Here is a 115,343-nt window from a genome sequence, read left to right on the forward strand (position 1 = left end):
CGTATGTCGCGGCGTGCAGGATTTGCGCCAGCACCATCACGGCCAGCCACTCCACTCCCCAGCCTATCATCAAAAAACGTGCTATCGCGCAACTGAAACTGAAAATCATAATCTGCTTCAGGCCAAACCGGCGCATGAGTTGCGGCATCAGAAAGAATACGCCGATTTCGCATATCACGCCTATCGCCCATAACCAGCCAACTATGCCCTTGTTATAACCATGCTCCACCAGATAAATCGAATAAAAAGTGTAATAAGGTCCATGAGCAAGCGCCATCAGCAAACACGCTGCAAAAAACGCCAATACTTCAGGGCGCTTGAATATCTGTCGCACGGAAAGATTGTCTGCGGGTTGAAGCGCTATTTCGGCATCGGGAATCTGCCGGGAAAAAATGATGATGCCCAGCTTGAAACCCAACACCGCCCATAATAACGAGCCTATATCCATGGCATCCAGCAAATAGCCGACGCTTATCACGGCGAAAATAAACCCCAGCGAACCCCAGGCGCGAATACGCCCATATTTTGCCGTGCTTTCGCCGAGGTAAGAAAGCGTGGTTGCCTCGATCAGCGGCAACGATGCGCTCCAGAAGAAGCTCATCAACGCCATCGTTGCCGCCATCCAGGCAAATGATTCGCCAAAAAAAACACCGCAATAACTTATCGACCCCATCACTGCGGCCAATTGCACGATCAGCAACCGTTTACCGGTGTGATCGGCAAGCCAGCCCCAGGCCGCGGGCGCAAAAACACGCGTTACATGCAACAATGACATTAATATGCCAATCTGAAAGGCATTGAAGGAAAGAGACTTAAGATACAGGCTCCAGTAGGGAGCAAATGCGCCGATAAAAGCGAAATGAAAGAAATAAAAACCGGAAAGGGACCAGTATGGAATGGGGCGCATCCGGCCGATTTTAACAGGCTGCAAGGAACAAACAGATAAACACTCAATGCATCGAACTGCAAAGGAAGTATCATCCTGAATCCGGTCGTTGGCTACTTTCATGAAGCCCGGTTTCATCAACAATTCTTTTTTTCATCCAAATACCTAAAACAAAGGAGGCAAGATGACTTGCCTCCTTTGTTTGCGCAACCCTTGAAGCTACGGGCGACGGTTTCTACTTGTGAAAGTGACGGAGCGCCTCGGTCTCGCCTTTGGCACCCTCAATACCTCTTGTCTTTTGCACTATCCGTGTCAACTGGCGCCACCGGGATAACCCTCTCGTCCTTTCTGGGAGCGGATGCCGCATAGTCGACGGAAGACTTGGTGTCCGTGTATGATTTTGTCCCATAATAGGAATGGATCGTATTTTGCCAGGTCGGGTCTGCCATATCCGGCCAATCATCCTTATCAAAGCCCGGTGCGGATTCGAGACGTTCCTTATCTACTTTGAGCAGGAAACGTTTGTTCACGGTATCCAGTTTCAGCGCACTCCACGGCACTGCGAAAAGCTTGTTGGCGATACCGAGAAATCCTCCGAAAGACAATACCGCATAGGCGATTCTGCCATTGTCTACATCCAGCATGATTTCCTTGATATCGCCCAGATCTTCATCTTTATGATTATATACATCGTCTCCAATGAGGGTGTCAGCACCCATCAATCGAGGCCCCGGACCCTTCTCGTCGTAGCTTTTGTACATGCCGTAGATATCGCGATCTTCGTAACTCATGTTTATCTCCTGTCAATATGATATTTGAGAAATCCTCGTTACTGCTGTATGCCCGGCGAAGAAATCCAATCGGGTAAAAGCGTTTCAGGCGAGTACAGAATGCGCAATCTGCTGAATACCGTCAGTACGGTAACACACAAAAACAAGCATTCCGGAATATTCATTACGGTTCACCAATACGAAAGTGGCTGAACTGATTTTTCCCATATTGAACAAGTCCGGGTGCGCTAAACGACTCTTATGTCTGCCAGCACACAAAATTACAGTAACACTGATATTTATAGAGAATTTGCAAATAATATGCATGCATCCTGATAGTTTATCAGGTTTTTTAATATGACTTTTGATTACTTTTTTATCATAAATTCGAATCAGAAAACTGCCAATATCCACGCAGAAATAATTCCAAGTAGATTTCCGATGAGGTTGGGGAAATAAATTTTCCATGATCAGAGCTTCCAATGTGCATACCACACCGTCACTGTTCCGCAGTGACCACGGTTCGGAACTATGTCATGAATAATCTGGAAGTGCGGCACACCTTGGAGTCGATTGCAGAGTATCTGGACATGGGCCCGAGGAACCTGATACGCATTTTCAAGAAAGGATGTGGCATGTCACCGATGAGCCATGTCAATGACGCGCATTGACGTCGCCAGATGCTACCTTGAGCCTACTGATCTGAGCTACAAGGAAATCGCCCAGCGCTGCGGCCTAGAAATCAAGGGAGCTAAAAGATGGGTAATGGATCAAAGCCTTCTGAAAACATGGTAGAGAATTGCTGCCACAACCAGAAGGAGCATGGGCCAGAATTGGGCGATGCCTTCATACCATTGCACGCCCACGGTGATGGGGATTTCCAGCGTGAAATCGGCCTGACTCCCATCCTTCCCGGACAGATGAAGCCGGTATTCCCCCGTTTCACCGATACTCAATACCTGCGTGATGATGCCGGACTCGTAGGTTTTTGGAGGAACTGCCAACAGTGTTTTCGGTGGCGTGCTGCCATCCGTTTTTGCCAGCGTCATGGCCAGCGGCCATTCGCGCGCCGATTCCGGGTAAAGAAGATCGATCGTGACATCCAGTATCCCCGGACCGGGTATTTTTCCGCACAGGACGGGGACGGACATCGCGCTGCTTGCATTCTCGGGAATTTCATAGTCTCCCGGAATGAAATACCCGGAATACCCAACCACTAGGGATTTGGACTCTATCGTGCATGTGCCATCGCGAAACCCCTTCGGATAGGTGTCCGACAGATCCCCTTGGGAGCTCACGTGAAACTGCAGACCGACCGCGACGATTACCGCAAGGGAGGCGGTCAGAACCAGGAAGCGCCGCATTCCCGTCGATAAATTTGCCCAGATGCCGTTCATCGATTTTCTCCTGTGAAAAAACTAGGGCCTGTTAACACTTATTTCGCACCCGCGACGGCGACGGATTTCATTCAGCACGAGGCATGAGCCGCGCGACGGAGCAGGCCTCCGTAAACGGCGAGTAACGAAGGGCTGGATGAAATCCGTCCCGTCCCTTCGGGTTGCTACACAAAAAACGCGGGTGCGAAATAAGTGTTAACAGGCCCTAGATTAAGCCGGTTCAACCGGTTTCTCTAGGGGGGATGGCCGCCAGCGCTGCCAGCGCCCGGCAATAAACAGCACGACCCATAAAACGAATAAAAAAGGAGCCGCGAGGACTGGCAGATTGGCCAGAAGGAAGATTTGAGAGAACCCAATCTGGACCAGTGGAGCAAGGACGCTGGCCAGTACAGCCAGAAGCGCGCTCCGGGTGTCAGGCCTGAGGAAAATTTGTCCTACCGCAACAGAAGCCAGGCCTGCGTTGAATCCATACAGCCCGATTTCGGTGGCATGATAATCGGCTTCCAGTAATGTTGCGACCAGGCTTCCTGTAAACGCGCCACCTGCGAGCAGCAATGCGCCTCGGGGTGATGCAAGCGCGACTCCGATCAGAATCAGAATGCCCACCGCAAGGCTGTCAGCAAAAAATACCTGACTCACCCCTTTTATCAGCAGAGCCGGCCGCATACCAGCCCATGCACTTCCGGCACCGGGCATACTTCCGGACGAGGCCGGAATCGGGAGATCCGGGTCCACCGCGCGAACATCAGGCCCGATATCGAATGCATGATCGACCGCGGGGACCGCCAGAATGAATATCCAGCAAATCAGAACGAATGGCGCCGTGGCGGGAGGAATCTGAAACGTGAAGGGCAGCGCGGACGGCTTCGTCATGAATGCGAAAACCATGCTGGAGAGCATGGCCGCCAGCACGATGTACAGCCAGAGTTGGGGAGTGTGTCCAAGAAACGTCCACAAGCATGCTCCCGCAAGCGTTCCGTTGAAACCGTACAATCCCGCGTCGATATCGCTCCTGGAACACTTCAGGGCAATGGCGGCGGCTGTGCTGCTCACGGCTCCCAAGGTAGCAGCCAGACCGGCCATCGCATCGTTTATATAAAACGCCGCCAGAAAAATAAATCCTGTGACTGCATTGCCGCAAAAAACGACCTGCCCGACGCCTCTGAGAATGACCCTGAGGGACCTGGGCAGCGCCTCATCGATTTTCAATAACCAATTCACGATCATCCCTTTTTTAAACCAGAGTGCTGTGCATGGATGGGAGCTGCCTCAACTGATGACACGATCCATGATGTCCTCGGCGGCCAGCCGCCCGATATGCGCAGCCTCGCTGCTGCCCGTAACCATGGCCGTCACGATGGCGCCGTCGATGATCAGGCTCAGTTTCTCGGTGACAAGGTCCGGATCCTTTGCCCCGCTTGCCGCAACCATTGCCCTGAGCCGCCCGTTTATTCTGTCCCGGTGCGTAATGGCGACATCCTTTACCCAGCCGCAATCCTTTTCATGCTCCGCCACGGCGTTGATGAATACGCAGCCGAAGAAATCCTCTTTCTCGAACCATTCCCCCAGCAAATCGAACAGAAACAGGACGCGCTCCCGAGGCGGGCACTCCAGGTTCGACAGATCCAGGTCGAACCAGCGAAACCACATGTTCGCTTCCGTATCGAATACCGCCTTGAGCAGATTTTCTTTTGAGCCGTAGTGCATATAGAGGCTGCGGCGCGCCACTCCCGCTTCCTGGAGAATCCTCGAAATTCCGGTGGCGTGTATGCCCACGCGACAGAACAAGCGACGCGCAGTCAAAAGCAGCTTTTCTTCCGCCGATTTCCCATGCTGCTCTGCTTTCGTCAATTGGCCCCTCTGTAATCCGTAATGATCAGTGCAAGTTCATCAAACCTGATCAGCCCTGATCGACCCGGTTCGGCTCTCGTCAGCCCTGGAGCGGACTCGTCCGGCCAGTTGCTTCCCGATTTTATTCGCGATCCTGGTCGCTTCCAGGCGAATTTCCCGCAGCTGGCCGCTAAGGGGATTGAGCTGTCCGATGAAGTAAAGGCGCGGCGCACCGGAAAATTCCTGATCCCCCAGAATTACCGGCCTGTCGTCCGGAGTGGCAATGCCGGGGACCTGGACCAGTTCGGCGATGCCGGTGCGAAAACCTGTTCCGGCAACAATAGCGTCCACGCTTAGTACCGCTTCCTTGGCCTGATCTCGAGCCTGGGCTTCAACAGAATGAAAGGCGTGTATGCTTTGCCCGCTGATTTTCCTGATCGGACCGACGATGCGGATGCGTCCTGCGCGGACATCCCCCACGAAGGGGTGATAGAGAATGGGTACCACCTGGGTCCGGGCAAACTGCTGGGATACCCTGGATGAAGGAAAAGGAAGACCGAAAGGCGTCAGGTCGCCTATGAAAACCCGCTGCAGAAGTTGCAGGAGGCCATCCACCCAGATTACCGGCAGGGAGTGTGTCGCCACGCCGATTCCAACCAGAGGAACGCCGAAAACGCTTTTGGGAAGAATATGCGGCGGCGTCCTGATGGATATCGTCACTGTCCTGGCGTGCTCAACGAGCCTGCTTGCAATTTCAGCAGCAGAATTTCCGCTGCCGACCACCAGTACATGCTGCCCCGCATAGGTTCTGGCATTCTTGAACTTCGAAGAATGGATGATTTCCCCGGAAAAAGTCTCCATGCCTTCCCATTCGGGAATGACGGGAATACGTGCACCCCCCGTCGCGATCACCACGGATCGCGACTCAAATTTCGCCCCATCATGGCTGGCGATGACCCAGATGTCGCGCTGAGGGTCGTATTCGATTTTCCCGATGTCGATTCCGGTCTGAACCGTGAATCCGCCGCGTTCAGGAAATGTTTCGAGGATGCGCACAAGCTCGTCGCGCGAAGGCCAGCGACCGGCTGAACGGGGGAACGGGCTCCCGGGGAGCTGTGACAGGACGCGTCCCGAGTTCAAACGCAGTCCATCGTAATGATTGCGCCAGACGTCCCCCACCGCTGGTGTCTTCTCCAGTACCAGCGGATCGAGGCCGGTTCTTTTCAGCTCATACGCCACCGACAAGCCCGCAGGGCCGGCGCCAATCACCGCCACATCATGCACATCCGTCATGTTCATCGCTCTCCTATTACATGAAAACTCGGCTGTTTTATTCGATCATTCATGAGTAATCCCGATATCGAGGGGAACGGGACGCATTATGGTGTCTGGGATAGGCGCGGTCTTGAGCAGACTGGCCAGGATCCCGTTTACCTCATCTTTAGAGGAATCGGTCCGGATATCCACGTCTACTCTGATGCCCTCAAACCCTGGATTGCCGGATTCCACGCCGTAGGCGGCGCGAAAGTTCACCCGGCCGGAAACATTCAGCCGCAGCGATTTTACCGTGATACCCGCAGCCGATAACCCGCCGATATAGGTGGCAGCAAGGCAATGGCCGACTGCTGTGAGCAGCATGTCCTGCGGCGTCAAGCCGATCCCGCTGCCACCGTACCGCACTGGTTCATCTCCGGCGACCTCCTGTCCGTCGGTGACGCGCGAGATGGTGTGATAGCCCTTTTCCCAGACAACCGTCGATTGATATTGAGGCTTCGCAACAAAGCCATCCCCATCTGCCTGAATGAGATCCCGTGTTGCCCTGGATTTATTGAGATCGATTCCGTTCATGTTTTTTGCTGTCATTCGCTCATCTCCATGTCAGAAAAGACAACGCCGATGCCCTTGCTGCTTCGACCAATACGGCAATCCAAAAAGTAGACCGATCAGTCTACTCATTCTATCCCCTGGATAAAAACATTACAAGAGGACAGGGCACAAGTTGGGGGATTTCCTGAAGATGAAGACAAAACTGCGATATCCGCGATCTTTGCCGGGAATTCATTCGCTTCTGTCGGGGATAGCAATATTTGGTGGTGAACTGCTGGCTATCGATGATGCCAGCATTGGGGGATTGTTGCGGAGAGCCGGGCCGTGCGACGAACATAGCCATGTATTTCTGCGATCCAAACAGCCCATGGCGCAGAGGAACCAATGAGAATACCAATGCCCTGCTAAGACAATACTTTCCAAAGGGAACGAGAATGGCGCCATACACGCAGAGTCAACTGAATGACGTCGCCGAAAAACTAAACTCTCGCCCAAGGAAAACGCTGGATTTTAGAACACCCGCCCAAGTATCGGACGAAGCATTGCACTGACCGGTTGAATCCACCACAGCTATTTTCTGATCAATTCCTCCAGCTAGCACCTGCTGTAAAATCACTTATGACAATGTCTGGCACAACAGAAACAGGGATGGGAGAATAGCGGCATTGAGAATAGCGTTTAACCTAGGGCCTGTTAACACTTATTTCACACCCGCGACGGCGACGGATTTCATCCAGCACGAGGCATGAGCCGCGCGGCGGAGCAGGCCTCCGTAAGCGGCGAGTAACGAAGGGCTGGATGAAATCCGTCCCGCCCCTTTGGGTTGCGCACAAAAAACGCGGGTGCGAAATAAGTGTTAACAGGCCCTAGATAATCCATCGGGATGCGAGATTGATGGCAAGACAGGTTGCGAGATCGTCTGGGCAAGCAGTGAAATGGCTGAAAACTTACCGCCATCCCTCGGATAGGCTCGAAGAGCCGCCTAATGAATATCCGGGTTTATGTTGAAAATGGGAGAAAGTTGATGTTCGAGTGGCTGGCTAGCCCGGAAGCGTGGGTGGCATTAGTAACGCTAACCGCGTTGGAAATCGTATTGGGGATCGATAATATTATCTTTATCTCCATTCTCGTGGGCCGCCTTCCCGAAGCCCAGCGCAATTTTGCGAGAAGAATGGGCCTCGGCTTGGCCATGCTTACTCGCCTCGGGCTGCTGTTCTCCATTTCATGGGTAATGAGCTTAACCGAACCATGGTTTGAGGTACTCAGCAACCAGATTTCAGGGCGCGATATCGTGCTGATTGGAGGGGGCCTGTTTCTACTGGTCAAAGCCACTCATGAAATACACAACAGCGTCGAAGGATTGGATGATGAGGGCCACAAGGTTGTCGCCAACAGCATGGGAATGGTACTCCTGCAGATTGCGATCCTGGACATCGTTTTTTCGCTTGACTCAGTCATAACCGCCGTCGGTCTGGTCGATCATGTTTCATTGATGGCGATTGCGATTGTTCTGGCGGTGCTGGTTATGTTGATGGCGGCCAAGGCAATAGGGGATTTTGTAGATACTCACCCAACCATCAAAATTCTTGCGCTCTCGTTTCTGATACTGGTTGGAGTGACCCTTATCGTGGAAGGTTTCGATGTGCATGTTCCAAAAGGTTATATCTATTTCGCGATGGCATTTTCGGTCGGCGTGGAGTTTCTCAACCTTCGAATGCGTCGAAAGAAGGCGATCAGATTACACAAGCAGATTAATGAAATTGACTGACTGCAAGACCAATGCGCGCGAATTAGGTTAGTAAACTCACCTGCTGGGCTCTTCTACGTATGATTGATTGGCGAAATGGCCAACCCTTTTCCTCCTTTTTCGGTGATATCTATTTCTCAAGGGACTCCGGGCTGGAGGAAAAACGTCATGTTTTCCTGCAAGGCAATCATCTCTCCGAACGTTTTGCGTCTTTGGCAACAGGTGCAGGTGATGCATTTGCCATTGGCGAGACAGGATTCGGCACCGGGCTGAGTTTCCTATGCGCATGGCAACTATTCGATGAGATCGCCCCATCCAGGGGCAGTCTGGATTTTTTTAGCGTCGAAAAATATCCACTTGATGAGCGGGAGTTGGCCGATGCCCTGGCGTTGTGGCCAGCATTGCAGCAATATGCTGATGATCTCATTGCACGTTGGCCGCGCCGCGTGCCGGGCTGGAATCGATGGAGCTTCGCCGGCGGACGAGTACGGCTCACGCTGGCGATAGGCGACGTGGCCGAGACGCTGCCTGAAATCCATAACGGCATCGACGCATGGTTTCTCGATGGCTTTTCACCAGCACGCAATCCGGAAATGTGGACGCAACCGGTATTCGAACACGTTGTACGGGCATCCCGCCCTGGCGCTACATTTGCCACCTATACCTGCGCCGGCTGGGTACGGCATGGACTGGAACAAGCCGGATTTCAGGTACGCAAGTGGCCCGGTTTCGGCCACAAACGCGAAATGCTGCGAGGTTGCCTTCCCGGTTCACCGCTTATGCAACCCTCCAGTCCTGCAACGGCCATCGTGATCGGCGGAGGAGTGGCGGGTTGTGCCGTTGCATCAGCGCTGGCCATGCACGGGGTCTCCGTTGCCCTCATCGAACATGCGCCAGCCCTCGCCGCGGCGGCGTCGGGCAATCCACGCGGCATACTGCACGCTCGCTTGAGCGCGGGCATGAATCTGCTGCAACGCTTCGTGCTGGCCTCCTATGGGCATGCGCTTGCCTTGCTGGATGAAAAGCTACCCATAGACGGCATCGCCCGCACGGAATGCGGAGAGCTGCAATTGGCCTTTTCCGCGGAAGAGGTGCAACGCATCAACAAGCTGGTGGCACTCGATTGGCCACCGCACATATTACGGTACGTCAATGCGGCTGAGGCATCCGCACTGGCTGGCATCGAGTTGTCGCATGGGGGCTTGTGGTTTCCTGCAGGCGGTTGGCTGGTTCCGCCACGATTCTGCGCAGAATTGGCAGCGGGCCCGGGCATTGTGTGCCACACCGGCCATCGTGTGGAATCCCTGATGGCGATGGATGCTGGTTGGCGTGTGGAGGGAAAGGATCAGCATGGGCAGACCTGGTCCCATGAGGCTCAAATAGCCGTGATTTGCACCGGATATCAGGTGAAATCATTTGCGCCGACGGCAAATTTTCCACTGACTCCAGTACGGGGACAGATCACTATGGTACCCGCCACATCCTATAGCGAGAATTTGCGGACGGTCGTGTGTACCAGCGGTTATCTGGCGCCATCAACCGAGGGACTACACATGATGGGAGCGACGCATGGTTTTAACGATGCAGCGATTGATTTGCGCGCATCCGATCATGCTGCCAATTTGGCTAGGCTGGTGGAAATATCCCCCATGCTGGCAAAAGCGATAAATATCGATTCTTTGGATGTTGAGGGACTGGCTGGACGCGCCGCGGTGAGGGCATCCATGCCCGGAGCCCTACCGCTGGTGGGTGAACTATTGCCCGGGCTTTATACCAGTCTGGGCCATGGCACGCGCGGCCTGATAACCGCCGGTCTCTCAGGTGAGCTGATCGCAGCGGCTGCGTGCGGGCAATTGCCCCCCCTGCCTGCGTCTGTGCTAAGCGCATTGTCCCCTGCGAGAAGGCTTATGGGGCTTATTTGCCGCGCAAGCAGGACAGGAACATAAAACGAACGTTACAGTATGGAATGAGTAAAGCGATTAAGCGCAACGGGACAGGAGGCAGGAAATAGGGCTCTACGCGACGCCCCGTATGTCGTTAAAACGAGGTACACACCGTATAACAGTTTCCGATCAGTCTTTCGATCTCATTCGAATATTTGCCTGTGCCTCTGCTTTATTGATGGCCGAGATCTGGCGTCCGAATGCATCGCGTGTCTTTCTATCGGCCTGGGCGCTCTTGATGCTGCGCTCACACCGCCAGCGTTTGCCCGTCTTTGTAACGACCAGACGCATTTCATCGCGCGAATGTTGAACGTGACAATGGTAGCAATAAATAGTGGCAGACATGGCTAATTATGAGAAGTTGTGCGTTTTTCCAGCTTCTTCCAGGATGACCGGATGCTGGCTGGGGGAAAACAAGGGGCCAGACTTTCGCCTAGCCCTCTGTTCACGTGGCGCGCCCGGCAGGATTCGAACCCACGACCCCTTGGTTCGTAGCCAAGTACTCTATCCAACTGAGCTACGGGCGCTAAAGCTGGTCAATTTTACTCGCGTCATTCAAAATTGCTGGCCACGATTATACCAGACTGGCGGCTCATCAAGTCAAAGTGAACTCCATTCAGTTGAAATTTTTCGTAAGATTCTAATTATTACGACATTACTGCAAATTTTCTATTGTTTCTTTATTTGGCCGGTACTGCCGGATTCAGGATAATCAGGCATTGAAGGACAATGGCTTGACCAACCGATCTTATGGAACAGACGATCCCACAATAGCCTTGAATGCTTAACAATCGGGAATCAATACCACCGCTCCTGTCAGCTTTCCTTCTCGTAGCCTCATCAGGGCAATATCAGTCTGGCTTAGCGGCAGAGATTCGGTCGTCACTCGAACAGGCACTTTCGGTGCCAATGCCAGAAATTCTACAGCATCCTGGCGGGTCAGATTGGCAACCGAGACCAGCTGTTTTTCGCGCCATAGAATGTCGTAGGGGAAAGCAGGAATGTCGCTCATGTGAATGCCACCACAAATCACGATCCCACCGGGATGGATAGCGCGCAGGGCGGCAGGCACCAAAGCGCCGATAGGGGCAAAAATAATGGCGGCATCAAGTTCTTCAGGCGGCATCGTATCCGAATCACCTACCCACGCCGCACCCATCTTGCTGGCAAAATCCTGTGCGGCTACATCACCGGGGCGTGTAAGCGCGAATAATTTACGCCCTTGATAGCGCAGGATTTGCGCCACGATATGAGCCGCGGCGCCGAAGCCATAAATTCCAATCCGATCTGCGTTCCCGGCCATTTTGAGCGCACGATAACCAATCAGGCCGGCACATAACAAGGGTGCCGCTTCGACATCATCATAAATTTCAGGTATGCGAAAACAATAACGCGCATCCGCGACCGTATATTCCGCATAGCCGCCATCGATTTGATATCCGGTGAACTTGGCTTTTGCGCACAAATTTTCATGACCATTACGGCAATACCGGCAATGACCGCAGGTCCAGCCCAGCCAGGGAATCCCGATCCGCTCCCCAATCGCAAAATTATGGACATTTATCCCGCAAGACACCACGCGCCCCACGATTTCATGACCGGGAATAATGGGCAATTTTGGATTGGGCAATTCGCCGTCAACAATATGCAGATCCGTACGGCAAACAGCGCAGGCTGCAATCTTGATCAACAACTGATCAGGGGCTGGCTCGGGACGAAGCACAGACCGCATGTGAACTGCTTGCCCCGGCTTATCCAGTACCATCGCTTGCATGGAACTATTTGGCTTGGACATGTCACTATTAACGGTCGATTATTGCCCCGGGAACCACTATCGGTTCTGATACCGGCTCAGATCGAACACACCGGCATAGATCGGGTTATCGTGACGATACTTTGCCTGGAACCAGTCCGCGCTCTGCCAGAACTGCGGGTTGCTGCGGCGAACGCCATACTTTTCGATCAACGCGTCATAACGCTCATAGCCGTCGATCGCCCTATACTGATCCACGAACGCCTGCAGATCCGATAAGTGCAGCTCCATGAAAAAATTGGGATAGGCGCCGATGAAACCTCTAACTACATCGACCGTGTCCTCGCTCTTGACGCGACTCGTTTCCGTGGGTACTAAAGCCGTGGTGTTGAAGTATGACTTGTTGCGCACCAGCGTGTAGATCAGATCATTTTGCACCGATCCGTCGACAATGACTCGCATGAAGGTCACGTTGGGGAAGACATCCGTGATCTCGCCTTTTATGTCGCTCAGACGCCGGAACGCTTTCTCAACCGCGTCGGCTCTTGGATCCAGTTTTAATGCTGCGCATTGCATCGGGAACTCCCGGCACCAGTTGATGGTGTCCAGCGATGATCGTGCGCCGCCCAGGTGCTGGTAGGCCTTAACAAAAAACTCCTTCTTGCCGTCCGCCGATTCATAGCGTATCGCGGGCTCCCGCGTGCCGTATTTTCTGACATTCTCGGCAATCAGGCGTTCCAGCTTCTCCGGCTTGTTGGTCCCTCGGTACCAGTGGCGATACAGGGGGAACCGCTGGTCGCGCGGTAGAAAGAGCAAGAAATTGAACTCTGACTCCATGCGCAGGAAATCCATGTAGGTACGCGTGGCCAGCTGGTGACCGGCAGTACCATAGACGTTGAAGCCCGCCACCAGCAGATAATGGATACGCTCAAGCAGTGGATAATCCAGCACCCAGCCAGTCTTTGGAATCTCGCCAACAAAACCTTGCACCACGGTGGCGCTATCATAGTGGCGGTATACCGTGAGCGCAGCGCTGCGATTGACCTTGCCGCCATCCCAGATCTGCGACAGCCCGTAACCCTGACCGGGGGGATAGGCATTCTGCAAGTACTCAATCTTATTCAGGAAATAGCGATGCGCGACATCATAGTAGGCGTCCCAGGCCTTCAGCAACCCGATGCTCTCCTCGCGTTCGGAGGGAATGCGCAGATCATCGCTGATTTTTTCAAGGAATTTGGCATCGTGACCCAGAGGATCGCCGTCTGGATCGGTGAATAGAACCCAGAAATGGTCGTCGATCACGCTCAACGCGATTGAGCCGCGGCACACCGGCCCCTTGATGAACCCGGCGATAATGAAATGCGCGTCATCCAACAAGAATTGGTAGCGGCTGCGGGGCGGAATGGCAACAAAAGTCTTAAACGGATTCGCGGAAAGTTGTGACTCATAGCTAGGCAAGATATTCACCTCATAGTCCGGCTCGAGAAACAACTCCCTAAAACGCGCCAGACGCTGGTCGTTGAGCGCATAGGGTAGATGGGTCTTGTCGACAATGGTGCGGTCGTGACGCTGCAGCCGATAATAAAATGGGCCGGCACCAGGGTCGTCATAGGGACGGACCGAAGGAATCACGTCAATGGGCTGCCCGGGTGCCGTACGCGACCGCACCAGCATGAAATACATGCCGGGATCAATCTGGTCGAAAAAAAGATGTCCGAGGAAGAGATGCTCATACAGATATCGCGCCATGAGTCGTTCCTTGTTCGACGCGCTGTTGAAGAACGTCTCCCATTTGGCGACTTCCTGCTGCACAGGCTGCGGAAGCGCCGCTGCCGGCTCCACCGGCGCGCCCTGCGCCAGCCAGGTTTCGATGGTCTTGAATTCACCCTCGCTCAGCGCTGGGAAGCCGAACGGCATGCCCCACTGCGGGTGCTGGCGCGCGAAATGGTCGTAGCGCTCTATGTTCGGGCACTGGCTGGGTTGGGTAAGCGAATCCTTGTCAGTGCGCAACTCGGAACCGACAGCATATGCGTCCGGCAACCGGCCCGAGGTTGGAAATTTATCACTACGCTTGAGCAGCAGGGTTTTGTACAACAGTGAGTTGTTGAGATGGGCCGCGCGCGTACCGACGCCTTCATTCAGTACCGGGTAGAAACCCATCTCGCGCCATGCGGGGGTGTTTTGGGCATCGATTCCGAGGCGAGCCGGATTGCTGGTCGTAAATCGGGCGCCATTGTATACCGGCACAGCGTTCGCGCCGCGATCAAGCCCTTCGTAGGAGGTCAAATCCAGCCCACAGGGTGCGTCGTAACAACTGTGGCACACGATACAGCGTTGATTCAGGATCGGCTGTACCTGCTTATCGAAGGAGACATAACCGGCAGCGGCGACGTTGTCAGGGGAAATGATGCGATCTTTGGGGGCCGACGGACCGTAGAGTGTCTCGTAATTGGTTGCCAGCGCGACACAACCCGCCAGCAGGGCCGTCAATAGAAACAGGTAATTGCTCATAGGCGCTTCCTGCAAAACTTTCCATCTAAGCGGAATTGACCTGCTCCCCATGCTTATTACATTAATTACTTTATTCTTTAACACCCTTAGATTTTTCAAGCATTCTAATACTATTGAAAAATATTGCATTGTCAGACCCTCTCACCGAAGATGCTGATTTTAAAGCTCTTTCCATGCTATCAATTTCAGATTTAGAAAATTTATTGGGCTGAAGAGTAACAGTCTTCGCATAGGATTGCGCCGCTTGCTTGGCAATTTCTGAAGGTTCACTGCTGTCCAATGATATTGCAATTAAAATATTAGTAGCTTTGGCGTCACCCGTCATTGCATTAATTGCAGCTATTCTTAATGGCTGTGAAATTTCTCTATTCGTTGCATATTCAATTACTTTAGCATGTGTGGCTTCAAATTTTCCCGCAAGAGATAGAGCGGCAATTTTGGTTTCTAAATTAGTCTCAGGAGAATTTAAATATTTAGTAATTATTGGTATAGCAATATCTGATTTAGAATACTCAATTATTTCAACAACTTCTTTTCCAGAAAATAAACCTAAATTACTTGCATTTACCACGGATTGGATGATTGGTGTATAACTTAAAGTTCCTCCCGTTTTTGCCGCAATTGACCGTACTTCCTTATTCTTGTGAAACACCGCTTTATCTAGAGAAGCTAATATTTTCAAATGTTGACTTTGTGCAACTTGCTGACTACTTGTCATTCTGTAGCCTTTTTTAAAACCTAACATATGATCACTCATCACACTATTTGCTGCCAATGTATTAGCTGCAAGGATGGACAGTTTTTCGGGGATTTCGCTACTACTCAAGATAGTTGATGCTACGTCAGGTACTACTAAATTGTATTTTGCACGAAGCATATTAAATGCATCGATTCTTTCATCGACAGTAGCGGAACTATTTAATGTTTTCTCTCTCAGCCTATCAATGTTAGCTTTATTTTCAGAATAATAAGGCACCAATTCAGGTAGAATCTCGGCCGATACCAAATCCGGATTCAATTGATAACCAACAAAAAAAAACAATAGAATTAATTTAATCATTGTTTTTTCCCCGTCTAAAAGGTACATCGTCGTAGCAATATCCCAGTGACTTATTTTTTCCATGAAATGACATATAATCGATCATATCAGCAACAAGAGGTGATAAATTAGGTGCAAAATTAGAGATGATGGGGAATTCAATACGATCTTCTTCAAGATGACCTAACCAGTTAAGGTCACGTAGACTAAATCGCTGTGTTTCATTACTTTCATCACCATCCCATGGCCACATAGTGTCATTTGACCAATGGCCTTTCGGGCGGTTTCTAGATTTACCGGAAGATTCCCATGTTCCTAGTGGGGCATATCCTTTACTACTCGTTGGATCAAATAATGAGTTATTAAATTGCCATTTTGCCCATACACGGTCAACTTGCGCATGAATTAGAAAGAAAACCGGATCCGAAGGAGAGATGCCCCTTGCCAACCAACCGTTAAGCCTATCATGAGCATCTCCATGATGAGATCCCTCCATATTCGACCATAAAGTTGAATAGTCACCATTTGATCCAATTATTAAGTCTTCAGGGATAACTCCCACCGGTTGCGAACCATTGCCAGGTCGACTATCAACTAATTTAGTACCACCCACTCTCCAGTTCTTCCAAGGATGATTAGCAGAAAACTCAACTTTGCCATCTAGAGATTCTCCAGCTGGAGTTCCCATGGCCATTAATGTAAATATGTTTTTACTGGCCGTATCAAACTTCCAATATGGTATTGTTACAAAGCTATCAATCACTTGCAGTTCTCTTTCCAAGGCTAACAAAAAAGCTCTATGCCATGGAAGGAACGCTGGTCCTCCGTGGGCCATGTTCCAAGCAGCATTGTGCACGACTGGGTATTTCACATATAGGCTATTTGAGGAATCGTTATTAACATCGTGCAGTATTGCTAATGTATTAATAAATCGCTGCCATTCTGTTGAAGTAAGTTTTTCAGCATTTTTTCTTACTCTTACCGAAGTGTTAAATATTCCAATTTCAATCCCATCTCCATTAACAACCGCAATTCTTACGTCATTGGGATTAGTGGAAGGATAGCCAAAATCCCCAGCGACTAAAAACTCAACCCAATCACCATTTTTGGGTAAAACAATTTCTATTGATTTGCTACTAGTAAAATTTTTACTAGTTGAATCTTTACCAGTATTTTTCTTCGCAAAAAAAACAACCTGCCCGTTCTTTCTATCATCAGTTCGAGGAGAACTGATGAGTGTAACTTTGACATCTGCATTTTTTGGCTCCGTTAGAGCAACACGTGCGACTATAGGATTCCAACACAGATGAGCCTTTTCTGCGTCTTTTTCACCTATAATCATGTCAACAGTCTGACCGTGGATCGTGGCAGAAAGAAAAAAAAGAAAAATTAGCCCAATTATTCTTCTAATCTGGAGCATTTTCATCATCTCGGGGCAATAACATCCACTGAAAAAGTTTTATTAACTCCCTCCACTTTGATAGGCTTAAACCTTGAGATTTTTGATTCTCTAATCTCAGGTGGATTGGTAGATTCAAACCAAAAGTTATAAGTTGTTCCCCACCGAATAGCATTTGCATTTTTGTCTTCGCTATATGATTTTTTGGTTTGCCATGAGACGATACCTGCTTCGGAAAGATTTCTCCAAGGATCACTTGAATAAATTTCTCCATGATATTTTGGTGCATAAAATCCTACTGAACCAGTAACTATCCCGTTGGCTGGAACCTCTAATCCTTGTACTCCAATATCACTATTCATATTGAATACTGCATATTCATACCGATAAGTCCCATTCGCTAATGGTAATGATTTGGACGCCACATATATATAGCTCTTTGCTTGATTTGTTTCTTGCGTCGTAACAATTTCTATTTTTGCCCCATCTTTTTGCCACTCCGAAATGGCAGGCTTTAAATGTTCAATATCGTCATTTTTTTTGTTTAAAGAATATCTATTACCGGACAGAGTAGGAATTACCTCGCGGTAACTAAGATTATTTTGGGCATTACCTGCAGCCGCATCATCGACAGCAATATACTGGGATTCAATAAAATAACGTGCTCCTGCCATTTGTAATTGTTCTTCTTCAAGTAAAATAATTTTCTCAATGCCTTTACTTGGAGGATATCCCGTTAAGTCCTGCGCAGTTTCATCAAACATACCAGTAGTAGGATTAATTTTACTGCGTGGACCAAGCAACTCCTCATTTGCATTTAAAGCTGCGGGATAAAGATCAGTGCATCCAGGATACAATTTTTGTCCATCATGACCTGATGGAGCATCGCAGCGAGAAGGTGCGCCTGGTATACCAGCACAATGCGACGCATTTGTTGCGAAAAATCCGTGTTTAACCCAGCTCATCCCGAGTTGTTGCATCTTATTGTTATGTAAACGGTAAAGATTAAGTGATATTACTGGATGTTGAGTACTTGGGGTTCCTTTCCATTCCAAAGCTTGGGTACCAAGGTTACAGGAATCTGTGCTTGCAGTAATTCCGATGCGGCCTTGAGCATCTCTACTACCCGATTCTTGCACATCATCCACTTTATTTACCACTACATCGGGGCCTGCTGCCCATGCAATAACGTTAACTACGCTAAAATTTAAGGCTATAAAAAACACTAGATATTTCATGTCGCTCTCCTAATTTAAGTACTCGAGCAAATAATACTAGCTTAGATTGCATTTTTTCTTTATTTCCCTTCTTGGGGGAACATAACAACGTCATTTTCCTTCATCAATTTTATTACTTCCGCCGCTTATCTTTAGATCAGTAATCCCTGTAATCACCACCCCTTTTAGGGTAGCCGCTTATTTACTGAATAGGATGCTTTTAACCCTTATTGTTATTTGATACTTCGAGATGCAATAAGAAGTGATCCCGATTGTTCAAACAGCAACCTGCATTTTTAAGTGGAATCCCTGCTGATCGTCAGTTCAACTGTCGGCGGCATGACGTCATAAGTCTCATCAGGTGCTTTCTCGCCCAGACTCGAAATGTGGCCTGGATCGGTTGTACCAATCCATGTATTGCATAATTGATACTTGGCTTCTGCGATCGAATCATAGGCTCCACCTTGGCGAGCCCGCCTTCTAAAAAATCATTCTCCAGCGTCAGTTGCCCAATCTTGGCGTGCAACACCTTCAAATCAGCCGGTGGTTCCGCCGCACAGCGTCTCCGCCGCCAAACACGTCAACAGCCCGTTCGCTTAGTTACCGTTTCCACTCAATAATCTGGTTAGGGTGAATTTCAAACTGCTGTGCCAGTTCGGCCAGCGTCTTGTCGCCAGCTATTGCTGCTACTGCCACTTTGGCTTTGAACACCGCTGAGTGCGTCCGTCCCCCTCTTCTTGCCATTCTCCACTCCATATCTAAGCCCCCGCAGAGGACATCAAAAGGTAGCAGATTTTCCACTTATAGGCTTGTTCAGATTCTTGGGGCCACTTCTGAAGGCATCCAATGAAAGATCTGATTTCCTCTCTAGTTGTGGAATAGGCGCTCATACGTCAGCATATGCATTACAAAAAAAATGGATTTATGGCTCTTAAGGTTCCGATTTTTTAACATCAGCAATTAACACTTTTAAGCATTGCTTACGAACTGAGTGCATCTGTGTAATTAGATCTTTTTTTTGCTCGAGTTCTGTTGCGATTATAATTTTTTTCTGACTCGCTCTTAGATCATCTGGAGTCGCTGTTAAAAGTATATCTACCTGCTCCTGCTCCGCTCTTAGCCTTTCTTTCTGCTTCCCCGCCTCCACCTCTAGTTCAGCGAACTTATTTATTATGCTAATGCATGAGTCTACTATATGACTTTTATTAATTACTTTTCCTACAATCTCAGAAGCCGCCACGGTAATTTTTTCCACAGTAGTGGAGTCGATTCTGTTGATATAAATTCCCCCTGATAATTCAGCCTTTCCCTCTGCGGCAGCCTCAGCCATGAGCGTTGCTTTACCGAGATTTTCCTCAACGGTCTTAACAACTTTTTGTGCATCCGCGACATTTTTTTCTGCATTCTTGACTGCCGACTCCGCAAGCTTAAGTTTACGTTGCTCTTCCTCCAGCTCTTTTTTCAACCGCTCTTTTTCTGCAACATCTGTGGTGCTTCCTATTAACGTTGTTTTGTCATTCACTACCTTTTGCTGGTCAATCTGCTTTTGATTTGCCTCCATCAAGTCTTTTTGTCTTGATTGTTCAGTTTCTCGCGCTGCGGTAAGGCTGGCTTGAGTAGCTGCAAGGTTCGCTGATGCGTCTGCATTGCTTTTAGTACTTATTGCTGCCTGCGACGCAACCACAACCCCTGTCAACTGCTCAATGGCAAGTACTCCTAATGTCAAATCCTGAGAGCGCCTGAGTAGCTGCGCAACGTCAAATTCCGTTAATTGACCGTTGTAGGAGGCTTCGCAAATCCGGTACAGATGATCACGCATCAGAGTAATTGACTGGGTACGCAAACCAATACTTGCTGAGCTAGTTGATAGTGCGTTTGCTGCTGCTGCGGAGCCCCGCCCGAAAATATCCAGACTGAATCCCTGTGATGCCGCAAAAGCTTGAAGGGCATCAGGGGAAGGCTCCGCACAAATAACACCGTTTTTAGAAAATGCTAGACGCTGTGCTGCGTCCAAATGAATTGCTAACCCACTCGTTCTACTGCCAATACCATCCTTCTGACTGGCCTTGGGCCCGGTCCCATCAATAATTCCCAATTGTCTAGGCGGCAAGGTGGTTGTTCGATCTATGGTACTAATGTTCGCGCAACCCCACGAAACTAGTGAAAGAGCAGCTGCAGCTATGGTTTTTATGTTCATATTCTGCGCCCCTTATTGTTCACTTCATTCTGGTTTCAAGCACTTGTTCTGCTTAGCTCTTTTTGCCGCATCCCCACACTCGAGTTGGTCTTCATCCCCGGGATCCACAATGCATGCGTCCAATGTATCGATGGCAATATAGCTAGACGATGCCTTGTGGTCGCTTTTTCCCTTGCCTTCAAACGATAGGCGTATTTTCCTTGCACCCGCGGGTATATCAGTAAGTTCAAAACTCCGGATGAAATCAGAATGAGCCGGATCATTACTTTGTATAATTCGGCCTTTCTCATATTCAAAATTGTGAGTTTGTCCGCCAAGCGAGATCATGTATCTCAACTGAACAGCCGTATCCTTTAACTCCGAACCTCGTATATCAATACGAACCGTCTCCAGCTTCTCGAGTTTTTTAGAAAATACCAAGTCGAACTTACAACTTGCGCGGGACTTTTCAGCCACATTTTGTCCCAATTCCAGGAAACACCCCGGAAAAATCATGCTCAACTCGCGACTGTCTGGACTTAACTGCGTTTTGGTTGTCCGCGCATCACAGGCGTTGTTGTCAGTATTATGAAACGCAGGTAAGTCGAAAGTAGCAGCAGGCAAATCTTGGGCACAGATTCCGACACTCCATGAATAAGCCAGAAGGAAATAAATCGTTCTAATAGTCACAAACCTCCTCTTTTTATTTTTAAGATCGGTTTTTTCTGTTCCAAGCACTCGCTCTCAATCCCCGTGTCATCACAAATAAAACGTCTATTAAACTATAGCATTAAATAAAATTATTGCTGAGAAGGGTACTCCTCCCATTTTTAGCTGCCTTCAGAAGTAGTGTTCAGGTGACCATTGCCAACTTCTGATAGGGCGTTATTCCGCCGATGGCGGTATTTGGTCTTTCCGCATTGTAACGCCACAGCCATTGCGTCGCGGTTTCCCGCGCATGTGTGATGGATTCGAAGATCGTGAGATTCAGCCATTCTTGCCGCACGGTGCGATTGAATCGTTCTACATAAGCGTTTTGCGCGGGCTTACCGGGCTGTATAAACCGCAACTCGATTCCCTTGGCTTCAGCCCCATTGCCGGAATTCCTGACAGATGTGCTCGGGTCCATTATCCAGGCGTAGTGCTTGTGGTTTGCCGCGCCATTCGATAATGCGCTCCAGCGTCCGGATGATACGAGCCGAAGGCAGCGATAGATCCACCTCGATACCCAGGCCCTCGCGGTTGAAGTCATCGATCACATGGAAGGTGCGAAAGCTGCGTCCGTCAGATAAGGCATCATGCATGAAATCCATCGACCAGACCTCGTTAGCCCGTTGCGGTACCGCCAAGGCCTGCGGCTTGTCCCGCTTCAGACGCCGCTTTGGTTTGATCCGCAAATTCAGTTCCAATTCCCGATAGATGCGATACACCCGTTTGTGGTTATAGGGCATACCCTTGATGTTTCGCAGCCAGAGAAAGCACAGCCCGAATCCCCAAGTGCGATTTGCACAAGTCAGCCGCAATAACCAATCCGAAATCCGGGCGTTGTCATCCGACAATCTCGAGCGATATCGATAACAGGTCTGCGAGACTGAGAATAAACCGCACGCACGCTTGATCGCAATGCCATGGTCCGCTACCGCCTGGGCGGCCATCTCTTTTCTGTGAGATGGCCTCACCACTTTTTTGCCATCGCCTCACGCAGAATCTCACAATCCATCCTGGATTCAGCATACATTGTCTTCAGCCGCAGATTCTCCTCTTCCAGTTCCCGCAAGCGCGTCATGTTGGATACATCCATGCCGCCGTACTTGCCACGCCATTTATAAAAACTGGCATCACTCATCCCATGCTTGCGGCACAAATCCGGTACTGCAACTCCATTCTCCGCCTCTTTCAAAATCTGAAATATCTGGCTTTCCGTATAACGTGTTCGCTTCATCGTAGCTTCTCCTTAAGTAGAAAATGCTACTCCTAAATGCAGCTACTTTAGGGGGGATTACCCAATAGCCCAGATGAGTTTCGGGAGGATGACGTTATGTAGAGGGAGTGAGATGGAAAATTAACTACGCGAGGGTAAGCACTCAGGAGCAGGACCTAGCCTTTTCTAGGCATGATCGTAACAATGCGCGCTAAAATTAGCTAAAAGTAATGGTACAAGAGTACCTTGACTCGACCCAAGCTGAGGCGTTAGCCTATTGCAAATCTTCACTCGATACTGAAACATCGAATTATGCACTTCGGTTCCGGGATATTCTGAAAGTCTAGCATTGGTTGTTTTTGATGAACGATGGAAAGCCAAATAAGGGGATAGTATGGTCGGTAAGTATTTGATTGCTCTGCTACTCTTGACGGGTTGTGCGGGCACGAATGTCAACCGGGTGGCTACGGGTGAGATTGCTGGGCCGGGAGAGGTTCTAGATTCGAAGGCGGATGGAATTCGATATTATGAGATCGCGCCTTTTCTCCTAGTCTATACCGATGGACGAGGAGGACTCACCAGCCAACTGCTCTTCCTGCCCGATCTTACCAGAAAGCGCGTCATCGATCCGTTTGCGGTGCTAGCCACCAACAATACGACGCTGACGTTCGTGAATGGCGTTCTTACGCAGGGTAAAACTGTAGTGGACGAGACAGTGGTACCGAAGGCTATCGTTGGAGCGCTGGAAAAGGCTGCCATCGCCGCCGTGAACGCGTTTCTCAATGACGTCGGGACTCCGCCCACTACGCAGGTGCCTCCACCCCAACTTTTCAAGATCGTTCTAGAAAATGGTGGCGGCCGGCTAGTCGGGGGTAAATCGGTGGGCTCAAATGGTGAGATCCGAATGATCGATATTACGGTAACCGATCCCGGCGGGGAGAGCAAGACTACTGAAAAATCCTCCCCGGAGAAAAAGCCATGAAAATCGCCTTTGTACTTTTCTTAAGTCTACTATTTGGCATGCTATCTGGGTGTGCAACTTTTGTAAGTGGCGAAAGGGCTGATCTTGGCAAGGGGGGGTATGAATATTCTCTTCCTGTTCCCATTATTGTGGTGACCCCGCAGGCCAACGGGACACTCGACGTTAAGGTCGACTATCTTCCTGATCCGAACAACACATATGTTTTACGCACCGAGTCGTTGATATCCAGCTACACCCTGGATGTTAAGCGTACGAACGGAATGCTGACTTCTGTCTCACTCGACGCAAAGGCGGACGGTGTCGCGGAGGCGATCGCAGAATCAGCCGGCAATGTTGTCAAAGCTAAGGGCGACGTGCTCGCCAAAGAAAAGGAAAAGGCAGAGATAGCCGAGAAAGAGCAGTTGAAAGCAATCGATCAAGCAGAGCTTTCGCTCGCTATTGCTGTAGCAAAGCAGAAAACGATCATCGCTGCTAAAGAAACTTCAAAATTCCTTGATGCCGAACTGGCTGTTGCTGAGGCGCAGGCGAAGCTTGATCATCTTTCAAAACGAGTGGCTTCAGGTGGAGCGTCTTACAATGATCCCGGAGACGGAACTCTTCCCACAGCTGCGGGCCCCGTCATCTTTCGAGTAGTTACAGAAGCTGACGGGGTCAAGCTTGTAGCTCTCGATGGTCCGAGTAGCTTTGTAACATCACTTGCGGCCAAACCAGGGACAAAAGTAGAAGACCTTACGGCAGAGGTGCAGGGGTCAAGCGTCCTAAAGCGGGATCGTGACAAACCTCTGCAATTTGTTATTCTTGTCAACAAGCCCGTCGCAAGTGTCGACCTTGACAATTCACTCCTCCAAGTCGCGGGGTCCAACGAGGATGCCCGTAAGTGGCTTGTGGCGGCAAACGCGAACAATACCAGTACGGGTGCGTTGGTGATCGTCACACTGAAGAATAACATGCCTAAGGGTACCTACCTGTTCACGCCAGTTTTCAAAAAGAATACGGGTGAACCAATGCAGACAGATCCAGTGAAAATCACGGTAGCCCCATGATTGGCATTGAATGCATCCTCGCACGCCTAACCTCGGCAGTTGGAGTTCCTGCTTTCACGCAGGGTGGTCGCGAAGCGGAGATCACGAATATATTTTCTGCTGCCTCGCATGGTGACATTGATCTTCTAGTCAATAATTCTGCGCTTGCTCGTCCAATGAGTGCCAAGCAGGGATTCTTTGCATTCGATCTTCATCGCGCACTACAAGTGCTGACTCGTAATCCGCTGCCCTCGGGGCCCGCGGCCCGCATTGCAGTTCTATTCGCGGATTTTTACAATCCGCATCCCAGTACGTTTGGCATTATGTTTGATCGCGGTTTCGACCCCGGGGATGATCCGAGCAGTGCAGCAGTATTTCGTCAGTTACCTCGGGAGGGATGCGCAGTATTCCTTCGTGCCATAACGGATCTAAGCAGGACTGTTCCAGCCCGCCGTACTGCTTTAGCAGTAGAACGGGAAGCGTTTTTCACGACTATTCATGAACTGGGGCATGTCTTCAATTTGCAACATGCAGCACCGCCGCCAGCCAACTTCATGTCGCAAAGCCTTCGCGCCCGGACTTATCCCATCCAAGCGGACTATTTTCTGCCGATTCATCAGCAATGGTTATCTCAATGCTCCGTGAATCCAGCCGTTTATCCAGGAGGTGCAAGATTCCGTGATTCTACTTCTTATGCCAATCATGATATTCCTTCAACCGGTGTACGACGTCTGTCGTTTGGTCTTGAACTGCTGATTAGCATGGGGCAGCGTGAATTTTGGCCGTTTGAGCCAGTCGAGCTTGATGTTGAGCTACGGGTCGCGCCGGGCGTTGATCGACAGTTCCACGTGCCCGACGCAGTAGATCCTGGATACGACCAGTTTACGATTCGTATCGAAGATCCCAATGGAGATTGCCGCCGCCTTTACTCGCCAAGAAACTATTGCAATACCGGAAAGGCACTGAAAATTGCACCCACCCGTCCCTTTCGCCGCGATATCAGTATATTTGGCCAATCCGGCGGCTATACCTTCGTTCAGCCCGGCATCCATCGTTTGTGGGTCGAATTTAAGGTGCGTCACGATGTCACCCTTCGATCTAATGAACTTGAAGTGAATGTAAAGTCACCGGGTAAGGGTCGAGAATTCGACGCAGCGCTGGCAGTACTAAGCCAGTCAGATCGTGCGAAGATCCTTTATCACCGACTCGATCGCTCCGACTCACGACATTTGGTGATGTTAACGGAATACTGTGGAGAAACACGACCTATCGCTTCGAGCGCTTCCATAAAATACGCTGTCGCGCGCGCGATGGAAGAACAAGCAGCCTCTGAGGATCGACAGCTTCCCGAACCGGCGGTCTTACTGTTGCAACAAGCGGCCGATGCGAAGATTCTAGGTGAAACACAAAGGACGCATGCAACTCGGATTTTGGAAGGTGCACGCTCCCGTATGCAACGACGAAAAAAGCGGATCATTCCGATGCTGTCCGGGGCAAGCGAAGGGGAAATATTCCCTTTTTAAATAGCCCGTTTCGCGATGCGGGTTTCGGTGCAACGAGCATATTGTAGAGTTTTTATCGACGTTTCTCCTACTGACTCTAACCTGGTGACTAACTCCTATCGCTCGGACGTACTCAGGCCTTCCTCGCCCGGCAAATTTGCCAAAACTCGTCCAGATGGTATTCGTCTGCTGGGTCAATTTGAAACATACACGTCTCCTTTAACACTCGCCCTTGATGGAATGCCCTATCAGCCTGACAAGGGTCTCCCGTTGTCGCCCCGTCCCATCAAATGCAATTCACGCGTTATGCCACAGCTTTCTTGATCGGCGTCACATTATTGGCACCCTTTTTCCATGTCTCCAGCATATCCGCCCATTGTTGCATCATTTTGGCCCGGTCTACCAAATGTTCCGCGTGATTGTAAGTGCGGCGCACCGCGTTTTGTTCGGCATGAGCCAACTGGCGCTCGATCCAGTCCGCCGCAAAACCGAGTTCATTCAGCCGCGTGCTGCCGGTTGTCCGTGTGGTGTGTGGGCTATATTTGCCGCCCCATCCAAGTACACTCAGCATTTGACGGAATGATGCCGCGACCATCGGCTTCTTTCTGTCATCACGGTGGGGAAACAGATGGCAATAACAGCCGGTGATACCGTGCAACCTCCGCAATATTTGGACCGCTTGCGTAGGGAGGGGGATCGTGTGTGCCTTCCGCTTTTTCATCCCTGGGCAGGGATGCGCCAAATCGCCTCATCAAGATCGAATTCGGTCCATTGGGCCTCGACGACTTCAGTCGGCCGGCAGGGGTTAGCCACATCAAGCGGAAGGCTGCGATAGTTTCATGGCGACCGCCGTACTCTTCCACGTCTCTCAATAGCTGGCCGATTTCGGCGGAATCTAGCGGACGCTTGTGCTGAGTCTTGTTTGCGGGGAGTACTTTTCGCACGGCATAGACCGGGTCAGAATCCACCCGGAGGGTGGACACTGCAAGCTCAAAAACACCCGACATGGTGCGCTTGGCTTCCGCCGCGACCGTCAGGCCGTTCTTCTTCGCCGATGTGTTCAGCACGTCTAGGATATGCGACGGAGCAATACTCTTGACCGGCAGCGAGCCATTCTTCGGAAACACCACGCGCGTCGGCATATTAAGTCGTCGGGCTTTGGTGACTTCCTCCCAATCCTTCAAGGCCAGCCATCCCTGAGCCACAGCCTCGAATGTAGTGGCGTTTTCCTGTTCCCGCTTGATGCGCTCAAGTTGCCGATTGGGGCTGGGTTGATGCCGTGCTTAACCAACGACCGCGCTTTAGTACGCTCCTCCCGCGCCTCGGCGAGCGTAAAGCGCCGCCCCCCCGTGGGGGCTTCCGCTTCTTCTGGCGTTTCGCGTATAGGAGCTATGGCGTAATCGCCAATCGCAAAGGTGCTTTCCTTGGTTACCTCGCCTTCCCGCAACTCGAAGCGGTAACGCCACGCCTTCGCACCGTTGGGCTTGATTTCCAGATACAACCCCTTGCCATCAGGCAGCTTGTAGGACTTGTCTTTGGGTTTCGCAGTGCGGCATCGGGTACGGTTATCATAGCTAGTCAGGTCTGAACAATCCATAATCAACTGATTATGTTATATTAATTGTTGAATTGTAGCGGCTGAATTTGCCGGTTTCTGGTAAAATTGATGTAATTTCTTGCAAATCTAGCGAGGGTTACATGGGACCAAAGCCGAGTGTACCCATAAGCAATGACCTGTTCCGCCAGCGGTTGGATGAGCTGGTCAACCCGAGACACCCTTTGGCGCAACTTGCCCAGCATATTGACTGGTCAGGGTTTGAGCGCGAATGGGCCGGTTTTTTCCCTTCGCATCGGGGTCGTCCCGAGACTGCTCCCCGCCTGGTGGCAGGCCTGCTGTACCTGCAACACACCTTTGCCCTATCCGACGAAGAAGTCGTGTGGGGCTGGATCGAAAATCCTTACTGGCAGCTGTTCTGTGGCGAAACCTGGTTTCAGCATAACCTGCCTATCGACCCCAGTTCACTGACGCGCTGGCGGCAACGGATCGGCGCAGAAGGCATGGAGTGGTTACTGGCCCAAACCATCAAGGCCGCCACATCGGCCCAGGTAATCAAGCGGCGAAGCCTGAACAAGGTCATCGTGGACAGCACCGTACAGGAGAAGGCCATTGCCTATCCGACCGATAGCAAGCTGCTGAACCGGGGACGGGAACAACTGGTGAAGCTGGCGGCAGAAGCAGGGATGACGCTACGCCAGAACTACAATCGTGAAGCCCCCAAGCTAGGCAGGCAAGATTGCCCGCTACGCCCATGCCCGGCAATACCAGCGCATGCGCAGCCACCTGAAGAAACTCAAGACGCTGGTGGGCCGAGTCTGGCGCGACGCATTACGCCAATTGGCCAAGGTACCGGCGCACCTCAAGCCCAAGGTCACCGGCTTACTGCAGCAGGTGGAGCGCCTGCTCAAGCAGCAGCCCAAGGATAGCCACAAGCTCTACCGTCTGCACGCGCCGGAAGTGGAGTGCATCGCCAAAGGCAAATCGCGCCAGCCCTATGAGTTTGGGGTGAAGGTGTCAGTGGCGACGACACACAAGGAAGGGCTGGTAGTCGGCATGCGCAGCCTGCCGGGCAATCCCTACGACGGGCATACCTTGCACGCGGCTGTGAAGCAAGTGGAAATCCTGACACAGCACCAGCCGAAGGAAATATTCGTGGATCTGGGCTATCGCGGTGCAGCCCTCCCGGCTGGGGTCAAGCTCTACCACCGCAAACTCAGGCGCAGCATCACCGCACGGCTGAAGCGGGACATTCGGCGACGCAGCGCCATCGAGCCGGCGATCGGGCACATGAAAAACGATGGCCGCCTGCGCAGAAACTGGTTGAAAGGCACAGAAGGCGATGCCTTTCATGCCTTGCTATGCGGTTGCGGACACAACCTGCGGATGATTCTGAGGAAGCTGCGGCTTCTTCTCGCCCAAATTCTTGTCCGGGGGCATTGGCAACCCGCAATGGGTGGCACAGTTAATCATCGTCTTACCATCATCTATGCCTGAAAATCGAATTGTTCAGGGCTGACTAGCTAGTTTCCAAGTCCGAGTCATACCCGGTTTTTTGAAGCTTGGTTCCGACTCCATACCCGGTTTCCTTTCGGCTTGTAACGGATCAACGCGGATGCATAATGACTAGAAAGCCTGATATTTTCATCATATATGAGGATTTAGTTGTCTGCTATCGTCCGAAGCAATCCAATATACCGTTTAGACGTTGAATCGAAAGAGTTTCATAGAAACCTCGTCTTTACTGGATTTTATTTCTCCCACTTCCGTTCTGTACCTCATTTTGTACCCGGTTTGAAATTTTTTATGGCCATCTGTGCCAACTTTCATAACCTATGGAACTGATACATCAGGCGTCTCGAAACCTGAATGCTCTGGCGCAGCCAGATGCGACGCTCGCCACAACCCAACCATACAAAACCGTCCTCTTAGTTTGCATCCCGACATCCTCTCCTGCATATACCGCTGCTTTATCTTTTGGTCTATAGTGCACTATTCGTGTGTTGGGCACCCACTTGCTTCGCTATCATATGTAAGGTACAGGTTTAATCCCTCCTAATTGCTTTTTGTTTAATATTAATCTATGAATGAAATATGAATATTCGTGAGCTTAGCCCCGACGCCGTCAGTATGGGAATGAGCGTCAACGACAACAAAATGACTAGCCACGACTTTGTTGTCATTTTTTTATTCCGGCGCTCATTTTTATTGTGGCTAGTATTGGACTGCTAGAGTTATTTAAAATACAGCCATCTTTGTGTAAATTCAATATTGATTATTCTCTAAAGTTTCAATCGCATCCGCAGGATGTGCAAACAATCGGGAATTTACGCCACATGTGATCTATAAGAATAAAAGAGCTCGTAACTCTTATTACTCTCGTTTCATACATCGCTCCAACAAGAGATGAGCACAGCTTCGTAAGGCAATCGTCATTTACGAACATTACTGGTCTGCGACGTCGGGCAGCGTTAAGAATCGCACCCTCCAAGCGCAATAAAGCTATGCGTGGACGCTACTCCTTCACGTACGGCGAAGCTCCACTCGTACCTTTGTAAGACCACTCCCAGGTTATTTGTCTTTGGTAATAGCTAAACCAATGCTAGTTACAGCCAAGCCAATCACCGCTCAATCTCTAAAATAGAATGGCACGCTCATTGGCATCCTTCGGATGTTGAATAGCAGTTATCACAGCCATTATCTGCATGATAGTAAATCGTACGTCTTCCATTTGAACGTGGCCCCATGTAGCAAATGGAATCTGGCTGCGTCGATGTAAATGTTACGCCACCATCTATTACTTTGGCTTTCATAATTTCCTCGGCAGATACTTTTTTTAGACCAGCGCTAGCCGCATCTTGCGCCTTAAGTGGAATTGCCATAGTTATTCCTCATGAAAGTTTTTCTATTGGATATTGCTAAAAACAACCAGTTTTTATTTTAGGATACATTCCGTAAAAGTCTAGGCATTTCGATAGCCCCCACTTGGCCCCGACGAATAACGGTTCGCCATGATGTAGAACTGGCCACCCTGGAATGGGTATCGTGGTTCAACCACTACGGACTGCTCGAATCCATCGGCTATATACCAAAACTCAGGAAGAAATAAAATATTGCCAACACAACGAGTAGTAGATTTAACAAACTGTAAAGAAGAAAAGCTATCACCGAACGCATGCTCGAAACTCCATTAAGGGCTCGATAGGCACCCCACGCGTCGATAAACCATATGAACCCAAGGCTAACTCCATATATGCTTAACCCATTAGAGACGTTTTGTCCAGCTAAAAACCAGCGGTCCACATCTTCCCCCTCCAGAATGAGCTTATAATCATCAGGATTGACGACTTGAAATATTACTTCGCCTGCCACGTCAAACGTTAGAGCGATCAACACTACGAACGCTGACACGTATGTACTGCACGTAAATAACTCTCGGAATTTAGCTTTGCCACCAACTATTTTCCAGGCAAGCCAGAGAGCTAAGATGGTCGTCAATGGGATGATTCCGACAGATGCAATGAAGATTACGGAATTCAGGAAAAGGTGGGACCTTTTCGCCAGGCTGGCTATTTGGATAATTGCGACGATGAGAAGAGAAATTCCAAAGAATATGAAGGCTCTATTAAGGGATTCTTCTGATGGCACACAACGATCAGTGAGGAATTTCTTCGGCCCAACGGCTAGCTCACGTAGATCCACAAAGTACTTGGGAAACTGTGTCATTACAAGTTTAAGGTACTCATTCATGATACCTGGTCCGAAGCGCAGAATTTTAACTCTGGTATGGTAGATAATTGTGGCCTAAGTCTGATGGCTGCTCCTTAATTGTAGTAGTCGCGACTTCATCTGACAGTTACCCGATTTGACTGGTGCGGTTGTCAGATCAGATTCAATTGTTCAGTAATGTGATTTTATCGTGCCAGACCTCCTTTCCGTCAATCAATGTTTGTATGGATGTGCGTCCGCAACATATTTTGCCCTGATGGGTTCGGTCATGATTATAGTAATGCAGCCAGTCATCTAGATCGATTTGCAACTCCTCAATTGACCGGTATATCTTGCGCCGGAATGCCACCTGGTAGAATTCTTGCAGGATCGTCTTGTGAAAACGCTCGCAGATGCCGTTGGTCTGCGGATGATTGGCTTGGGTCCTGGTATGCTCGATTTCATTGAGCGCAAGGTAGAGCTGGTAATCATGAGTCTCTGAACCGCCCCGGGTTTTGAGGAGGTTCCAACATCTGAGAGAATGGAGCCATGAAGAAATCAAACAAGTTTTCCCCCGAAGTACGTGAACGTGCGGTACGCATGGTGTTCGAACACCGTGGCGAGTATCCGTCGTTGTGGGCAACCGTTGAATCCATTGCGCCCAAGATCGGTTGTGTTCCCCAGACCTTGCATGATTGGGTGCGTAAGCACGAGATCGACATTGGCATGTGCGATGGCGTGACAGGCACCGAGCGTGACCGGTTAAAAGCACTGGAGCGCGAAGTTCGAGAACTGCGCAAAGCCAATGAGATTTTGCGACTGGCGAGCGCTTTTTTCGCCCAGGCAGAACTTGACCGCCGATTCAAGTCCTGAGGCAGTTTATCGACCAGCATCAGGATACCTATGGGGTCGAGCCGATCTGCAAGGTGTTGCAGATTGCCCCGTCAGGCTATCGACGCTCTGCTGCACAGCAGAGGAATCCTGCATTGCGTTGTGCTCGCGCCAAGCGCGAGGACATGTTGAATCCAGAAATTGAACGGGTTTGGCAAACCAATATGCAGGTCTACGGCGCTGACAAAGTCTGGCGACAACTGAACCGTGAAGGTCACCCTGTGGCTCGCTGCACGGTGGAGCAGCTCATGAAACGCCAGGGCGTGCGGCGTGGCAAGATTGTGCGAACCACGATTACCGACGCGGCAGTACCTTGCCCATTGGATCGGGTCAATCGTCAATTCAAGGCCGATCGCCCAAACCAGCTATGGGTTTCAGATTTCACGTATGTATCAACGTGGCAGGGCTGGCTGTATGTGGCCCTTGTCATCGACGTATTTGCCAGGCGCATCGTGGGTTGGCGCGTGAGCAGCTCCATGCACACGGACTTCGTCCTCGATGCCCTGGAGCAGGCACTCTACGCTCGCCAGCCCAAGCAATCCGATGCTCTGGTGCATCACAGCGATAGAGGATCCCAGTACATCTCCATTCGCTATACGGAACGCCTTGCCCAAGCTGGGATTGAGCCCTCCGTAGGCAGTCGAGGACAGCTACGACAACGCCTTGGCTGAGTCAGTCAACGGGCTGTACAAGGCCGAGCTGATCCATCGCCGAGCACCATGGAAAACTAGGGCCGCTGTGGAACTGGCAACCCTGGAATGGGTATCCTGGTTTAATCACCACCGGTTACTCGAATCTATCGGTTACATTCCGCCGGCGGAAGCTGAGGTAAACTATTATCGGCAACTGGTCGAAAAGGCAACGGTAGATGTCTAACTTAAACCAAACAGCCTCCATGAAACCCGGGGCGATTCACCTACTTTATCCCCACTTATTACAGTAGCAATCGTTCCTTTGCTTCGTGAGACAGCGTGGTGTTGGCGTCCAACCATGCGCGGACAAGCCTTTACCCTTGCCTTTAGTGGTCTATAACACGTGCCACGCTCAACGCAACGTCGAACTTTGGGCGATAAGTCGGACAGACTTTATTTAGCTTCTCTAAAATTCTAATCGCTACAAGAACTGGTGGGCTCAATGATGGGTAATAAAAATAATTGCTGCAAAATGGCGCAAATCCTAAGCACTTGGCGGAGAGAGAGGGATTCGAACCCTCGATAAGCTTTTTGAGCCTATACTCCCTTAGCAGGGGAGCGCCTTCGACCACTCGGCCATCTCTCCATAAAAGAGGCGTTAGGATAGCGGTTTACTACCCTTCGGTCAAACAATGAGTCTTATCGCGGCTGCTGTTCTCACAGAATCTCACGATACCTGATCCAGTTCAAAAATCTTGTGTAACACCCGCACCGCAAGTTCCATATATTTTTCGTCCACCACCACGGAAATTTTTATTTCGGAGGTGGAAATCATCTGGATATTAATGCCTTCTTCCGCCAGGGCACGGAACATTCTGCTGGCAATGCCGACGTGCGAACGCATCCCCACTCCTACCACCGATACCTTGGCTATTCTGTCGCCGCCGATTACACCGCGTGCGCCGATATGGGGTTGCACCTGATTCTCAAGAATATCCATGGTTCTGGCGAACTCATTCCGATTTATGGTAAATGAGAAATCTGTCATACCATCGTGACCCACATTCTGGATAATCATATCCACATCGATGTTGGCATCGGCAACCGGACCAAGGATTTGATAAGCAATGCCTGGACGATCCGGCACACCCAGCACGGTAATTTTCGCCTCATCACGGTTGAATGCAATACCTGAAATAATTGCGCGTTCCATGTTCTCGCCTTCCTCGAAAGTAATCAGGGTGCCCTCGCCTTCTTCATCGAAACTGGACAGCACCCGCAACCTGACCTTATATTTACCGGCAAATTCCACCGAACGAATTTGCAGCACCTTCGAACCCAGGCTCGCCAGCTCGAGCATTTCCTCAAAGGTGATGGTCTTGAGTTTCCTGGCTTCGGGGACGATGCGCGGGTCGGTCGTGTAAATACCATCCACGTCGGTATAAATCTGGCATTCTTCGGCTTTGAGCGCCACCGCCAATGCTACACCGGTTGTATCAGACCCGCCGCGGCCCAGCGTCGTGATGTTGCCGGTATCATCCACCCCCTGAAATCCGGCTACCGCTACAACATATCCGGCATCGAGATCAGCATGGATTTTATCCTCATCAATTTTCAGTATGCGTGCTTTAGTATAGGCATTATCAGTCAGTATTCGCACTTGCGCGCCAGTATAACTCTTTGCTTTGACGCCTAGATCCATCAGCGCCATTGACAGCAAGGCAACGGAAATCTGCTCACCGGTCGATACCATGACATCCAATTCACGCGGGTCGGGATTGGCCTGAAATTCCTTGGCCATGGCAATGAGGCGATTGGTTTCTCCGCTCATGGCGGAAACCACCACCACCACCTGATGGCCTCGGGATCGAAATTTTGCTATCCGGCGGGCAACATTTTTGATGCGCTCAGTACTGCCAACCGAGGTGCCGCCGTATTTTTGAATAATCAGTGTCACGTTACCGGATTTTCTATATTAATAAAGGGAACTCTGCCGCAAACAAAAGGGTCGTATATGTTGAATCAATGATGCGTCGAGCGGTGAAAAATTTGATTTCGTAAAAATGGGAATTTTACCCGATTACCGGAAATAAAACTAAATATATGCAATAATGATAACCAGGCGACCATGAACAATGTCAAGCAGCATGCACTTAAGACTTGCATTGAATAGGAAAACAAATTAAATTTATGAATCCGCAATAATCTTCCAACATAACCCATACCATTACCTTATGGAGAGCTGCCCCTATGAAACTCTTTGAAGAAATATCCAATCCTCGCGATATCCGGCGTAAGCTTGGCCTGAATCAGCATGATTTCTGGAGCAAAGTCGGCGTCACTCAAAGCGGTGGCTCCCGTTATGAAAGCGGACGAAATATGCCAAGGCCGGTGAGAGAACTCGTACGACTTGTGCATATCGAGCATATCGATCTGGCCAAGATCAGAAAAGATGATCTAGTGGTGGCCGCCTTGCTGAAAAGCCAGGACCCTGATTTATACAAGAGCCTGAAAAAAGCCGCCAAGTCAAAATAACCTGGCAAAACAATCGTCGCAGCCAAACGGCCATTGATTCCATGCGGTCGAATATTATTTGACGGAATCAGAGTGCGACTGCTACGGATTGAGCTTAACGGTGAGTCCAAGCGCCTGGATTCTCGCATAAAACGCATCCATCCACACCTGACTGACTTTTGTAAGCCGCGGTGCTTCCGGCTGCATGGATGGACGCGCGAGGCCATATAACAGCGCTCCTTTGAGCGGCACACCTTCCCGTAATAGCTCCTCTATAAATTTAAGATAAGCGCCGGATTCCGCACTGGAGGGTGGTTTGCCATCGGTTTGAAACACGCAGGTTTGCAGCCAGGTAGGACACAAAGATGCGGCCAGTTGCAGATTCTCGCGCATCCGCTTCAAGCTCATTCGTGTATTGTTGATGCGCTGTCTCCCTTCGCGCGTGACGCTATCCAGCTTGAACCAGACTTCGCCGTTAAGCTCCGCCATCCGGCGCAATCCCGCCTGTACACCAGGCCGGTCAATCAGGCTGCCATTGGTAATCAGCACCAATTTAAGATCCTTGGGCAAGTCGTAGTCGCCCCTCACTCTTCCAATCAACTCGATCACATGTTCAAATTCTCTTGCGCTGGTGGGTTCGCCGTTGCCGGACAAAGCGATGTCATTGATACGCCTTGCAGCCAAAGGTACTTGTGTCTGCATGAAAGAACCATGCTGAATTTCGTGCAGAAACATGCGTAACTCACTTTCGAGCCGGACCAAGTCAATCACCGGCGCCGTGCCGCGTTTGAGTTCCGGGACCTGGCAATAAACGCAACGCCAGTTGCAAGCATTGTTGGGATTAAGATTGACGCCCACTGACACGCCTCCAGCTCGGCGCGATATCACTGGATAAATATAGGTCAACCCTGCCCTGTCGCGGCTGTGATCCGCAATATTCAATAGTTTGGAGGCGTGCTCCAATGCTACAATCTCCGTAATGTTAATCACACGCAGGCTGGAATTCGATGCCGGCCACCGCATACCTTCCCATAATAGCAAATGCCGCCACTTGCATGGCCATCGTTACGCTATTGAAATTACCTTGTCAGGTGACATTATCACGGAGGCAGGCATCGCCGAGCAAGGCATGGTGATGGATTATTCGGAAGTAAAACGTATCGCCAGCACTGTACTGGTAGACAAATGGGATCACGCATTCCTGGTCTATTCAGAAGACATAGCGGTAATGCAATTTCTTCAATCCCTGGACGACCACAAGACAGTCGTACTAGACGTACCGCCAACGGCGGAAAATCTTGCGCTCGCCGCGTTCCGTATACTTGACACAGCCTACCAGGATAGTTATGGCAACCACCTCAGACTGGAGCAGGTGCGCTTGTTCGAAACTCCCAATTGCTGGGCAGACGCGACGCGAGGGCAAATATTGGGTAATTCGGTCCTGTAAGATAGTTTGCCTGCAATCGACTTCCTGGCACGAAACCGGCCGCAGCCTCATTGGCCTTCTGCAAGCATCCCTCCCTTGGCATCATGGCCGATTTGCTTTATGCCTTCTTTTTGTTACCATGCAAAATGAAGAAATTTTAAAGTAGATCTTTTTACGAGTCATTCAAAATGAGGCTTTCCCTATGCTAACCCAGCTCATTCCCGATTTTGAGCTTCCTTCCACCGGCAACAAGGTATTCAGGCTATCTAAAGCCTCCGGCAAAAACCTGGTGATTTATTTTTATCCCAAAGATGACACACCCGGCTGTACCACTGAGGGTCAGGAATTCCGTGACGCTTACGGCGAATTCACCAAACTCGACTGTGACATTGTGGGCATTTCGCGCGACAGCATTAAATCGCACGAGAACTTCAAGGCGAAGATGGATTTTCCTTTCGAGCTTCTGAGCGACAGTGATGAAACTGCCTGCAAATTATTCAACGTCATGAAGATGAAAAATATGTACGGCAAGCAGGTTCGCGGCATAGACCGCAGTACCTTTGTGCTGGACGCAAACGGAACGTTGCAGAGGGAATGGCGCGGAGTCAAGGTTCCCGGCCATGTTCAGGAAGTACTTGAGTTCGTGAAAACTTTGCCCAGAGAGGAGTCATGAGCCCCAGAAAATCGGCTTCTCCCATTACCACAGTCACACGTTTGCGGGCTAACCCCAAGCTATTTGTACTTGACAGCAATGTACTGATGCACGACCCCACCAGTCTGTTCCACTTCGAGGAACACGACATCTATATCCCCATGGTGACGCTCGAAGAACTCGACAACAATAAGAAAGGAATGTCGGAAGTGGCGCGCAACGCCCGTCAGACAAGCCGTTTCCTGGATGAGATCGTGAGCAGCGCGATAGCGGATATTGACGAGGGCATTTCGCTGGAAGCGCATGGCAGCAAGAACGCGACCGGACGGCTGTTCCTCCAGACCCAGGCGATCAGTAGCGTTCTGCCGGTGCGGCTGGCGAGTGGCAGTGCCGACAACCAGATCATCGGCGTGGTGAAATTTTTGCATGAAACCTGCCTCAACCGCAGCGTCGCGCTGGTTTCCAAAGACATCAACATGCGTATCAAGGCGCGTGCACTGGGGCTGGCAGCGGAGGATTATTTTAACGACAAGGTGCTGGAAGACACCGATCTCCTCTATTCCGGCATTCAGGAACTACCGGCGGACTTCTGGGACAAGCACGGCAAGGAGATGGAATCGTGGCAACAATCCGGACACACGTTTTATCGCGTAAGCGGTCCGCTTTGCACCCATTTCCTGATCAATCAGTTTGTCTATCTGGAGCACGACAAGCCATTCTACGCCCTGGTCAAGGAGCGTAGCGGCAAGACCGCGGTTCTGCAAACGCTCAAGGATTACACGCACCAGAAAAATAACATCTGGGGCATCACGGCGCGCAATCGTGAGCAGAATTTTGCGCTCAATCTGCTGATGAACCCGGAAGTGGATTTTGTGACGCTATTAGGACAGGCGGGTACCGGTAAAACTTTGCTGACGCTGGCTGCCGGCTTGATGCAGACGCTTGAGTACAAGGTTTATTCGGAAATCATCATGACCCGAGTCACCGTGCCGGTGGGTGAGGATATCGGCTTTCTACCCGGTACCGAGGAAGAAAAGATGACACCGTGGATGGGTGCGCTGGAAGACAATCTGGATGTGCTCAACAAAACCGACAACGATGCCGGCGAATGGGGGCGCGCCGCCACACGCGACCTGATTCGCTCACGTATCAAGATAAAATCACTCAATTTTATGCGTGGCCGCACTTTCATCAATAAATTCCTGATCATCGACGAGGCGCAAAATCTCACGCCCAAACAAATGAAAACACTCATTACTCGGGCCGGGCCTGCCACCAAGGTGGTCTGTCTGGGTAACATCGCACAAATAGATACGCCTTATTTGTCCGAGGGAAGTTCAGGCTTGACCTACGTGGTCGATCGTTTCAAGGGATGGGATCACAACGGACACGTGACGTTACAGCGTGGCGAGCGTTCCAGGTTGGCGGATTATGCGGCGGAAGTATTGTAGCAGGACCGTCATTTTCAGTAATGCCCGGATTTGGCATAGCTCTCAAATCTTGTATATTCGCCGAGGAAGGTGAGATCAACTTTACCTATGGGACCATTACGCTGCTTGCCGATAATGATTTCGGCGATCCCCTTGTCCTGCGTATCCGGGTTGTAGACTTCATCACGGTAGATAAACAGTATCAAATCTGCATCCTGCTCGATGGCACCCGACTCGCGCAAATCCGACATGACCGGGCGCTTGTTCGGGCGTTGCTCAAGACTGCGATTCAATTGCGATAACGCCACTACGGGTACTTGAAGTTCTTTTGCCAGTGCTTTCAGGGAACGGGAGATTTCCGAAATCTCGGTGGCACGATTCTCGCCTTGGCCACTGGCGGACATTAGCTGTAAATAATCCACCACAATCAATCCCAGTTCACCGTGCTGACGATAAAGCCGTCGCGCCCGCGCCCTGAGCTCCAGCGCATTCAAGGCAGCACTTTCATCGATAAACAAGGGGGCATCACTCAACTTGCCCAAAGCATGGGTTAACTTGGACCAGTCTTCGTCCTGCAGGCGGCCGGTACGTACCTTGTGCTGATCCAGCCGTCCTACGGAACCCAGCATCCGCATCGCGAGCTGGGCTCCCCCCATTTCCATACTGAATACCGCTACCGGCTTTTCCAGCTCAAGCGCCACATGTTCAGCGATATTGAGCGAGAATGCGGTTTTACCCATGGATGGCCTGCCAGCGACAATGATCAGGTCACCAGGCTGAAAACCCGAGGTTTTCTGATCGAGATCATGGAAACCGGTCGCAATGCCCGTCACATCACTGGGGTTGTCCTGATTGTAGAGCGTCTCGATGCGCTCCACTACTTGCTTCAGAAGCGGCTGGATATCGACGAAGCCCTGCTTTCCCCGCGCCCCCGCCTCGGCTATTTCAAATACCTTGGCTTCCGCTTCATCCAGCAGGTCCGCAGCGGATCGCCCCGCGGGGTTATAGGATGATTCGGCTATCTCCGACCCGACTTGAGCCAGCTTGCGCATTACTGCCCGCTCCCGCACGATCTCCGCATAGCGGCGAATGTTGGCTGCCGATGGCGTATTCTGAACCATCACGCCAACATAGGCTAATCCGCCCACGTTTTGCAATTCCGCCGATATTTCAAGCGACTCTGCGACGGTCACTACGTCCGCTGGTTTGCTATGCTCGACCAGCTTGCAAATATGCCGGTAAATAAGTCGATGATCCTGCCGGTAAAAATCATCCTCGGTGATGACGTCAGCCACTTTATCCCAGGCATGATTGTCCAGCATCAATCCACCCAGTACGGACTGCTCCGCTTCAACCGAATGCGGTGGCATTTTGTAGGCTTCAAGCGACTGATCGTTGGTGGCTGCGGTGAGGAATTGAGCCATGGAACCCGGGGGACGTGACAAAGTATCGGAAAGATTTTACCACCAGGCGCCAGGCGGCATAGAAAAAATAAAAAGGGCTGTCAACAGCCCTTTTTATTTATCCGGATGAAAACCTGCTTATACTCAGGCAGCGGTTTCGCCCAGGACTGAGACGACAATATGCGCCAACACGTCACTATGCAATGCAATAGTCAACGGATAATCGCCCACCTGCTTTAATGAACCTTGCGGCATACGTATCATTGACCGTTCAATCTCAAAGCCCTGAGCCTTGAGCGCTTCCTCGATATCAGCGTTGGTGACCGAACCGAACAGCTTGCCATCCACCCCGGCTTTCTGGGTAATTTGCACCATCAATCCGTCCAGCTTTGCCGCATGGGCCTGGGCACCGGCCAGAACTTCCGCCTGTGTTTTTTCCAATTCGGCGCGTTTTGCATCGAACTCGGCAATGGCGGCTGGCGTCGCCCGCTTTGCTTTACCTTGCGGGATCAGAAAATTCCGCGCATAACCATTCTTTACTTTAACAACATCACCCAACTGGCCGAGGTTGACAACTTTTTCCATCAGTATGATCTGCATGTTGTCGCTCCTCAGTGCAAATCAGTGTAAGGAAGCAGTGCGAGAAAGCGTGCACGCTCAATGGCAATACCCAACTGGCGCTGATAACGCGATTTAGTGCCGGTAATGCGGGCGGGAATGATTCTGCCATTTTCATTAATGAAATCTTTCAATATCTCAATATCCTTATAGTCCACCGTCTGAATACCTTCCGCGGTGAAACGGCAGAACTTCCTGCGCTTGAACAAGGGGCGATTGGCCTTCTTGTCCTTTTCCTTATCCTTGCTATCTTTACGTCGTGTAGTAAAACGAGCCATAATTCTTTTTCCTGTTTCTCATTAAATGAGATCTATGTTGTTCACATGCAACACCAATTGCAAACTCATCCGGCTTCTTTTTGCCAGAAAACCGGTTGACTTCACCTTGGTACCAAGTGCCATACTGGAAATGGTTTCAGCCATTTGCGCTAATGCAACCGCGGAAATTTCGCATTCTACCTTGCGTGGCATGCCCGCTTCAATTTGACGCGAGACGTGGCCAATTTTGAATTCTGCCACTGCCACGCCAGCTGGCGTGTAACGCAGACTACCAATTTCAATAATCCTGCCGCAAATTACGGTCTGGTTACAATTCAATTAGCTTTTCCGGGCCTTACGTCACCAGCGTGGTTTCTCTGAGTTCATCCGCTGCGGGCGTTGCTGACTTTGCTTTCTCTTCGCGCATCATCGGCGAAGCGGCAGTTACCGGTCCATCCATTTTAATGGTTAGATGGCGTAGTATCGCGTCGTTGAACTTGAACGCATGATCCAGTTCGTCACGAGTTTCCTGATCGCACTCAATATTCATCAGGACATAATGCGCCTTGTGAACCTTCTGAATCAAATAGGCAAGCTGACGTCGTCCCCAGTCTTCAAGGCGATGAATCCGGCCGTTTTTTGCGGTTACTATGTTCCGATACCGCTCGATCATTGCGGGCACTTGCTCGCTCTGGTCGGGGTGGACAATGAAAATGATTTCGTAATGTCGCATGCAGTCTCCTTATGGGTAGAGCCCCCCGAGATGCGAACCCGGTGGGGCAAGGTTAAGAGGTCGGTACTATACTGAACCAGGACAAAAATATCAATCAGCAAAGGTATTTAAAGCGGTATTAGAAATGAAAAGAGCCACAAACAGAATTGATCAACGATTTAAATTCCGTCTTTTTTGATATTCCCTCGATGCCGGAGGCGGCAGTGCAGGGAGTCCCTCAGTAGCCCCAAGCAGCCGATAGTGTATTTCATGAGACTTTCAGAAAATTTCTTTCCCTGTCTAATGTTTTGCCCGCTGCCGGCGTGTCTCAAACAAGCATATGCCAGCACTGACGGAAACATTCAGGCTCTCCACACTACCCAGCATGGGAATGGAAACAAGCTGGTCACAGGTTTCGCGCGTAAGCCGGCGCATGCCTGTCCCTTCTGCACCCAGTACCCAGGCAACAGGTCCATCCAATGTGGCGGAATTAAGATCGCTCTCCGCATCGGCAGCAGCGCCAACCAGGGTTATGCCACGCTGCTTCAATTCTCGTAAGGTACGCGCCAGATTGGTGACAGAAACATATGGCACGGCATCAGCAGCGCCACTCGCCACTTTATGCACTGTCGCCGTGAGTCCAACGGCACGATCTTTTGGCGCAATGACAGCGTGAACACCAAAAGCATCCGCTACTCGCAGGCAAGCCCCCAGATTATGCGGATCGTGGATGCCATCCAGCACTAGAAGTAATGCCGGTTCCGCAAGCGTGTCGAGTACATCATCGATATCCACATGACTGCGGGATGCATCTATGTTTGCCGCCACGCCCTGATGGCGGGCATTGCCCGCCATCGCCGCAAGCCTTGTCTGATCGCAGGAGATCAGGCGAATGTTCTGGACCTCGGCAAATTTTGCTAAATCACGTGCACGCTGGTCGCGCCGGGTAGAATCGAGAAAAATTTCCCTGATGCTGCCGGGATTCTGCCGCAAACGGCTGGTAACGGCGTGGAAACCGAATATAAGACGGAAATTAGACATTCTCTAAACACTGATTGTTATGGACCGGTGGGGGGTGGGGCTTCTCATCCTGACCGACTCAGATTGAATCCTTGCCGCTATTTTCAGCCAGTACAAAATCGATTTTGCTCGACTCCAGATCTACCCGCACGAGCCTGATCCTGAGTCGATCGCCAAGACGGTAGCGCTTACCGCTACGTTCACCCAGCAACATATGCTTGGGAGCGTCGAAATGAAAGTAATCGCTGGGCAACTCGGAAATATGCACCAGTCCTTCTACATAAATGCCATCCAGTGCCACGAACAGGCCGAAACCCGTTACACCGCTGACGACCCCCTCGAAAGATTCACCAATTCTATCCTGCATGTAATAACATTTGAGCCATGTCTCCACATCGCGCGTCGCTTCGTCCGCACGGCGCTCTGTCTGGGAGCAATGCATGCCGAGTTCGTGCCAGCCGCCAGGCGAGTACACGGTACCGCTCAACACCGCCTTGATGGCACGATGCACCAGCAAATCGGGGTAACGCCGGATGGGCGATGTGAAATGGGTATAAGACTCATAGGCAAGCCCGAAATGACCCACGTTATCGGGACTGTAAACCGCCTGACGCAAGGATCGCAGCATTACAGTCTGCAACAACTGCGCGTCGGGTCTATCTTTTATCCTGGTCAGCGTCCTGGCGTAGTCCTTGGCACTGGGCGCATCACCGCCGCTTAGCTGCACACCGAACTCTTTGAGGAAATCACGCAGGGCAGTAAGCTTTTCCGGCGTAGGGCCTTCATGAATTCGATAGACGGTGGGTTGCTTGTGCTTTTGCAAAAAATCCGAGGCACATACGTTGGCCGCCAGCATGCATTCTTCGATCAGGCGATGGGCATCATTCCGCTTTATCGGGAGGATACGCTCGATTTTGCCCTGAGCGTTGAATATCATCTGCGTTTCAATGGTTTCGAAGTCGATCGCGCCGCGTTTCGTTCTTGCTTTCAGCAGAACCTTGAACAATTTATAGAGCAACTGAATATGTGGCAAAAGCGCTTGATATTGCTTCGCGTCCTCTCCCTTGGGATTTTCCAGCATCCCCGCCACTTTGGTATAGGTCAACCGGGCGTGGGAATACATTACCGCCGGATAAAACCGATAGTCACGAAAATCTCCTGTGGCATCCAGCTGCATCTCGCACACCATGCATAGACGCTCCACTTGCGGGTTGAGTGAGCATAAACCATTAGAAAGGACTTCCGGTAGCATCGGGATCACGCGTCGCGGAAAATACACCGAGTTGCCACGATTCAGCGCTTCCCGATCGAGTGCATCATGCGGACGCACGTAGTGACTGACATCGGCGATGGCAACATATAATTTGAAACCCTTCCCATCACGCTCGCAATACACTGCATCGTCAAAGTCGCGCGCGGTTTCGCCGTCTATGGTCACCAGCGGCAGATGGCGGATATCCTCTCTTTCCGCCAACTCCTCTGTTAGCACCTTCTCCGGAAATCGGATGGAGAGCTTTTCCACATCCGGTGGAAACAGGTTAGGCAGGTCATGCTTACGCAGGGCAATTTCAATTTCCATTCCCGGCGCGGTGTATTCACCCAGAATCTCGACAATACGGCCAATGGGTTGCGCATGCTTGCTCGGCTGCTGGATGATTTCCACCATCACTACCTGGCCAGCCCTGGCATTCATGGATTCTTCACTGGGTATCAGAATATCCTGGCTGATGCGCTTGTTTTCCGCCTCTACAAACAGTATTCCATGATCGGCGTGCAATCTTCCTACCAGCTGCGTGACGGCACGCTCAAGCACCTCCACAATGGTTCCTTCTCTGCGTCCGCGCCGGTCCACGCCAATTTCGCGTACCATCGCACGGTCGCCATGCAGCGCCTTGTGCATTTCTTTGGCACTCAAAAACAAATCCGGACTGCCATCATCGGGCACCAGGAATCCGAACCCATCCGGGTGGCCCTGTATCCTGCCCTTGATAAGATTGAGCTTCTCCACCACGCAGATATCGCCCTTGCGGTTACGCATGATCTGACCTTCGCGCACCATTGCGGAAACACGGCGGCTAAAAATTTCATTTTCTTCTTCCGTGATTTCAAGCAGCCCTTGCAATGCTTCCTCATTCACGGGCACACCCTGCTCTTCCAGGATTTGCAGCATGAACTCCCGGCTTGGCAGCGCATGGCCGTAACGTTGTTTTTCACGTTCAAGGTGAGGATCCAGACTGCGAAGTTTGCGTTTCTTCTTGATTGACAAAGCAATGATTTCCTATAGAATTGGCGCCTCTATCCCGTACCTTTGTCCCGTATTGAGACAGAAAGCAGGCATCGCCCAGATGGCGGAATTGGTAGACGCACTAGGTTCAGGTCCTAGCGGTGGCAACACTGTGGAGGTTCGAGTCCTCTTCTGGGCACCACGATGTAAATACGCTTCCCATTAAGTCTCAAGCGCGTCATATTTGCGGAAACTGCACGGTTTTTCCGCGGTTCTGGTGAATGCTATACCGTTTGACTTCAAGATTATAGCAGGCGGCACGCGGTATCGAAGAAAAGGTTAGGCAACGTCAAGGCTGTGCCGCTGATAGCAAACGGCAACACCCCATGACTGTGGCGGAATATTTTCGGCCTTGGGCCTTGGGCCTCGTGACGTTTTCCATAATTTCCGCAGTTAAAATGGCGCCCTGTTTTCCCTTGAAGTAGCCACAGTTATTGGATGCCGCCGATTCTGGTATTTTCCAGCTGTAAAATCTTACAGCTATCCACAGTCTTCAATCCGTTGTCTCATAACGTTTTGGAGGCAGACCATTACCCCTTTATTCGTCACAACGGTATGGAGATTCACCTCGTATCATGTGTCTTGTAAAAAGGCAAAACACTGCTTTCAATTCGATTTTATGTAAACAGTGCCGTAATAAAGAAGGGAGATTCCTGGCATTGCGGCCCAGCCTTACCGGGAGTCCCGATTTCTGTTGACACAACACAATGAGGCACGCCTTTCCACGGAAGCGATGAAAGTGATGTTGAAGCCAGCAGACTACTATTACAACTACTGGAGTTTCTTCCAATGAACGACGTCGTTGCCGCTTTTAATGAATACTTTGAAGTGATTGACGCACACTCTCCGGAATTATTGCATCACGCATTTAAGCTGCGCTACCAGGTGTATTGCATCGAGCAACGTGCCCCAGGGTTCGAAGCGTCGAAGTATCCCGCAGAGATGGAAAGTGACGAGTACGACCGTCATTCATCCCATATACTTCTAAGACATCGCCCATCCGGCGAATTTGTCGGCACCGCGCGCCTGATACTTCCCGATCCACTAGACTCGAAGAAACTGTTTCCAACCGAGCAGCACACCCGGCTTGACCCAGCTCTCATTGATATGAGTCACCTACCACGGCGGCATACCGGTGAGATATCGCGTCTGGTCGTTGTACGCCGGTTTGCCCGGCGCAGGGACGAACCACTCCATGCGCTTGAAAGGGGGGCGAACATTGAAAAATGGAACCCCACAAGCAAGCGGCGCTTCCCTCACCCTCTGCTGGCGCTTGCTGTTGGCATCATACGGATGTCGGTAGAACGCAATGTCACTCACTGGTTGTCTGTCATGGAGCCTTCGTTGAATAGATTGTTGAGTCTCTATGGACTTCAACTCGATCCGGTGGGGCCGATAATCGAACACCATGGCCAACGCGGACCCTACTACGTCGATCTGGTCAAAATGTTGGACAGAATGCACAAAGACTACAACGAGTTTTGGGAGCTGGTTACCGACTACGGCCGGCTCAGGCCAATATCCAACGAATACACGCAAAGTTCTGTATCAGATTCTGAGCATTTGCTGGAAGCGGTCGAATGATAGATCTCAAAAGATTTCTACAGCTTTATCCATGGCATCTGTTATCAACATTATTGGGTAAAGGCTAAACAATAAAGATGCGGCAGCTTGTAATGCGGGTACGTTCAAAACCTGACGTATCCCCCGTCTGCTGTCTATTTCTATTTCTATTTTGATGATTTTGATCCCGGTTGGGCCTCAGCAGATAACGCGAACGAATAAATTGTATAAAACTCGTGATAACTAAAATAAACGCTGGTCGCTTCGTTTTACTGTTATGCCTGTTGCTTGGCATGAATTGTGCCACGAACATGGCGTGGGCAGTGGAACCCTATGATGTTGTGACCAACTCGAGCGTGAATGAGAAAACGCTACCCAAGAGTTCTCTCCGTGCCATCTTCGGCATGCGCCTGCATACCTGGCCGGACGGCACAGCAATCAGAGTGTTTGTAATGCCCGATGATGCGCCCCTGCATGCTACCTTTTCTAAAGAAAAGCTGAATGTCTTTCCGTATCAATTGCGCTCGGCATGGGATCGGCTGGTGTTTTCCGGCACGGGTCAGGCTCCCGAGACCGTAGCGTCCCCAGAGGAAATGCTTGCCAGGGTTGCCAGTACGCCTGGAGCAATCGGCTATTTAATCAAATCCAAGACGGATGGCAGAGTTAATGTACTCGAGATCAAGTAGTTGCCCGCGTAAGCGTTCTCCATGGGTCATCACCGTGATTGCCCTGCCGGCACTCCTGTGGAGTTTATCTGCGCAAGCCGACATACTGCCAAAGCTGCCAAAATTGCCAACGCTGCCAACGCTGCCACCACTGCCAAAGCTGCCGCCACTGCCTCATAACCTGCAGATTCATGGTTTTGCAAGCCAATCTTGGCTGATGAGTTCGGGTAATAATAACTTTTTTGGCAAGAGCAGTTCCGATAGCGGCAGCTTCGACTTCAGGGAATTGGGATTGAACGCTTCGATGCGGCCACTGACGAGGTTACAATTTTCGGCACAAATGCTGTCCCGCACCGCTGGTGAAGGCAGTCCCGGCAATGTCCGCCTCGATTATGGATTTATGGATTACACGTATTTTTCCGGTGAGAGCAGCCAACTGGGAATACGGCTGGGCAGAATGAAAACTCCCCTTGGCTTCTACAACGACACGCGTGACGTTCCCTTCACGCGGCCGAGCATTCTGTTACCTCAGTCCATCTATTTCGACCGTACGCGCAAGCTCGCGCTGGCCGCCGACGGCGTGCACTTATACGGGGAATACCGCTCGGATTTGGGAGATATCTCCTTTCAGGGTGGTGTGGTGCGTCCACTGGTGCTAGGGGACGAAGCCGAAGCGGCTGTGCTGGGGGGACAATTTCCGGGTCATTTGACGCCAGATATATCGTATACCGGTCGCGTTAATTATGACCTTGATGGTGGGCGTATCCGCTTTGCCGTCAGCGTATCCCGGCTAAATATCAGTTACGTTCCCGGCGCAGGCGATGTCCTTCAGGCAGGCTCGGTTAACTTCACCCCTTTAATTTTTTCCGCACAATATAACGCCGAACGCTGGAGCCTCACTTCTGAATATGCGCTCCGCCGTCTTCAATATAACAACTTCGGCGCCGTGCCCAACATGGACTTTTACGGTGAAAGCTATTACTTTCAAGGTGTCTACCGCTTTACCCCCGCATGGGAAGGCATTGTCCGTTACGATGTCTTGCTTACGGACAAAGACGATCCCCATGGAAAAAAATGGGCAGCCGCCCGGCCCAGCAGATCAGGCCTCGCCGATACTCGCTTTGCAAAGGATATAACTGTAGGATTGCGCTGGAATATCACACCCGAGTTCATGTTGCGCGCGGAATATCACCATGTAAATGGCACCGGCTGGCTCTCAACCTTGGACAACCCAGTTCTTGGCAACCTGGATCAGCACTGGAATCTCTTCTCCATCCTTGGCTCTTATCGGTTCTAGGACGACGATAATCCATGCAACACAACCTCCACAAAGGCACGGTACAGCATGAGGGTACCGCAAGCTTAAGGCCACACAGATTTCTGGGCCTGAAGTGGAAAGTCTTGTTGTTGAGCAGCCTGATATTGTTCGCTATCGTGGCGTCATTCAGTGCAATTACTTACTTACGCCTGATTAACAACTTTGAACGCGAAAGGGATGTGCAGCACCAGCGTTATGCCAGTGAAGTGGAGGGCTTGATAAAAGAAACCTCGCAGGATTTACATCAATTGGCTGAACTGATTCCTTTTCTGGAGGGGATGAGTACCGCCCTGCTCATCAGCAAGAGTGAAAATATTGCGAAGACGTTTGATCTTTACTGGACACCCCTTCAGTTCAACAAAGGTATTGAACTGGTACGCTTCTACAGTAAGTCGAATCAATTGCTGGCAAATTGGGGTAGCCCTGAATCTGATATGCACGGAAACGAGGGGATGTTGAATTGGGTTCGTGAAGTTAATGCACAAGAACAACCCATCAGTCCTCTTAGTTGTGTAGAAAGCTGCATGCAGTTTGTTGTGGCGCCTTTGCTGGTCGAGGGAATAAGTGTTGGCGTGGTAGTCGTCGGGATTTCCCTGGTCGATGCCGTCCTGGGGTTCAAAAATATTTCAGGAGCCGATATTGGCTTGTTTATCAAAGAACGGGACAACGCGCCTAAAAGTAACGGTATGAGAATCTCAAACTGGGGCGTGAGGATTGCCGCGCTTACCAGCAAAGAAAAAAGCTTCGCCATTCTCAATAGAGCCGCCGAACAATACCCGGATTTTAACCACCTTGAAAATGGTGTGCAGGTTTCCTTGGGCAACCGTCACCAGCAAATAAGGCTGCTTTCCCTGGGAAGAGAAAATCCAACCAGCAAAGCGCAGTTGATCGTTATCACCGATATCACTTCCACCATTGATGTCATTAACAGTTTGACATGGCAAAATGCAATGACAGGTTTGGTGGGGCTTCTGCTTTCCGTCATATTACTGTTTGTAATCCTTACAAAACCGCTGTCGCGATTCAAACACATTGTCTTTGCCTTACCGCTCTTAGCCCACAGTAATTTCGAGAAATTTCGCTCGTCACTTCATTCCGCCGGCCAGAAACAATGGTTAAAGGATGAAATTGACACGCTTGATGAAACAGCGGTCGCCTTGTCTTATCAACTCGAGAAACTTGAAGATCAGGTCGCGGATCGGACACGGATATTAGCGGCGAAAATGGATGAGTTGAGCAAGGAAAGAGATTTCATCACAAACCTGCTCGATATCGCACAGGTGATTGTGTTGACACAAAATGCCAATGGCAAGATCATGATGCTTAATGCCCACGGCGAGATGCTTATTCAATATACGGAGCAGGAACTGCAAGGAAAGCCTTTCATCCAGCTTCTTACTCTCGACAATGATCTGCAGGACTTGCCCGCCCATCTTGAGGAAGTGCGGTCTGAACAAAGAGACCAGCTGCGTCATGAAGCCAATATTTTGTGTAAAGATGACTCGGTACGCCACATACTCTGGCTGCACTCCCGTCTGACACGGCACTCCGCGGATGATCCAGCGATGTTATCGGTAGGCCTCGACATGACGGAACATAAGCGTGCGGAGGGCCGGTTGGCATGGCTGGCCGATCATGATCCGCTCACGGACCTATTCAATCGGCGCCGCTTTCAGGAGGAACTGGAGCAGATGCTCAATTTGGCTGCCCGTTATAACTATTCGGGCGCGCTACTCTTTTTCGATCTTGATCAGTTCAAGTACATCAACGACACGAGCGGACACCAGGCGGGTGATGCTTTGTTGAAAATGGTCGCGCGCATGTTGCTTAGCAGCATCCGCAGCGTCGATATACTTGGACGGCTGGGCGGAGATGAATTCGCGGTGATATTACCGCAAACCACCCCTGAAGGAGCAATAGAAGTCGCAAAGAATGCTCTGGCAGCCATGAGTCAGGGAAAGCTGACTGTAAACGGTCGAACGCATAAAGCGTCAGCCAGTATTGGTATTGCCCTCTTTCCTGAGCATGGGAACAATGTTCATGATCTGCTTGCGGCAGCGGATCTCGCCATGTATCAGGCAAAGGAGGCGGGGCGGGGCGGCTGGCACCTGTTTTCCAACGAGGAGAAAACCCGGGAGCGTATGCACACGCTTGTGTATTGGAAAGAGAAGATTGAGTACTCCTTCTTGCATGACAGATTCTTCTTCTACTTTCAGCCGATCATGCATATTCAAAACAAAACCATCGATCATTATGAAGTGCTGTTGCGCATGCTCGACAATGACGGAACAATACTTGCTCCTCATCTTTTTATACCCGCGGCGGAACAAACCGGGCTTATTCATGCCATTGACCATATGGTTCTGCGAAAATCCATTGCCCTATCGGCGGGAATCCAGCACCGGGGGCACGACGTCCGTTTCTCGATAAATTTGTCCGCCCATGCATTTCATGACCCGGAATTGCTGCCGATCCTGACCGAAACTTTCGCACATTATGGCGCGGACCCATCCACTTTCATGTTTGAAATAACGGAAACAGCGGCTTTGGAAGATCTGCCCGCGGCACGAAAACTCATGGAGACAATCAAGACACTTGGCTGTAGTTTTACGCTGGATGATTTCGGCGTTGGCTTCTCGTCCTTTTATTACATACGGCAACTTCCGATTGATGTGGTAAAGATCGATGGTTCGTTTATACGAAATCTGGCTGATAATCCCGACGATCAAATCCTGGTAAAAGCCTTATGCGATGTGGCCAGAGGATTTGGGAAGCAAACAACGGCCGAGTTTGTAGAGAGTGCCGCGACATTTTCGCTGCTGGAAAAAATGCAGGTAGACTATGCGCAAGGTTATTGGATAGGAACGCCGGTTCCGGCGCATGAATCGCCGTTCAAAGATTATCTGCAGGAATGAGGAGGAGAAGCCTGTGAGTATGAGCTGGAAGAACAGATCAGGTTTATTCGCTCTGATCGTGTTTATCAGGACTCACTTGCGGTGCCTGTTCCGTAACCTCACAGGGGGGTTCCTTCTCGGTGGATTTTCCCAGGTAGGTGTTTGCATAAGAAGCGATTAATATCATTACAGACAACGCAAAAACCCTTGTCGATTCCATCTCCCCATGCTCTCCGAATGATTTTTGATCTCCCCTTAGTTAAATACGGTGGGAAGATTATTATCTTGTATCTTACGGATTCTGAAGATAGGGACAATTGGACTTAGGTACACCCGCATCACTGGACATCGGGGCCCTGATTCTCACCAGGATTCAAAGCATTTTCTGGCCGCATTCGCGAGGAATAGTTTTTCTGATATTCAAGCTTCGTCAGGTTCCGGGTTTTCAGCAAATTCCGGCTCCACCTTGACGTTGGGAATACCGGATGAAATGGACTCTTGCTTGCCAATCTTGCCCGGAATCTTGGGTGTGGCGCATACGACATCGGCATTTTGCGCGCGATGGCGCAAGGCATGATCCATGAGCACCAATGCCAGCATTGCCTCGGCGATGGGCGTGGCGCGAATCCCTACACAGGGATCATGTCTGCCGTGTGTTTCCACTATGACGGGCTTGCCGGACTTATCAACCGAGCGCCGTCCCAGACGGATGCTGGAAGTGGGCTTGACGGCAATATTAACGATAATATCCTGGCCCGTGGAAATTCCCCCCAATATGCCCCCCGCGTTGTTGCTCAAGAATCCTTCGGGAGTGATCTCATCAGAGTGCTCGGTACCTTTTTGCGCAACGGACGCGAATCCCGCCCCGATTTCCACACCTTTCACCGCATTGATGCTCATCATGGCGTAGGCGATTTCCGCATCCAGCCGATCATATACCGGCTCACCCCAGCCTACCGGCACGCCTTCCGCCACGATGCTGATTTTTGCTCCGACAGACTCACCGGATTTGCGCAGCTTATCCATGAACTCTTCGAGATGGGGTACCAAGCTGGCGTCAGCCGCAAAAAACGGATTCTGATGAACCATCCCCCACTGTTTAAACGGGATATCCACGGGCCCCAGCTGAGACATAAAGCCGCGTATTATCACGCCGTATTTTTCAAATAGCCACTTTCTGGCGATAGCCGCTGCGGCAACCCGCACTGCGGTTTCGCGTGCGGAGGAACGTCCACCGCCGCGGTAATCGCGTATGCCGTATTTCTGCCAATACACATAGTCCGCATGCCCTGGCCGAAAGCTATCCATGATCTTGCCGTAATCCTTGCTACGCTGATCCTCGTTGCGGATCAGCAGCGCAATGGGCGTGCCGGTGGTTTTGCCCTCGAATACGCCGGAGAGGATTTCCACGGTGTCGGATTCGCGACGCTGCGTTACATGACGCGAGGTACCGGGCTTGCGCCGGTCCAGGTCCCGCTGGATATCTTCGGTGGATAATTCCATTCCTGGCGGACAGCCATCGACAACACAACCAATGGCGGGACCGTGAGATTCACCAAAAGAGGTGACGCAAAAAAGCTTACCAAGGGTATTACCGGACATTTTATTTTCTCGCCAAATCAATGCCTCAAGTTTAACATATCCTTTTCACGCCTCCACCCCACCATCCAGCCAGACACGGAATGAACAAATCATGACAAAACCCGATCCCGACAAACTCAAGGGTCCCGGCGGCTTGACCTTGCGCCAGATTCATGAGCAGGTGAAACTGAGCACGGCCCGCGACCGATCAGAAAGATTACAGAAAAAGTCCGCGCAGACGATCAACCTCAATCGCTGGCAGCGGTTTATCCATTATGTATGGGATAAACCTAAATCCGGTAGTTGACCGCTCATTTATAAGTTTAATTATATGATTTATAAATATTTTCTGTCTCATTTGAGACCATCTTTGAGGTGAGCCGCTACAGGGCGAATTGCACGGTTTTTATGGCGCATGGCAGCGTTGCAACGCCTTGAAATGGAATAACCATTTCGCGTTGTTGCGCGCCTTGCCACGCACCCCAAAAACCACACACTCCACCCTGTCCAACTACCGGATTTAGGCTAAAAGTAGAGGAAAATCATGAAGGCCGTACTGATGAATAGCCCGGGTGAACCGGATGTATTGGCAGCAGCCGATGTGCCCATCCCGCCCCTCACTGATCCATCCAGCGTACTGGTGAAACTGCATGCCGCGGGTGTGAACCCGATAGATACCAAAGTGCGCAAGCTCAATATGTATTATCCCGATAAGCTGCCTTCAATTCTGGGCTGTGATGGTGCGGGCGTGGTGGAAGCGGTAGGGCATTCAGTCACGCGCGTGCACCCGGGCGATGAGGTATTTTTTTTCAACAATGGCCTGGGCGGCTCACCTGGAACATATGCTGAATACACGGTGGTAAGGCAGGAATATCTGGCATTGAAACCAAAGAATCTCTCCATGCTGGAAGCGGCTGCTATGCCACTCGCAATGATTACGGCATGGGAAGCGCTGGTAAACCGCGGCGGTATGAGTAAAGGCCGGCCCGCGCTCATTCACGCAGGCGCGGGCGGCGTGGGTCATGTCGCGATTCAGCTCGCCCGCTACTTGAATGCACCGGTCGCCACGACGATATCATCCGCCCGGAAGGCGGAGTTTGTGCAATCGTTGGGAGCGGAACTGGCAATCAATTATACCGAGCAGGATTTTGTGGAAATGGCACTGAACTGGACGGATGGACTGGGCGTGAGACTTGTCATGGATACAGTGGGCGGAGAAACTTTCTGTAAATCTTTCGCCGCAACCCGGCTATATGGCCGCGTAGTGACTCTGCTTTCGACTACATGCGATATCAGGCACACCAATACCGCCCGGCTGCGCAACCTTACTGTCGGCTATGTACAAATGACCGCCCCGCTCTATTTCGGTATACACCGTGCGCGTGTGGCCCAGACCCGCATACTCGAACATGGCGCGCTGCTGTTCGGACGGAATTTACTCAAAATTCACATTAGTCATGTACTACCGTTAGAGAAGGCCGCCGAGGCACACCGGTTGGTTGAAACCGGACACACCATCGGCAAGATAGTATTACAGATTGCCTGAATAGAAAGTAAATTCAGCCACACCCGGGATTTACTCGTTGATCCGCCCTGTCGATAGCATCTCGATTCCCCATGCCACCCCAAACCCGGTCACGTCGCTGCCAACCGCGCCCAACCCGCCCTTGTTACTGCTTGCCGAAAGATCCATATGCAGCCAGGATATATCGCCCACAAACCGGCTGAGAAAACGCGCGGCGATAATATGATCCATCTCCCCCTCCAAGGTGCACTGCTTGACATCGGCTATCTTGCTTTCCAGCTCCGCATCGTAATCTGCATCCATTGGAAATGCCCAGGTCCGCTCGCCACTTGTCTTCCCCGCTGCAAGGGCCATCTGCGCCAACGCTTCCCGGTTGCTGAATATGCCGCTATAACGCGATCCCAGCGCCACGTGCATGCTGCCGGTCAACGTCGCGAAATCAATCATTACATCAGGCTTCTGTTTTGCCGCCAGCGTCAGCGTGTCCGCCAGCACCATCCGGCCTTCGGCATCGGTATGGATAATCTCGATGGTGGTGCCGTTCAATGCCGTGATGACATCGTTCTGCTTGTAGGCGCGTGGGCTGATGTGGTTCTGGGCAAGGGCGAGCCAGCAATCGATGTTCACCGGCAGGTTGGCACGCGTTGCGGCCAATAAAATTCCCAAGGCCACGGCGGAACCATTCATGTCCTCGTGCATGCCGTGCATATAGCGAGCCGGCTTCAAATTGTGACCCCCGGTATCAAAGCAGATACCCTTGCCTACCAACGCGACGGTTTTAGGCGCATGCTTGATGCGCCGTTGCAAATGCACGATGGCGGCATCTTCTGGATCGCTCCCCTGGGCCACGGCGACAAACGCACCCGCGCCCATCTTGCGTAGCGCCTTGATATCAAATTCCTGATACTTCCAGCCTTCGCTGGCTGCAAGCTTCTTGACATATTTTCGATAAAGCCCCGGCGTCAATTCGTTGGGCGGCAATACCGTGAGTTCACGCGTGAGCAGATTACCTTCCGCCTTGGCTTGCTGCACGGCAAAGTTGCCTGCGTCTTTGTATCCATGCAGCATGATTCTTGCCAGCGGTTTCCTGCCCGATTTTTTCTCGCTGGTTTTCCGCAATGGCAGCACTGAACCATTGATCCAGGCAGCATATACCGCCAGTTCCGCGAATGCGCGCTTTTCGTCCATATTGCCGTAAATCGCGATATGCATTTCCGCCGGATTCTCCTCCAACAGCAGTTGCATAGCCTTGCGAACGGAGGTTTGTTGCTCGAATGGGGATTTTCCTGAATCCACCATGACCCATGCGCATAAAGCCCCGCTGCCAAGATTGGCTGCTACCGGTGTATCGCCAATTTCCCCGAGCAGCATTCTGCGCCGGGATAACAGAATTTCCAGTATGTCCTTACCCAGGAAATCAAGTTTGTTTTGATGCTTATCCAAAACCTTACCCGGTTTGGGCAGCACCACCAGGATATGTGTTGCCTTGGTGGATTGACTTATGGGCGAAGCATTCTGTGTCAGCGTTGCGAGCATATTGGTGCCTTATCCTGTAAAATATAAGCTTGTTATTATATACACCCTATATCTATTTCGCCCGCCGCACTCTTAAGTCCAAGAATTTTGCCCACCACCTGAACTCCTATGCGCCAGTACCTTGATCTAATGCGGCATGTGCTCAATCATGGGCACAAGAAATCCGACCGCACAGGTACCGGTACGCTTTCAGTATTCGGCCACCAGATGCGTTTCGACTTATCGGAAGGGTTTCCGCTCGTGACCACCAAGAAATGCCATCTGAGATCCATCATTTACGAATTGCTATGGTTTTTGCAAGGCGATACCAATATCAGGTACCTCAAGGATAATGGTGTGTCCATCTGGGATGAATGGGCTGACGAGAACGGCGACCTGGGTCCCATATATGGCCGGCAGTGGAGATCCTGGCCGGGTATGGAGAAACAGGAAATCGATCAAATAAACGGGGTAATCGAGCAGATCAGAAATACCCCGGATTCAAGGCGCATGGTCGTCTCATCATGGAATGTAAGCGAGCTGAATAAAATGAAATTGTCACCATGCCACGCCTTATTTCAATTCTACGTTGCTGAAGGCAAGCTTTCATGCCAACTCTATCAGCGCAGTGCGGATATCTTTCTGGGTGTTCCGTTCAATATCGCCTCCTACGCACTGCTCACGCTGATGGTGGCACAGATATGCAATCTGAAACCTGGAGATTTCGTGCACACCCTGGGCGATGCCCACCTCTATCTCAATCATCTGACACAGGCACAGGAACAACTGAGCCGCGAACCCAGAAAACTGCCGGTGATGAATTTGAATCCGGCAATCGATAGTATTTTTGGATTCAGATACGAGGATTTCATATTGGAAGGCTATGATCCTTATCCGGCAATCAAAGCGCCGGTCGCGGTATGACTCCCCGCCGTCTTTCCATTCTGGTGGCTATGGCCCGAAATCGCGTTATCGGCAAGGATAATGCATTGCCGTGGCGTCTGCCCCCCGATCTGAAGCGCTTCAAAGCACTTACCATGGGGCATCCTATTATCATGGGCCGTAAAACTTACGAGTCCATCGGCAGGCCGTTACCGGGTCGCACCAGCATTATTGTGACACGGCAACCCGATTACAAAGCCGAGGGCGCTATCGTGGTGGGTTCATTGGCGACCGCGCTGAGAACCTGCTACGAGTGTGCCGATACGGCGGAGAGCTTCATCATCGGCGGAGCTGAAATATTCCAGCAGGCGTTGACTGTCTGCGACCGATTGTATATTACCGAGATTCAGAAAGATTTTGAGGGTGACGTACTATTTCCCAAATTCAGCCAGGGGGAATGGCGCGAAACATCACGCGAGAAACATCATCTGGATGACGATGGACTGGAATATCATTTTGTCGTGCTTGATCGCAAGTGGAATTAACCCGGATGATCCATTAGGACATGAGACCAGTCCCGTGATCGAGTGAGGTATCCGGGTTAAGGATATACTCCCGCCCAGGCATGAACGTTTGAGAAAAAAACGGCAGGCACGCCTTCATTGTGCCCGCCGTCTATCTTTTCAGAATTCTATTTTGATCCCCTGGTTACAACACCATTACATCCGGCAACGGAAAACCGTTGAAGTTGCTGGCATAGGCGGTGGTGTAGGCACCCGCATTGGGAATATAGATGAAATCGCCTTCCTGAATATCCTCTGGCAACATTTCGTCACGCATGAGAATGTCCACCGAATCGCAGGTCGGTCCGGCCACGGACCAGGGAATGTCCCGCCCCTTGCGATCAGAAAGGATTTCATAGCGCAGACCCTCGGTAACCTCGATCACACCGCCAAACATGCCTGCGTCCCAATACATCCAGCGCTTGCCATTGCGGGTAGCGGTTCCCACCACGCGGCAGACGAAATACGCGGCATCGGACACGAGGTAACGCCCTGGCTCAGCCATGACACGAATACTCTCCGGCAAGTCCGCGATAGCCGTATTTACGACTTCCGCTATTATTTCAATCGAAGGAATGGGCTTGATATGACGTACGGGATAACCGCCGCCGATATTGAGCAAGCGCGGGGTCAACCCAGCGCGGCGCATATCGGAAAAAACTTTTTTAGCCCGCTCGATACCGACCCGCCAGTTCTGCGGATTGCGGCACTGGGAGCCCACATGAAAAGTTACCCCGGCAAGATCGGCCTTAAGTTTTGCCGCTTCGTTAATGATGCCCTTGATCTCCGCGGCATGCGTGCCAAATTTGCCGGCCAGCGGCCAATCGCTGCCAATGTTGGGTGTGTCGATGCGCAAATACATTTGCGCATCCGGCTTGACGCTCACAATTTTACGCAGCTCTTCGATACTATCCAGCACATACCATTCAACGCCTTTGGACGCCGCATATTCCAGATAAGTCCTTGATTTCATTGGGTTACTGTAATATATCTCTACAGCAGGCACGCCCAGGCTGAGCAGCAGATCCAGTTCGGAGATAGAGGCTATTTCAAAACCTACGCCCTCCTCGATCATGGTTTTCAGCACGCGCGGATCTGGATTGGCCTTAACGGCATAGTGTGGCTGCACGCGTGGCATGGCAGCTTTGAAACGGCGGGCTTTATTGCGGACGATATTGCTATCAACCAGCAGGAATGGCTTGCTGTAGCCCTTTTTCAGGGCTTCCTGGACATATTGAAAATCCAGGCTGACTTCGGGATGGGTATCGAATATTGCTTCGGACTCTACATTTTGCCGTAGAGCGGCATTTTGCATTTGCATGAGAATCTCCTCAGGGAGGCGCTACGTTACGGGAATATGGATGTTTACCAAATCAGCCGTGTCGAAATAGTTTGCTTTGCTTTTCATGATGACCTCCTGTTTTTTATGTATCAAAAAAAAGCGGATTATAGACCGCATTTTGCCGGAATCAAGCGTTTTTTTTGGATCTGAAAAAAATAATCGCGGACGCTCGAAATTTTGTGGAAAAACCTATCCCGCATTATGTTACCGTTGACAGCTCTAGACAAAGATATTGGGGGGCGAGACGCTTTATAGCAACTGAATCTTGTAGTTCTTTTAGCATATTTTAAACCTGAAGACGACCCCATTTCCCAACCCTTTTCGTGATCAGCAAAGGGCCTGTCTCATCCGATAAATGAAATCAAATTTTCGGCAGGGTCACACCCTGCTGTCCCTGATATTTTCCACCGCGATCCTTATAGGAAATTTCGCAAACTTCGTCAGATTCAAAGAAAATCACCTGGGCCACTCCCTCGTTCGCGTAAATCTTGGCAGGCAGCGGTGTAGTATTTGAAAACTCCAGTGTGACATAACCTTCCCACTCCGGCTCGAATGGCGTGACGTTGACAATAATGCCGCAACGCGCATAGGTGGATTTTCCCAGGCAAATGGTCAGCACATTGCGTGGGATGCGAAAATATTCGACGGTGCGCGCCAGTGCAAAGGAATTGGGCGGGATGATGCAAACCTCGTTCTTGACATCGACGAAGGAGTTGGAATCAAAATTCTTGGGATCAACAATGGTCGAGTTGATATTGGTGAACAGCTTGAATTCATCCGAGCAACGAATATCATAGCCATAACTCGAAGTTCCGTAGGAAACGATCTTGTGGCCATTCACATGCTTGACCTGATTGGGCTCGAAAGGCTCGATCATGCGATGCTCCGCCGCCATGCGGCGAATCCACTTGTCAGACTTTATGGTCATTTTTGAAAAACGAAAGTGAGTGTAATATTAAGCGTGAACAAATAGTCAACCCCGCGGCGGCACCGTTATTGCCAGCCCCCCGCCGGCCATTGTCCCGCCGGTCCGCCACGGGATTATCAGGTATCCTGGATCACTATGTTTGCAAATAATGCCGAGTGATCGAGTGACAATTCGTCGATCTTGACCGCAAGGCGGCGGGCAATGCCACGATAGATCTCCGCTATCCGTCCGTCGGGATCCGCAACCACCGTGGGTGCGCCCGCGTCAGTATGTTCGCGGATTCTGATATCGAGCGGCAGTGCACCCAGAAACTCCACCTCATAATCCTTGCACATCTTTTCCCCGCCGCCCTGGCCGAAAATATGCTCTTCGTGACCACATTGAGAACAAATATGCGTACTCATGTTTTCGACGATGCCAAGGATGGGAATACCCACTTTCTGGAACATTTTGAGCCCCTTGCGAGCATCCAGCAGCGCGATATCCTGCGGGGTGGTGACAATAACGGCACCGGTAACCGGCACCTTCTGCGCAAGCGTCAACTGGATATCACCGGTACCGGGCGGCATATCCACAATGAGATAATCCACATCGTTCCAGCGTGTATCATTGACCAACTGCTGCAAAGCCTGCGTCACCATCGGCCCGCGCCACACCATGGGTGTCTCCACATCAATCAGGAAACCAATGGACATGGCCTGGATGCCGTGCGCTTTCATCGATTCAATGCTTTTGCCATCAGGTGATTCGGGGCGGCCGGTAATCCCCAGCATCTGAGGCTGTGAAGGGCCATAAATATCGGCATCCAGGATGCCAACAGAAGCACCTTCCGCAGCCAGTGCCAATGCCAGATTTACCGCCGTGGCGGATTTGCCCACCCCGCCCTTGCCGGAAGCCACCGCAATGATATTCTTCACGCCGGGAATGAGCTTCACTCCGCGTTGTACACTGTGAGAAACAATCTTGCTCGTGATATTGACGCTTACGTCTCCGCCACCTGCAATGGTTTTGAGTTTACCGGCAACCTGCTGGCGAATACTTTCGATTACACTCTTTGCCGGATAACCGAGCACGATATCAAGTGAAATATTATCGCCATCTATTTTGATGTTGCGCGCCTCATTGCTGACCACATAATCCTTGCCCGTGCTCAAATCGGTAATTTCCTTGAGCGCGGATTGCACTTGCTGTTCGGTGATAGCCACTTTTACTACTCCTTTACCCTGCGCCTGCGAAATAAATAAACCCTGACCAACCTTAAATATTAACAAACATCGGGGTTGAGGGTCTGATGACCAAAAAATAAAAAGCAGACACAATGAAGAATGAATATACGGAATACATCTTGCATCTTTAACCTAAGTCCCGTAGTTGATCGCTCGCCCTTCACCCATCCAACTACCGGATTCAGGTTACATGGCGGCTTCATTGACTGACAACAAGCCGTAAGGAACCCGCCGCTCGAGCGATCAGGAATTGGTTTCCTTCAGTTCTACAGACCGCTAACCCCGCAGTTTGTTACAATTGTGTTTGACAATTTCTATAGACAATTGATGAACAAGCGAAAAATTCTCGTTACTTCCGCCCTGCCCTACGCTAACGGCAGCATCCATCTCGGCCATCTGGTGGAATACATTCAGACCGACATCTGGGTGCGTTTCCAGAAAATGCAAGGGCATGAGGTGCATTATGTGTGTGCCGATGATACGCACGGCACACCGATCATGCTTCGCGCCGAGCAGGAAGGTATTACGCCCAAACAATTGATAGATCGTGTGTGGCACGAGCATAAAACTGATTTCGATAACTTCCATGTCGGTTTCGACAACTACTACACTACAGATTCGCCCGAGAACCGGGAGTTTTGCGAAGATATCTACCGTCAGCTCGAAGTTAAGGGCTTGATCACCCAACGCTCGGTCGAGCAGTTTTATGATCCTGTCAAGCAGATGTTCTTGCCCGATCGCTATATCAAGGGCGAATGCCCGAATTGCCATGCCAAAGACCAATATGGGGACTCCTGCGAAGCTTGCGGTGCGACGTATTCACCAACCAATCTGATCGACCCGTACTCCGCTGTTTCCGGCGCAATCCCGGAACGCAAATCCTCAAAACATTATTTCTTCAAGCTTTCCGATCCGCGCTGCAAGGCTTTCCTTGAGAAATGGGTTTTTGAATCATTTGAAGGCCAATCTGGCATCACGCCAGAAGTAAAACGACGGCTTCAACCGGAGGCTGCCAATAAAATGAATGAGTGGCTTTCGGGCGGACTGGTTGATTGGGACATTTCCCGCGATGCCCCCTATTTTGGCTTTCCGATTCCCGGCACAAATGGCAAGAAATTCTTCTATGTCTGGCTGGACGCTCCCGTGGGCTATTTTGGCAGTTTCAGGAATTACTTCAAACAGAAGCAGCGATCTCAGGCAGAAATTGACGAGTTTCTGAGACCCGGCGGCAATACCGAAATGATGCACTTCATCGGGAAAGACATTCTCTATTTTCACGCCCTGTTTTGGCCAGCGATGCTGGAATTCTCCGGCTACCGCACCCCAACCCAAATTTACGCCCACGGATTCCTTACCATCAATGGACAGAAGATGTCCAAATCCCGCGGGACGTTCATTACCGCAGAAAGCTATTTAGCCCAGGGTTTGAAACCGGAATGGCTGCGCTACTACTATGCTGCAAAACTCAATGACAGCATGGAAGATATTGACCTCAATTTCGATGATTTCATTGCGCGAGTTAACAGCGATCTGGTAGGAAAATACATCAATATAGCCAGCAGGTGCTCAGGTTTTATTACCAAGAAATTTGCCGGCAAGCTTACCGACACTATGTCAGAGGCCAACAGAAAATGGTTCAATCAGTTTCTTTTCTGCGAATTGGGTGAAGGGGATACCTTTCTCAGTCGCCACGTCTCAATCGCATACTTTTATGATCGCAGGGAATACGGCAAGGCGATAAGGGAAATGATGCTTGCGGCGGACGTCGCCAACCAATACGTAGACCGGATGAAGCCATGGGAATTGGCAAAAAGCAGCGAACATGACCTCGAATTGCGGGAGGTGTGCAGTGTGGCGTTGAATATGTTCCGAATTTTGACTATTTATCTAAAACCGGTACTGCCAGAACTTGCCATGGAAGCCGAACGATTTCTTGGGGTAAGCCCCTTTATCTGGAACGATGCCAACTCACAAAATAGATTATTACCTGACGGTCATCAGATTAACGAGTATAAGCATCTTATGAGCCGCATCGATCCCAAACAGATCGAGGCGTTGATCAAAGTCAATCAAGAAAGCCTGCAACCGTCAAAAACCAAACAACAAGTGCAAACCATGGATAAAAATTCCTCGAACTCTTCCTCCTCGCCATCCTCGCCATCCTCGGGCAGGGAGAACGTAAAAGATGCCGTGCCGGCAACTATCACGATTGACGATTTCACCAGGATTGATCTCAGAGTGGCAAAAATCATTGATGCCGAGCATATTGAAGGCGCAGATAAATTGCTGAAGCTCACCCTGGATGTAGGGATAGGGCAACGCACGGTTTTCGCCGGTATAAAATCGGCCTACGATCCGGCGCAGCTCAAAGGCCGCCTGACCATTATGGTAGCCAATCTTACGCCACGCAAAATGAAATTCGGCCTCTCGGAGGGAATGGTGCTGGCTGCCGGGGGTGAGGACGGCGGACCTTACCTGCTCGCCCCGGATGAGGGAGCGCAACCGGGAATGAAGGTTAAATAGACGATCTTCGCGCAGCCACACTCATATAGAGCGCGCTCAATGTCCACAAGAATGTCCACAAGAATGTCCACAGAATACGGAACCGCTACTGTTGCATCATCCCCGTTTGACGAGGATAAATGAACGATTGGCGCCAGATTTTGTGCGCTCGCAAGGACATCCATGAAAATTCCGAAAAGAATTGAACCGCTCGTCGAGGAGGGCCTGGTCGATGAAGTCATCTGCCAGCTCATGAGCGGCAAGGAAGCCATGGTCTACGTGGTTCGCTGCGGAGAAGCAATTTGTTGCGCCAAGGTATACAAAGAAGCTAACGCGCGCAGCTTCCGCCAGAGTGTCGATTACACCGAAGGCCGCAGAGTGAAGAACAGCCGCCGCGCCCGCGCTATGGAGAAGGGCACCCGTTATGGGCGCAAGGCGCAGGAAGATGCCTGGCGAAGCGTGGAAGTGGATTCCTTGTGCCGTCTTGCCGCCGCTGGCGTATGTGTGCCGCGGCCCTATAATTTCTTCGAAGGCGTGCTGCTGATGGAACTGGTGACCGGCGCCAATGGCGAGGCCGCCCCCCGGCTCAATGATCTGGCGCTCACGGCGGAACAGGCGCGCACGCACCACCTCACCCTTATCAGGCAGGTGGTGCGCATGCTTTGCGCCGGTATCGTTCACGGCGATTTGTCTGAATACAATGTGCTTGCCGGCAGCGACGGACTTGTCATTATCGACCTGCCTCAGGCCATTGACGCGGCGGCCAACAACAACGCCCGCGGTATGCTGGTACGCGACATGGATAACCTCGCCGCCTACTTTGGCCGCTTTGCTCCCGAATTGCTCACGACTGACTATGGCAGGGAAATATGGTCGTTCTACCAGAGCGGGAGATTGCTTCCGGAGACGAAGCTGACCGGCTATTTTGAGCGTGACGAGAGACCGGCTGATGTAAGCAGCGTCATGCGGGAAGTGGACGCCGCACTCAAAGAAGAAGCGGAACGGCAACGATACAAGCAGGAAATGGCAAGCAGGATACCCTCCTGATTTGAGCTCACCCAAATAGCAAATCGTGAAGAATCAGCGATTCATTTGTCACCAAAGGGTATCAGTATATGGGTAACGAGGCCGCCCATACTACAAACCGCCATTGAAGCGATCTGTCTCTGATAATCGCCGATCGGCTCCACGCGTCTGATACGTGTCAGGTTGCCTGACGTTACCTGACCGCGGGGAATAGCTGAGTACCGGGGTAATACTCCTGACTCCAGGAAATCATGGCCGCCAGCACCGGCGCCAAACTTTCACCTTTCTGTGTAAGAAAGTACTCATAGCGTGCAGGCTTCTGCTGATAGGCCTGTCGGCTAATGACACCCGCGGCTTCCAATTTCTTCAAGCGATCTGCAAGGATATTTGAAGCGATTTTCTCCGGTGAGGATATCAATTCCAAGTAGCGGCGTTTGCCCAGAACCAGATCCCGAATAATCAGCAACGTCCATTTATCGCCAAAAATATCCAATGCATTCGTGAGCGGACAGCACGACCTCTCGAAAGCAAATTCTCCTTCCATCGTCTTATCGTCATTCATAACTTGCCTGCACTAAAAATTACCGAGTTGATAATATAGTATGGTTACTTGCATTTTGCAATATATTAAGCTAAGCTTCACTCACTTGCTTATTGAAAGCTATAAAGTCAGATATGACTGGCAAACTAGGGCCTGTTAACACTTATTTCGCACCCGCGTTGCTACACAAAAAACGCGGAGGCAAGGCGCGAAGCTTGGCCATAGTAGGCCTATGGCCAAGCTTCGTAACGCGGCATCCGCGTTTTTTGTGTAGCAACCCGAAGGGACGGGACGGATTTCATCCAGCCCTTCGTTACTCGCCGCTTACGGAGGCCTGCTCCGCCGCGCGGCTCATGCCTCGTGCTGGATGAAATCCGTCGCTGTCGCGGGTGCAAAATAAGTGTTAACAGGCCCTAGCCATGAAGATTTTTATTATGTTGAAACTCCATCAGCTCAGCCGGTTCGAGCGTACAGGGAGTATTCCCAATTATCAGCGGATATCGGAGTAAAGAAATGTCAAACAAATTAGCTTATAAGTGGCGTAAAGCATCCATCGACGCATCCCTCCGGTCGGTATTAGTGGGTGGTCTGAAAGGGATCGAGAAGGAAAGCCTGCGCATCACCCGCGCCGGATCCCTCTCGCAGCTGCCTCATCCGCGTCAGCTCGGGGCTGCATTGACGCATCCGCATATCACCACGGATTATTCCGAGGCGCTATTGGAATTGATCACGCCGGCATTGGCGGATGCAAGCCAGATGCTGGGGTTTCTGACGGATTTGCATCAATACGTCTGCGCGCACATCGGTGATGAATTGTTGCTGGCAGCCAGCATGCCGATCGGCGATTTGCGGGACCCGGTCATTCCCATTGCCGAGTATGGTACCTCCAATGTGGGGAGGATGAAGCATATCTACCGGCGGGGGTTGAGCTACCGCTACGGCCGTTGCATGCAGGTCATCGCCGGTATCCATTTCAACTATTCGCTGCCCGAGCCATTCTGGCCGCAATATCAGCATTTCATGAAGCATTCCGGCGATCTGCAATCGTTCACGACGCAGGCGTATATGGGAATGATCAGGAACTTGCAGCGTTATGGCTGGCTGATCCTGTATTTGTTCGGTTCGTCCCCGGCGGTCGGCAAGAGCTTCATCGATAGCCGTCAGTCTGCGCATGCCCGCACTTTGGAGAAGTTCGATGAGACTTCTTATTACAAGCCTTACGCGACTTCTTTGAGGATGAGCGAGATCGGCTATTTGAATCCGGTTCAATCGATGTTTCATATTTCCTTTAACAGTATGGAGGAGTACATCCGTGACTTGCGCCGGGCGACTACGATCCCTTATCTCGGCTACGAGCGGATCGGGGCAAAGGTGGGCGGCCAGTACCGGCAGTTGAATACCCATTTCCTGCAAATCGAGAACGAGTATTACACTTCGGTGCGGCCGAAGCAGCCGACGCGACCCAATGAGCGGCCGCTGCAGGCGCTGGGAAGCCGGGGGATTCAGTATATTGAGATACGCGCGGTGGATGTCGATCTGTTTGAGCCTGCGGGTATTTCGATCGAGACCATGCGCTTTCTCGAGGCATTGAGTCTTTTCTGTTTATTCCAGTCCAATGCGGGGCATGACTTGAGGCAGCATGAGGAGATTAGCGGGAATGCGTTGGCGGTGGCCAACCGGGGCAGGGATCCGGAGCTGAAGCTGTTGGACCATGGGCGGGAGATTCCGCTGCGGCAATGGGCGCTGAGGCTGTGCGGGCAAATGCAGGAGATCTGTGAGATCCTGGATTATGGCGATCGCGATAAACCCTACACCCAGGCGTTGAGCAAACAGGTCGAAGTGATCCATCACCCCGAGTTGACCGCTTCGGCCAGGATGCTGTCGGCCATGCGGACGCAAAAGATGTCGATTACCGAGCTGGTGTTGCAGAAATCCCATGAATACACCCGCGACTTCAGGCAGTGTACATTGGATGCTTCGGTGAAGAGGCGCTTTGATCTCGAGGTCGAAACATCGCTGGCGCAGCAGCAACAGCTGGATGCCACGCATGAGATTCCTTTCGATCACTACCTGAGCAACTATTTCCAGGATGCCGCCGCCAGCAGCATGCTTTCGCAGAATCTACCTCAAAATATACCGGATCCCATGATCGAAACTGCTGCTCGATGAGTTGCGTGCACTCATGCAAACAACGCAAGAACCGGGAAGGAACAGACACGCTGCAATCCGTTCCCGGTAACCTGATGATTACTTATACTCAATGAAACTTGCCTTCATTCTCGACCAACTGGATTCCATCAAGACTTACAAGGACTCGAGCTTCGCCATGATGCGTGAAGCGGCAGCCCGTGATTATCAGTTGTTTACCTTGCAGCAAGGCGACCTGGCATGGAGGGGCGCGCGGACCGTGGGGTTTGCGCGTGCGCTGGAATTAACCGGCAAAGCGGATGACGATGGGCACCGCTGGTATCAGGCAAAGGAGCCGGAGGAAATCCCGCTGCAGGAATTCGATGCCATTCTGATGCGCAAGGACCCGCCGTTCAACATGGAATATGTCTACACCACTTACCTGCTGGAATTGGCGGAAAGTCAGGGGGCACGTATCTTCAATAGTCCGCGGGCGATACGCGATCATAACGAAAAACTTGCTATAGCCAAGTTTCCGCAATTTATCCCGCCTACCCTGGTGACCCGGCAGGAATCTCTGATTCGCAATTTTCTGGCCGAACACCGCGACATTGTGCTCAAGCCACTCGACGGCATGGGAGGAGCCAGCGTGTTTCGCATTCACAGTGCCGATCACAACATCGGTGTGATCCTGGAAACCCTTACGCACTATGGCACGCGCACAATTATGGTTCAGCGGTATATTCCCGATATTGCTCAAGGTGACAAACGCATTCTGCTGATCGCCGGGAAACCGGTGCCTTATTCGCTCGCCCGCATTCCCAAGCCGGGCGAAACACGCGGCAATCTTAATGCAGGCGGGACCGGTATTGCACAGCCGCTCACCCGGCGTGATCGTGACATCGCTGAAGCGCTGGGTCCCGTACTATATGATGAAGGCTTGATGCTGGTAGGGCTGGACGTGATTGGTGATTATCTCACCGAAATAAATGTGACCAGTCCAACCGGCATGCAGGAGATCGCCAATCAGACTGACTTCAACTCCGCGAAAATGATGGTGGATGCGCTCGAAAATTGTGTAGCGGAGCGGCGCACGGTTGTCGCTCCTTCCCCTGAAACAGAGCCTCTCCCATGACTCCAGCAATCGAAATCAAGCCGCGAGGAAAGATGTTACATCCTGGCGATCAGCGAATACTCCCAGCTTAAATGGTAATGATGGCATTGCAGCAAGGCCTGGAAGAAGCGTTCGTGAAGATCATGGGCAGCACCGAAAATCTGGGATTCATAGCGGCATCCGCATGACCGGATTTGTTACCCTGCTTCATAAGGAACTGCTGCGATTCTGGAAGGTGGGGTTCCAGACCGTATTTGCGCCCATATTATCCTCATTGCTTTATCTGCTGATTTTCTCCCATGCACTGTCAGAACATGCACACGCCTATGCCGGCGTAACCTATACGGTTTTCCTGATTCCCGGCCTGGTGATAATGGCCATGCTGCAAAACGCTTTTGCTAACTCCTCATCGAGCCTGACTCAGTCGAAGGTCTCAGGCAATCACGTCTTCATGCTGTTATCGCCGCTTTCTTATCAGGAAATATTCACGGCCTATGTGCTGGCGTCGGTGGTTCGGGGTCTGCTGGTCGGACTAGGTATCTACGTGGTGACACTGGGAGTTTTTGAGGTTCCCCTATACTCGTTTCCATGGGTATTCGTATTTGCCGTGATGGGCACCGCGTTGCTGGGTGCCTTAGGCATTATTGCGGGGATCTGGGCGGAAAAATTTGAGCAGCTTGCCGCGTTGCAAAACTTCATTATCCTGCCACTTACGTTTTTATCGGGCGTATTCTATACGACTCGCTCATTGCCTCCATTCTGGCAGGAATTGTCGCACCTGAATCCGTTCTTTTACGTGATTGACGGATTTCGTTATGGCTTTTTCCGCACCTCCGACGTATCCCCCTATCTAAGCCTCGGGATTCTGGCGGCGTGTTTCCTGGGAATATCGTGGGGAACACTGCATATGCTGAAGAGCGGTTACCAAATCCGCCAATAACTTTGCTTGTCTGATTCAGGCCGGGTTATCCGCCTATGTCAACCAAGTAAAATATCCTGCTACCGGAGCAGCACTTGATTCCATGGCGATCACACGAGTTACTTGCATTTTGCAATGCATTAGGATAAGCTTTATCACTGGTTAATTGCAAGTTAACGCGGGCATAAATAGTCAGGGAGTTTTTGATGGTGATACTTTATCAGCTGGAACGCACATGGGGCATTCCGAATCTCAGCCATTTCTGCTGCAAGACCGAAACCTATCTGAGAATGGCAGATATTAAATATGCTATTAAAGCAACCCTTCCGTTGTTTGCGCCGAAGCGCAAGCTGCCATATATCGAAGACGGCGATCTCAAATTAGCGGACTCACGTTTCATCATACGACACCTCAAAACCAAATATAAGGATCTGGACGCAGGGTTAACCCCGTCAGAGTCGGCACTGTCGCTCGCGATGCAGCGCTTGCTCGAAGAGCATCTGTTTTGGGCGACAATGTATTCGAGGTGGCAGTATACAGACGCAAATTGGCAAGTGAATAAAAAAGCGATTTTTGGTGTAATGCCTCCTGTCATTCGCGATTTGGCAGCAGCCTATTATCGCCAAAGGATCCAGCGGCAGATTCTGGGACATGGTACAGGACGGCATAAGGCCGAAGAGATCTTTGAGCTCGGTATGCAGGATATTGATGCGTTATCAGCATGCCTTGGGAATAAGAAGTATTTCCTGGGCGATCAACCGACCAGTCTGGATGCCAGTGCCTTCGGATTTTTGATCAACACCCTCGGCTGTCCGATTGAATCTCCACTCAAGGAACACAGTTTGTCAAAAGACAATCTGAGAAATTATGTTGATCGGATCAAGGCGGAATATTATCCGGAATTGCGTCAACAGCAGAGTTGACACGCCGCCCGCAGGGATTCGCGTCATAACTTGCGTCCGGCATCAAAATATCTTCCAACGCAGAGCGTAGATTCACATTTCAGCAGCGCCCCCATTGCTTTCAAGTAATGGGGGCGCTGCTTTTTCTAAGGGTTTCCCTTAGCATAAAACCAGGGTTTCCCCAATATACTCCTGGTGTTGACTAAGTTAGGATGCAGCCACTTTCATTCTATTTGGGTTCATTGCTATCATGAAAACAAAGTTAGGACATATTTTTACGGCACTATCGATGGCAGGCCTCTTGATTTCGCTGAGCCCTTCCGCTGCTGCGACTCAGCCTGTTGACACCCCTGAGATTCGCGCAGCCGCTCAGAATGCCACAACCCGGAGCGACCATGAGGCCGTGGCGAAATATTATGAAGATGTCGCCAAGCAGATGCAGGTAAAGGCAGAGGAACAAAAGGAACTGCTTGAGCATTATGAGAATAAAAGTTATCTCTACGGTAGGCGAGCGCAAGATCTTCAATCGCATGCCTACGCGCAAGTGCGCGATTACGAACAGGCTATCGAAGCCAACGTTAAAGAAGCCAGCCTACATCGTCAAATAGCCTCGAAACTCGACGAAAATCGTGCGGCGTCCGCTCCCCAAACACTTAGCGCTGCGAATGGTCTATAGTATCTCTCGGGAATCTCTCGGGTCTTAGTACTCAATCGAAAAATGCGGGTGTCGGGATAATGTACCGATACCCGCATTTTGTTTACTGATCATGGCGTCCTGTTGGAAGAACGTGTCGTACAGATCAGATCTTTGCTATCGAACACGATAGCCTCTTTTATTCCTTACAGCAGGAAGAAAATATCCAATTGCCCCCTGTTGCGGAAACAGGCAGGGCCACGTCATGTAAATCCGCGAAAGTTGCAAATCGTGCGATTACGACTTGCCCAACCGTTGCGGATAGAGCCCCCAAGCCGGCTGATATCGCCCACCTGAAAGGGCGTAGAGTTTATATTCCGAGGAAGCTGAAGTGCTTGCTTGTAATGAGTCGCGCTTACGGTGAGTAATTGGCTATTCAGCGATCCGGTTAAGTGTGCCCTGCAGACCGCCACCCACATATTGGGTCAAACTGTTGATCAGATGCCGATTACCTTGAAAGGAAACGCTGCCAGGCAGGCAAGTTTCGGTAGCACGTAAGCGCGTTGCATGCGCGCCACAAGATGCGGAAGGGACCCCTCCTGGTGGGGAGGCCGCCTGGATTGATTTATGCTCTTCCCCTTGATATTACTATTTCAGTTCCGCCGATTCTGACGCCTTTTTTCTATGATAGATGGCTTCTTCCGCGCATGTTTTTGCGGCTTGCTCATATTTTCTGATCAAAGCGCTAGTATGCGCCTCGAGATCATGCGGCACTCTATCATATAGATAATGTTTTTCCTCATAACGCTTTAACAAGCTTTTCTGTATATCCGCTTTTGCCTGCATTTCTTTAGCCGCCTCTTCAAAATGCTTTGCCAATACGGCATGTTCGCTGGGTGTTCTTGTATCTTGTTCAGCTTTAGGGATACTTGTATTCCCCCGAGCTTCAGGAGCACTTATCTGAGCACAACCAGTCAATAAGCAGCCTGCGGCAAATAAAGCTGCGGAAAACGTTTTTATTCTTATTAATGGCATTTCCTCTCTTACCTTATAAATTTTCGATACGATTCGGGAATACAATTAAACGAGGAGGGAAAAATATAACGGAATAACAATATGTGTCAAGTTCTTATTCGTCGTCAATTCTTCGCATGGAGGAATCTCCGCGCATTCTAATTACACTGTTAATGGCCCGAATGTTTGTTCCTATATCCATATAACAATAACTATTAACCTTAATTCATGCGCTAGTAGTTATTACTCCGTATCAAAATAATTGTAACTTGAGTGCTAAATTTTATCTAAAAAGGTTTGACATTTTTTATACATATGCTATGTTACATTTGTAATACCACATTATGGGTAGTGTCTTTCCGGGTGAAGGTAGTATTAAGCGGTAGCATTAATCAAGTTAGATAAGAATTCCCGGCAAGTCTACAGTTTGGCGTACTTGAAAGCGGGAGACTTCGTTTTAGAACGTGAATTAAGATTGTGGAACTTTTCTCAAACAGATCTTTTCTAATATCTGGGGCTCTGAACATTCGCCCCCCAGTAGTAAAAGGGACTCTGATCATCCGTCCGTAGCAGGTTAACAAGGACTCTGAATATCCGTCCGTAGTAAGATAACAAGGACTCTGACCATCCGTCCGCAGCAAGGCAACAAGGACTCTGACCATCCGTCCGCAGCAAGGCAACAAGGACTCTGAACATCCGTCCGCAGCAGGGCAACAAGGACTCTGACCATCCGTCCGCAGCAAGGCAACAAGGACTCTGACCATCCGTCCACAGCAAGGTAACAAGGACTCTGCACATTCGTCCGCAGCAGGGTAACAAAGGACTCTGACTATCCGTCCGTGGCAAGGCAACAAGGACTCTGACCATCCGTCCAGTAGTGATTCTTAATCAAGGGGATAGGGGAAATCAAATGGTAGTGACGCTAGGCAGAAAAGTAAAAAATATCTTTACAGCTTTATCTACAGTCGGTTTATTAGCTTCATGCGCGCCAATGGCAACGTACGAAACTGGGGAGGATCCCGCTGGGGCGACAGGTATTCAGAACACTGCAACCTCAAGCGAACATAAGACCTTGGCAAAATACCATGATGATAGGGCTGATGATCTGTGGGTAAAGGCAAAAGAACAAAAACAGTTACTTGAGCATTATGAGGAAAAAAGCTATCTCTATGGTAAACGTGCTCAGGATTTGCAAGCACATACATCGGCGTTAATACGTAATTATGAGCGAGCTGCGACAGCCAATATAAAGGAAGCAGCCGCTCACCGGCGAATTGCTTCCGAACTTGAAAAGAATAATAGCTCCGTAGCACGCCCGCAAAAGGTTAATGTTATTTATTAATGAAATTCTGCCGAAATTAAGATTGTAGGAACTCTCCCAAACAGATTGTTCCCAACATCTGGGGCTCTGATCATTTGCCCCCCAGTAGTAAAAGGGACTCTGAACATCCGTCCGTAGCAGGGTAACAAGGACTCTGAGCATCCGTCCGGTAGTAAAAGGACTCTGACCATCCGTCCAGTGCAAGGACTCTGACCATTTGTCCGGTAGTAAGGACTCTGACCATCCGTCCAGAATGATTTTTAATCAATGGAATAGGAGAAATCAAAATGGCAACGATACTAGGCAAAAAGACAAAAGATACTTTTATGGCTTTATCCCTGTTTGGCTTATTGGCCGCATGCGCGCTGATGACTACAAATGTAAAGGGAGAAAATCTTGCTGGCCAAGCAGCCATTCCGAGTGCCACGACCTCAAGCGAAAGCAAACATATGATCCTGGCAAAATCCCATGAAGATAAGGCCAAGGCGCTATGGGTAAAGGCAACGGAACAAAAACAGCTACTTGAGCACTATGAGGAAAAAAGCTACCTCTATGGTAAACGTGCTCAAGACCTGCAAGCACGCACGTGGGCATTAATACGCAATTATGAGCAAGCTGTAACGGCTAATGTAGAAAAAGCCGCCGCTCACCGGCGAATTGCTTCCGAACTTGAGAAGAATGGTAATCCAGTATCACATTCACAAAAGATTGGCGGATTCAGTAGTGATATTTAACCGAATAAATATGTCATAGACATATAGACCCACGCAAAATTGGGGCTTTACTCACAACAGGAAAGAAGTTTCGGAGAGATCTCTAAATGCTTCCAGCACACAGGAGTAGCCAGAATGGCAAGCATGGGTAAAGCCCCAATTGTTACAGATTCCAAGGTAAGCAACAGCTCAACATATCTTGAGCGTAGGGAATCCAGAGAGGTTGCCGTATGCGGTCAGGTACATTTGTGTCACGACTGCAGGTATGAGAGGACATTTCATTTTGCGGAAAATTGTCTCGTTTGGCAATTAGGAAATTATTGCGGGAAAGGTGCCAAATACGGTAGGCGTTGCAAGCTATATCAAAAGAGGGGTATAGGAAATGGAATTCAGCAGCCCGCAACGTAGCCTGAAATGGGTTTATGAGCCCGCACGACGATTTCTTCAGAGCTCAAGTTCGGGCACTTATTACCTTAATCGCCCAGAGTTCGTGAAGATGATCTTTGGCCTTCTCTCTCCTGTTCTACGGATTAGTCAGTCACAAATACCTGTTGCGGGAAAGTGTGTAACCACTCCCCGGCATCAGGGTGATCTTCGCATCGGCTTGGTATGTCTTCATGTCGGCCGGTCAAATACTGACCGCCCCAAGTACTCAACAGGTACTACCTATTATCGCAATACCCATTCGATTCGCTCTGTTGTCCAATTGACCATCATCTCCAATCCAATAGCCACTTGTACAAATCCATGGTTTTCATCGCGCGCCTTCCTCAAAGACCTTTCGCGCTAGCGTTCTAATCATTTCTTAAAAATTATAGGGGGAATTGAAATGCAAAGGCAAATAATAAAAATTCAGCTCTTGGCAAGTGTGTTGATTTTCCTACCTACCCTGGATTTAAGCAATGTCTATGCCAATAGCGAAAATCCTTATGCCAATAACAGCAACTCCTCGTTTAATAAGAGCAATTCCTCTGTTAATAGCTTATTGACGCTATTTAAAGACACTGGCATAACAGTTGGAGGGTGGTTCCAAGCTGGAGCGACTTACAACGCGAATAACCCGGGCGATGGATTTAATGGTCCTGTCAGTTTCGCTGATCGTGCCGATCGATTTCAATTGAATCAATTTAATGTATTTTTGGAGCGCCCGGTGGTGGCGGAGGGAGGAACATGGGATTTTGGGGGCCGTATCGATTTCATGTTCGGTACGGACGCTATTTATTACCAGGCAGCCGGCATCCCTCCTTTCGATGTAAACAGCGGCGAACCCAACAATAGAGGTAGCTGGGACCTTAATATTTGCTGTAAATCGACTCGCACCTATGGCATAGCGCTTCCCCAGGCCTATCTGGAATTCTACGCACCAGTTGGAAATGGCCTCAACATCAAGGCCGGCCATTTCTTTTCACCAACCGGTTACGAAATCGGTCCAGCCCCCGATGTTTTCTTTTACACACATGCATATTCTTTAGACAATGGTCACCCGTTTACTCATATGGGTTTATTATTTGACTATAAGCTCACTAAGAATTGGTCTTTAATTGCGGGGCCGATCACTGGCAGCGGCACCGGTGGCTGGGACGGTAATTTAACTAGAACCGCACTCACTAACTGGAATGGCATAGCAGGTATCATGTGGGTTGGTGAGGACAAAAGAAATTCATTTAATATCTACGGCACTTTTGGTGATGTTTCTGCAAGAAGTCACGAACCTTGGACTTTGATTAGCTCGGTCTTGCAATATCGGGTTACCAATAAAACTCATTTTGTTGCGCATTATGTGCACGGCTTCGTCGGTGGGGCGCTGATGAATGGCCAGCAGAAGGATGTACAATGGATAGGCGTCAATACGCATCTGTATTATGACCTCCTGGAGGACCTGACTATAGGCATCCGTGGCGAGTGGTTCCGTGATAGAGACGGCTTCCGGGTTCCCTCTCCACTTCGGGTAGCTTTCGCCACCAATAATCAAGGCGTTAGTTATGCAGGCAACTTCCCAATTACTTCCGCACCCGCCGATTATTACGAAACGACCATAGGCTTGAACTGGAAACCAGCGAAAAGATTGAAACTGGATCATTGGAAAGCAATGCGAAGTTTCAACGTCCGTCCAAATATTCGCTATGACCGGGTAGTTGGTCTCGATCAGCCATATCGGCCCTTTGATGGCAAGAAGGACCAGTGGCTGTTCTCGCTCGATTTCATGGCATCGTTTTGAAATGAGCAGGCAGCAGGCACCCTATCAATTCTTTCTGGCGTGCGGCGCTTGCCCGCCATCAATCGCATAACGGTCTTCCTCAAATCTCCATGCCATGTGACGATGAGAAGTGGCCTGTTTCATATTTGATTGCACAGTTTGCTCATATTTACGTATCAACGCCGAGGTCTGCGATTTCAAATTATGAGACTGCCAACCATACAAACGCTCGCTCTCATACTGCTCAAGCAATTTTTTTTGTTCGCTAATCTTTGCTTGCATATCTCTGGCGGCATCTTCAAAATGCTTCGCTATGGCATCATGATCACTGCGAGTTTTAGCGTTTTTAGCCGCAGTACGCATATTTGTATTCTGGATAGCTTCATGGGAAGTCATTGGAGCGCACGACACTAACAAACCCGTAGTAACTATGGCGATGAATAATCTTTCTGCATTCATGGACGTCCCTAAAATCTTATTTGAGCGACAAAACTTGATCTAATTAATTATGCTCATCTATAAATATTATGTCAATTTCTGCTCACAATAACTTCACACAAAAACGACAATTCAAACGCGCACACGAGCAAAAATTATCGGTATTAAACAAGAAAACTCAGAAAATATAAGCAACTTCACCTGAAGTTCCATAATTGCTAATTAGGTAATATCGCCTTCATTACCCTGGATTGTGGCATTTCACCGCCATGAATCCCGAAATTGTGCTTATATTTCTCTGCCATTGACGGTGAGAAGGCGGCTTCCTTCATATTTGGTCGTACAGACAGCTCATACTTGAGTAGCAAAACCAACATATGCGACTTGAATTATGAAGTTCCCAAGCCATACTGGGGTTCTTCATATTGTTCAAGCTTACTTCCCTTGAAGCATGTCGAATGTGACCGCTACTCCAGGGGCTTTGGAGCTATTGATCCTGCAGCAATGTCAATTATTTTCCACACGGAGCGCTTCCCCAAAAGCAGAGTCACTCCGCAAACCACCATGGATCGCGTAATTGTGTTTAGCTTTCTGCGCCATTTGGCGATGAGAAGCGGCTTCTTTCATATTTGACCGCGCGGCTTGCTCATACCTGCGTATCAAGGCCAAGGTATTCGATTTCAAATTGTGAGATTGCCAGCCATACAGATGCCCATTCTCATACTGCTCAAGCAATTCTTTTTGTTCATTCGCCTTTATCTGCATTTCCCTGGCGGCATCTTCAAACTGCTTTGCCAAGACATTATGCTCGCTTGGGTTTGTAACATTCCCAATAGCCGCATGACCAACTATATTCTCTCCCCGTACGCTTGTACTCATCAGCGCGCATGCGGCCAATAAGCCAAACAAGGATAAAGTCGTAAAAATATCTTTTGTCTTTTTGCCTAGTGTCGTTGCCATTTTGATTTCTCCTATTCCATTGATTAAAAATCATTCTGGACGGATGGTCAGAGTCCTTGCTACCGGACGAATGGTCAGAGTCCTTACACTGGACAGATGGTCAGAGTCCTTACTACCTACTACGGACGGGATATTCAGAGTCCTTAATATCTTACTGCGGACGTGGCATTCAGAGTCCTTGCTACCTTGCTACGGACGGGATATTCAGAGTCCTTGCTATCTGCTACGGACGAATGGTCAGAGTCTTTTATACCTACAGCAATCTAGGTAGTGAGATAATGCCAGCCCTGAAATCCTTTGTCAAGACTCTTATCACAATTATTTCATAGAAAAACGACAATTCATATCACCAGCATTAACAAGAGAAATTACATCTAAACTTAATAACTTGTTTTCACGAGCCTAGGGAACATCGCATTTCCTTTCCGAAATCCAGCAGTTACCGCAGCACTTACATCTGTGGAATTTGGCCACCATGAATTGCTTAATTGAGTTCCTGAAGCGCCGAGGCCATTTGGCGATGAGAAAGGGCTTCTTCCCTATTTGATCGCGCGGCTTGCTCATACTTACGTATCAAAGCCAAGGTACGCGATTTCAAATTATGGGACTGCCAGCCATACAGGCGTATTTTCTCATACTGCTCCAACAGTTCCTTTTGTTCTTCTACTTTTACCTGCATCTGCGCAGCGATATCTTCATAATACTTTGCCATGGCTTCATGGTCGCCCCGCATGGTAGCATTCTGGATGGCCGCACGATCCGGAGTGTCGACATGATGAGCCGCCGTCGCCACTGGACTTGCCAAAATCAGGATGCCCATTACGGATAACGCTGCAAAAACATTTTCTAAATTTGTTTTCATGATAGTAATGAACCCAAATAGAATGGAAGTGGTTTTATCCTAGCTTAGTCAACACGACGAGTATATTGGGGAAACCTTGATTTTATGCTAGGTAAAACCCTTAGAAAAATGCCAATCAAACGAATAAATCGGCGTTTACTTGAAAAAGACTTGAATAGCCAGCAGTCGTGCAACATAGCCAAGGTGCTAATTACGTATAGTTGCTCCTCAAACTAACACAGTTTCGCGAGGTTGAATTTAGTAAGAAACGCAACGAAAAGGAAGTTCAGCGGGTTGGGGTCTACTAGAATTCTGACGGCTGAAGCGACGAGAAGAGAAGACAGGGAACTCGAGGGACTGTTGCGGAGATTAAGTGCCTAGGGCGTACCGGCCGCCTCCCCGATGCCGGTTCCTCGATTTGGCTGCGTTACTTGCCATACTTGAGGTATCCCAGGAAAGCATGCAAGACATGATCATTTCCACGACTATTCTTCGATAGTCACGCTGTTTCATAGCGATCGAGCAGCCACCAGAGCGTTGTCAGCTTGCTGCCGACCAACATCACATGCAGATAATGAGATGGCCCTACTTGCACAGATTAACGAAGGTTTTTTGCTGCTCTCAGCGAAGTTGCCTATTCACTGCATCAATAAACTTTTTTGAATCGGACACATTGCCAAAAACACCACCTTCCATCTTGATAGACTTTATGGCGGCTTCGTAGTTGCCCCGATCAGTAGCTCCGGTGCAATCCTTAAGCAGCATGCACCAATAACCGTAGTCATTAGCTTCGCGCATAATGGTATGCACACAAACATCGGTGGTAACACCTGCAAGGATAATATGCGTTATGCTTAGATTTTTTAAATACATGTGCAAATTGCTGCTGCCAAAAGCACCTTTGCCCGCTTTATCCAGAATATATTCGCCTTCGACGGGATAAACATCCGGATGAATATCCCAGTTCTTCTGACCTCGAACCAGCAACCTGCCCAACCCGCCCTCCGGAATCTCACCGATACCGACGCCGTTGCCGATAATCTTGCTGCGCAATACCTTGTTGAAAGGTGCATCGGAAAGGTCCGGTTCATGCCCTTCACGGGTATGTATGACCTTTATATCGGTTCCGCGTATTGCTTCGAGACAGTTCCTGACAGGCATAAGAGCTGACGCAGTGAGGGATAGATCATAACCCATGGCGTCGACATACCCATGCCTGCCGCAAAAATCTACTTGCATATCAACGGAAAGAAACGCAGTGCGTGCGCTGTCCATTTCAACCCATGCAATGTCCCCAAACCGGGGGCAGTCCTCGACTTCAAGTTTTAAAAGTGTGCCGATCGGCTCCCCATATTGCCAAGTTGGAAATTCGAACGTTTTGGTCTCCTTAAAACGCTCAGCGGCAATCTCCGCCTTTGCCAACAGGCGATCGCGAGCTAAATTATAGAAGCCTTTATATTCTTGTAAATTATCAACGCCTAGTCCCTCATCGACCAATTTTCGTACGCCGTGGCCCATTTCAGGTTTCCTTCTTTCTATGAGTAAATGTAGTTTTACTTAAACCTAAATCCGGCCAACCGGTGGCCGGCTTGTAAATTACTTACGAATAAAATCATTTCACCGGCAATAGCCGCCAGCAACAATTCGGCTGCGCGCTAGATCTCACCCTGAATGATGAATAGTACTTGCCCAGCTGACACATGCCCGCCTTCCTTGCTGAATAGCTGCCGCACGATGCCGCTGACCGGCGCATCCACTGTAAATTCCATTTTCATCGACTCGATCACCAGAACCGGTTGTCCCACGTTGATGCGATCTCCTTCCTTTGCCAGCAGTTTCCATACCGTGCCAGTCACGTGCGCGCTCACGGCTTGTGCACCATCCGGCAAATCCAGTTCGCTCTGCGCATCCGCTTCGTCCAGCGTAATCTCGCTGATGTATTCCACTTTTCCCTCCACCGTCCAGCGGTCACGCTCGGCTTCAAATGCGGCCTGCTGCTTAGCTTTAAATGCGCTGATCGACGCAGCGTTCTGTTGCAGGAACGTGTTGTATTGCTTCAGGCTGAACGTGGTTTCTTCCATGCGCAGTTTGAAGTGTCCGGTAATGAAATCCTTGCGTAATTTGAGGAGCTCACTTTCACTTACCGGATAAAACCGGATTTGATCGAAGAAGCGTAGCAACCAAGGTTTGCCGTCCTTGAAATCAGCTGTCTGGCGATAGCGATTCCACATCTGTACAGTGCGACCGACAAATTGATAACCACCGGGGCCTTCCATCCCATATACGCATAGGTAGGCACCCCCGATCCCCACCGCGTTCTCGGGAGTCCAGGTGCGCGCGGGATTGTATTTCGTGGTAACCAGGCGATGACGGGGGTCAACGGGTGTCGCCACCGGTGCGCCCAAATACACATCCCCCAGCCCCATTACCAGATAGCTCGCCTCGAACAGGATGCGCTGCACCTCCTCGATACTGTTCAGCCCATTGATCCGGCGGATAAACTCAATATTGCTCGGGCACCATGGCGCATCGCTGCGCACCGACTGTATGTATTTCTCGATCGCCAGCTGTGTTGCTATGTCGTTCCATGACAGAGGCATATGGACAATGCGAGCCGGCACCTCTAAGTACTCAATAGGTGGCAATTTCTTTTCGGCAGCAATGAGACTATTCAACAGTTTGCTGCGCGACAACACACGCGAATCAAAATGGATTTGCAGTGAGCGAATGCCCGGCGTCAGATCGATAATGCCTTTGAAGCGGCCCGCATCGAGCGCTCCTTGCACCCACTCCATCAGCGCGTGCGCGCGGAGGCGCAGATTGAGGTCGAGTTCCGGCGGCCCATATTCGACCAATAGATTTTTGTCGCCGGACTGCCGATACTCCACCTGCACTTGTCCTGGATTTTCCGGAATGCAATGCAGTACAGGGCCATCCATTGTGCCGCTTGGCTTGGGCAATGCAGGAATAATTTTCGGCAGCCGAAGATGCCGGATAGTCGCATCCTGCAATTTTTCCAGCGCAAGGGCTTGCGCCGCTGACATCCGGTAGAAGCGCACACTATCGCCGGGCTTGAGCTGTCCCATCTTCCACAATTCGGCATGGACGATGGTGACCGGGCAGACGAACCCCCCCAGGCTAGGACCATCCGGGCCAAGTATCACTGGCATGTCGCCAGTAAAATCCACCGCACCGATAGCGTAGGCATTGTCATGGATATTGGAGGGATGTAGCCCCGCCTCACCGCCATCGCTGCGTGCCCATTGCGGCTTTGGTCCGATCAGGCGCACACCGCTACGGCTTGAGTTGTAGTGCACTCTCCAGTCAACAGCAAAAAAAATCCGAATATCCTCCTCGGTAAAAAAATCTGGCGCTCCGTGTGGACCGTACAGCACGCCAATGTCCCATTTATTGCTGTAATGAGGTATCAATGCCTCCGGCAGCACGCGGTGAGCACGGGTATCTGCCGCTACGATATGCAGCACATCGCCGGTGAGCAGAGTGCGGCCAGCGTGCCCGCCGAAATGCCCAAGCGTAAATGTAGATTTGCTGCCCAGGTAATCAGGTACCTGGAAACCCCCTTGAACCGCCAGGTAAGCACGGCAGCCGCCATCTCTGAGCTTGCCAAACTGCAGCAGCGCACCGGCTTTGATCGAATGCGATCGCCATTGCGCCAGGGGCTCACCATCCAGACGTACTTCCATGGGGGCACCGCACACTGCGATTAAGCTGTCACAGTTGAAGCGCAGCGTGGGGCCAGCCAGAGTGATCTCAAGCCCGGCTTTATCGCCGGCATTATTAACCAGACGATTGGCCAGGCGAAATGCCAATCCATCCATCGGCCCGGATGGCGGTACACCAATATTCCAGTATCCGATCCGCCCGGGATAATCCTGCACCGTGGTTTGTACGCCTGGGTTCAGCACGTCGACGGTCTGTGCAATATAATGAAAACCATTCAAAAAGTTTGTCGCATACCGTCCGCTGCGAAATGCCGTACCGCGCAGAATCTGTTTAAGATAATCCAGATTGGTTTCGATACCATGCAGCGCGGTGCCCTCCAAAGCAGCTAGCATCTTGGCGATAGCCTGATCTCGGTCTACTGCATGTACGATAATTTTTGCCAGCATTGGGTCATAGAATGGGGACACCTCAACACCACGTTCCACCCAGGTTTCGACGCGCGCAACATGCGGAAGCTCAGGCGAAAATTCGGCTGCCGTAAGCGTGCCGCAGGAAGGCTGAAATTCTTTGGCCGGATTTTCAGCATAAACGCGCACCTGAATGGACGCTCCCTGGGGCTTGATGTCGAATGAATCCAGCGGTGGCAGTTCTCCTGCAGCTTGCCGTACCATCCATTCCACCAGGTCGATCCCGGTGACTTCTTCGGTTACACCGTGCTCCACCTGCAGGCGCGTATTAACCTCAAGGAAATAGAATTCACCGCCGAATGCATCAAAAATATACTCGACTGTACCGGCAGACTGATAGTTGACTGCCTTGCCCAGCCGTACAGCTGCATCCAGCAGAGCTTGACGCAGGCGGGGAGTAAGATCGGGTGCAGGGGTTTCCTCAATCACCTTTTGGTTACGCCGCTGCATCGAACAGTCGCGTTCACCCAGCGCAACCACCCCACCTTTTCCGTCGCCGAAAATCTGCACCTCAATATGACGCGCATTTTCCACATACTTCTCTAGAAACAGGCCGGCATCCTTGAAATTATTCTGCGCCAGGTATCTCACTGATTCGTAAGCGCCACTTAACTCTTCACTGTTCCAGCACAAGCGCATGCCAATGCCGCCGCCACCCGCAGTGCTTTTCAGCATAACCGGATAACCGATACGGATAGCCTGACCCAGCGCATCCTCCATATCTTTCAGCAAGCCGGTTCCTGGCAGCAGCGGCATCTGATTCTGCAAAGCCAGTTCTCGTGCGGTATGTTTCAGTCCAAAAGCACGCATCTGTAGTGGGGTAGGTCCGATGAAACAAATGCCATGTGCAGCGCATTCCTCCGCGAAATCCGCATTCTCACTGAGAAAACCATAACCCGGATGAATGGCTTCCACACCAGCATGCCTGGCTGCTTCGAGAATCTTGTCGGTACACAGATAACTTTCCACGGCAACTCCGCTGCCTATGCAATACGCTTCGTCAGCATCCAGCACATGCCGTGACAGTGCATCGGCATCCGTGTAGACCACCACGCTTTTCACTCCGATGCGGCGTAACGTACGAATAATGCGGTGGGCAATAGCCCCGCGATTGGCAATCAATACTTTCTCAAACATGATCTATTCCCTATTTTGACTGGCTGCAGGACGAATCTTATGTCATATCATTTAAAACATCCTAACGACGAGGCTACCCAGCGTAGGGTTGCATGATCGTTTAGTTACGGGCAGTTCGAATTAACATGATTATGTATTATGTTCTTAATTCCCGATACTTGATCAACGTAGAAACCAAATACATAACTTGTCATTTTCCAAACCAATATACTCATAAATAATCTGATGGGCTGATGATCCTTGCCCATGTTGAACCACTTATAGAAGTCATCGTGTGCCAGCAATTTTGTCTCCTGATCAAGAAATCTCCTAAATCACCTGTAATCAAAAATCCAATCATCACGTCACAATCGACTATCCAGGAACGGTTCACAAAACAAGCAAGCTGCTTTTAAGATGAAAGCAAAATCCGTCCCGATACCTGCCCACGTTTGAACTTTGGAGCCCATTCCTAATATTGGACGGCACTTAGCTCAAAGGATGAGGATTTTGCCGGCCTCTCACTGCTGCATTATATTTAATCTGTTGTTCAGAATATCAGATAAAAAAATTGACAACAATAGGGAAATGCCGGACAATTTAATCGTCCTCAAATTGAATTGGCAGTTTTCGCGTTTAATTATAGTGCAGATGAATTGGCAACTTTATTAAACGAATTTCACTAAACTATATATTAATAAAGGAAAGTTATGAATCAGCTTACCTCTGGCATGGCTGCCAATTTCGATACTGTCAGTCCAATGGAAAAGCACCCCCGCGGTGCGGCAGATAACCATACTGACGCAGATGATGGATCCCCGTCTTGGGATGTTGCGCGAATCGAGGCATTGCTGGATCTGCCATTTAACGACTTGATCCATCATGCGCAATCAGTTCACCGCCAGTATCACGATGCCAACGCAGTGCAGTTGTCTACATTGATTTCCGTCAAGACCGGCGGGTGTTCGGAGGATTGTGGCTACTGTCCCCAGGCAGCGCGCTATCACACGAGTGTGGAGAATCAAGGCATGCTGTCGCTTGAGGAAGTGGTTGCTACGGCAGCAGCGGCAAAGGCACAAGGCGCTTCCCGGTTCTGTATGGGGGCGGCGTGGCGTGGACCCAAGCAGCGAGACATCGAAAAAATGACGGAAATGGTAAGCGCCGTAAAAGCATTGGGACTTGAAACCTGCACCACATTAGGCATGCTAAAACCGGGGCAAGCGGAGCAGCTTAAACAAGCCGGACTCGATTATTACAACCATAATCTTGATACGGCACCGGAATTTTACGGCGAAATCATTACCACCCGCAATTACCAGGATCGCCTGAATACTTTGGAGAAGGTTCGCGGCGCAGGTATAAACGTCTGTTGTGGCGGTATCGTGGGAATGGGGGAATCACGTCATGCCCGTGCCGGCCTGATCGCGCAACTGGCGAATCTCGATCCTTATCCCGAATCCGTTCCCATCAACCATCTGGTCCAGGTCGAAGGTACGCCGCTGTATGGTACAGCGGCCCTCGATCCGCTGGAATTCGTGCGCACCATTGCAGCAGCACGCATTACCATGCCGAAGGCAATGGTAAGGCTGTCGGCGGGCAGGCAGGAAATGTCGGATGCGGTGCAGGCACTATGTTTTCTTGCTGGTGCCAACTCGATTTTCTACGGTGACAAGTTGCTTACCACCGGCAATCCGGAAGCTGAGCGGGACAAGGCATTGCTTGAGAAGCTGGGACTCCACGCGATGTAACACACTACCCCTCTGTCTGCGCCAACTTGCGTGCCTGCCTGGTGCGCATAGGTTCCCGGCGCATAGCTGACTGGAGGTCAACCGGAAATGTCTAACGATCTCACGGTGCAATTACGCGAAGAACTCCTCAGCCGTGAAAAGAGGAAGCTATACCGTCACCGTCTAACTCTGGAGAGCCCCCAGCAAACACATGTCTCCATAGCGGGAAATAAATACCTCGCATTTTGCAGCAACGATTATCTCGGTCTTGCCAATCACCCTCAACTGATTGAGGCAGTCTGCGAGGGCGCCCGGCAATATGGAGTGGGAGCGGGTGCTTCGCATCTTATCAGCGGGCACTCGTCAGCACACCATGCGCTGGAGGAAGCGTTGGCGCGCTTCACGGGCTTTCCTCAGACATTGCTGTTCTCCACTGGCTATATGGCCAATGCCGGGATGGTTACCGCGCTGGCAGGCCGTGGCGACGCCATATTCGCCGACAAGCTCAATCACGCTTCACTCAATGATGCCGCGATGGTTTCCAACGCGAAGTTTATCCGGTATCCGCATCTCGATCTGTCGGTGCTGGAACGGCAACTCGCCATGTCGCAGGCAACACGTAAATTGGTGATAACCGATGCGGTATTTAGTATGGATGGGGATGTCGCGCCGGTTGCCGCCTTGCTGGCATTGTGCGAAAAATACGATGCATGGCTAATGCTCGACGATGCGCACGGTTTTGGTGTACTGGGTTTGCGGGGGCGGGGAACAGTCTCTCAGTTCGCTGTTGATTCCCGGCGCATCATATACATGGCAACGCTAGGCAAAGCAGCCGGCGTATTCGGCGCTTTCGTTGCTGCGGAACACGAAATTATTGAGACACTGGTTCAGCATGCACGGAGTTATATTTATACGACTGCAACGCCGCCGATGCTGTCCCATGCCTTGCTGAAAAGCCTGGAATTGATCGAAGGAGAGGAATGGCGGCGTGAGAAACTGAGACAACTTATCGCGCAGCTGAAAAATGAAATGAGATCGCTGCGCTGGCAGCTACTGCCGTCCGCCACGCCTATCCAGGCCTTGATTATTGGGGAAAATGACAAGGCATTGGAGATCAGCGCGACGTTACGCGAAAAAGGCATTCTTGTTCCGGCGATTCGCCCGCCCACGGTAGCGCCAGGCACGGCACGGCTGCGGATTTCATTGTCCGCGTCGCATGATATGGCGGATATTGTCCGGTTGGGTGCGGTGTTAAGAGAGCTGGATAACAACTCTGTCAGCCGATGAGTCTTTATGTTGAAGTTACCGGTACGGGACCTGATCTTGTTCTGCTGCATGGCTGGGCCATGCACGGCGGCATATGGAACGACGTACGCACACGGTTGGCAAAGCATTTCCGCTTGCACCTGGTGGATCTGCCGGGGCACGGATTCAGTCCAGCCTGTGAGCCCGGTACACTGGAACACGTTGTCGAAATGGTTGCGGATATCTTGCCCGCGAGCTGTATTGTTTGTGGGTGGTCGCTGGGAGGCCAGGTGGCCATTGAGCTTGCATTGCGTGAGCCGCAGCGTGTTAAGAAACTTGCCTTGATTTCAACAACCCCCTGCTTTGTCAAGCGGGAAGATTGGCAATGGGGAATGGAGGCCGCAACTTTGCAACTATTCATGCAAAATTTAAAGCGGGATTATGCCACGACCCTTAACAGGTTTCTCACGTTGCAGGTGAGCGGCAGTGATGACACCATAGCAGTGCTGACACAATTGCGTGTCAGTGTTTTGCAGCGTGATCAACCGGACGGAGCTGCGTTGCAAATGGGGTTGAAAATTCTGCTTATGAGCGACTTGCGGAAAAAAATTAGAAATATTATGCAACCAGCCGTACTGATGCATGGCGAGAATGATGTGATTATCCACCCTGATGCGGCGAAATGGATGAATCAACAACTTGGAAATTCAGAACTGGTTATGCTGCCCGGTTGCGGTCATGCGCCATTCCTGGCCTATCCCGATCAGTTTATAACCGGCATGACCAGGCTTCTCTCATAACATGGCCAATAACGTGACCTACGACCATACCATTGACAAGCGCCAGGTGCGCAATGCCTTCGGACGGGCAGCAGGAAGTTACGACCGGGCGGCGATACTGCAACGAGAGGTGTGCGACCGGATGCTGTCGCGCCTCGAATATATTAAATATACGCCCAATGTAGTTCTCGATGCTGGCAGCGGCACCGGCTACGGTACACGGAAACTGGTCATGCGCTACCCTGCTGCCAGGGTGATGGCACTCGATATTGTGCCGGCCATGCACCTTCAGGCGCGCCCCGAAGTCTCATGGTGGAAACAACTATTGTCGATTGGAGGATCTCAGCATGGGAATCGGACAAGCTATGTATGCGGCGACATGGAGCAACTGCCGCTTAAAGATTCCTGTGCGGGACTGATCTGGTCAAATCTGGCACTGCAATGGTGCAATGATGTTAAGCAGACGTTTGCCGAGGTGCACCGCGTATTGCAAACCGATGGTTTATTCATGTTCAGCACTTTCGGTCCTGATACATTAAAGGAATTGCGCCAGGCTTTCCGCGGCGCAGACGATTACAGCCACGTCAATCGCTTTACCGATATGCATGACATCGGCGACATGCTGGTACACAACGGCTTTGCCACACCTGTCATGGATATGGAATATATTACGCTGACCTACGACGATGTGATAAGTGTAATGCGGGATCTTAAGGCGATAGGTGCTCATAATGTCACTCAGGGCAGGCGGCATGGATTAACCGGAAAAACCACATGGCAAAAAGCGATAAACCATTATGAGATGGCTCGCACATCCGGAAAATTGCCTGCAACCTTTGAGGTGGTTTACGGACATGCCTGGAAACCGAAACCGCGAACGACGGCGATTGTTACGCCTGAACTCAGGCGGCAACTCGGCCTTGCATGACAGAGCGGTTCGTATGGCAAAAGGTATTTCGTTACTGGAACCGGCACGAGCGTAAGCAAGAACCTCTTCAGCTGCGCGATGCTCCATGCCTTCGCCGCAATAAAGACACGCCATCTATTCTGGCTGAAATGTACAAACTATCACTCTCGGGTAAAATGGAAAAGGGCTGGTTCCATCCAGGAGCAACCCCATCCCATACTCAATCCTTCTGAATCACCAGTAGAATTTGTCCGGCGGAGACCCGCCCGCCTTCCCTGCAAAATAACTGCCGCACAGTGCCGCTGACCGGCACATCTACCGTAAATTCCATCTTCATCGATTCCACCACTACTGCTGGACTTCCTGCGGCGACGTGCTGCCCCTCCTGGACCAGGAGCTTCCATACCACGCCAGTGACCTGCGTGCTGACAGCTTGAGTACCCGCTGGTAGATCCACCTGGCTCGGCGGAGTACTCGCATCATCCTGCGCACTTTCGCTGGTTGTATAATTTGCCTGACCCCCTGCATTCCAGCGTTCACGCTCAGCTACATATGCAGCTTTCTGCTTGGTTTTAAAGGCGTCGATTGCGGTAGCATTTTCTTTCAGGAAATTATTGTATTGTTTTAAGCTAAAACTACTTTCTTCAACACGCAAACTAAAGTTCCCGCTAACGAAATCCTTGCGCATTTGAATTAGCTCGTCCTCAGTCACGGGATAGAAGCGAACCTGATCAAAGAAGCGCAGCAGCCAGGGCTTGCCATCCTTGAAATCTTTCGTCTGATTATGACTATTCCACATTTGCACAGTGCGGCCAACGAGTTGATAACCGCCGGGGCTCTCCATGCCATATACGCACATATAAGCTCCGCCTATCCCCACGGCATTCTCCGGCGTCCAGGTGCGCGCCGGATTGTACTTAGTGGTGACCAGGCGATGTCGTGGATCTAACGGAGCCCCAAGTGGAGCGCCGAGATAGACGTCGCCTAAGCCCATTATCAAGTAGCTCGCCTCGAATACAATGCGTTTCACATCCTCAATGCTGTCCAGTCCGTTGATGCGACGAATGAACTCTATATTGTCCGGATTCCATGGCGCATCCTTCCGTACCGATTGCATATATTTCTTCATCGCCAATTGTACCGACGGATCATTCCATGACAATGGAAGATGCACAATACGCGTGGGTACCTCCATTTCCTCAATGGCAGGCAGCTCTTTTTCTGCGGAAATAAGACTCTCCAGCAGCGTGTCGCGTGGCAACAATTTCGAGTCAAAATGAATATGCAACGACCGGATTCCCGGAGTCATATCCACGATTCCTTTCAGGCGGCCTGCATCAATGGCTTGCTGGAGCCATACCATGAGAGCATGTATGCGAAAGCGGAGATTGAAATCGAGCACCAGCGGCCCATACTCAACCAACATGTTTTTGTCACCGCCTTGTCGATACAGCACTCGTGTCTGCTGAGCGCTCTCAGGAATGGTATGAAGGATTGGACTGGCCATTCCTGCAACCGCCGCTGCTGGCGGCATTTTCAATAAACGGAAATCCTGAATTATTGCATCCTGCGATATTTCAAGCGCTTGTGCCTCGGTGACCGATATCTGATGAAAACGCACATTGTCACCGGGCCTGAGTTGGCCCATTTTCCATAGCTCGGCATGAGCCAAGGTCGCCAGGCAAACAAAGCCACCCAGACTGGGACCATCCGGCCCGAGGATCACAGGCAGGTCGCCGGTAAAATCGACCGCGCCAATAGAGTAAGCCACGTCATGAATATTGGATGGGTGAAGCCCGGCTTCACCTCCATCGGTGCGGGCCCATTTTGGCTTGGGGCCGATCAAACGCACTCCTGTACGATCAGAATTATGGCTCACTTTCCAGTCGGAAGCGAAGAAATTGCTCACATCACCATCAGTAAAAAAATCCGGCGCCCCATGGGGACCATACAGTACGCCGATCTCCCAGTTATTCGTGTATTCAGGGATCAACTCCTTCGCAAGACTACGAGGTGTATGACTTTTGGCCGCCACAATATGCAGTACATCGCCCGGCCGCAAAGTGCGTCCCTCATGACCACCAAATTGGCCCAGCATGAAAGTGGATTTACTGCCAAGATAATCCGGAACCTGGAAGCCACCTTGAACTGCTAGATAGGCACGACAACCATATTTCATAATATCGCCGAACTTTAATAGCGCACCGGCTTTCACCTGATGTGACTGCCATTGCGCCAATGGCTTGCCGTCTAGACTCACCTGAATGGGCGCACCAGTCACCGCGATCACGCTGTCGCAATTGATGCGCAGGGTGGGGCCGCCAAATGTGATCTCCATCGCAGCCTGCCCTTCCATGTTATCAACCAGACGGTTGGCCAACCGGAACGCAAGACTATCCATCGGACCAGACGGGGGCACACCGATATTCCAGTACCCCAACCGGCCAGGAAAATCCTGTATCGTGGTTTGTATGCTAGGAGGATCAAGCACATCAATAGTATGTGCAATATTTATATTCGTATCCGGCATTTTCTCAAACATATTTTTCCCCTTTTTTGGCAGAGTCTCCCGCCAGGTTAAGGCAGCTTATCCTGCCAGTCTATTCAGATGTCATTTAACGGCACACTGTTTCGCGTGTCGTCCAGATTAATCCCAAACCAATAATCGGATCGGAGTGGGATTGTAGGCATTGCATGGATTGTTCAGTTGCGGACAGTTGGAAATAAGTACCACAACATCCATCTCGGCCTTCATCTCAACGTACTTGCCAGGCGCGGAAACACCATCCGCAAAATCCAGTCCGCCGTCTTCCGATACAGGTACATTCATAAAGAAATTGATGTTGCTGGGAATATCGCGCTTACTCATGCCGAGACTTTCGCAAATAGGATCGTGCGCCAGCGCATGAAGGAAGCTGTCGCGACAACTGTGCATTGGATATTTGTCGAGCGCGTAGCGCACGGTATTGCTCTCCGCAGCGCAGGCCCCGCCCACGGTGTCATGCCGTCCGCATGTATCGGCAACTATAGTGAGCATGGTATTGCCGAAATTGGAATATAATTTACTACCCGTGGTCAGGTATAATTTATTCTGGCGGCGAACCGTATCGGTTGCGCTGTAGCGCTCCATTGCATCGCTGGCACTATAGAAGAGGGTATCCACCGCCTGATTACCCTCCAGATCGACGATACGGAATACCTGGTCTTTCTTGACCACTTTGACCCATGGATCGCCCGCCGCGCAAATTTCGTCCATCACGGCCAGGTCGGGATTTAATTTGCTTTCAACAAGATTTTGCGCACTCATGCTGCACCTCCACAAGCATATAAACGTTGGGTATTTTGTAGACCGCGAGCATTCTCGGCGATGCGTGTACATTCCGATGGTCCCCAGCGATGATCGCCAGGAGCCTTAGAGGACGTCGCAAAAGCGGTCAGACTTATTGCTCCGGGATGGTAAGTTTCCGCCGGATCGAGAGGATGAGGGGCGGTGGACAGCACTACCAATGTATCCATCTCGAAACTCAAGTCCACATAATCGCCCGCCTTGCTGCTACCGGCATGAAATTCCAGTTCTCCGGATGAATTAGCAGTGACCTTGCTGAAAAAATTAATATTGGATACCACGTCGCGCCTACCCAGCCCCCACTTTCCCAGTTCAATCAGCATGCCATCAAGTCCACTACGGAACATGCCATTACGAAGCTCCTGGTACCGCCCGATACCATATTTCTGGCGTATCAAGTCGGCATCGCTCATGCCGCATACAGTGTCATGCCAGCCTGCGGTATCTTCGCTGATACAGCAGAAAATGCGTCCCATATCGGAATGGCAGGCATGGCCTTTAGTCAGGCGGAATGTATGCTGCGTCTTCAGCGTATCAGCCATGTTGTAGCGCTCCAATTTTTCTTCCATATTGTAAAAGAGCACTGCAGCATTCGCCCCGCCTGCCACATCCACCAGGCGGAGTGTCGTACCCCGGCGCACGATGCCAGACCAGTGGCAACCACCAGGGATGCTTTCTTTCCATAAACATGCGTTGGGTTGGTTCATATTCATTCTCCTTGTCATAATAAATTGCTCATTAATCATCTGGCATCTGATGCATAACAAACCATCCTCCTCCTGCTTTACACCTGCTGCGACGCTTTTTGGGTTTCATTTTTTGTGCTTCGGTACTTATTATTTATCAGTATATGCAACGTGGTTACGCCCAGGATGCTGCCCAATACCAGGGGGACTGCCCAGAGCTGCCACCAGGGCGCCCCGGCTGCCACCACATATTCACGCGGCCATGCGATATTGATAAGTTCAAACACGGCCCAAACAAAGGCAACTGCATTTATCGCCAGTCCCCAGTTACCCAGCTTCAATGCACCCAATGCGGGATTCCACCGGCCGGTAAGACGGGCATATAATCCGACGCCCGTCGTCATGGAAAACATCGCGTATAGTCCTCCCGTACCGAAAGCGATTATGGTGGCAACCGCTCCATCATTTAACCCGAAAAGCAATCCGAGCCCGGACAGCGATATGGTCGTAAGAATGGCGTTCCGCGGAATTTTATGTCTTGTCACATGACTGAGGTGAGCCGGCATGTTCCCTTCACGCGCCATTGAGAATACGATGCGTGAAACGTAATTAACCACTGAAGATCCACAGGAAAGGAAGGCAATCATCACAATGGCCAAGAAAGGTTTTGCGGCCCAAGCTCCGATGGTGCTGGTAATAATGGGCGAGATGGGATCGGACGTAGCGCTGGCTTCCACCAGGACGTCATGTTCGACGGACAGCATCAGCGAAGAAGAATTGAAGAGAACCACGGTTCCCACGGCGCACAAGGAGAGGAAAATCGCACGCGGGATCATTCTCTCGGGGTTATGAGCTTCTTCGGCAATAGTGGAACAGGCATCAAAACCGATGAAAGCCCAACCCGCAATGGCCACAGCGGCCAGAAAAGCAGCAATGTCGGTGGGAGCCAATCCCGTACCCAGATGCTGAAACAATTCGGAGACCGGATGGACTCGGAAGAAGAAAAACAAAACCAGTGCTACGCATATTGATCCAATCACCTCTGCACAGACACCGAGTAAATTGATCACCTTGAAGATACTCTGATCAACCAGATTGACCATCGTACAGATCAGCAGGAACGCAGCGCCCGATAGCACCGCGGTCGGACCCTGTACGTTACCACCGATAAAAACAGCGGAAAGCCACATACCGCCGGTATAGGCGGTTGTAGTCAGCATAGCGATCGTGGAACTAACGTAAATGACCCCGGCATACTGACCGGTTCGCGGCCCTATAAGCTGCCGCGCCCATTTGTAAGCACCGCCTGCGATGGGGAATTGCGAAGAAAGCTCGGCGTAGACTGCCGCCACCATCATTTGCATTACCAGGCACAAGGCCAGGGCAGAAATCCAGCCACCCCCCGTCACTAAATTCTGCACACCGAAGATGGCGTAAAGCCCGACGACAGGTGACACGACTGAAAAGCCAAGCGTAAAGCAGTTCCAGACACTCATGGTGCGCTTGAGTGCGTGGGGCTTTGTCGCTCCGTTATCAGAAGTAAAGCTATTCTGACTTTGGTTTATTGGCATGATGCCCTCCCCAAACCACAGGTCGCGACATGAGGCTGCCAGCCGTCCACAACTATTTTTATAGCGACATAAGCTCCTGAGGAGGCTACAGGTAGCCTCCGAAGCTTATCGATGATCACGACAAGATGGGAAAATCCAGAAAGGAAGTGCATGACGAAGTCTCCTTAATCGGCGGATCAAATTCCAAGAGCGATGTATTTAAATATACATTCTCCCGGGCTTTTATCCCTCCGTGGAGCCTCGTCATAACGAAGCCGGAAACTCTCGGACCAGACATTTCCTGCTACGGAAACCGGAACCCTAGTTTCTCCTTACATCAATCTACTGCTTTGGTCTTACTAATTTGACCGCAAAATTGCAAAAAAAGCGGTTGATATTATACTCGAATACCCAGTTGTCAGACCTTTTCAACTGCACATGGAAGAAATTGTACACATCTGATCATAAAAAGCAACACTAATTTATTCTTGAATAGCAAAAAAATTGTAAACAAATTCCATCCATAAAATGGAATCGTTATAGGGATTTCAACACTTGTAATATCATCGTATTTCAAAATGAATCAAGTGCCCGCAAGGTTCCCGCTACCAGCAAATCCATTTCCTGCTCGTTAATGATATACGGCGGCATGAAATAGACTGTGTTTCCCAATGGGCGTAACACCAACTCCTGCGCAAGTGCCGCCTGGAAGAATTTTCCGGAAAAATCAGGATCACGGGTTTCCACTTCGAATGCCCAGATCATTCCGCAATTACGGAAATTATTGACCTTGGGATGGGATGCGATCGGCTGTGCCGCATGATTGAGATAGCTTGCTTTAACACGGTTGGCTTCAATGATGTTGTCCTGCTCGAAAATATCCAGTGTAGCCAGTGCGGCACGACAGGCGAGCGCATTGCCTGCATGGGTATGGGAATGCAGGAAGCCGCGTTTGGTTTCATCGTGATAAAAAGCTTGATAAATCCTGTCGGTGGTCATCACCACGGATAACGGCAGATAGCCGCCGCTCAAGCCTTTTGCCAGGCATAAAAAGTCCGGGACGATATTCGCTTGCTCGCAGGCGAACATCGTCCCGGTCCTGCCAAAGCCGACGGCGATTTCGTCAGCAATGAGATGTACCTGGTACTTGTCACATATCTGTCTTGCAAGCTTAAGATAATCGGAATGATACATGCCCATGCCCACCGCTCCCTGCACGAGCGGCTCGACAATAAGTGCTGCGGTTTCGGTATGATGCTGCGAGAGATGCGCTTCGAGCGCAGCCGCAGCACGACGCGCATAATCACGGGCAGATTCTCCCGCAGTTGCATAGCGCCAATCCGGGGTAAGAACATGCGCGCTGTGGCGCAATAGCGGAGCGTAGGTATCCCTGAACAGCGCTACATCGGTTACCGACAGCGTGCCTAGTGTTTCACCGTGATAGTCGTTTTGCAGGCTGACAAAACTATTCTTTTCCGGGTGACCGCTGTTGTGCCAGTAATGAAAACTCATTTTCAATGCAATTTCTATCGCCGATGCGCCATCACTGCTGTAAAAGCAATGGCCGAGATTGCCCGGCACGAGTTTGCTCAAGCGCTCTGATAGCTCTATCACCGGTTCATGCGTGAAACCCGCCAGCATGACATGTTCCAGTTTATCGAGTTGATCATGGATGGCGGCATTGATGCGCGGATTGATGTGACCAAACAGATTGACCCACCAGGAACCAATGGCATCGAGGTAGCGTTCACCTTCGAAGCCGTAAAGCCACACGCCTTCGCCTCGGGCGATGGGAACGAGCGGCAGCATTTCGTGCTGCTTCATCTGGGTGCAGGGGTGCCAGATTGCTTTTCGGCTGCGCTCCTGAAAGGAGACTAATGACGGTAGAATTTCAGAATCGATGCCAGACATAGGATATTTACCAGTGGCTATAGGAATTTAACGTAATTGAGCGTTTGAGAGCTTGTCTCAGATCACTCACAAACTCTTGCGTCAGTGAATAATTATTGAACCTGGAAGCTAATGAGAAGGCTGTAAATCAGGAAGAACCCAAGAATTCTTGATTATATTTCTGATCACATTAACTTTGCCCTGGGGATTTTTTTCGCGCCACGACAACACCATCACGCGTCGGGTTGATAAAAGCGTCAAATTCAGGATCATTAAAAATAAGCCGGTTGTGCTCAAGAATTGCTTCAGTCCAGCCGGGTACAATATCAACATATTTTTCCACCGCCACACGTCCATGCCAAAGCACATTATCAGCGATGTAAAGACCGCCCGGACGAATGCGGTCTTTAGCCATTTGCCAGACCTCGGGATAATCCCCCTTGTCGACGTCGTTGTAACAGATATCGAATAACCCTTCGGTCTGTGTAAATATCTCCTGCGCGAGTCCGGCGCGAAAATCAACTCTATCCGACAAACCTGCGGAACCGAGATATTGCTCTGCTTTCTCCTTGTTCAGAGGATCTCCATCAGTACAAATTACCTGCCCATCCGCACCCACCGCTTTTGCAAACCAATAGGCGGAATAACCGTAGCCGCTGCCAAACTCGAATATACGTTTAGCGTTGGCTGTCTTCGCCAATGTTTCAAGAAACACCCCTACTAAACGGCCGACGATGGGGAAATTATTTTCCTTCGCTACCGCTTCCATTTCTGTCAGCACCGAATGATCCGTTTGGCCTACGAGGCTGCGCATATAATCTTCGATTGCCGGATTGACCGGAATCAATACGGTGGGATTCACAATAGTGGGTGATTGCATGGTAGCCATAATCTTCTCTCCAAAAAAAACAAAGCCAGGCTGAATATTTCGTTGTGCCCAACTGTACGCCCATCACGATGATGGGTCAAACACAAGCCGTGTACCCCCAACATGCGTATCTTGGCATGAGTATCGAATTAATACCCTGGTGATGCCATGGTAATATTGACGCTGTTTGGTGTAAAATTACCTTTCTTTCGCTTCGATCGGGTTAGCTACACTTCTAACCACGGGCTATACTGATCGAAACTGCCTAGCCGGGTGCCGAGCGCCTTAATGGGTGCAACGCCGGTTGAACGAATCAGCAGGAAATTCAATGCACTACACGGCTCCGGCCTTCGCACGTCAGAGCGCTCGCCTATGATGTCGTTCCCCGGAAACTATCTGAATTTAATTAAATTTGAAACGAGGGTAAAAATGAGTAATGGACCGCAAATTGTACTGACGTCTCAAGATCTGGACCGGCTTGAAGCTTTGCTTGAATCGCTTCCGGAAAATGCGTTTCCCGGCAGGGCGGCACTGCGAGCCGAGCTGGACCGTGCCGAAATTGTCGAGTCCGAGCAGATACCACCATCGGTGGTCACCATGAATTCAACCGTCCGCTTCAGCATCGATTCTTCGGGTGAAGATTTTTGCCTGACCCTGGTTTATCCAAAAGATGTAGACGGCACCGGAGACAAAATCTCCATTCTCGCCCCCGTGGGCAGCGCTCTCCTCGGTCTATCCACCGGGGATGAAATAGAGTGGCCTCGCCCGGGCGGAGGCACGATAAAGGTACGGATCGTGGAAATCGTCTCCCAGCCGGAGCGTGAAGGAAAATTTTACCGTTAGAAATATTTCCACTGAGCGCCAGATATCGGCGCCTCTGAAAAGAAAACGAAACAATAATGAGTGAAACAGACTTCAATGAAGCGCTAGTGGGTGAATCTGGCTATACACAATGGCAGATATAATCGGCGTGATTGGACAATGCCCACTGTTCAAAAGTGGGCATGATTCTGCTATAGTTGCGGGCATTTTTCACCCGGATCCACAGGAACCTCCGCCATGAATCTACTCCGTCCCCTGATTTCCCAAGGAATAAGCGCTGCCAAACCCAGGACATTTCCGGCACGCAACCCCGGATCACTTTTGAAATGGTGCCTGGGTGCGGGAACGTTGGGACTGGCGTGCCATGTTTTCGCGGCGGATCCCGCTCCCGCCGCCAACGCCGCCGGAACGCCAGCGGCTCCGGCTGCGGCACCCGCAACTCCCACGGCAGGCGCCCCATTCGATTGGTCAAAAGCGCCTCCCGTCACCGCGCCGCCGCGCCCCGGTATGTTTTCCATCCCGCCAACCGGCCCGGGATACTATTCACTCTGGGATGTGGTCACCGGCAATGAGCGTCAAGCCCCGCCGGTTGCGCCCAACGCACCCTATGCCCTCATGACCACCCCCGCCTTCGAGATCGATTACCGCTATATGGAGAAGCCGGGGTATGAAAAGGATCTGTTCGATCCCCTTAAGCGCATCCACATGGGGGAGGATTTCCTGCTGTCTTTCGGCGGCAGCTTCTGGTACCGCTACATGCGTGAATCCGATGCCCGCTTGACCAACACCAGCGATAATTACCACATGATGCGCAGCCGCTTCCACGCCGACTTCTGGTATCAGGACAAGGTCCGGATCTTCGCCGAGTTTCTGGATGCCCGCACCTTCGGTCAGGCCTTGACACCCGCCGCCACCGATGTCAATCACACGGATATGCTGAATCTGTTTGCGGATATCAAGCTGGCGAATGTCAAGGAGGGTCCCGTTTATCTGCGCGTCGGCCGCCAGGAATTGCTCTACGGGTCGCAGCGATTGATTTCCACCCTGGACTGGGTGAATACGCGGCGCACCTTCCAGGGCGCCAAGGCCTTCTGGCGCACGCCTACTTTTGATCTGGACGCTTTCTGGGTGCGGCCGATGATTACGCAACAGAGCCACTTCGATAATTGGGATACGAAGCAGGAGTTCTTCGGTTTATGGGGCACCTACAAGCCCATGAAAGGCCAGCTGGTCGATATGTATTTCCTGAGCCTGGATGATAATCGCAACCGGGCGATCGGCAGCAACGGCCTCATGGGCAATTCGAACACGCATACGCTTGGCGGGCGCCTGGCCGGCGACTACAATCAGTTCCTCTATGAGTTGGAGGGCATGTACCAGTTCGGCCAGTACTCGAATCAGGATATCTCGGCCTTCGCGGTCGCCTCCGGCGCCGGCTATCATTTCAAGGGGGCGCCCATGAATCCCCAGTTCTGGCTGCGCTATGACTTTGCCTCCGGCGACAAGAATCCCAATGACGGCGCGCGCAATACCTTCAACCAGCTCTTCCCTTTCGGGAACTATTATCTGGGCTGGATCGACCGCGTGGGCCGCCAGAATATCCATGATTTCAATGCCCAGATCAATCTGCATCCCCAGCCCTGGGCCACCTTTACCGCCCAGTACCACCGCTTCTATCTGGCCAACAAGCAGGACTTTCTGTACAACGCCGCCGGCGCCGCCACCCTGCGCGATGTCACCGGCCAGGCGGGCGGTTACGTCGGCGATGAAATCGACTTCCGTTTCAATATCCACGTCAACCGCCAACAGGATATCCTGGTCGGCTATTCGAAACTCTTTGCCGGCAATTTCCTCAAAGCCACCGCTCCGGGTGTCTCCCCCGATCTCTTCTATGTCCAATACAATATGCGGTTCTGACAGGCATCAGGAATCGATGGGTGAGGAAAATAAGGTTTTCGTGTGAGATTTCTGATCCGGCCTTACCCTGATCAATCCCCGGCAAACTCGCATAACGCGAATACCTTGAAACCTTGGATCTCCAGACGAGACCTGCCGCCAACATCGGGCAGGTCGATGACGAAACAGCATTCCACCACTTCTCCGCCCATTTCCTGTATCAACGCAGCGGCGGCCTCTGCCGTACCACCGGTAGCGATAAGATCATCGATCAGTAACACGCGATCACCTCTCTGAATCGCATCCAAATGAATCTCGATACGATCGCTGCCGTATTCCAGTTGATAATCGCGTCCGCGTGTCTCGGCAGGCAACTTACCTTTTTTGCGTATCGGCACAAAGCCCAAACCAAGCTCGTAAGCAACCGGCGCGCCGATGATGAAACCACGTGATTCGATACCCGCAACCTTATCAATTTTTAATGTTTTATAGCGGTTACTGATTTCCTGAATAGTGGTGCGTAACCCCACCGGATCCTTGAGCAGTGTGGTGATATCCCGAAACATGATGCCCTCATGAGGATAATGCGCGATGGTGCGAATACGTGATTTAATTTGCATGAGAAGATCCTGTTTCTGGTTTCAATTCCTGGAACTGTCGAATACTCAGTCATTAGCGATGCGAATGATAGGGGATTTTCCACAATAGTGCCGGAAAAGTTGCTGGAAACGCCGTTCTGGTTTATTCTTTGCGCCCCTGCCGGGGTTCCGGCGGGAAATTGCATCAGCGGGAGAGATGGCCGAGTGGTTTAAGGTACACGCCTGGAAAGCGTGCGTACGGCTTCAACCGTACCGAGGGTTCGAATCCCTCTCTCTCCGCCACATATGCAAATAAACTCGAAATGGATTTCCACGCCATACTTTGCAAGCACGATTGGTGTAGAACCCATTCTTAGATCGGCACGATCAATCCGTTCTTTTCAGCCAGTGAAGTAAACCTGGTCGGAGAATCAATCCTAGTTGCTGATGCTGTCACCGCAGCGACACTTCTATACTCATCAGCTTACCGCCGGGCATGTCAACGATCGATGGAAATGCAGTAGCGCCTCATTGCGCTCCACTGCATGGCGCAAATTTCTCTTGCAGAGTGAGCCGGTCTGTTGCCCGTCTGTCCATTTCTGGCGCAAAGAACTGGTAGTTATTGCGCCCATTCTCCTTGGCATGGTACATGGCGATATCACTGTTTTTCAGCAACGTTTCCACGTCTTCTCCATCGGATGGGAACAGGGCAATACCCACGCTACCGCCGATATGTAGTTCCCTGCTATCGATCAGAAAAGGCTGGATCAATCCGTCCAGTATCTTCTGCGCCACCACCTCCGCATCCTGAGCACCGCCTATATTCGGTAACAGCACAATGAATTCGTCCCCACCCCGGCGCGCGACCGTGTCTTCACCACGTACGATGGCGCTAAGCCTTGCTGCAACGTCCTGCAGCAGCAGATCACCCATATCATGCCCCAGGGAATCATTGATGGTCTTGAAATAATCCAAGTCAATAAACAGTACCGCTGCTTGTTTCTCGCTGCGGCGGTCATGGGCGATCGCTTGCATGATGCGGTCCCGCAATAAATTCCTATTAGGTAAACCAGTCAACCCATCATGAGTCGCCATCTCAATAATGCGCTTCTCCGATTGCTTACGCTCGGTGATATCGATGGTCATGCAAATCAAATACAGTGGCTTTCCAGATGCGTCATAAATAGGCTTCTTGAAGGTATGACCAAGGCGATTTTGCCCAAGCGCGACATTCCAGATTGTTTCTTCAAAATCAATTTGGCTACCCACCATAAATACTTCTTGATCCTTGGCGAGAAATTGTTTCATCTGCTCAGGCGGAAAGACCTGACTAGCATCCGTTCCACGCAGGTCTGAGAAATTGATGCCCCATTGTGCTTCGCAAGCTTTGTTCATCGCCAAGAACTTACTTTCGGCATCCTTTATAAAAATAGCGATAGGCAAGATATCTATTAATACCTGAATTTTTTGTGCGTCATCAAAGAACTGGAAATGTGGGATCATTCTTTATCTATTGTGGCGATTATCGTCGTAGCTGGAATCGTTATATCAGGATCCATAAAAATTCGGTTGCTAAGCAGGGTGATTACCTAAAGTCAAGCATGGATCTTTTTGATCAGTGGTTGGAACTTATTTTTTACGTATGAATAAAGCCCGCACTTTTATTATGATGGAATCCTTAGGCTACAACTTCTTTACAGCGTACGCTACATCGCGGTCCCCGTTGCCGCCCACGTCCCCGACAGGCACTCAGTCAACAGGGTCTGGACCGAATCGCCCCGGGTTTCATAGAGGCTGTTTAGTTTAAGTTAGATGTCTACCGCGGTCTTCTCGGCCAGTTGCCGATAATAGTTTACCTCAGCTTCAGCCGATGGAATATAACCGATAGGTTCGTGTGGTGGTTAAACGGGGATACCCATTCCAGGCAAATACGTCGATGACAAAGGCCACATACGCCAACCCTGCCACGTTGATACATACGTGAAATCTGAAATCCATAGCTGGTTTGGGTGATCGGTTTGAATCGTAGGTGTCGCGACTTTATCTGACAGGTTACCCGATTTGACTGATACGGTTGTCAGATCAGATTTCATTGAATTCAATTATTGAATTTTATTAAAAATATATTCTTATCCAGTGTTACCGCTTCTCTTTAATTGAGGTTCTTGTCGTAATGAATTCCAATTGTTCTTTTTAAGCTGAATCCGGCATTGAAGCACTCAGGCACTACCCCCGTAAATGTATCAAATCCTGAATTGATTTTTCCTTTCAGGCTCACCGTTATATACCCTTCCGGTTTTTCAACCCATGCACCGTTACCCAGAATTAGGGAGCCGTCGGAATAATAAGAACCGGTAACTACGAAACGTCCTGTAGCCGTCTTAGGATTTGATGACGTTGGATAGAACAAAAAATTACCCTCTACCGTGCCATTTTTTTTGCCGGCAAGTGTCAAGGTAACGCCAGTTGGCCCCTGAAAACATTCATAGTTTCCGATCCACTTGCCGGAAACGCGCTTCGCATTTGCTACCATCGTTGGGGGATCTATTGATGGTTCGCTCACACCCGCCGTAAGAAACATAATCATTCCCAGCATTGGCTTCACGTAACTACCCAACTCACCCTGCAGTATATCTACGCGCATTTTGGTAATCATGTTGATGGAAATATCATGATTATGTCACGTGTTCCGCATTCCGCGAGAACCAGGTAAAAAATGGTTAACTGAGCCATAAGCGTGGCTTGATCTTGTAGTGATCCATGAGAGGCATAAGGAAATATTTTCTATTTGGTATTGCAATTATTTATATATTAATTATACTGAGAATAGTTCTCATTATCATATATACATCGCGCATGACTACGAATAGATTGGGAATACCATGTCTGATTATCCGCTACAAAGATCAACTTTAGATCGACCTCGGCGGCATGGCTCACTCCATAACCGCTTACAACAAATGCTGAAAGAAAAATTCGACCATGTGATTAGATGGTTTTTTAAGGATCGTAAAAATATGCGTCTCATAAAACAAACAGGATCATCGACGAATAATCACCCGGCAGACGGGAAGGACGCACACTTACAGCCGAAATCGACGAGCAAGCAACAAGGGTTAACGAATCGCATCGCCCTCGTAGAGAATCAACGAGTCAATCGTCAAATTCATGTTACAGACACTGAGCAGTGGATACCGCTGATCAAAGCAAGAGCCTCCGCTGTTCCGCCACAACATGTCTCGGGTAACGAGCAAGAACCCGATTGCGGGCGTTCCAGTCTCGCCGGGCTTTGTATCTTGTGCGTGGGAGGACGTGCCGCCTTATATCCTGCGTACCGTCATCTCGTCGAGACCTCGGGTGGATGCTTTTTAATATACCGGGGCGACCTCCAGGAAAAAATAAGTTATCTCCCTACGTTGCTTACCCGCGCCGATGCGGTAATCTGTCCAGTGGATTGCGTAAACCATGCCATTTATTTTGCGGTTAAACGTTACTGCATGCGTTTTGGCAAACCCTGTGCGATGCTGGACCGGTCTGGCTTACCCACGTTCCGCAGGGGTATGGAGATACTGGCTGCTGCAACGCTTTAACCGCATGCCTCTATTCAAGACTGGAACCGGTTCAGCATTACTTCGATCCAAATACATCTGCCAGGAAACTTTTGGTTTCATCCCATGAGGCCTTGTCTGCAGCGGCATCATATGCGAGCGGCAGGTTGAATTTGCGCCCATATTCATCTGCGGCTGGGTCGGTGAAGCTATGCTTGACACCAATAAAAGTCACTGCCTTGTAATTGACACCAGCTCTGTCCATTTCCTGCTTGAACGCTACCACCTGCTCAGCCGGAATCATGGGATCATCGGTGCCGGTAAAGGAAATAATTTGCGCTTTCACCTTGCCCGGTTGCGCCGGCATTTCCGTTGCCAATCCGCCGTGAAAACTCGCCACACCTTTCAAATCCTCACCCAGGCGAGCCATTTGGAGTGCCATGCTGCCACCGAAGCAATAACCCAGCGCGGCAATATTTTCGGCGTCCACATTCTTCTGGTGCCTTAGTAACTTCATTGCCGATTCAAAGCGCACTTTTGCCAAGGGCAAATTCTTAGCCAACTCGGCCGAAAATCTTGCAGCCTCATCCGGATGGTGAGCCTGCTTACCATCACCGTACATATCCAGTGCCAGTGCGACATACCCCATCTCCGCCAGCATCATCGCGCGTTTGCGCGCATAGTCGTTGTGACCCCACCATTCATGAACCACCAATATACCAGGCCGCCTGCCCTTGATTGCGTCGTCATAGGCAATGTAGCCTTTCAGAATGGTACCGTCGGCGGTATAGGTTACCTCCTTGCCTTGCACGGTGGCTTGCACGAGCGAACTGCCGAATAACAACGTAGCAAATAGCAGAATATTCTTCATCGTAACCTTTGATTGCATAGTTGGATAAATCCATCTCAAAGAATTTAAACACTGTGGGTCGTCCACTAGAATGAACGGCTACGAAGCTTATGCCTTATCGTCACCGGGAAAATATACCGGGATCCCTGCATATTCCCCCGACTCCCAGCCCCCTGCGAATCCTTATTATTAAAGGACTATCGCCGATATCTCCGATATCTCGTTTTCCCACCTGTAAGATTTTACAGCTATTTAAAGTTTCCGTTTTGTAGTCTCATCACTTCTATTATCAACCAGCGCTAACGACGGAAGTATGGGTTCCCCGCATAGCGTAAAAATGGATCGCCAGCCAATGGTGGCGATCCATTAATCCGGATATGCAGGTCTTAATATCCGGATAAGTCGGGGAGCGGCTCGCGATACGGGTATTGAGCATGAGCCGCTCACCCTTCTCACCCGATTTTTAATACTGAGCGATCTCGAGAACATCTGTTTCACCATGGGGTGGCAATAAAAAAGCGGCATCTATCATAGATAAACAAAAGTCATATTTCTTGCGTGCACTCGATAAACGGGGCACGCGGCACTCTTCGGCCATAAATGGCTGGTAAAGCGGTTATACCTTATCCTTTTTCATGCGGGCAAGAATGTTCAATCAATATATTGTTTTCATTCTGGATGGTCAGCGCTATGCACTGCATCTGTCTGCGGTGGACAGAGTGGTGCGTATGGTCCATGTCACTCCGCTGTCAAGTGCACCGGACATCGTGCTCGGCGTAGTCAATATACAAGGCCAAATCGTCCCTGTCATTAATGTCCGGCAGCGTTTCAAGTTGCCAAAACGAGAAGTCACCCTGAACGACCTGCTTATTTTTGCACATACAAAACGGCGCCCCGTAGCGCTGGTAGTAGATGCGGTTACGGGAATTCTCGAATGCTCCGAGGAAAGCCGGCTCTCGGCGGAAAGTGTTTTTCCGGAACTCGAGTATCTCGAAGGTATCATCAAATTTAAAGATGGGCTGATCCTGATCCACAATCTGGATAAATTTCTTTCTCTGGAAGAAGAAAACACTTTGGATCTGGCACTGGATACCGCCTGAGGCCAAATATGCAATTCACGGTTCCCCATCCACTGTTGTCCCAGCTAAGCGAATTGCTTTCTACGCAGATGGGCTTGTATTACCCGGAAAAACGTCTGACTGATCTCGAGCGCGGAATTATTGCCGCCACGCCCGCGCTTGGAGTGGGAAGCCCGGAAGCATGCGTCCGACAGCTTCTATCCGCAACGCTGACGCGTAAACAGGTCGAGATACTCGCTTCCCATCTGACTGTTGGCGAGACCTATTTCTTCCGCGAGAAGAAAAGTTTCACCGTACTGGAGGACCATATATTTCCAGAATTGATGCGCACGTGCGCACATGCGAACCGGCAATTGCGTATCTGGAGCGCGGGTTGCTGCACAGGCGAGGAGCCCTATTCGATCGCAATGCTGCTTGATCGGCTGATCGGGCATTCCGAAAAATGGAATGCGACCATCCTGGCTACCGACATTAACCCGGTGTTTCTGCAAAAGGCTGCCGAAGGGCTTTATAGCGAGTGGTCATTTCGCGAAACGCCGGTCTGGATCAAGGAGCGATATTTCAAACAAAGAAAAAAAGGGCAATTCGAAATATTGCCGCACATTCGTAAACGGGTGACTTTTTCCTATCTTAATCTTGCCGAAGACGCCTATCCTTCGCTTACCAATGATACCCATGCGATGGACGTGATCTTTTGCCGCAATGTGCTGATGTACTTCAGTCCGGAATGGGTACAGAAAATTGGACAAAACTTCCACCGGTCACTTGTCAATGGCGGATGGCTCATCGTAAGTCCCGTGGAAAGCTCAAGCAGCCTGTTCTCTCAGTTCAAGGCCACTCCATTCCCCCAAGCGATTCTCTATCAAAAGACCAAAAAACAGGAATCGCAGACAAGCGTGGCGGAGTACTCAGCCACGATGCCCGACTCGTCACCCAGTGCATCATGCATGCCAGCGCCAGCGTTGACGCAAGTTTCCTTTTTTCAGGATGAGAAAATATCCTTTTCGCTGAAACATGTCTCGACGGAGGCATTGTCAGTGGTAACAAGTGCGTCCGTTCAACCCCAAAACGTGCAGCATACCGGAATCGATCCAGAGCACCATGGCCTTGATGCGCTCTGTCGCACAGCCCGTTCCCATGCCAATCTGGGGGAGCTCACCGAGGCCATTAAATGGTGTGAAAAAGCAATCGCTGCCAACAAACTCAATCCGGCAGCTCATTATCTCCTGGCAACAATACATCAGGAACTGGGGCAAGGCGAAATTGCAGCACAGTCGCTGATGCGCACACTTTATCTTGATCCAAACTTTGTGCTCGCCCACTTCGCGTTGGGCAACCTGTGTCTGTCGCAAGGCCGGCATCGCGAGGCGGAAAGGCATTTCGACAATGCATTGGCGCTATTGCATGCACACCCCCACGATGAACTTCCTCTGGAAGCGGGCGGACTGACCGCTGGACGGCTTACCGAAATTATTACATCCGTGCGCACCAGCCTCTCGCGCTCGACCCCGGAAATTTGAAAAAAAGAAAATCAAACGAAAAACCAAGGCATCCATGTCGCAAGAAAAGAGAAAACCGGCGCCCGTCAACTTCCGCGAGATCGAGCAGCGCCTGGCGACCGCGCGCACCACTATCGAACGTATCTGGGCGCCAACTACCGAAGAGACACAGCGAATCCTGCGGGCAAGAGCGCTGGCGCTGGCGCAGGAATCCACGCTGGACGAGACCCTCGATGAAGACATTGAGGTCATGGAATTCACGCTTGCCTATGAACAATATGCGATTGAAACACGCTACGTCCGTCAGGTTGCTGCTCTGGAGAACCTGACACCACTGCCTTGCACGCCGGCTTTTTTGCTCGGTATCGTCAACTTGCGCGGCGCGATACTCCCGGTCATTGATCTCAGGAAGCTTTTCGAATTGCCGGAAAGAGGCCTGACCGACCTCCACAGGATTATCGTACTGCAATCCGGAAAAATACTTTTCGGCATCCTGGCTGACACCGTCACCAGCGTACGCCGTATTTTATTGGCCGACCTCCAGCCGTCCCTGCCCACCCTTACGGGCGTCCGCAGAACCTACCTGGCGGGGATAACGCCTGAGCGGCTGGTAGTGCTTGATGCGGAAAAACTTCTGATGGATGAAAGTATTAACGTGCAGGACCAAGTAGCCGAGTAGAGAGAGGGATAAATGAAAAGTACATACGCAAAAAATGTAAGCATGCGCGGTAGTTTCTCGATTTCGAGATACACGGCAAGACGGTGTTTTTAAGGGATCAAACCATGACCATCAGCAAGAAAATCATCGGCGGGTATGCAATCGTACTGGCAATGCTCGCGCTCGTAACAGGGGTTTCCTTTAATGCGCTCAATCAGACACAGGCCACATACGACCGCTTCTTGAACGTGGACGAACGATTGCTGGAAGGTGCCAACGAGCTTCGGACCGTTGCATTTGCTCAGCAAACCTATGTACGAGGTACTTTACTTTTCCCGGAACTCCGGAAGCTGAATCGGACTCTTCTGCAAGCCAACGATCGCCTATTCAAGCAAACCCTGGCAAAAATGCGTCTGCTAATGAGCACTACAGAAGGACATGAACAAGGACTCGAATTTATCAAGGAATTTGAATCTTTCCAGGAGAAACTCGAGCAAGCTGAGCATGAAACCGTCCGCCTTGCACTGGAGGATAAAATGGAGGAGGCCACCGCCTATGCTATCAATCATTTTCGTCCTCTTAGCTTCGCGCTCATCGATAAAGCCGCGGAATTCCATGGCCGGAAATCCAAGATGCTGGATAAAGCAAGAGTTCGTCTTACAGAGGAAGTCAGGCTCCTTACGTGGATACTGGCGGCCGTCTCGCTGTTTGCCTTTCTCGCCGGCTTGGCAAGCGGAGTCCATCTCAGCCGCACCATCACTCGTGAACTGCGGGAAAGCATCGTTCAATTATCGGCGTCTTCAGCCGAAATTCTTGCCACTACCACGCAAGTGGCCTCGGGAGCAGCCGAGACTGCGGCCGCCGTAAGCGAAACTACTGCTACCGTCGAAGAGGTCAAACAAACCGCGCAGCTTGCAAATCAAAAGGCAAGATATGTTTCCGATAGCGCGCAAAAAGCTTCGAACGTTTCCCAGGCCGGCCGCAAATCGGTGGAGGAAGCTATTCATGGGATGCGCCGCATCCAGGAACAAATGGAATCCATCGCCGAGAGCATCGTGCAATTATCTGAGCAGAGCCACGCCATCGGCGAGATCATTGCAACCGTCAATGACCTGGCAGAGCAATCGAATCTGCTTGCGGTAAACGCTGCCATTGAGGCAACCCGGGCCGGAGAACAAGGCAAGAGCTTCGGCGTAGTGGCGCAGGAGATCAGAAGCCTCGCCGAACAATCCAGGCAGGCGACCGGTCAGGTGCGCACGATTCTGGGCGACATTCAGAAAGCAACGAACGTTGCGGTACTCGCTACCGAGCAGGGCAACAAAGCGGTAGAGGCTGGCGTAAAACAGTCCACCGAAACCGACGAAGCCATCCGCATGTTATCGGCAAGTATCAATGAGGCGGCACAGGCAGCCACCCAGATCGCCGCTTCCAGTCAGCAGCAAATGGTTGGCATGGATCAGGTAGTGCTGGCTATGAATAACATCAAGCAGGCGAGCGAGCAGAACGTAGCAGGCACCCGGCAGGCGGAACTCGCGGCGCAGAGCCTGTATGAGATGGGCGGGAGACTAGGCGCTTTGGTAGGGAGTGAGCCCGTCCCGATAGCGAGAGCAAAATAAAATTTATGATAAGCAAAAATGATGAGCTTTTGAGAAAGCTCCTTGCAACGTTTCAAGTTGAGGCGGATGCTCATCTCCAGGCAATGTCGTCTGGACTGCTCGCATTGAAAAAAATACCGGTGGGCCAGCAATTGGCTGATATTGTCGAAAGGATCTTCCGGGACGCGCACAGCTTGAAAGGTGCCGCCCGGGCAGTCAACCTCACGCAGATCGAAGCGGTCTGCCAATCGCTGGAAAACGTCTTCTCCGCGTTGAAAGACAAGCATCTTCCTGTCTCATCGCCGCTGATCGACCTGTTACTCCAGACCACCGATGCGCTGAGTGGGCTTCTTACTGGGGCTAATAGTGTAGCCGGAGCACAAAAACCTCGGGTGGCGACACTGATTCGACAGCTCGACGACGCATTCAGGGAGCCATTGTCCGAGTTCGCCAACCCCGCCCTGGCGCCGCAGATGGCTCCGCCCGACCAACCCACCACCCTGCCCCCCGATGTACCCGCCGAACCGGATAAGAGTATGCAGATGCTGACCTCCACTCCCGGCCTGGCATCAACGACAGTCAGAGTCTCCGCCACCAAACTCGATGCCGTAATGCGTCAGGTTGAGGAATTGCTGCTGCCGCGTCTGGCGGTGAATCAACGCACCAAGGAGCTCACCGAGGCCGCCGCGATGCTTGCGGCATGGAAAAGACAGCGGCTGCATATTCAGCCGGCATTACGGCTTGTTGATCGTGAATTTGCGCGCAATATCAAGGATGGCAGCGCCTCCCGAAGGAAGCTTGAGCTTCCCCGGTTGCTCAAATATCTGGATGCCGAGCAACTCCACATGAAAATGCTTGAGGATCGCCTGGCAAGCCTGCAACGGGCAGCCGAGCAGGATCAGCGCGTATTGGCCGGCATGACCGACAGCCTGCGGCACGATGTCAAGGAGATGCAGTTACTGCCGTTCTCCTCGTTGCTGGATATTCTCCCTCGATTATGCCGCGAGTTGGCCCGCGAGCAAGGCAAGAACGTAGATCTGGTGATTCAGGGCAGCGAAATAGAGATTGATCGGCATATTCTGGAGGAGATGAAAGATCCACTTATTCACCTTGTGCGTAATTGCATTGATCACGGCATCGAGCAACCGGCGGCGCGCTTGGTCAAGGGCAAGCCGTCACACGGAACCATCACCCTGGCATGCTCGCAGAAAGACGGTGGCATGGCCGAGGTACTGGTGGCCGACGATGGTGCGGGCATCAATATCCCCCTGATAAAAGCCGCAGCGCATAAGCTCGGTATTGTTTCTGCCGAAGAGGCGAAACAGCTCGGTGAACGGGAATCGATGGCACTCGTTTTTCAATCCGGTGTAACCACCAGCCCCATTATTACTGATATCTCCGGGCGCGGACTCGGGCTTCCAATTGTAAGTGAAAAAGTCGAACGCTTGGGTGGCACCATTCTGGTCAAGTCAAGCCCTGACGAGGGAACCGCCTTTCACCTGCTCCTGCCGCTAACGCTGGCAAATTTCCGTGGCGTCCTCATTCATGCCGGCAGGCAGCTTTTCGTCATTCCGTCGACGAGTGTTGAACGGGTGGTTCGGATCGCCAACAAGGAAATCCAGACGGTGGAGAACCGTGAAACAATCCTGGTGGATGAGCAACCGGTTTCTCTGGTCTGGTTAAGCGATGTGCTGGAATTGCCACGTCATGTCATAGCGGCTGAACCCGCAGGCGGTATGAGCGCATCAGCTGTGATTCTTGGCTCGGGCCTTGCCCGCATCGCATTTTTGGTGGAAGAGATTCTTGGTGAACAGGAGGTGCTTGTCAAAACACTCGTCCGGCCATTGACGCGAGTACGCAATGTCGCGGGGGCGACGGTGCTGGGAACCGGGCGGGTAGTACCTGTGCTAAATGTAGCTGATTTACTGAAATCGGCTACGAAGCGCCCTGCCCGGATGCTCACCTCTGCGCACCAGTTATCGGCTGAAAAGCATGAAAATTCTAGAAAACTATCCATCCTTGTGGTGGAGGACTCCATCACCTCGCGGACATTGCTCAAAAATATCCTGGAATCATCGGGATATCGTGTGAGTACCGCCGTGGATGGGGTTGACGGCTACACCACGCTCAAAACGGGGGCGTTCGATCTGGTCGTCTCCGATGTTGAAATGCCGCGTATGGACGGTTTTGGTCTCACCGCCAAAATACGTACCGACAAGCAATTTACAGGATTACCGGTAGTACTGGTGACAGCACTGGAATCCCGAGATCACCGCGAGCGCGGGATTGATGCGGGTGCCAATGCTTACATCGTGAAGAGCAGCTTCGATCAGAGTAATCTACTGGAGATCGTCCAGCGCCTTATCGGGACCCCGTCATGAGCTCCTTCCCACGATCCTGAAACCGGACAGATGACCGACACCATAACCTGCAAAGACTTTTCGTATCACTTAATGCTCACCTTTCTGGTGGGTTCACTACGGATTTAGGATGATCAACGTTCTGGTAGTGGAAGATTCCCCCGTCGTACGTGAATTCCTTATTCACATTCTCAGCTCGGACCCTGATATTACGGTTATTGCAACGGCACATGATGGCGAGGAAGCGCTCGATCTTGTGCGGCGCTATCGTCCTGACGTAATCACCATGGACATTCACATGCCGAAACTGAACGGACTGGAAGCCACACGCCTCATCATGGAAACGAATCCGACGCCCATTGTCATCGTCAGCGGCAGCGAGAATATCCATGAGGTCGCGACGACATTCGACGCGATGGATGCCGGCGCCTTGGCGGTGCTGCGCCGCCCGGCTGGTATTGGCCATGTGGATCATCAGGCCATGGCCCGGAATATGGTACAGACAATAAAGCTGATGTCGGAAGTCAAAGTGGTGCGGCGTTGGTCGCATATGCGAACTGTGGTACCTACTTTACAGCCGGCTAACCTGGGCTTGATCCGTGAATCGGCTCAAATCAGGGTTGTTGCCCTGGGAGCCTCGACCGGCGGCCCATCTGCGATCGAAACTATTCTGGCAGCGCTTCCGAGGAATTTTCCCGTACCCATCCTCATCGTCCAGCACATGGCACCAGGCTTCGTAGGGGGATTCGTCCGGTGGCTGGCAAACTCATCCAGGCTGCCGGTTCATGTTGCCACTCATGGCGCGCTCCTGCTACCCGGCCATGTCCACATCGCGCCCGATGAATATCAAATGAAGGTGGAACGCGGAGGCAGAATTGCCTTGACGCAGGACGAACTGGAAAATGGTTTAAGGCCTTCGGTTTCCTATCTTTTCCGAGCGGTCGCCGAAGTCTACGGCTGCGATGCCATCGCCGGACTGCTGACAGGAATGGGTCGTGATGGCGCCAACGAGTTGCGGCTGCTGAAGGAATCGGGTGCGGTTACTTTCGTCCAGGACCGGGATAGTTCTGTCGTAAACGGCATGCCGGGCGAGGCTGTCAAGCTGGACGCAGCAATGCTCGTACTGCCGCTGGAGAAAATCGCCGCGGCACTAACGAATCTAGTGAACCATCAAGGAAAACATTTGAGCGTGATCGATGACATCAAGAAAATTTAACACCAGTAACGTCGAGATCCTCCTCGCGGAAGATAGCCCAACCCAGGCGGAAAAACTACGATATCTGCTGGAGGAGCACGGCTATAGGGTCATGGCCGTGCCCAACGGCAAAGAGGCCCTCGCGGCGGCTCGGCGGCAAAAGCCGACGTTGATTATCAGTGATGTGATGATGCCCGAGATGGATGGGTTTATGCTATGCGGCGAAATCAAGCGCGATGAACAGCTGAAGGACATCCCCATGATCCTTCTCACTTCGCTCTCGGATATCCGGGACATCATGAAGGGACTGGAATGCGGCGCCGACAATTTCATCCGCAAGCCGTACGAAGATCAATATCTGCTCGCCCGCATCGACTATCTGTTGATAAACCATGAGCTGCGCAAGAACCAGAAGATGCAGATGGGAATGGAGATTTATCTGGGTGGACAAAAACATTTCATCACTGCCGAACGCCAGCAGATCGTCGATCTACTGATTTCGATCTATGAGGATGCGGTCCACATCAACAAGGAACTCCATGAACGGCAACTTGAGCTGGCACACTCGAATCATTTACTTACCGGACTTTACCGGATCGCGGAAGGCCTGAACCAGGCGGTAAGCCAGCACGAGGTATGTGAGAAAGCGCTTGAATACGCGATGGAACTGCCCGGGATCGAAGCGGGATGGCTTTACCTTTGCGATGATAATGGCTTCCGGGTGGCGGCTGCGCGCAACATTCCGGCCTCATTGCTGGTTGCAGAGACGATGGAAGATGTGTGTGAATGTCAACGCCTTTTTCTTACTGAAGGTCTGGGCCATGCGATAAATATTGTCCAATGCACACGGCTTATACCGCTTGGAAACGACACGCCAAGCTTTCACCATGCCAGCGTACCGTTACGGATCAATAATCAGAGCCGCGGTATCATGAATCTGATCGGGATGAAACAAGATCTGTTCACGGACAATGAGCTGGAAACGTTGTACGGAGTGGGGCACCAGGTAAGTATTGCGCTGGAACGCGCCCGGTTGCATGAGCACATGGAACAACTAGTGGAGGAGCGCACGACAGCGCTCACTGCGGAAATCTCCCGGCGTAAGGAATATGAGGCCAGAATTGTCCGGCTCAACCGGATTTACAGCGTATTGAGCGGCATCAATACCACTATCGTGCGCGTCCGGGGAAGACAAGAACTTTTCGACAAGGCATGCCGTATCGCAGTGGATCACGGCCAGTTTGTGTTTACCTGGATCGGAATATTTCACGCCGATACACAAAATATCACACCCATGGCAAAGGCCGGTCGCGACGACGGCTATCTGTCACAGATCAACCTGGCTAATGTTATTGATTCTCCCGGAAATTCCTGGTTGATTGCAGAGGCGATCAAATGGGTCAAACCGGCTATTTGCAATGATCTTACCCTTATCACCCACGAGAGCACACGTGCCTGGCATGCCCCAGCGCTAGACCGGGGCTATCATTCCAAGGTGGTGCTGCCACTCATCGTGGATAGCCATCTAGCCGGTATATTCGTACTCTATGCACCGGAAACAGGATTTTTCGACGAGGAGGAAATGACCTTGTTGACCGAAATGGCGGGCGATATTTCATTTGCCATGGATCACTTGAAAAAAGAGGAGCGTATCAACTATCTTGCGTTTTTCGATGCCGTAACCGATCTACCGAACCGTGCGTTGTTTGTGGACCGGGTCGATCAGCGAATCAGCACCATACATCACGATCACGAGATACTTTCGGTAATTATTCTCGACCTCGAACGGTTCAGCAGTATTAATGAGTCCCTTGGCCATCAGGCCGGAGACAGTCTCCTGCGTCAACTGGGAAAACGACTGAAGCAGCTACTTTATGAAACAGATATTCTGGCCCATCTTTCGGCGGATTACTTTGCCATCGCCATAAAGCACGGAGAAGACAGCACAGGCATTGCCCATGTTCTGGAGAAAGTTCTGTTCGGGATCCAGGATCAACCTTTCTTGATTGGCGGACAGGAGCTGCGCGTTTCCGCCAGGGCGGGGACATCGTCTTATCCTGCCGATGGCCGGAATACGGATACCCTTTTACGCAACGCTGAAACAGCGCTGAAAAAGGCCAAATTGTCTTACGACAAGCACCTCTTCTACGCTCCGGAATTCAATGCCCGGGTCACAGAAAAGCTGAAACTTGAAACCAAGTTGCGCCGGGCAATCGAGGAGGAACAGCTCGTACTGCACTATCAGCCGAAAATTGATTTGGAAAGCGGACAAATCAGCGGGCTTGAGGCATTGATGCGCTGGAAGGACCCCGACAACGGCCTTGTCCCACCGTTAAGCTTTATTCCCCTGCTCGAAGAAACAAGAATGATACTCGAGGCGGGACGGTGGGCATTGGACAAAGCAATATCGGATTCTAAGAGATGGCAGGCCATGGGGCTCAATCCACCCAAGGTTGCCGTCAATGTCTCGCCAATTCAACTACGGCAGAAAGATTTTGTCAGCATGGTAGCCAGTGTGATAAACGGCGCCAAGAACGTAACAATCGGGCTGGAACTTGAGATAACCGAGAGTGTAATCATGCAGGACATAGAAGCCAATATCCAAAAGCTCAGGATCATTCGCGATATGGATATCGAGGTCGCGATAGACGATTTCGGTACCGGCTATTCCTCGCTTAGTTATATTGCCAAATTGCCCGTCAACGTATTGAAGATTGACCGCG

At 50.8% G+C, this 115,343-nt stretch carries 95 protein-coding genes, 4 tRNA genes, 6 pseudogenes, 1 riboswitch and 1 other annotated feature (2 of these 107 only partly in view); of the genes and pseudogenes, 47 read left to right on the forward strand and 58 right to left on the reverse strand.

Annotated features, from left to right (window positions below):
- The 3 genes from BLR00_RS12965 to BLR00_RS12975 form a co-directional block, all read right to left on the reverse strand.
- Positions 1-907, reverse strand: the 5' portion of a protein-coding gene (locus tag BLR00_RS12965) for an MFS transporter (RefSeq protein ID WP_074634315.1). Its footprint begins 236 nt before the window's first position; only the first 907 of its 1,143 coding nucleotides appear in the window; the start codon lies at positions 905-907; its stop codon lies off the left edge, out of view.
- A gap of 260 nt (positions 908-1,167) precedes the next feature.
- A complete protein-coding gene (locus tag BLR00_RS12970) occupies positions 1,168-1,677 on the reverse strand; it encodes a PRC-barrel domain-containing protein (RefSeq protein ID WP_074633327.1) in 510 nt (169 codons plus the stop codon).
- A gap of 84 nt (positions 1,678-1,761) precedes the next feature.
- Positions 1,762-2,124: a hypothetical protein gene (locus BLR00_RS12975; protein WP_107797697.1), complete on the reverse strand. Its 363-nt coding sequence runs from the start codon at positions 2,122-2,124 to the stop codon at positions 1,762-1,764.
- 68 nt (positions 2,125-2,192) lie between these two features.
- Between BLR00_RS12975 and BLR00_RS17085 the strand changes: the two genes are divergently transcribed.
- Positions 2,193-2,327: a hypothetical protein gene (locus tag BLR00_RS17085; protein WP_256324150.1), complete on the forward strand. Its 135-nt coding sequence runs from the start codon at positions 2,193-2,195 to the stop codon at positions 2,325-2,327.
- A 99-nt stretch (positions 2,328-2,426) separates the two neighbouring features.
- Here BLR00_RS17085 and BLR00_RS12980 read toward each other — a convergent pair whose 3' ends face one another.
- From BLR00_RS12980 to BLR00_RS13000, 5 genes are all read right to left on the reverse strand, one after another.
- A complete protein-coding gene (locus BLR00_RS12980) occupies positions 2,427-3,053 on the reverse strand; it encodes a hypothetical protein (RefSeq protein WP_074633332.1) in 627 nt (208 codons plus the stop codon).
- 210 nt (positions 3,054-3,263) lie between these two features.
- Entirely contained in the window at positions 3,264-4,274 is a 1,011-nt protein-coding gene (locus BLR00_RS12985) for an urea transporter (RefSeq protein WP_074634316.1), read from the reverse strand.
- 48 nt (positions 4,275-4,322) lie between these two features.
- Positions 4,323-4,904 carry a TetR/AcrR family transcriptional regulator gene (locus BLR00_RS12990; RefSeq protein WP_074633335.1) on the reverse strand — a complete coding sequence of 194 codons (582 nt, stop codon included), beginning with the start codon at positions 4,902-4,904 and terminating at the stop codon, positions 4,323-4,325.
- Positions 4,905-4,943: 39 nt separating this feature from the next.
- The gene (locus tag BLR00_RS12995) at positions 4,944-6,182 is read right to left on the reverse strand and encodes a flavin-containing monooxygenase (RefSeq protein WP_074633338.1); all 1,239 of its coding nucleotides are present in this window, start codon (positions 6,180-6,182) and stop codon (positions 4,944-4,946) included.
- Between the two features lie 39 nt (positions 6,183-6,221).
- A complete protein-coding gene (locus tag BLR00_RS13000; protein WP_074633340.1) occupies positions 6,222-6,746 on the reverse strand; it encodes an OsmC family protein in 525 nt (174 codons plus the stop codon).
- A gap of 290 nt (positions 6,747-7,036) precedes the next feature.
- Here BLR00_RS13000 and BLR00_RS13005 point away from each other — a divergent pair.
- From BLR00_RS13005 to mnmC, 3 genes and pseudogenes are all read left to right on the forward strand, one after another.
- Positions 7,037-7,261, forward strand: a pseudogene (locus tag BLR00_RS13005) (IS30 family transposase); the annotation flags it as partial.
- Positions 7,262-7,734: 473 nt separating this feature from the next.
- Positions 7,735-8,478 (forward strand): TerC family protein, encoded by a 744-nt coding sequence (locus BLR00_RS13010; protein WP_074633343.1) that lies wholly within the window; start codon positions 7,735-7,737, stop codon positions 8,476-8,478.
- 59 nt (positions 8,479-8,537) lie between these two features.
- Positions 8,538-10,403: a bifunctional tRNA (5-methylaminomethyl-2-thiouridine)(34)-methyltransferase MnmC2/FAD-dependent 5-carboxymethylaminomethyl-2-thiouridine(34) oxidoreductase MnmC1 gene (gene mnmC / locus BLR00_RS13015; protein WP_074633346.1), complete on the forward strand. Its 1,866-nt coding sequence runs from the start codon at positions 8,538-8,540 to the stop codon at positions 10,401-10,403.
- 126 nt (positions 10,404-10,529) lie between these two features.
- On the opposite strand, the gene BLR00_RS13020 is transcribed toward mnmC, so the two are convergent.
- From BLR00_RS13020 to BLR00_RS13070, 11 genes and pseudogenes are all read right to left on the reverse strand, one after another.
- Positions 10,530-10,745, reverse strand: a complete 216-nt coding sequence (locus tag BLR00_RS13020) for a hypothetical protein (protein ID WP_074633349.1) — start codon at positions 10,743-10,745, stop codon at positions 10,530-10,532.
- Positions 10,746-10,850: 105 nt separating this feature from the next.
- A tRNA-Arg gene (locus BLR00_RS13025) sits at positions 10,851-10,927 on the reverse strand.
- A gap of 257 nt (positions 10,928-11,184) precedes the next feature.
- Complete coding sequence (locus BLR00_RS13030) at positions 11,185-12,132, reverse strand: zinc-dependent alcohol dehydrogenase family protein (protein ID WP_256324151.1); 948 nt, start codon at positions 12,130-12,132, stop codon at positions 11,185-11,187.
- A 99-nt stretch (positions 12,133-12,231) separates the two neighbouring features.
- Entirely contained in the window at positions 12,232-14,664 is a 2,433-nt protein-coding gene (locus BLR00_RS13035) for a fatty acid cis/trans isomerase (protein WP_074633353.1), read from the reverse strand.
- Between the two features lie 70 nt (positions 14,665-14,734).
- The gene (locus BLR00_RS13040; RefSeq protein ID WP_074633356.1) at positions 14,735-15,724 is read right to left on the reverse strand and encodes a hypothetical protein; all 990 of its coding nucleotides are present in this window, start codon (positions 15,722-15,724) and stop codon (positions 14,735-14,737) included.
- Complete coding sequence (locus tag BLR00_RS13045) at positions 15,717-17,132, reverse strand: tyrosinase family protein (protein WP_074633359.1); 1,416 nt, start codon at positions 17,130-17,132, stop codon at positions 15,717-15,719. The genes BLR00_RS13040 and BLR00_RS13045 overlap by 8 nt, the downstream gene beginning before the upstream one ends.
- Entirely contained in the window at positions 17,129-18,340 is a 1,212-nt protein-coding gene (locus tag BLR00_RS16490) for a hypothetical protein (protein ID WP_143007657.1), read from the reverse strand. Before BLR00_RS16490 ends, BLR00_RS13045 begins: the two co-directional genes overlap by 4 nt.
- Before the next feature lie 437 nt (positions 18,341-18,777).
- Positions 18,778-19,063 (reverse strand): annotated as a pseudogene (locus BLR00_RS17090) (transposase); the annotation flags it as partial.
- Between the two features lie 187 nt (positions 19,064-19,250).
- On the reverse strand, positions 19,251-20,516 hold the full coding sequence (locus BLR00_RS13060; protein WP_074633364.1) for a hypothetical protein: 1,266 nt from the start codon (positions 20,514-20,516) through the stop codon (positions 19,251-19,253).
- Positions 20,517-20,540: 24 nt separating this feature from the next.
- The gene (locus BLR00_RS13065) at positions 20,541-21,233 is read right to left on the reverse strand and encodes a hypothetical protein (RefSeq protein ID WP_074633367.1); all 693 of its coding nucleotides are present in this window, start codon (positions 21,231-21,233) and stop codon (positions 20,541-20,543) included.
- A gap of 115 nt (positions 21,234-21,348) precedes the next feature.
- Positions 21,349-22,437 (reverse strand): annotated as a pseudogene (locus BLR00_RS13070) (IS3 family transposase).
- Positions 22,438-22,810: 373 nt separating this feature from the next.
- On the opposite strand from BLR00_RS13070, the gene BLR00_RS13080 reads away from it, so the two are divergent.
- The 3 genes from BLR00_RS13080 to BLR00_RS13090 are packed head-to-tail and all read left to right on the forward strand — an operon-like array spanning position 22,811 to position 25,943.
- Positions 22,811-23,398, forward strand: a complete 588-nt coding sequence (locus BLR00_RS13080) for a hypothetical protein (protein WP_074633373.1) — start codon at positions 22,811-22,813, stop codon at positions 23,396-23,398.
- Positions 23,395-24,441 (forward strand): cell envelope integrity TolA family protein, encoded by a 1,047-nt coding sequence (locus BLR00_RS13085; protein ID WP_074633376.1) that lies wholly within the window; start codon positions 23,395-23,397, stop codon positions 24,439-24,441. The genes BLR00_RS13080 and BLR00_RS13085 overlap by 4 nt, the downstream gene beginning before the upstream one ends.
- Entirely contained in the window at positions 24,438-25,943 is a 1,506-nt protein-coding gene (locus tag BLR00_RS13090) for a hypothetical protein (protein ID WP_074633379.1), read from the forward strand. The genes BLR00_RS13085 and BLR00_RS13090 overlap by 4 nt, the downstream gene beginning before the upstream one ends.
- A 283-nt stretch (positions 25,944-26,226) precedes the next feature.
- Here BLR00_RS13090 and BLR00_RS17095 read toward each other — a convergent pair whose 3' ends face one another.
- From BLR00_RS17095 to BLR00_RS17105, 3 genes are read right to left on the reverse strand one after another with little or no spacing between them, the layout of a single operon-like run.
- Positions 26,227-26,643 carry a tyrosine-type recombinase/integrase gene (locus tag BLR00_RS17095; protein ID WP_256324152.1) on the reverse strand — a complete coding sequence of 139 codons (417 nt, stop codon included), beginning with the start codon at positions 26,641-26,643 and terminating at the stop codon, positions 26,227-26,229.
- The gene (locus BLR00_RS17100; RefSeq protein ID WP_256324211.1) at positions 26,534-27,106 is read right to left on the reverse strand and encodes a phage integrase central domain-containing protein; all 573 of its coding nucleotides are present in this window, start codon (positions 27,104-27,106) and stop codon (positions 26,534-26,536) included. The genes BLR00_RS17095 and BLR00_RS17100 overlap by 110 nt, the downstream gene beginning before the upstream one ends.
- The gene (locus tag BLR00_RS17105; protein ID WP_256324153.1) at positions 27,103-27,519 is read right to left on the reverse strand and encodes an Arm DNA-binding domain-containing protein; all 417 of its coding nucleotides are present in this window, start codon (positions 27,517-27,519) and stop codon (positions 27,103-27,105) included. The genes BLR00_RS17100 and BLR00_RS17105 overlap by 4 nt, the downstream gene beginning before the upstream one ends.
- Positions 27,520-27,620: 101 nt before the next feature.
- Here BLR00_RS17105 and BLR00_RS13100 point away from each other — a divergent pair.
- Positions 27,621-28,974, forward strand: a pseudogene (locus BLR00_RS13100) (IS5 family transposase).
- A 1,157-nt stretch (positions 28,975-30,131) separates the two neighbouring features.
- On the opposite strand, the gene BLR00_RS16495 reads toward BLR00_RS13100, so the two are convergent.
- From BLR00_RS16495 to BLR00_RS13110, 3 genes and pseudogenes are all read right to left on the reverse strand, one after another.
- Positions 30,132-30,359 (reverse strand): hypothetical protein, encoded by a 228-nt coding sequence (locus BLR00_RS16495; RefSeq protein WP_107878353.1) that lies wholly within the window; start codon positions 30,357-30,359, stop codon positions 30,132-30,134.
- 199 nt (positions 30,360-30,558) lie between these two features.
- On the reverse strand, positions 30,559-31,227 hold the full coding sequence (locus tag BLR00_RS13105; RefSeq protein WP_074633382.1) for a hypothetical protein: 669 nt from the start codon (positions 31,225-31,227) through the stop codon (positions 30,559-30,561).
- 142 nt (positions 31,228-31,369) lie between these two features.
- Positions 31,370-31,693 (reverse strand): annotated as a pseudogene (locus BLR00_RS13110) (integrase core domain-containing protein); the annotation flags it as partial.
- A gap of 41 nt (positions 31,694-31,734) precedes the next feature.
- On the opposite strand from BLR00_RS13110, the pseudogene BLR00_RS13120 reads away from it, so the two are divergent.
- Positions 31,735-32,952: pseudogene (locus tag BLR00_RS13120) on the forward strand (IS3 family transposase).
- Positions 32,013-32,129: a sequence feature (AL1L pseudoknot), on the forward strand. (Overlaps the previous pseudogene by 117 nt.)
- A 309-nt stretch (positions 32,953-33,261) precedes the next feature.
- Here the strand turns inward: BLR00_RS13120 and BLR00_RS13125 are convergent.
- Both BLR00_RS13125 and BLR00_RS13130 read right to left on the reverse strand, forming a co-directional pair.
- A tRNA-Ser gene (locus BLR00_RS13125) sits at positions 33,262-33,354 on the reverse strand.
- Positions 33,355-33,435: 81 nt separating this feature from the next.
- Positions 33,436-34,665, reverse strand: coding sequence for an aspartate kinase (locus BLR00_RS13130; RefSeq protein WP_074633387.1), 1,230 nt, complete (start codon positions 34,663-34,665; stop codon positions 33,436-33,438).
- A 293-nt stretch (positions 34,666-34,958) separates the two neighbouring features.
- Between BLR00_RS13130 and BLR00_RS13135 the strand changes: the two genes are divergently transcribed.
- Positions 34,959-35,243 carry a helix-turn-helix domain-containing protein gene (locus tag BLR00_RS13135; RefSeq protein WP_074633390.1) on the forward strand — a complete coding sequence of 95 codons (285 nt, stop codon included), beginning with the start codon at positions 34,959-34,961 and terminating at the stop codon, positions 35,241-35,243.
- 81 nt (positions 35,244-35,324) lie between these two features.
- Here BLR00_RS13135 and BLR00_RS13140 read toward each other — a convergent pair whose 3' ends face one another.
- On the reverse strand, positions 35,325-36,185 hold the full coding sequence (locus tag BLR00_RS13140) for a radical SAM protein (protein WP_074633393.1): 861 nt from the start codon (positions 36,183-36,185) through the stop codon (positions 35,325-35,327).
- Between the two features lie 16 nt (positions 36,186-36,201).
- Between BLR00_RS13140 and queD the strand changes: the two genes are divergently transcribed.
- The 3 genes from queD to BLR00_RS13155 all read left to right on the forward strand — a co-directional run bounded on the left by queD (position 36,202) and on the right by BLR00_RS13155 (position 38,751).
- Entirely contained in the window at positions 36,202-36,669 is a 468-nt protein-coding gene (gene queD, locus BLR00_RS13145; RefSeq protein WP_074633395.1) for a 6-carboxytetrahydropterin synthase QueD, read from the forward strand.
- 181 nt (positions 36,670-36,850) lie between these two features.
- Positions 36,851-37,321 (forward strand): peroxiredoxin, encoded by a 471-nt coding sequence (locus BLR00_RS13150; RefSeq protein WP_074633397.1) that lies wholly within the window; start codon positions 36,851-36,853, stop codon positions 37,319-37,321.
- On the forward strand, positions 37,318-38,751 hold the full coding sequence (locus tag BLR00_RS13155) for a PhoH family protein (protein ID WP_074633400.1): 1,434 nt from the start codon (positions 37,318-37,320) through the stop codon (positions 38,749-38,751). The genes BLR00_RS13150 and BLR00_RS13155 overlap by 4 nt, the downstream gene beginning before the upstream one ends.
- 14 nt (positions 38,752-38,765) lie before the next feature.
- On the opposite strand, the gene dnaB is transcribed toward BLR00_RS13155, so the two are convergent.
- The 7 genes from dnaB to rnr form a co-directional block, all read right to left on the reverse strand.
- Positions 38,766-40,154 carry a replicative DNA helicase gene (dnaB, locus tag BLR00_RS13160; RefSeq protein WP_074633403.1) on the reverse strand — a complete coding sequence of 463 codons (1,389 nt, stop codon included), beginning with the start codon at positions 40,152-40,154 and terminating at the stop codon, positions 38,766-38,768.
- Positions 40,155-40,277: 123 nt separating this feature from the next.
- Entirely contained in the window at positions 40,278-40,733 is a 456-nt protein-coding gene (rplI, locus tag BLR00_RS13165) for a 50S ribosomal protein L9 (protein ID WP_074633406.1), read from the reverse strand.
- A gap of 11 nt (positions 40,734-40,744) precedes the next feature.
- Positions 40,745-41,029 (reverse strand): 30S ribosomal protein S18, encoded by a 285-nt coding sequence (gene rpsR / locus BLR00_RS13170; protein WP_004180039.1) that lies wholly within the window; start codon positions 41,027-41,029, stop codon positions 40,745-40,747.
- Positions 41,030-41,050: 21 nt separating this feature from the next.
- On the reverse strand, positions 41,051-41,347 hold the full coding sequence (priB, locus tag BLR00_RS13175) for a primosomal replication protein N (RefSeq protein ID WP_074633409.1): 297 nt from the start codon (positions 41,345-41,347) through the stop codon (positions 41,051-41,053).
- A gap of 16 nt (positions 41,348-41,363) precedes the next feature.
- Entirely contained in the window at positions 41,364-41,741 is a 378-nt protein-coding gene (rpsF, locus tag BLR00_RS13180; RefSeq protein ID WP_074633412.1) for a 30S ribosomal protein S6, read from the reverse strand.
- Between the two features lie 279 nt (positions 41,742-42,020).
- Positions 42,021-42,761 (reverse strand): 23S rRNA (guanosine(2251)-2'-O)-methyltransferase RlmB, encoded by a 741-nt coding sequence (gene rlmB, locus BLR00_RS13185; RefSeq protein ID WP_074633415.1) that lies wholly within the window; start codon positions 42,759-42,761, stop codon positions 42,021-42,023.
- Between the two features lie 58 nt (positions 42,762-42,819).
- Positions 42,820-45,006: a ribonuclease R gene (rnr, locus tag BLR00_RS13190; RefSeq protein ID WP_074633418.1), complete on the reverse strand. Its 2,187-nt coding sequence runs from the start codon at positions 45,004-45,006 to the stop codon at positions 42,820-42,822.
- A gap of 73 nt (positions 45,007-45,079) precedes the next feature.
- On the opposite strand from rnr, the gene BLR00_RS13195 reads away from it, so the two are divergent.
- The 5 genes from BLR00_RS13195 (at position 45,080) to BLR00_RS13215 (ending at position 51,485) form a co-directional block, all read left to right on the forward strand.
- A tRNA-Leu gene (locus BLR00_RS13195) sits at positions 45,080-45,166 on the forward strand.
- A 647-nt stretch (positions 45,167-45,813) separates the two neighbouring features.
- The gene (locus BLR00_RS13200) at positions 45,814-46,608 is read left to right on the forward strand and encodes a PEP-CTERM/exosortase system-associated acyltransferase (protein ID WP_074633420.1); all 795 of its coding nucleotides are present in this window, start codon (positions 45,814-45,816) and stop codon (positions 46,606-46,608) included.
- A 272-nt stretch (positions 46,609-46,880) separates the two neighbouring features.
- Positions 46,881-47,273 carry a type 2 periplasmic-binding domain-containing protein gene (locus tag BLR00_RS13205; RefSeq protein WP_081346775.1) on the forward strand — a complete coding sequence of 131 codons (393 nt, stop codon included), beginning with the start codon at positions 46,881-46,883 and terminating at the stop codon, positions 47,271-47,273.
- Positions 47,254-48,549, forward strand: a complete 1,296-nt coding sequence (locus BLR00_RS13210; protein ID WP_074633426.1) for a porin family protein — start codon at positions 47,254-47,256, stop codon at positions 48,547-48,549. Before BLR00_RS13205 ends, BLR00_RS13210 begins: the two co-directional genes overlap by 20 nt.
- Before the next feature lie 14 nt (positions 48,550-48,563).
- Positions 48,564-51,485, forward strand: coding sequence for a bifunctional diguanylate cyclase/phosphodiesterase (locus tag BLR00_RS13215; RefSeq protein ID WP_081346776.1), 2,922 nt, complete (start codon positions 48,564-48,566; stop codon positions 51,483-51,485).
- A gap of 399 nt (positions 51,486-51,884) precedes the next feature.
- On the opposite strand, the gene aroC is transcribed toward BLR00_RS13215, so the two are convergent.
- Positions 51,885-53,066, reverse strand: coding sequence for a chorismate synthase (gene aroC / locus BLR00_RS13220; RefSeq protein ID WP_074633429.1), 1,182 nt, complete (start codon positions 53,064-53,066; stop codon positions 51,885-51,887).
- A 91-nt stretch (positions 53,067-53,157) separates the two neighbouring features.
- Between aroC and BLR00_RS13225 the strand changes: the two genes are divergently transcribed.
- Entirely contained in the window at positions 53,158-53,352 is a 195-nt protein-coding gene (locus tag BLR00_RS13225; RefSeq protein ID WP_074633432.1) for a hypothetical protein, read from the forward strand.
- A gap of 237 nt (positions 53,353-53,589) precedes the next feature.
- Positions 53,590-54,591 (forward strand): zinc-dependent alcohol dehydrogenase family protein, encoded by a 1,002-nt coding sequence (locus tag BLR00_RS13230; protein ID WP_074633435.1) that lies wholly within the window; start codon positions 53,590-53,592, stop codon positions 54,589-54,591.
- Between the two features lie 30 nt (positions 54,592-54,621).
- Here the strand turns inward: BLR00_RS13230 and BLR00_RS13235 are convergent, their stop codons facing one another.
- Positions 54,622-56,106 carry a M17 family metallopeptidase gene (locus BLR00_RS13235; protein ID WP_074633438.1) on the reverse strand — a complete coding sequence of 495 codons (1,485 nt, stop codon included), beginning with the start codon at positions 56,104-56,106 and terminating at the stop codon, positions 54,622-54,624.
- Between the two features lie 108 nt (positions 56,107-56,214).
- Between BLR00_RS13235 and BLR00_RS13240 the strand changes: the two genes are divergently transcribed.
- Positions 56,215-57,009, forward strand: a complete 795-nt coding sequence (locus tag BLR00_RS13240; protein ID WP_074633441.1) for a thymidylate synthase — start codon at positions 56,215-56,217, stop codon at positions 57,007-57,009.
- Positions 57,006-57,512, forward strand: a complete 507-nt coding sequence (locus tag BLR00_RS13245; RefSeq protein ID WP_074633443.1) for a dihydrofolate reductase — start codon at positions 57,006-57,008, stop codon at positions 57,510-57,512. Before BLR00_RS13240 ends, BLR00_RS13245 begins: the two co-directional genes overlap by 4 nt.
- 163 nt (positions 57,513-57,675) lie before the next feature.
- Here the strand turns inward: BLR00_RS13245 and BLR00_RS13250 are convergent, their stop codons facing one another.
- The 3 genes from BLR00_RS13250 to apbC all read right to left on the reverse strand — a co-directional run bounded on the left by BLR00_RS13250 (position 57,676) and on the right by apbC (position 61,005).
- Positions 57,676-58,851 (reverse strand): type III PLP-dependent enzyme, encoded by a 1,176-nt coding sequence (locus BLR00_RS13250; protein ID WP_074633446.1) that lies wholly within the window; start codon positions 58,849-58,851, stop codon positions 57,676-57,678.
- Between the two features lie 382 nt (positions 58,852-59,233).
- Complete coding sequence (gene dcd, locus BLR00_RS13255) at positions 59,234-59,800, reverse strand: dCTP deaminase (protein ID WP_074633449.1); 567 nt, start codon at positions 59,798-59,800, stop codon at positions 59,234-59,236.
- A 116-nt stretch (positions 59,801-59,916) separates the two neighbouring features.
- Entirely contained in the window at positions 59,917-61,005 is a 1,089-nt protein-coding gene (apbC, locus tag BLR00_RS13260) for an iron-sulfur cluster carrier protein ApbC (RefSeq protein ID WP_074633452.1), read from the reverse strand.
- 348 nt (positions 61,006-61,353) lie between these two features.
- Here apbC and metG point away from each other — a divergent pair, with 348 nt between their 5' ends.
- On the forward strand, positions 61,354-63,549 hold the full coding sequence (gene metG / locus BLR00_RS13265) for a methionine--tRNA ligase (RefSeq protein ID WP_074634319.1): 2,196 nt from the start codon (positions 61,354-61,356) through the stop codon (positions 63,547-63,549).
- Between the two features lie 162 nt (positions 63,550-63,711).
- Positions 63,712-64,575 (forward strand): PA4780 family RIO1-like protein kinase, encoded by an 864-nt coding sequence (locus BLR00_RS13270; protein WP_074633455.1) that lies wholly within the window; start codon positions 63,712-63,714, stop codon positions 64,573-64,575.
- A 172-nt stretch (positions 64,576-64,747) separates the two neighbouring features.
- Here the strand turns inward: BLR00_RS13270 and BLR00_RS13275 are convergent, their stop codons facing one another.
- Positions 64,748-65,116: a winged helix-turn-helix transcriptional regulator gene (locus tag BLR00_RS13275; protein WP_074633458.1), complete on the reverse strand. Its 369-nt coding sequence runs from the start codon at positions 65,114-65,116 to the stop codon at positions 64,748-64,750.
- A gap of 492 nt (positions 65,117-65,608) precedes the next feature.
- On the opposite strand from BLR00_RS13275, the gene gshA reads away from it, so the two are divergent.
- The 5 genes from gshA (at position 65,609) to BLR00_RS13300 (ending at position 70,833) form a co-directional block, all read left to right on the forward strand.
- Entirely contained in the window at positions 65,609-67,264 is a 1,656-nt protein-coding gene (gene gshA / locus BLR00_RS13280) for a glutamate--cysteine ligase (RefSeq protein ID WP_074633461.1), read from the forward strand.
- A gap of 91 nt (positions 67,265-67,355) precedes the next feature.
- Positions 67,356-68,357, forward strand: a complete 1,002-nt coding sequence (gene gshB, locus BLR00_RS13285; protein WP_074633464.1) for a glutathione synthase — start codon at positions 67,356-67,358, stop codon at positions 68,355-68,357.
- Positions 68,358-68,520: 163 nt separating this feature from the next.
- On the forward strand, positions 68,521-69,276 hold the full coding sequence (locus tag BLR00_RS13290; protein WP_074633466.1) for an ABC transporter permease: 756 nt from the start codon (positions 68,521-68,523) through the stop codon (positions 69,274-69,276).
- Between the two features lie 185 nt (positions 69,277-69,461).
- The gene (locus BLR00_RS13295) at positions 69,462-70,178 is read left to right on the forward strand and encodes a glutathione S-transferase family protein (protein WP_074633469.1); all 717 of its coding nucleotides are present in this window, start codon (positions 69,462-69,464) and stop codon (positions 70,176-70,178) included.
- Positions 70,179-70,407: 229 nt separating this feature from the next.
- Positions 70,408-70,833 carry a hypothetical protein gene (locus BLR00_RS13300; protein ID WP_074633471.1) on the forward strand — a complete coding sequence of 142 codons (426 nt, stop codon included), beginning with the start codon at positions 70,408-70,410 and terminating at the stop codon, positions 70,831-70,833.
- A 606-nt stretch (positions 70,834-71,439) separates the two neighbouring features.
- Here BLR00_RS13300 and BLR00_RS13305 read toward each other — a convergent pair.
- Positions 71,440-71,826, reverse strand: a complete 387-nt coding sequence (locus BLR00_RS13305) for a hypothetical protein (protein WP_074633473.1) — start codon at positions 71,824-71,826, stop codon at positions 71,440-71,442.
- 889 nt (positions 71,827-72,715) lie between these two features.
- Here BLR00_RS13305 and BLR00_RS13310 point away from each other — a divergent pair.
- The 3 genes from BLR00_RS13310 (at position 72,716) to BLR00_RS13320 (ending at position 76,057) form a co-directional block, all read left to right on the forward strand.
- Positions 72,716-73,147: a hypothetical protein gene (locus BLR00_RS13310; protein WP_074633476.1), complete on the forward strand. Its 432-nt coding sequence runs from the start codon at positions 72,716-72,718 to the stop codon at positions 73,145-73,147.
- Between the two features lie 266 nt (positions 73,148-73,413).
- Complete coding sequence (locus BLR00_RS13315; protein WP_074633478.1) at positions 73,414-73,860, forward strand: hypothetical protein; 447 nt, start codon at positions 73,414-73,416, stop codon at positions 73,858-73,860.
- Positions 73,861-74,668: 808 nt separating this feature from the next.
- Positions 74,669-76,057, forward strand: a complete 1,389-nt coding sequence (locus BLR00_RS13320) for a porin (RefSeq protein ID WP_074633481.1) — start codon at positions 74,669-74,671, stop codon at positions 76,055-76,057.
- A gap of 24 nt (positions 76,058-76,081) precedes the next feature.
- Here the strand turns inward: BLR00_RS13320 and BLR00_RS13325 are convergent, their stop codons facing one another.
- From BLR00_RS13325 to uca, 5 genes are all read right to left on the reverse strand, one after another.
- Positions 76,082-76,495 (reverse strand): hypothetical protein, encoded by a 414-nt coding sequence (locus BLR00_RS13325; RefSeq protein ID WP_074633484.1) that lies wholly within the window; start codon positions 76,493-76,495, stop codon positions 76,082-76,084.
- Between the two features lie 486 nt (positions 76,496-76,981).
- Entirely contained in the window at positions 76,982-77,434 is a 453-nt protein-coding gene (locus BLR00_RS13330; protein WP_074633487.1) for a hypothetical protein, read from the reverse strand.
- Positions 77,435-77,918: 484 nt separating this feature from the next.
- Positions 77,919-78,296, reverse strand: coding sequence for a hypothetical protein (locus tag BLR00_RS13335; protein WP_074633490.1), 378 nt, complete (start codon positions 78,294-78,296; stop codon positions 77,919-77,921).
- A 600-nt stretch (positions 78,297-78,896) separates the two neighbouring features.
- Positions 78,897-79,793: a cysteine hydrolase family protein gene (locus BLR00_RS13340; RefSeq protein WP_218124333.1), complete on the reverse strand. Its 897-nt coding sequence runs from the start codon at positions 79,791-79,793 to the stop codon at positions 78,897-78,899.
- Positions 79,794-79,930: 137 nt separating this feature from the next.
- Positions 79,931-83,563, reverse strand: coding sequence for an urea carboxylase (uca, locus tag BLR00_RS13345; RefSeq protein WP_074633493.1), 3,633 nt, complete (start codon positions 83,561-83,563; stop codon positions 79,931-79,933).
- Between the two features lie 740 nt (positions 83,564-84,303).
- Here uca and bioB point away from each other — a divergent pair.
- The 4 genes from bioB (at position 84,304) to bioC (ending at position 88,221) form a co-directional block, all read left to right on the forward strand.
- A complete protein-coding gene (gene bioB, locus BLR00_RS13355) occupies positions 84,304-85,290 on the forward strand; it encodes a biotin synthase BioB (RefSeq protein ID WP_074634321.1) in 987 nt (328 codons plus the stop codon).
- 87 nt (positions 85,291-85,377) lie between these two features.
- On the forward strand, positions 85,378-86,556 hold the full coding sequence (bioF, locus tag BLR00_RS13360) for an 8-amino-7-oxononanoate synthase (protein ID WP_074633498.1): 1,179 nt from the start codon (positions 85,378-85,380) through the stop codon (positions 86,554-86,556).
- A complete protein-coding gene (gene bioH / locus BLR00_RS13365; protein ID WP_074633501.1) occupies positions 86,553-87,314 on the forward strand; it encodes a pimeloyl-ACP methyl ester esterase BioH in 762 nt (253 codons plus the stop codon). The genes bioF and bioH overlap by 4 nt, the downstream gene beginning before the upstream one ends.
- A gap of 1 nt (position 87,315) precedes the next feature.
- Positions 87,316-88,221: a malonyl-ACP O-methyltransferase BioC gene (bioC, locus tag BLR00_RS13370; RefSeq protein WP_074633503.1), complete on the forward strand. Its 906-nt coding sequence runs from the start codon at positions 87,316-87,318 to the stop codon at positions 88,219-88,221.
- 199 nt (positions 88,222-88,420) lie between these two features.
- On the opposite strand, the gene BLR00_RS13375 is transcribed toward bioC, so the two are convergent.
- The 6 genes from BLR00_RS13375 to BLR00_RS13400 all read right to left on the reverse strand — a co-directional run bounded on the left by BLR00_RS13375 (position 88,421) and on the right by BLR00_RS13400 (position 96,561).
- Entirely contained in the window at positions 88,421-90,763 is a 2,343-nt protein-coding gene (locus BLR00_RS13375; RefSeq protein ID WP_371130407.1) for a 5-oxoprolinase/urea amidolyase family protein, read from the reverse strand.
- Positions 90,764-90,847: 84 nt separating this feature from the next.
- Entirely contained in the window at positions 90,848-91,507 is a 660-nt protein-coding gene (locus BLR00_RS13380; protein WP_074633508.1) for an urea amidolyase associated protein UAAP2, read from the reverse strand.
- Positions 91,504-92,253: an urea amidolyase associated protein UAAP1 gene (locus tag BLR00_RS13385; RefSeq protein ID WP_074633511.1), complete on the reverse strand. Its 750-nt coding sequence runs from the start codon at positions 92,251-92,253 to the stop codon at positions 91,504-91,506. The genes BLR00_RS13380 and BLR00_RS13385 overlap by 4 nt, the downstream gene beginning before the upstream one ends.
- Positions 92,254-92,330: 77 nt before the next feature.
- Positions 92,331-93,803 carry an APC family permease gene (locus BLR00_RS13390; RefSeq protein ID WP_074633514.1) on the reverse strand — a complete coding sequence of 491 codons (1,473 nt, stop codon included), beginning with the start codon at positions 93,801-93,803 and terminating at the stop codon, positions 92,331-92,333.
- A gap of 209 nt (positions 93,804-94,012) precedes the next feature.
- Positions 94,013-94,118: riboswitch (guanidine-I (ykkC/yxkD leader) on the reverse strand.
- A 237-nt stretch (positions 94,119-94,355) separates the two neighbouring features.
- Positions 94,356-95,693, reverse strand: a complete 1,338-nt coding sequence (gene bioA / locus BLR00_RS13395; protein WP_074633517.1) for an adenosylmethionine--8-amino-7-oxononanoate transaminase — start codon at positions 95,691-95,693, stop codon at positions 94,356-94,358.
- 169 nt (positions 95,694-95,862) lie between these two features.
- Positions 95,863-96,561 carry an O-methyltransferase gene (locus BLR00_RS13400; RefSeq protein WP_074633520.1) on the reverse strand — a complete coding sequence of 233 codons (699 nt, stop codon included), beginning with the start codon at positions 96,559-96,561 and terminating at the stop codon, positions 95,863-95,865.
- Positions 96,562-96,969: 408 nt separating this feature from the next.
- Between BLR00_RS13400 and rnk the strand changes: the two genes are divergently transcribed.
- The gene (rnk, locus tag BLR00_RS13405) at positions 96,970-97,383 is read left to right on the forward strand and encodes a nucleoside diphosphate kinase regulator (protein WP_074634322.1); all 414 of its coding nucleotides are present in this window, start codon (positions 96,970-96,972) and stop codon (positions 97,381-97,383) included.
- Positions 97,384-97,553: 170 nt separating this feature from the next.
- On the opposite strand, the gene BLR00_RS17110 is transcribed toward rnk, so the two are convergent.
- Complete coding sequence (locus BLR00_RS17110) at positions 97,554-97,880, reverse strand: hypothetical protein (RefSeq protein ID WP_256324154.1); 327 nt, start codon at positions 97,878-97,880, stop codon at positions 97,554-97,556.
- Between BLR00_RS17110 and BLR00_RS13410 the strand changes: the two genes are divergently transcribed.
- The gene (locus tag BLR00_RS13410; RefSeq protein WP_256324137.1) at positions 97,870-99,279 is read left to right on the forward strand and encodes an alginate export family protein; all 1,410 of its coding nucleotides are present in this window, start codon (positions 97,870-97,872) and stop codon (positions 99,277-99,279) included. The genes BLR00_RS17110 and BLR00_RS13410 overlap by 11 nt on opposite strands.
- 71 nt (positions 99,280-99,350) lie before the next feature.
- On the opposite strand, the gene BLR00_RS13415 is transcribed toward BLR00_RS13410, so the two are convergent.
- On the reverse strand, positions 99,351-99,878 hold the full coding sequence (locus BLR00_RS13415; RefSeq protein ID WP_074633522.1) for an adenine phosphoribosyltransferase: 528 nt from the start codon (positions 99,876-99,878) through the stop codon (positions 99,351-99,353).
- A 169-nt stretch (positions 99,879-100,047) separates the two neighbouring features.
- Between BLR00_RS13415 and BLR00_RS13420 the strand changes: the two genes are divergently transcribed.
- Positions 100,048-100,139 (forward strand) — tRNA-Ser (locus BLR00_RS13420).
- Positions 100,140-100,364: 225 nt separating this feature from the next.
- On the opposite strand, the gene BLR00_RS13425 is transcribed toward BLR00_RS13420, so the two are convergent.
- Together BLR00_RS13425 and BLR00_RS13430 are read right to left on the reverse strand one after the other, a co-directional pair.
- Positions 100,365-101,339 carry a sensor domain-containing protein gene (locus BLR00_RS13425; protein ID WP_074633525.1) on the reverse strand — a complete coding sequence of 325 codons (975 nt, stop codon included), beginning with the start codon at positions 101,337-101,339 and terminating at the stop codon, positions 100,365-100,367.
- Positions 101,340-101,988: 649 nt separating this feature from the next.
- Entirely contained in the window at positions 101,989-102,492 is a 504-nt protein-coding gene (locus BLR00_RS13430) for a hypothetical protein (protein ID WP_074633527.1), read from the reverse strand.
- A gap of 361 nt (positions 102,493-102,853) precedes the next feature.
- On the opposite strand from BLR00_RS13430, the gene BLR00_RS13435 reads away from it, so the two are divergent.
- Entirely contained in the window at positions 102,854-103,426 is a 573-nt protein-coding gene (locus BLR00_RS13435) for a DUF2325 domain-containing protein (RefSeq protein WP_176759984.1), read from the forward strand.
- Positions 103,427-103,463: 37 nt separating this feature from the next.
- Here BLR00_RS13435 and BLR00_RS13440 read toward each other — a convergent pair whose 3' ends face one another.
- Positions 103,464-104,273, reverse strand: a complete 810-nt coding sequence (locus BLR00_RS13440) for a dienelactone hydrolase family protein (protein ID WP_074633532.1) — start codon at positions 104,271-104,273, stop codon at positions 103,464-103,466.
- Between the two features lie 608 nt (positions 104,274-104,881).
- On the opposite strand from BLR00_RS13440, the gene BLR00_RS13445 reads away from it, so the two are divergent.
- The 7 genes from BLR00_RS13445 to BLR00_RS13475 all read left to right on the forward strand — a co-directional run.
- Positions 104,882-105,334 carry a chemotaxis protein CheW gene (locus tag BLR00_RS13445; RefSeq protein WP_074633534.1) on the forward strand — a complete coding sequence of 151 codons (453 nt, stop codon included), beginning with the start codon at positions 104,882-104,884 and terminating at the stop codon, positions 105,332-105,334.
- An 8-nt stretch (positions 105,335-105,342) separates the two neighbouring features.
- A complete protein-coding gene (locus BLR00_RS13450; protein WP_074633537.1) occupies positions 105,343-106,833 on the forward strand; it encodes a CheR family methyltransferase in 1,491 nt (496 codons plus the stop codon).
- Between the two features lie 34 nt (positions 106,834-106,867).
- On the forward strand, positions 106,868-107,491 hold the full coding sequence (locus tag BLR00_RS13455) for a chemotaxis protein CheW (protein WP_074633540.1): 624 nt from the start codon (positions 106,868-106,870) through the stop codon (positions 107,489-107,491).
- A 104-nt stretch (positions 107,492-107,595) separates the two neighbouring features.
- Positions 107,596-109,086 (forward strand): HAMP domain-containing methyl-accepting chemotaxis protein, encoded by a 1,491-nt coding sequence (locus BLR00_RS13460; RefSeq protein ID WP_074633543.1) that lies wholly within the window; start codon positions 107,596-107,598, stop codon positions 109,084-109,086.
- Between the two features lie 5 nt (positions 109,087-109,091).
- Positions 109,092-111,446, forward strand: a complete 2,355-nt coding sequence (locus BLR00_RS13465) for a hybrid sensor histidine kinase/response regulator (RefSeq protein ID WP_074633546.1) — start codon at positions 109,092-109,094, stop codon at positions 111,444-111,446.
- A 109-nt stretch (positions 111,447-111,555) separates the two neighbouring features.
- Entirely contained in the window at positions 111,556-112,641 is a 1,086-nt protein-coding gene (gene cheB / locus BLR00_RS13470) for a chemotaxis-specific protein-glutamate methyltransferase CheB (protein WP_074633548.1), read from the forward strand.
- Positions 112,622-115,343, forward strand: partial view of an EAL domain-containing protein gene (locus tag BLR00_RS13475; RefSeq protein WP_074633551.1) — the 5' portion only. 242 nt of this gene lie beyond the right edge of the window; the window shows 2,722 of its 2,964 coding nt (coding positions 1-2,722); it begins with the start codon at positions 112,622-112,624; its stop codon lies beyond the right edge, outside the window. The genes cheB and BLR00_RS13475 overlap by 20 nt, the downstream gene beginning before the upstream one ends.

The organism is Nitrosospira multiformis, assembly GCF_900103165.1.
Lineage (GTDB): Bacteria > Pseudomonadota > Gammaproteobacteria > Burkholderiales > Nitrosomonadaceae > Nitrosospira > Nitrosospira multiformis_D.

Excerpts from the sequence above, each read along its gene's own strand:
- BLR00_RS13400 (WP_074633520.1), bottom strand. The coding sequence starts at position 96,561 with ATGGCTACCATGCAATCACCCACTATTGTGAATCCCACCGTATTGATT.
- BLR00_RS13225 (WP_074633432.1), top strand. The coding sequence starts at position 53,158 with ATGACAAAACCCGATCCCGACAAACTCAAGGGTCCCGGCGGCTTGACC.
- BLR00_RS13320 (WP_074633481.1), top strand. The coding sequence starts at position 74,669 with ATGCAAAGGCAAATAATAAAAATTCAGCTCTTGGCAAGTGTGTTGATT.
- BLR00_RS12995 (WP_074633338.1), bottom strand. The coding sequence starts at position 6,182 with ATGAACATGACGGATGTGCATGATGTGGCGGTGATTGGCGCCGGCCCT.
- BLR00_RS13205 (WP_081346775.1), top strand. The coding sequence starts at position 46,881 with ATGAATTGTGCCACGAACATGGCGTGGGCAGTGGAACCCTATGATGTT.
- BLR00_RS13040 (WP_074633356.1), bottom strand. The coding sequence starts at position 15,724 with ATGATTAAATTAATTCTATTGTTTTTTTTTGTTGGTTATCAATTGAAT.
- gshB (WP_074633464.1), top strand. The coding sequence starts at position 67,356 with ATGAAACTTGCCTTCATTCTCGACCAACTGGATTCCATCAAGACTTAC.
- BLR00_RS17105 (WP_256324153.1), bottom strand. The coding sequence starts at position 27,519 with ATGGATTGTTCAGACCTGACTAGCTATGATAACCGTACCCGATGCCGC.
- queD (WP_074633395.1), top strand. The coding sequence starts at position 36,202 with ATGTTAATCACACGCAGGCTGGAATTCGATGCCGGCCACCGCATACCT.
- BLR00_RS13410 (WP_256324137.1), top strand. The coding sequence starts at position 97,870 with ATGTTTTCCATCCCGCCAACCGGCCCGGGATACTATTCACTCTGGGAT.
- BLR00_RS13465 (WP_074633546.1), top strand. The coding sequence starts at position 109,092 with ATGATAAGCAAAAATGATGAGCTTTTGAGAAAGCTCCTTGCAACGTTT.
- BLR00_RS13440 (WP_074633532.1), bottom strand. The coding sequence starts at position 104,273 with ATGCAATCAAAGGTTACGATGAAGAATATTCTGCTATTTGCTACGTTG.
- bioC (WP_074633503.1), top strand. The coding sequence starts at position 87,316 with ATGGCCAATAACGTGACCTACGACCATACCATTGACAAGCGCCAGGTG.
- BLR00_RS13310 (WP_074633476.1), top strand. The coding sequence starts at position 72,716 with ATGGTAGTGACGCTAGGCAGAAAAGTAAAAAATATCTTTACAGCTTTA.
- dnaB (WP_074633403.1), bottom strand. The coding sequence starts at position 40,154 with ATGGCTCAATTCCTCACCGCAGCCACCAACGATCAGTCGCTTGAAGCC.
- BLR00_RS13240 (WP_074633441.1), top strand. The coding sequence starts at position 56,215 with ATGCGCCAGTACCTTGATCTAATGCGGCATGTGCTCAATCATGGGCAC.
- BLR00_RS13415 (WP_074633522.1), bottom strand. The coding sequence starts at position 99,878 with ATGCAAATTAAATCACGTATTCGCACCATCGCGCATTATCCTCATGAG.
- BLR00_RS13290 (WP_074633466.1), top strand. The coding sequence starts at position 68,521 with ATGACCGGATTTGTTACCCTGCTTCATAAGGAACTGCTGCGATTCTGG.
- bioH (WP_074633501.1), top strand. The coding sequence starts at position 86,553 with ATGAGTCTTTATGTTGAAGTTACCGGTACGGGACCTGATCTTGTTCTG.
- BLR00_RS13275 (WP_074633458.1), bottom strand. The coding sequence starts at position 65,116 with ATGAATGACGATAAGACGATGGAAGGAGAATTTGCTTTCGAGAGGTCG.
- BLR00_RS13445 (WP_074633534.1), top strand. The coding sequence starts at position 104,882 with ATGTTCAATCAATATATTGTTTTCATTCTGGATGGTCAGCGCTATGCA.
- mnmC (WP_074633346.1), top strand. The coding sequence starts at position 8,538 with ATGATTGATTGGCGAAATGGCCAACCCTTTTCCTCCTTTTTCGGTGAT.
- BLR00_RS13455 (WP_074633540.1), top strand. The coding sequence starts at position 106,868 with ATGTCGCAAGAAAAGAGAAAACCGGCGCCCGTCAACTTCCGCGAGATC.
- BLR00_RS13340 (WP_218124333.1), bottom strand. The coding sequence starts at position 79,793 with ATGGGCCACGGCGTACGAAAATTGGTCGATGAGGGACTAGGCGTTGAT.
- BLR00_RS13085 (WP_074633376.1), top strand. The coding sequence starts at position 23,395 with ATGAAAATCGCCTTTGTACTTTTCTTAAGTCTACTATTTGGCATGCTA.
- BLR00_RS13325 (WP_074633484.1), bottom strand. The coding sequence starts at position 76,495 with ATGAATGCAGAAAGATTATTCATCGCCATAGTTACTACGGGTTTGTTA.
- BLR00_RS13330 (WP_074633487.1), bottom strand. The coding sequence starts at position 77,434 with ATGGCAACGACACTAGGCAAAAAGACAAAAGATATTTTTACGACTTTA.
- BLR00_RS13230 (WP_074633435.1), top strand. The coding sequence starts at position 53,590 with ATGAAGGCCGTACTGATGAATAGCCCGGGTGAACCGGATGTATTGGCA.
- BLR00_RS13430 (WP_074633527.1), bottom strand. The coding sequence starts at position 102,492 with ATGATTACCAAAATGCGCGTAGATATACTGCAGGGTGAGTTGGGTAGT.
- BLR00_RS13135 (WP_074633390.1), top strand. The coding sequence starts at position 34,959 with ATGAAACTCTTTGAAGAAATATCCAATCCTCGCGATATCCGGCGTAAG.
- bioF (WP_074633498.1), top strand. The coding sequence starts at position 85,378 with ATGTCTAACGATCTCACGGTGCAATTACGCGAAGAACTCCTCAGCCGT.
- BLR00_RS13150 (WP_074633397.1), top strand. The coding sequence starts at position 36,851 with ATGCTAACCCAGCTCATTCCCGATTTTGAGCTTCCTTCCACCGGCAAC.
- BLR00_RS12980 (WP_074633332.1), bottom strand. The coding sequence starts at position 3,053 with ATGAACGGCATCTGGGCAAATTTATCGACGGGAATGCGGCGCTTCCTG.
- rpsR (WP_004180039.1), bottom strand. The coding sequence starts at position 41,029 with ATGGCTCGTTTTACTACACGACGTAAAGATAGCAAGGATAAGGAAAAG.
- BLR00_RS13315 (WP_074633478.1), top strand. The coding sequence starts at position 73,414 with ATGGCAACGATACTAGGCAAAAAGACAAAAGATACTTTTATGGCTTTA.
- BLR00_RS16495 (WP_107878353.1), bottom strand. The coding sequence starts at position 30,359 with ATGGCAATTCCACTTAAGGCGCAAGATGCGGCTAGCGCTGGTCTAAAA.
- BLR00_RS16490 (WP_143007657.1), bottom strand. The coding sequence starts at position 18,340 with ATGAAATATCTAGTGTTTTTTATAGCCTTAAATTTTAGCGTAGTTAAC.
- rlmB (WP_074633415.1), bottom strand. The coding sequence starts at position 42,761 with ATGTCTAATTTCCGTCTTATATTCGGTTTCCACGCCGTTACCAGCCGT.
- BLR00_RS13435 (WP_176759984.1), top strand. The coding sequence starts at position 102,854 with ATGCGTCTCATAAAACAAACAGGATCATCGACGAATAATCACCCGGCA.
- BLR00_RS13235 (WP_074633438.1), bottom strand. The coding sequence starts at position 56,106 with ATGCTCGCAACGCTGACACAGAATGCTTCGCCCATAAGTCAATCCACC.
- BLR00_RS13155 (WP_074633400.1), top strand. The coding sequence starts at position 37,318 with ATGAGCCCCAGAAAATCGGCTTCTCCCATTACCACAGTCACACGTTTG.
- BLR00_RS17095 (WP_256324152.1), bottom strand. The coding sequence starts at position 26,643 with ATGAAAAAGCGGAAGGCACACACGATCCCCCTCCCTACGCAAGCGGTC.
- BLR00_RS13215 (WP_081346776.1), top strand. The coding sequence starts at position 48,564 with ATGCAACACAACCTCCACAAAGGCACGGTACAGCATGAGGGTACCGCA.
- BLR00_RS13335 (WP_074633490.1), bottom strand. The coding sequence starts at position 78,296 with ATGAAAACAAATTTAGAAAATGTTTTTGCAGCGTTATCCGTAATGGGC.
- rnk (WP_074634322.1), top strand. The coding sequence starts at position 96,970 with ATGAGTAATGGACCGCAAATTGTACTGACGTCTCAAGATCTGGACCGG.
- BLR00_RS13200 (WP_074633420.1), top strand. The coding sequence starts at position 45,814 with ATGAACGACGTCGTTGCCGCTTTTAATGAATACTTTGAAGTGATTGAC.
- BLR00_RS17085 (WP_256324150.1), top strand. The coding sequence starts at position 2,193 with ATGAATAATCTGGAAGTGCGGCACACCTTGGAGTCGATTGCAGAGTAT.
- BLR00_RS13385 (WP_074633511.1), bottom strand. The coding sequence starts at position 92,253 with ATGAACCAACCCAACGCATGTTTATGGAAAGAAAGCATCCCTGGTGGT.
- BLR00_RS13305 (WP_074633473.1), bottom strand. The coding sequence starts at position 71,826 with ATGCCATTAATAAGAATAAAAACGTTTTCCGCAGCTTTATTTGCCGCA.
- BLR00_RS13080 (WP_074633373.1), top strand. The coding sequence starts at position 22,811 with ATGGTCGGTAAGTATTTGATTGCTCTGCTACTCTTGACGGGTTGTGCG.
- gshA (WP_074633461.1), top strand. The coding sequence starts at position 65,609 with ATGTCAAACAAATTAGCTTATAAGTGGCGTAAAGCATCCATCGACGCA.
- BLR00_RS13010 (WP_074633343.1), top strand. The coding sequence starts at position 7,735 with ATGTTCGAGTGGCTGGCTAGCCCGGAAGCGTGGGTGGCATTAGTAACG.
- BLR00_RS13105 (WP_074633382.1), bottom strand. The coding sequence starts at position 31,227 with ATGAATGAGTACCTTAAACTTGTAATGACACAGTTTCCCAAGTACTTT.
- BLR00_RS13390 (WP_074633514.1), bottom strand. The coding sequence starts at position 93,803 with ATGCCAATAAACCAAAGTCAGAATAGCTTTACTTCTGATAACGGAGCG.
- BLR00_RS13460 (WP_074633543.1), top strand. The coding sequence starts at position 107,596 with ATGACCATCAGCAAGAAAATCATCGGCGGGTATGCAATCGTACTGGCA.
- BLR00_RS13450 (WP_074633537.1), top strand. The coding sequence starts at position 105,343 with ATGCAATTCACGGTTCCCCATCCACTGTTGTCCCAGCTAAGCGAATTG.
- BLR00_RS17110 (WP_256324154.1), bottom strand. The coding sequence starts at position 97,880 with ATGGAAAACATACCGGGGCGCGGCGGCGCGGTGACGGGAGGCGCTTTT.
- BLR00_RS13295 (WP_074633469.1), top strand. The coding sequence starts at position 69,462 with ATGGTGATACTTTATCAGCTGGAACGCACATGGGGCATTCCGAATCTC.
- uca (WP_074633493.1), bottom strand. The coding sequence starts at position 83,563 with ATGTTTGAGAAAGTATTGATTGCCAATCGCGGGGCTATTGCCCACCGC.
- BLR00_RS13250 (WP_074633446.1), bottom strand. The coding sequence starts at position 58,851 with ATGCAAATGCAAAATGCCGCTCTACGGCAAAATGTAGAGTCCGAAGCA.
- BLR00_RS13270 (WP_074633455.1), top strand. The coding sequence starts at position 63,712 with ATGAAAATTCCGAAAAGAATTGAACCGCTCGTCGAGGAGGGCCTGGTC.
- aroC (WP_074633429.1), bottom strand. The coding sequence starts at position 53,066 with ATGTCCGGTAATACCCTTGGTAAGCTTTTTTGCGTCACCTCTTTTGGT.
- BLR00_RS13245 (WP_074633443.1), top strand. The coding sequence starts at position 57,006 with ATGACTCCCCGCCGTCTTTCCATTCTGGTGGCTATGGCCCGAAATCGC.
- BLR00_RS13210 (WP_074633426.1), top strand. The coding sequence starts at position 47,254 with ATGTACTCGAGATCAAGTAGTTGCCCGCGTAAGCGTTCTCCATGGGTC.
- BLR00_RS12970 (WP_074633327.1), bottom strand. The coding sequence starts at position 1,677 with ATGAGTTACGAAGATCGCGATATCTACGGCATGTACAAAAGCTACGAC.
- bioA (WP_074633517.1), bottom strand. The coding sequence starts at position 95,693 with ATGTCTGGCATCGATTCTGAAATTCTACCGTCATTAGTCTCCTTTCAG.
- BLR00_RS13060 (WP_074633364.1), bottom strand. The coding sequence starts at position 20,516 with ATGAACATAAAAACCATAGCTGCAGCTGCTCTTTCACTAGTTTCGTGG.
- BLR00_RS13035 (WP_074633353.1), bottom strand. The coding sequence starts at position 14,664 with ATGAGCAATTACCTGTTTCTATTGACGGCCCTGCTGGCGGGTTGTGTC.
- dcd (WP_074633449.1), bottom strand. The coding sequence starts at position 59,800 with ATGACCATAAAGTCTGACAAGTGGATTCGCCGCATGGCGGCGGAGCAT.
- BLR00_RS13425 (WP_074633525.1), bottom strand. The coding sequence starts at position 101,339 with ATGATCCCACATTTCCAGTTCTTTGATGACGCACAAAAAATTCAGGTA.
- BLR00_RS13090 (WP_074633379.1), top strand. The coding sequence starts at position 24,438 with ATGATTGGCATTGAATGCATCCTCGCACGCCTAACCTCGGCAGTTGGA.
- bioB (WP_074634321.1), top strand. The coding sequence starts at position 84,304 with ATGGAAAAGCACCCCCGCGGTGCGGCAGATAACCATACTGACGCAGAT.
- BLR00_RS13300 (WP_074633471.1), top strand. The coding sequence starts at position 70,408 with ATGAAAACAAAGTTAGGACATATTTTTACGGCACTATCGATGGCAGGC.
- BLR00_RS12975 (WP_107797697.1), bottom strand. The coding sequence starts at position 2,124 with ATGGAAAATTTATTTCCCCAACCTCATCGGAAATCTACTTGGAATTAT.
- BLR00_RS13380 (WP_074633508.1), bottom strand. The coding sequence starts at position 91,507 with ATGAGTGCGCAAAATCTTGTTGAAAGCAAATTAAATCCCGACCTGGCC.
- rpsF (WP_074633412.1), bottom strand. The coding sequence starts at position 41,741 with ATGCGACATTACGAAATCATTTTCATTGTCCACCCCGACCAGAGCGAG.
- BLR00_RS13000 (WP_074633340.1), bottom strand. The coding sequence starts at position 6,746 with ATGACAGCAAAAAACATGAACGGAATCGATCTCAATAAATCCAGGGCA.
- BLR00_RS13030 (WP_256324151.1), bottom strand. The coding sequence starts at position 12,132 with ATGCGGTCTGTGCTTCGTCCCGAGCCAGCCCCTGATCAGTTGTTGATC.
- rplI (WP_074633406.1), bottom strand. The coding sequence starts at position 40,733 with ATGCAGATCATACTGATGGAAAAAGTTGTCAACCTCGGCCAGTTGGGT.
- BLR00_RS13020 (WP_074633349.1), bottom strand. The coding sequence starts at position 10,745 with ATGTCTGCCACTATTTATTGCTACCATTGTCACGTTCAACATTCGCGC.
- BLR00_RS13045 (WP_074633359.1), bottom strand. The coding sequence starts at position 17,132 with ATGATGAAAATGCTCCAGATTAGAAGAATAATTGGGCTAATTTTTCTT.
- metG (WP_074634319.1), top strand. The coding sequence starts at position 61,354 with ATGAACAAGCGAAAAATTCTCGTTACTTCCGCCCTGCCCTACGCTAAC.
- cheB (WP_074633548.1), top strand. The coding sequence starts at position 111,556 with ATGATCAACGTTCTGGTAGTGGAAGATTCCCCCGTCGTACGTGAATTC.